The sequence below is a fragment of the Variovorax defluvii genome, assembly GCF_039541515.1.
GTDB lineage: Bacteria > Pseudomonadota > Gammaproteobacteria > Burkholderiales > Burkholderiaceae_C > Variovorax > Variovorax defluvii.
Map to the genome: position 1 here is coordinate 134,997 of NZ_BAABGJ010000076.1, position 112,513 is coordinate 247,509.

Annotated in this window: 99 protein-coding genes, 1 tRNA gene and 1 other RNA gene (2 of these 101 only partly in view); 30 read left to right on the forward strand and 71 right to left on the reverse strand. The window is 68.7% G+C overall.

The window, feature by feature from the left end; all coding sequences use genetic code 11:
- The 4 genes from ampD to ABEA07_RS21025 form a co-directional block, all read left to right on the forward strand.
- Positions 1-541, forward strand: the 3' portion of a protein-coding gene (gene ampD, locus ABEA07_RS21010; protein WP_345540274.1) for a 1,6-anhydro-N-acetylmuramyl-L-alanine amidase AmpD. 65 nt of this gene lie to the left of the window's left edge; the window shows 541 of its 606 coding nt (coding positions 66-606); its start codon lies off the left edge, out of view; the stop codon is at positions 539-541.
- 348 nt (positions 542-889) lie between these two features.
- Positions 890-3,811 (forward strand): ribonucleoside-diphosphate reductase subunit alpha, encoded by a 2,922-nt coding sequence (locus ABEA07_RS21015; RefSeq protein ID WP_345540275.1) that lies wholly within the window; start codon positions 890-892, stop codon positions 3,809-3,811.
- Positions 3,812-3,961: 150 nt separating this feature from the next.
- Entirely contained in the window at positions 3,962-5,206 is a 1,245-nt protein-coding gene (locus tag ABEA07_RS21020; protein ID WP_345540276.1) for a ribonucleotide-diphosphate reductase subunit beta, read from the forward strand.
- Positions 5,207-5,402: 196 nt separating this feature from the next.
- Positions 5,403-5,849 (forward strand): histone H1-like DNA-binding protein, encoded by a 447-nt coding sequence (locus ABEA07_RS21025; RefSeq protein WP_345540278.1) that lies wholly within the window; start codon positions 5,403-5,405, stop codon positions 5,847-5,849.
- A gap of 66 nt (positions 5,850-5,915) precedes the next feature.
- Here the strand turns inward: ABEA07_RS21025 and ABEA07_RS21030 are convergent, their stop codons facing one another.
- The 7 genes from ABEA07_RS21030 to ABEA07_RS21060 all read right to left on the reverse strand — a co-directional run bounded on the left by ABEA07_RS21030 (position 5,916) and on the right by ABEA07_RS21060 (position 12,202).
- Positions 5,916-6,824, reverse strand: coding sequence for a carbohydrate kinase family protein (locus tag ABEA07_RS21030; RefSeq protein WP_345540279.1), 909 nt, complete (start codon positions 6,822-6,824; stop codon positions 5,916-5,918).
- Positions 6,825-6,889: 65 nt separating this feature from the next.
- Positions 6,890-8,206, reverse strand: coding sequence for a DUF3426 domain-containing protein (locus ABEA07_RS21035; protein ID WP_345540280.1), 1,317 nt, complete (start codon positions 8,204-8,206; stop codon positions 6,890-6,892).
- A 43-nt stretch (positions 8,207-8,249) separates the two neighbouring features.
- Positions 8,250-9,134, reverse strand: coding sequence for a 50S ribosomal protein L11 methyltransferase (prmA, locus tag ABEA07_RS21040; protein WP_345540282.1), 885 nt, complete (start codon positions 9,132-9,134; stop codon positions 8,250-8,252).
- Positions 9,135-9,147: 13 nt separating this feature from the next.
- Positions 9,148-10,497 (reverse strand): acetyl-CoA carboxylase biotin carboxylase subunit, encoded by a 1,350-nt coding sequence (gene accC / locus ABEA07_RS21045; RefSeq protein WP_345540283.1) that lies wholly within the window; start codon positions 10,495-10,497, stop codon positions 9,148-9,150.
- A gap of 2 nt (positions 10,498-10,499) precedes the next feature.
- Positions 10,500-10,967 carry an acetyl-CoA carboxylase biotin carboxyl carrier protein gene (gene accB / locus ABEA07_RS21050; protein ID WP_345540284.1) on the reverse strand — a complete coding sequence of 156 codons (468 nt, stop codon included), beginning with the start codon at positions 10,965-10,967 and terminating at the stop codon, positions 10,500-10,502.
- Positions 10,968-11,081: 114 nt separating this feature from the next.
- The gene (locus ABEA07_RS21055) at positions 11,082-11,612 is read right to left on the reverse strand and encodes a TlpA family protein disulfide reductase (protein WP_345540285.1); all 531 of its coding nucleotides are present in this window, start codon (positions 11,610-11,612) and stop codon (positions 11,082-11,084) included.
- Positions 11,609-12,202, reverse strand: a complete 594-nt coding sequence (locus tag ABEA07_RS21060) for a hypothetical protein (RefSeq protein ID WP_345540286.1) — start codon at positions 12,200-12,202, stop codon at positions 11,609-11,611. Before ABEA07_RS21060 ends, ABEA07_RS21055 begins: the two co-directional genes overlap by 4 nt.
- Positions 12,203-12,269: 67 nt before the next feature.
- Here ABEA07_RS21060 and mpl point away from each other — a divergent pair, with 67 nt between their 5' ends.
- Both mpl and ABEA07_RS21070 read left to right on the forward strand, forming a co-directional pair.
- A complete protein-coding gene (gene mpl, locus ABEA07_RS21065) occupies positions 12,270-13,673 on the forward strand; it encodes a UDP-N-acetylmuramate:L-alanyl-gamma-D-glutamyl-meso-diaminopimelate ligase (RefSeq protein ID WP_345540287.1) in 1,404 nt (467 codons plus the stop codon).
- A 7-nt stretch (positions 13,674-13,680) separates the two neighbouring features.
- Positions 13,681-14,181, forward strand: coding sequence for a cupin domain-containing protein (locus ABEA07_RS21070; RefSeq protein WP_345540289.1), 501 nt, complete (start codon positions 13,681-13,683; stop codon positions 14,179-14,181).
- A gap of 6 nt (positions 14,182-14,187) precedes the next feature.
- Here the strand turns inward: ABEA07_RS21070 and ABEA07_RS21075 are convergent, their stop codons facing one another.
- From ABEA07_RS21075 to rodA, 3 genes are all read right to left on the reverse strand, one after another.
- Complete coding sequence (locus tag ABEA07_RS21075; protein ID WP_345540290.1) at positions 14,188-15,306, reverse strand: 3-deoxy-7-phosphoheptulonate synthase; 1,119 nt, start codon at positions 15,304-15,306, stop codon at positions 14,188-14,190.
- A gap of 191 nt (positions 15,307-15,497) precedes the next feature.
- Positions 15,498-16,958, reverse strand: a complete 1,461-nt coding sequence (tldD, locus tag ABEA07_RS21080) for a metalloprotease TldD (protein ID WP_345540291.1) — start codon at positions 16,956-16,958, stop codon at positions 15,498-15,500.
- 119 nt (positions 16,959-17,077) lie between these two features.
- Entirely contained in the window at positions 17,078-18,232 is a 1,155-nt protein-coding gene (gene rodA, locus ABEA07_RS21085; protein ID WP_345540292.1) for a rod shape-determining protein RodA, read from the reverse strand.
- An 89-nt stretch (positions 18,233-18,321) separates the two neighbouring features.
- Here rodA and ABEA07_RS21090 point away from each other — a divergent pair, with 89 nt between their 5' ends.
- From ABEA07_RS21090 to mtgA, 5 genes are read left to right on the forward strand one after another with little or no spacing between them, the layout of a single operon-like run.
- Positions 18,322-18,918, forward strand: a complete 597-nt coding sequence (locus ABEA07_RS21090) for a YqiA/YcfP family alpha/beta fold hydrolase (protein ID WP_345540294.1) — start codon at positions 18,322-18,324, stop codon at positions 18,916-18,918.
- A 51-nt stretch (positions 18,919-18,969) separates the two neighbouring features.
- Positions 18,970-21,024: a ribonuclease catalytic domain-containing protein gene (locus ABEA07_RS21095; protein WP_345540295.1), complete on the forward strand. Its 2,055-nt coding sequence runs from the start codon at positions 18,970-18,972 to the stop codon at positions 21,022-21,024.
- Positions 21,021-21,890, forward strand: a complete 870-nt coding sequence (locus ABEA07_RS21100; RefSeq protein ID WP_345540297.1) for an energy transducer TonB — start codon at positions 21,021-21,023, stop codon at positions 21,888-21,890. The genes ABEA07_RS21095 and ABEA07_RS21100 overlap by 4 nt, the downstream gene beginning before the upstream one ends.
- 25 nt (positions 21,891-21,915) lie before the next feature.
- Positions 21,916-22,758, forward strand: coding sequence for a shikimate dehydrogenase (gene aroE / locus ABEA07_RS21105; protein WP_345540535.1), 843 nt, complete (start codon positions 21,916-21,918; stop codon positions 22,756-22,758).
- Entirely contained in the window at positions 22,755-23,504 is a 750-nt protein-coding gene (gene mtgA, locus ABEA07_RS21110) for a monofunctional biosynthetic peptidoglycan transglycosylase (RefSeq protein ID WP_345540299.1), read from the forward strand. The genes aroE and mtgA overlap by 4 nt, the downstream gene beginning before the upstream one ends.
- A 9-nt stretch (positions 23,505-23,513) precedes the next feature.
- On the opposite strand, the gene ABEA07_RS21115 is transcribed toward mtgA, so the two are convergent.
- Complete coding sequence (locus ABEA07_RS21115; protein WP_345540300.1) at positions 23,514-25,058, reverse strand: cryptochrome/photolyase family protein; 1,545 nt, start codon at positions 25,056-25,058, stop codon at positions 23,514-23,516.
- An 87-nt stretch (positions 25,059-25,145) separates the two neighbouring features.
- Positions 25,146-25,221: transfer RNA gene (locus tag ABEA07_RS21120), tRNA-Gly, on the reverse strand.
- Positions 25,222-25,312: 91 nt separating this feature from the next.
- Between ABEA07_RS21120 and ABEA07_RS21125 the strand changes: the two genes are divergently transcribed.
- From ABEA07_RS21125 to ruvC, 3 genes are read left to right on the forward strand one after another with little or no spacing between them, the layout of a single operon-like run.
- Positions 25,313-25,960, forward strand: coding sequence for a lysophospholipid acyltransferase family protein (locus ABEA07_RS21125; RefSeq protein ID WP_345540301.1), 648 nt, complete (start codon positions 25,313-25,315; stop codon positions 25,958-25,960).
- Positions 25,961-25,972: 12 nt separating this feature from the next.
- Entirely contained in the window at positions 25,973-27,034 is a 1,062-nt protein-coding gene (locus ABEA07_RS21130; protein WP_345540303.1) for a phosphatidate cytidylyltransferase, read from the forward strand.
- Positions 27,031-27,579 carry a crossover junction endodeoxyribonuclease RuvC gene (gene ruvC, locus ABEA07_RS21135; protein ID WP_345540304.1) on the forward strand — a complete coding sequence of 183 codons (549 nt, stop codon included), beginning with the start codon at positions 27,031-27,033 and terminating at the stop codon, positions 27,577-27,579. The genes ABEA07_RS21130 and ruvC overlap by 4 nt, the downstream gene beginning before the upstream one ends.
- A 15-nt stretch (positions 27,580-27,594) precedes the next feature.
- On the opposite strand, the gene ABEA07_RS21140 is transcribed toward ruvC, so the two are convergent.
- Together ABEA07_RS21140 and ABEA07_RS21145 are read right to left on the reverse strand one after the other, a co-directional pair.
- Positions 27,595-27,993 carry a type II toxin-antitoxin system VapC family toxin gene (locus tag ABEA07_RS21140; RefSeq protein ID WP_345540305.1) on the reverse strand — a complete coding sequence of 133 codons (399 nt, stop codon included), beginning with the start codon at positions 27,991-27,993 and terminating at the stop codon, positions 27,595-27,597.
- Positions 27,990-28,250, reverse strand: a complete 261-nt coding sequence (locus ABEA07_RS21145; RefSeq protein WP_345540306.1) for an AbrB/MazE/SpoVT family DNA-binding domain-containing protein — start codon at positions 28,248-28,250, stop codon at positions 27,990-27,992. The genes ABEA07_RS21140 and ABEA07_RS21145 overlap by 4 nt, the downstream gene beginning before the upstream one ends.
- Positions 28,251-28,402: 152 nt before the next feature.
- Between ABEA07_RS21145 and ABEA07_RS21150 the strand changes: the two genes are divergently transcribed.
- Positions 28,403-29,269, forward strand: coding sequence for a DUF1295 domain-containing protein (locus tag ABEA07_RS21150; protein WP_345540308.1), 867 nt, complete (start codon positions 28,403-28,405; stop codon positions 29,267-29,269).
- A 45-nt stretch (positions 29,270-29,314) separates the two neighbouring features.
- Positions 29,315-29,740 carry a DUF2177 family protein gene (locus tag ABEA07_RS21155; protein ID WP_345540309.1) on the forward strand — a complete coding sequence of 142 codons (426 nt, stop codon included), beginning with the start codon at positions 29,315-29,317 and terminating at the stop codon, positions 29,738-29,740.
- Positions 29,741-29,755: 15 nt separating this feature from the next.
- Here ABEA07_RS21155 and ABEA07_RS21160 read toward each other — a convergent pair whose 3' ends face one another.
- Together ABEA07_RS21160 and ABEA07_RS21165 are read right to left on the reverse strand one after the other, a co-directional pair.
- Positions 29,756-30,406 (reverse strand): ChrR family anti-sigma-E factor, encoded by a 651-nt coding sequence (locus ABEA07_RS21160; protein ID WP_345540311.1) that lies wholly within the window; start codon positions 30,404-30,406, stop codon positions 29,756-29,758.
- The gene (locus tag ABEA07_RS21165) at positions 30,403-31,059 is read right to left on the reverse strand and encodes a sigma-70 family RNA polymerase sigma factor (protein WP_345540313.1); all 657 of its coding nucleotides are present in this window, start codon (positions 31,057-31,059) and stop codon (positions 30,403-30,405) included. The genes ABEA07_RS21160 and ABEA07_RS21165 overlap by 4 nt, the downstream gene beginning before the upstream one ends.
- Before the next feature lie 122 nt (positions 31,060-31,181).
- Here ABEA07_RS21165 and ABEA07_RS21170 point away from each other — a divergent pair, with 122 nt between their 5' ends.
- The 3 genes from ABEA07_RS21170 to ABEA07_RS21180 are packed head-to-tail and all read left to right on the forward strand — an operon-like array spanning position 31,182 to position 34,719.
- Entirely contained in the window at positions 31,182-32,549 is a 1,368-nt protein-coding gene (locus ABEA07_RS21170) for an NAD(P)/FAD-dependent oxidoreductase (protein ID WP_345540314.1), read from the forward strand.
- A complete protein-coding gene (locus ABEA07_RS21175) occupies positions 32,546-33,343 on the forward strand; it encodes a DUF1365 domain-containing protein (protein WP_345540316.1) in 798 nt (265 codons plus the stop codon). Before ABEA07_RS21170 ends, ABEA07_RS21175 begins: the two co-directional genes overlap by 4 nt.
- Positions 33,340-34,719: a class I SAM-dependent methyltransferase gene (locus ABEA07_RS21180; protein WP_345540318.1), complete on the forward strand. Its 1,380-nt coding sequence runs from the start codon at positions 33,340-33,342 to the stop codon at positions 34,717-34,719. Before ABEA07_RS21175 ends, ABEA07_RS21180 begins: the two co-directional genes overlap by 4 nt.
- Here ABEA07_RS21180 and ABEA07_RS21185 read toward each other — a convergent pair.
- The 22 genes from ABEA07_RS21185 to dksA form a co-directional block, all read right to left on the reverse strand.
- A complete protein-coding gene (locus tag ABEA07_RS21185; protein ID WP_345540320.1) occupies positions 34,604-37,495 on the reverse strand; it encodes a pentatricopeptide repeat-containing protein in 2,892 nt (963 codons plus the stop codon). The genes ABEA07_RS21180 and ABEA07_RS21185 overlap by 116 nt on opposite strands.
- Before the next feature lie 225 nt (positions 37,496-37,720).
- Entirely contained in the window at positions 37,721-37,897 is a 177-nt protein-coding gene (locus tag ABEA07_RS21190) for a hypothetical protein (RefSeq protein WP_192871589.1), read from the reverse strand.
- 4 nt (positions 37,898-37,901) lie between these two features.
- The gene (gene lpxC / locus ABEA07_RS21195; protein ID WP_345540321.1) at positions 37,902-38,825 is read right to left on the reverse strand and encodes a UDP-3-O-acyl-N-acetylglucosamine deacetylase; all 924 of its coding nucleotides are present in this window, start codon (positions 38,823-38,825) and stop codon (positions 37,902-37,904) included.
- A gap of 73 nt (positions 38,826-38,898) precedes the next feature.
- Positions 38,899-40,107 (reverse strand): cell division protein FtsZ, encoded by a 1,209-nt coding sequence (gene ftsZ / locus ABEA07_RS21200; RefSeq protein WP_345540323.1) that lies wholly within the window; start codon positions 40,105-40,107, stop codon positions 38,899-38,901.
- Between the two features lie 157 nt (positions 40,108-40,264).
- Positions 40,265-41,494 (reverse strand): cell division protein FtsA, encoded by a 1,230-nt coding sequence (gene ftsA / locus ABEA07_RS21205; RefSeq protein ID WP_345540324.1) that lies wholly within the window; start codon positions 41,492-41,494, stop codon positions 40,265-40,267.
- A 17-nt stretch (positions 41,495-41,511) separates the two neighbouring features.
- Positions 41,512-42,303, reverse strand: a complete 792-nt coding sequence (locus tag ABEA07_RS21210) for a cell division protein FtsQ/DivIB (RefSeq protein ID WP_345540326.1) — start codon at positions 42,301-42,303, stop codon at positions 41,512-41,514.
- A complete protein-coding gene (locus ABEA07_RS21215; protein ID WP_345540327.1) occupies positions 42,303-43,262 on the reverse strand; it encodes a D-alanine--D-alanine ligase in 960 nt (319 codons plus the stop codon). Before ABEA07_RS21215 ends, ABEA07_RS21210 begins: the two co-directional genes overlap by 1 nt.
- A complete protein-coding gene (murC, locus tag ABEA07_RS21220; RefSeq protein ID WP_345540328.1) occupies positions 43,259-44,734 on the reverse strand; it encodes a UDP-N-acetylmuramate--L-alanine ligase in 1,476 nt (491 codons plus the stop codon). Before murC ends, ABEA07_RS21215 begins: the two co-directional genes overlap by 4 nt.
- Positions 44,731-45,792, reverse strand: a complete 1,062-nt coding sequence (murG, locus tag ABEA07_RS21225; protein ID WP_345540329.1) for an undecaprenyldiphospho-muramoylpentapeptide beta-N-acetylglucosaminyltransferase — start codon at positions 45,790-45,792, stop codon at positions 44,731-44,733. The genes murC and murG overlap by 4 nt, the downstream gene beginning before the upstream one ends.
- Complete coding sequence (gene ftsW, locus ABEA07_RS21230; protein WP_425584161.1) at positions 45,789-47,093, reverse strand: putative lipid II flippase FtsW; 1,305 nt, start codon at positions 47,091-47,093, stop codon at positions 45,789-45,791. The genes murG and ftsW overlap by 4 nt, the downstream gene beginning before the upstream one ends.
- The gene (locus ABEA07_RS21235; RefSeq protein WP_345540330.1) at positions 47,090-48,892 is read right to left on the reverse strand and encodes a Mur ligase family protein; all 1,803 of its coding nucleotides are present in this window, start codon (positions 48,890-48,892) and stop codon (positions 47,090-47,092) included. Before ABEA07_RS21235 ends, ftsW begins: the two co-directional genes overlap by 4 nt.
- 5 nt (positions 48,893-48,897) lie before the next feature.
- A complete protein-coding gene (gene mraY, locus ABEA07_RS21240) occupies positions 48,898-50,076 on the reverse strand; it encodes a phospho-N-acetylmuramoyl-pentapeptide-transferase (protein ID WP_345540331.1) in 1,179 nt (392 codons plus the stop codon).
- An 18-nt stretch (positions 50,077-50,094) separates the two neighbouring features.
- Positions 50,095-51,522 carry a UDP-N-acetylmuramoyl-tripeptide--D-alanyl-D-alanine ligase gene (locus ABEA07_RS21245; protein ID WP_345540333.1) on the reverse strand — a complete coding sequence of 476 codons (1,428 nt, stop codon included), beginning with the start codon at positions 51,520-51,522 and terminating at the stop codon, positions 50,095-50,097.
- An 82-nt stretch (positions 51,523-51,604) separates the two neighbouring features.
- Positions 51,605-53,125, reverse strand: a complete 1,521-nt coding sequence (locus ABEA07_RS21250; protein WP_345540334.1) for a UDP-N-acetylmuramoyl-L-alanyl-D-glutamate--2,6-diaminopimelate ligase — start codon at positions 53,123-53,125, stop codon at positions 51,605-51,607.
- Positions 53,125-54,876, reverse strand: coding sequence for a peptidoglycan D,D-transpeptidase FtsI family protein (locus ABEA07_RS21255; RefSeq protein WP_345540336.1), 1,752 nt, complete (start codon positions 54,874-54,876; stop codon positions 53,125-53,127). The genes ABEA07_RS21250 and ABEA07_RS21255 overlap by 1 nt, the downstream gene beginning before the upstream one ends.
- Positions 54,877-54,931: 55 nt before the next feature.
- Positions 54,932-55,291: a cell division protein FtsL gene (gene ftsL / locus ABEA07_RS21260; RefSeq protein ID WP_345540338.1), complete on the reverse strand. Its 360-nt coding sequence runs from the start codon at positions 55,289-55,291 to the stop codon at positions 54,932-54,934.
- A 175-nt stretch (positions 55,292-55,466) separates the two neighbouring features.
- On the reverse strand, positions 55,467-56,396 hold the full coding sequence (rsmH, locus tag ABEA07_RS21265; protein ID WP_345540339.1) for a 16S rRNA (cytosine(1402)-N(4))-methyltransferase RsmH: 930 nt from the start codon (positions 56,394-56,396) through the stop codon (positions 55,467-55,469).
- 8 nt (positions 56,397-56,404) lie between these two features.
- Positions 56,405-56,833: a division/cell wall cluster transcriptional repressor MraZ gene (gene mraZ / locus ABEA07_RS21270; protein ID WP_345540537.1), complete on the reverse strand. Its 429-nt coding sequence runs from the start codon at positions 56,831-56,833 to the stop codon at positions 56,405-56,407.
- Between the two features lie 273 nt (positions 56,834-57,106).
- Entirely contained in the window at positions 57,107-58,432 is a 1,326-nt protein-coding gene (gene hslU, locus ABEA07_RS21275) for an ATP-dependent protease ATPase subunit HslU (protein WP_345540341.1), read from the reverse strand.
- Positions 58,433-58,440: 8 nt separating this feature from the next.
- Positions 58,441-58,986, reverse strand: coding sequence for an ATP-dependent protease subunit HslV (gene hslV / locus ABEA07_RS21280; RefSeq protein WP_345540343.1), 546 nt, complete (start codon positions 58,984-58,986; stop codon positions 58,441-58,443).
- A gap of 190 nt (positions 58,987-59,176) precedes the next feature.
- Positions 59,177-60,772: an STAS domain-containing protein gene (locus ABEA07_RS21285; protein ID WP_345540344.1), complete on the reverse strand. Its 1,596-nt coding sequence runs from the start codon at positions 60,770-60,772 to the stop codon at positions 59,177-59,179.
- Between the two features lie 166 nt (positions 60,773-60,938).
- Positions 60,939-61,508, reverse strand: a complete 570-nt coding sequence (gene dksA / locus ABEA07_RS21290; RefSeq protein WP_345540538.1) for an RNA polymerase-binding protein DksA — start codon at positions 61,506-61,508, stop codon at positions 60,939-60,941.
- Here dksA and ABEA07_RS21295 point away from each other — a divergent pair.
- Complete coding sequence (locus tag ABEA07_RS21295; protein WP_345540544.1) at positions 61,462-62,001, forward strand: hypothetical protein; 540 nt, start codon at positions 61,462-61,464, stop codon at positions 61,999-62,001. The genes dksA and ABEA07_RS21295 overlap by 47 nt on opposite strands.
- A 130-nt stretch (positions 62,002-62,131) precedes the next feature.
- Here ABEA07_RS21295 and ABEA07_RS21300 read toward each other — a convergent pair whose 3' ends face one another.
- From ABEA07_RS21300 to ABEA07_RS21330, 7 genes are all read right to left on the reverse strand, one after another.
- A complete protein-coding gene (locus tag ABEA07_RS21300) occupies positions 62,132-63,175 on the reverse strand; it encodes a CobW family GTP-binding protein (protein ID WP_345540346.1) in 1,044 nt (347 codons plus the stop codon).
- A gap of 93 nt (positions 63,176-63,268) precedes the next feature.
- On the reverse strand, positions 63,269-64,471 hold the full coding sequence (locus ABEA07_RS21305; RefSeq protein ID WP_345540348.1) for a class I SAM-dependent rRNA methyltransferase: 1,203 nt from the start codon (positions 64,469-64,471) through the stop codon (positions 63,269-63,271).
- A complete protein-coding gene (locus tag ABEA07_RS21310) occupies positions 64,468-65,460 on the reverse strand; it encodes a tyrosine recombinase XerC (protein ID WP_345540349.1) in 993 nt (330 codons plus the stop codon). Before ABEA07_RS21310 ends, ABEA07_RS21305 begins: the two co-directional genes overlap by 4 nt.
- Complete coding sequence (locus tag ABEA07_RS21315; protein ID WP_345540350.1) at positions 65,444-66,070, reverse strand: YdcF family protein; 627 nt, start codon at positions 66,068-66,070, stop codon at positions 65,444-65,446. The genes ABEA07_RS21310 and ABEA07_RS21315 overlap by 17 nt, the downstream gene beginning before the upstream one ends.
- The gene (locus ABEA07_RS21320; protein ID WP_345540352.1) at positions 66,067-66,732 is read right to left on the reverse strand and encodes a DUF484 family protein; all 666 of its coding nucleotides are present in this window, start codon (positions 66,730-66,732) and stop codon (positions 66,067-66,069) included. Before ABEA07_RS21320 ends, ABEA07_RS21315 begins: the two co-directional genes overlap by 4 nt.
- A gap of 20 nt (positions 66,733-66,752) precedes the next feature.
- Positions 66,753-67,628 carry a diaminopimelate epimerase gene (gene dapF, locus ABEA07_RS21325; protein WP_345540353.1) on the reverse strand — a complete coding sequence of 292 codons (876 nt, stop codon included), beginning with the start codon at positions 67,626-67,628 and terminating at the stop codon, positions 66,753-66,755.
- A gap of 7 nt (positions 67,629-67,635) precedes the next feature.
- Positions 67,636-68,286, reverse strand: a complete 651-nt coding sequence (locus tag ABEA07_RS21330; protein ID WP_345540355.1) for a 2-hydroxychromene-2-carboxylate isomerase — start codon at positions 68,284-68,286, stop codon at positions 67,636-67,638.
- Between ABEA07_RS21330 and ABEA07_RS21335 the strand changes: the two genes are divergently transcribed.
- Complete coding sequence (locus tag ABEA07_RS21335; RefSeq protein WP_345540356.1) at positions 68,285-69,823, forward strand: FAD/NAD(P)-binding protein; 1,539 nt, start codon at positions 68,285-68,287, stop codon at positions 69,821-69,823. The two genes, ABEA07_RS21330 and ABEA07_RS21335, sit on opposite strands and share 2 nt — an antisense overlap.
- Before the next feature lies 1 nt (position 69,824).
- Here ABEA07_RS21335 and ABEA07_RS21340 read toward each other — a convergent pair whose 3' ends face one another.
- A complete protein-coding gene (locus tag ABEA07_RS21340; RefSeq protein ID WP_345540357.1) occupies positions 69,825-70,850 on the reverse strand; it encodes a Bug family tripartite tricarboxylate transporter substrate binding protein in 1,026 nt (341 codons plus the stop codon).
- Between the two features lie 109 nt (positions 70,851-70,959).
- A complete protein-coding gene (locus ABEA07_RS21345; protein ID WP_345540359.1) occupies positions 70,960-71,664 on the reverse strand; it encodes a histidine kinase in 705 nt (234 codons plus the stop codon).
- A gap of 128 nt (positions 71,665-71,792) precedes the next feature.
- Between ABEA07_RS21345 and ABEA07_RS21350 the strand changes: the two genes are divergently transcribed.
- Positions 71,793-72,599: an alpha/beta hydrolase gene (locus tag ABEA07_RS21350; protein WP_345540361.1), complete on the forward strand. Its 807-nt coding sequence runs from the start codon at positions 71,793-71,795 to the stop codon at positions 72,597-72,599.
- A 28-nt stretch (positions 72,600-72,627) separates the two neighbouring features.
- Here ABEA07_RS21350 and ABEA07_RS21355 read toward each other — a convergent pair whose 3' ends face one another.
- Together ABEA07_RS21355 and ABEA07_RS21360 are read right to left on the reverse strand one after the other, a co-directional pair.
- Complete coding sequence (locus ABEA07_RS21355) at positions 72,628-73,917, reverse strand: cyanate transporter (protein ID WP_345540362.1); 1,290 nt, start codon at positions 73,915-73,917, stop codon at positions 72,628-72,630.
- Entirely contained in the window at positions 73,914-75,125 is a 1,212-nt protein-coding gene (locus ABEA07_RS21360) for an amidohydrolase family protein (RefSeq protein ID WP_345540363.1), read from the reverse strand. The genes ABEA07_RS21355 and ABEA07_RS21360 overlap by 4 nt, the downstream gene beginning before the upstream one ends.
- Before the next feature lie 160 nt (positions 75,126-75,285).
- Here ABEA07_RS21360 and ABEA07_RS21365 point away from each other — a divergent pair, with 160 nt between their 5' ends.
- Entirely contained in the window at positions 75,286-76,086 is an 801-nt protein-coding gene (locus ABEA07_RS21365; protein ID WP_345540364.1) for a GntR family transcriptional regulator, read from the forward strand.
- On the opposite strand, the gene corA is transcribed toward ABEA07_RS21365, so the two are convergent.
- Positions 76,022-76,999, reverse strand: coding sequence for a magnesium/cobalt transporter CorA (gene corA, locus ABEA07_RS21370; RefSeq protein WP_345540365.1), 978 nt, complete (start codon positions 76,997-76,999; stop codon positions 76,022-76,024). The two genes, ABEA07_RS21365 and corA, sit on opposite strands and share 65 nt — an antisense overlap.
- A gap of 175 nt (positions 77,000-77,174) precedes the next feature.
- On the opposite strand from corA, the gene ABEA07_RS21375 reads away from it, so the two are divergent.
- Complete coding sequence (locus tag ABEA07_RS21375) at positions 77,175-78,098, forward strand: DMT family transporter (protein WP_345540366.1); 924 nt, start codon at positions 77,175-77,177, stop codon at positions 78,096-78,098.
- Between the two features lie 39 nt (positions 78,099-78,137).
- Here ABEA07_RS21375 and ABEA07_RS21380 read toward each other — a convergent pair whose 3' ends face one another.
- A complete protein-coding gene (locus ABEA07_RS21380) occupies positions 78,138-79,499 on the reverse strand; it encodes a TRAFs-binding domain-containing protein (RefSeq protein ID WP_345540367.1) in 1,362 nt (453 codons plus the stop codon).
- Between the two features lie 188 nt (positions 79,500-79,687).
- Here ABEA07_RS21380 and ABEA07_RS21385 point away from each other — a divergent pair, with 188 nt between their 5' ends.
- Positions 79,688-80,371: a hypothetical protein gene (locus ABEA07_RS21385; RefSeq protein WP_345540368.1), complete on the forward strand. Its 684-nt coding sequence runs from the start codon at positions 79,688-79,690 to the stop codon at positions 80,369-80,371.
- A 24-nt stretch (positions 80,372-80,395) separates the two neighbouring features.
- On the opposite strand, the gene ABEA07_RS21390 is transcribed toward ABEA07_RS21385, so the two are convergent.
- The 16 genes from ABEA07_RS21390 to ABEA07_RS21465 all read right to left on the reverse strand — a co-directional run bounded on the left by ABEA07_RS21390 (position 80,396) and on the right by ABEA07_RS21465 (position 105,688).
- A complete protein-coding gene (locus tag ABEA07_RS21390) occupies positions 80,396-82,048 on the reverse strand; it encodes a serine protease (RefSeq protein WP_345540369.1) in 1,653 nt (550 codons plus the stop codon).
- Positions 82,045-83,040: an esterase/lipase family protein gene (locus ABEA07_RS21395; protein ID WP_345540370.1), complete on the reverse strand. Its 996-nt coding sequence runs from the start codon at positions 83,038-83,040 to the stop codon at positions 82,045-82,047. The genes ABEA07_RS21390 and ABEA07_RS21395 overlap by 4 nt, the downstream gene beginning before the upstream one ends.
- 103 nt (positions 83,041-83,143) lie before the next feature.
- On the reverse strand, positions 83,144-86,989 hold the full coding sequence (locus ABEA07_RS21400) for an nSTAND1 domain-containing NTPase (protein ID WP_345540371.1): 3,846 nt from the start codon (positions 86,987-86,989) through the stop codon (positions 83,144-83,146).
- Entirely contained in the window at positions 86,986-88,383 is a 1,398-nt protein-coding gene (locus tag ABEA07_RS21405; RefSeq protein ID WP_345540373.1) for a toll/interleukin-1 receptor domain-containing protein, read from the reverse strand. The genes ABEA07_RS21400 and ABEA07_RS21405 overlap by 4 nt, the downstream gene beginning before the upstream one ends.
- Before the next feature lie 109 nt (positions 88,384-88,492).
- Positions 88,493-91,171 carry a S1 family serine peptidase gene (locus ABEA07_RS21410; protein WP_345540375.1) on the reverse strand — a complete coding sequence of 893 codons (2,679 nt, stop codon included), beginning with the start codon at positions 91,169-91,171 and terminating at the stop codon, positions 88,493-88,495.
- The gene (locus tag ABEA07_RS21415; RefSeq protein ID WP_345540376.1) at positions 91,168-92,145 is read right to left on the reverse strand and encodes a hypothetical protein; all 978 of its coding nucleotides are present in this window, start codon (positions 92,143-92,145) and stop codon (positions 91,168-91,170) included. Before ABEA07_RS21415 ends, ABEA07_RS21410 begins: the two co-directional genes overlap by 4 nt.
- Positions 92,145-93,125, reverse strand: coding sequence for an AAA family ATPase (locus ABEA07_RS21420; protein ID WP_345540377.1), 981 nt, complete (start codon positions 93,123-93,125; stop codon positions 92,145-92,147). Before ABEA07_RS21420 ends, ABEA07_RS21415 begins: the two co-directional genes overlap by 1 nt.
- 27 nt (positions 93,126-93,152) lie before the next feature.
- Positions 93,153-94,415, reverse strand: coding sequence for a toll/interleukin-1 receptor domain-containing protein (locus ABEA07_RS21425; RefSeq protein ID WP_345540378.1), 1,263 nt, complete (start codon positions 94,413-94,415; stop codon positions 93,153-93,155).
- Between the two features lie 36 nt (positions 94,416-94,451).
- Positions 94,452-95,279 carry a glycoside hydrolase family 19 protein gene (locus ABEA07_RS21430; RefSeq protein ID WP_345540380.1) on the reverse strand — a complete coding sequence of 276 codons (828 nt, stop codon included), beginning with the start codon at positions 95,277-95,279 and terminating at the stop codon, positions 94,452-94,454.
- A 254-nt stretch (positions 95,280-95,533) separates the two neighbouring features.
- A complete protein-coding gene (locus ABEA07_RS21435; protein WP_345540381.1) occupies positions 95,534-96,268 on the reverse strand; it encodes a toll/interleukin-1 receptor domain-containing protein in 735 nt (244 codons plus the stop codon).
- On the reverse strand, positions 96,265-99,252 hold the full coding sequence (locus tag ABEA07_RS21440) for a tetratricopeptide repeat-containing protein (protein ID WP_345540383.1): 2,988 nt from the start codon (positions 99,250-99,252) through the stop codon (positions 96,265-96,267). Before ABEA07_RS21440 ends, ABEA07_RS21435 begins: the two co-directional genes overlap by 4 nt.
- A gap of 68 nt (positions 99,253-99,320) precedes the next feature.
- Complete coding sequence (locus tag ABEA07_RS21445) at positions 99,321-100,754, reverse strand: NfeD family protein (protein ID WP_345540384.1); 1,434 nt, start codon at positions 100,752-100,754, stop codon at positions 99,321-99,323.
- A gap of 275 nt (positions 100,755-101,029) precedes the next feature.
- Positions 101,030-102,295, reverse strand: a complete 1,266-nt coding sequence (locus ABEA07_RS21450) for a dihydrolipoamide acetyltransferase family protein (RefSeq protein WP_345540385.1) — start codon at positions 102,293-102,295, stop codon at positions 101,030-101,032.
- The gene (locus ABEA07_RS21455; RefSeq protein WP_345540386.1) at positions 102,296-103,309 is read right to left on the reverse strand and encodes an alpha-ketoacid dehydrogenase subunit beta; all 1,014 of its coding nucleotides are present in this window, start codon (positions 103,307-103,309) and stop codon (positions 102,296-102,298) included.
- Between the two features lie 5 nt (positions 103,310-103,314).
- Positions 103,315-104,565 (reverse strand): 3-methyl-2-oxobutanoate dehydrogenase (2-methylpropanoyl-transferring) subunit alpha, encoded by a 1,251-nt coding sequence (locus ABEA07_RS21460; protein WP_345540387.1) that lies wholly within the window; start codon positions 104,563-104,565, stop codon positions 103,315-103,317.
- A gap of 133 nt (positions 104,566-104,698) precedes the next feature.
- Positions 104,699-105,688: a Bug family tripartite tricarboxylate transporter substrate binding protein gene (locus ABEA07_RS21465; RefSeq protein ID WP_345540389.1), complete on the reverse strand. Its 990-nt coding sequence runs from the start codon at positions 105,686-105,688 to the stop codon at positions 104,699-104,701.
- Positions 105,689-105,850: 162 nt separating this feature from the next.
- Between ABEA07_RS21465 and ABEA07_RS21470 the strand changes: the two genes are divergently transcribed.
- Positions 105,851-107,512 (forward strand): MBL fold metallo-hydrolase, encoded by a 1,662-nt coding sequence (locus tag ABEA07_RS21470; RefSeq protein WP_345540390.1) that lies wholly within the window; start codon positions 105,851-105,853, stop codon positions 107,510-107,512.
- Positions 107,509-108,231: an RNA pseudouridine synthase gene (locus tag ABEA07_RS21475; protein WP_345540391.1), complete on the forward strand. Its 723-nt coding sequence runs from the start codon at positions 107,509-107,511 to the stop codon at positions 108,229-108,231. The genes ABEA07_RS21470 and ABEA07_RS21475 overlap by 4 nt, the downstream gene beginning before the upstream one ends.
- Before the next feature lie 76 nt (positions 108,232-108,307).
- Here ABEA07_RS21475 and rnpB read toward each other — a convergent pair.
- The 3 genes from rnpB to ABEA07_RS21490 form a co-directional block, all read right to left on the reverse strand.
- An RNA gene (gene rnpB / locus ABEA07_RS21480) (RNase P RNA component class A) lies at positions 108,308-108,634 on the reverse strand.
- Positions 108,635-108,697: 63 nt separating this feature from the next.
- Complete coding sequence (locus tag ABEA07_RS21485; RefSeq protein ID WP_345540393.1) at positions 108,698-109,120, reverse strand: type II toxin-antitoxin system VapC family toxin; 423 nt, start codon at positions 109,118-109,120, stop codon at positions 108,698-108,700.
- Positions 109,095-109,361 carry a ribbon-helix-helix protein, CopG family gene (locus tag ABEA07_RS21490; protein WP_345540395.1) on the reverse strand — a complete coding sequence of 89 codons (267 nt, stop codon included), beginning with the start codon at positions 109,359-109,361 and terminating at the stop codon, positions 109,095-109,097. The genes ABEA07_RS21485 and ABEA07_RS21490 overlap by 26 nt, the downstream gene beginning before the upstream one ends.
- Positions 109,362-109,441: 80 nt before the next feature.
- Here ABEA07_RS21490 and ABEA07_RS21495 point away from each other — a divergent pair, with 80 nt between their 5' ends.
- The 3 genes from ABEA07_RS21495 to ABEA07_RS21505 are packed head-to-tail and all read left to right on the forward strand — an operon-like array spanning position 109,442 to position 111,705.
- On the forward strand, positions 109,442-111,103 hold the full coding sequence (locus ABEA07_RS21495) for an NAD(P)/FAD-dependent oxidoreductase (RefSeq protein WP_345540396.1): 1,662 nt from the start codon (positions 109,442-109,444) through the stop codon (positions 111,101-111,103).
- A gap of 21 nt (positions 111,104-111,124) precedes the next feature.
- Positions 111,125-111,376, forward strand: coding sequence for a type II toxin-antitoxin system ParD family antitoxin (locus tag ABEA07_RS21500; protein WP_345540397.1), 252 nt, complete (start codon positions 111,125-111,127; stop codon positions 111,374-111,376).
- Positions 111,373-111,705, forward strand: coding sequence for a type II toxin-antitoxin system RelE/ParE family toxin (locus ABEA07_RS21505; RefSeq protein WP_345540398.1), 333 nt, complete (start codon positions 111,373-111,375; stop codon positions 111,703-111,705). Before ABEA07_RS21500 ends, ABEA07_RS21505 begins: the two co-directional genes overlap by 4 nt.
- Before the next feature lie 71 nt (positions 111,706-111,776).
- Here the strand turns inward: ABEA07_RS21505 and htpX are convergent, their stop codons facing one another.
- Positions 111,777-112,513, reverse strand: the 3' portion of a protein-coding gene (gene htpX, locus ABEA07_RS21510) for a protease HtpX (RefSeq protein ID WP_345540400.1). The gene runs 142 nt beyond the window's last position; the window shows 737 of its 879 coding nt (coding positions 143-879); the start codon falls outside the window, past its right edge; the stop codon is at positions 111,777-111,779.

The window sequence follows — 112,513 nt, forward strand, 5'->3', positions numbered from 1 at the left end:
GCACGCCCTGCCTTCGCCGAACTTCGGCCCGCGGCCGGCGGGCGCGCAGATCGACCTGATCGTGCTGCACTCCATCAGCCTGCCACCGGGACGCTATGGCGGCGACGAGGTGCAGCAGCTCTTCACGAACCGCCTGGACTGGGATGCGCACCCGTACTTTCAGAGCATCCGCGGTCTGGAGGTGTCGGCCCATTTCTATGTGAGGCGCAACGGCGAGCTGTGGCAGTTCGTGAGCTGCGACGCTCGCGCCTGGCACGCAGGCGCGTCCGCCTGGCGCGGCCGCGCCAACTGCAATGACGATTCGATCGGCATCGAGCTCGAAGGGCAGGAGGGCGAGCCCTTCGAGGCTGCGCAATACGAGACCCTGGAGAGTCTTTGCCCCGCGATCGCCCAGCACTACCCGATCGCTTTCATCGCGGGCCATGAGCACATCGCGCCGGGCCGCAAGCAGGATCCGGGCAGCGGCTTCGACTGGCTCGCACTGCAGGCGCACTTGGGCTGGGACCGCACCATGTTCCCCGGTGCGGCAGTGCGCCGCTGAATTTTTTCAATCGCCGCGCGGCCCGTGATGCCGCTGCGCCGCGATCGCGGTATCGCCGACGTCCCGATCGACGATCCAGCAACCATGCGGCCTTCAGGCCCAAAAGCGCCCGCAGGGCGCGCGAGACGCGGCGAGCGCTAAGGTCATCCAGCAATGACGCGGCATCGGCCGCGACCCCGGGCGCGCCGCCCCTCGATGTAGGCGCATTGAATTACAAGGAAAACACTAGATCTAGTGGGTTGTAGCCCTTTTGGACCCCAGATATAGTGTCCCCCTGCCGCGCGCCTCATGCTGGGCAACCGGCTGATGCGGCGCAGCCCCTACAAGAAATTGCCAACAGAGGACCGAATGCAAACTGCCCTGAATCCATCCGCCGCGCCTCGCGCCTTCACCTCCTCCACTCTGCAATCGCACGACAAGGCGGGCTCTCCTGCCGGCAGCGCATTGGCCAACTACCAGATCATCCGCCGCAACGGCGCGGTGGTTCCCTTCGAGCCCAACAAGATCGCAATCGCGATGATGAAGGCCTTCCTCGCCGTGCACGGCACCCAGGGCGCGGCCTCCGCCAGCGTGCGCGAGACGGTCGACACCCTGACCCAGGGCGTGGTGCGCGCGATGCTGCGCTCGCGCCCCGGCGGCGGCACCTTCCACATCGAGGACGTGCAGGACCAGGTCGAACTCGGCCTGATGCGCGGCGGCCACCACGAGGTGGCGCGGGCCTACGTGCTGTACCGGGAGCGCCGTGCCCAGGAGCGCTCCAGGCAAGGCGAGCAGGCGGCACCGGCCGCCGCCCCCACGCTGCACGTGACCGACCGCGGCGAGCGCGTCGCACTGGACCTGAACGAGCTCAAGGCCCTGATCGAGTCCGCCTGCGCGGGCCTGGGCGAGAGCATCGCGGCCGGCCCGATCGTGGCTGAGACCATGCGCAACCTCTACGACGGCGTGCCGCTGGACGAGGTCTACAAGGCCTCCATCCTGGCCGCTCGTACACTGATCGAGAAGGACCCGGACTACACCTTCGCCACCGCCCGCCTGCTGCTGCACACGATCTTCAAGGAGATCATCGGCCGCGAAGTGCAGCCTGCCGAGCGCGCCGGTGTGTATGCCGACTACTTCCCGCAATTCATCAAGAAGGGCGTGGACAACGACCTGCTCGACGAGAAGCTGCTGCAGTTCGACCTCGCCCGCCTGGGCGCCGCGCTCAAGCCGGAGCGCGATCTGCAGTTCGACTACCTGGGCCTGCAGACCTTGTACGACCGCTACTTCCTGCACGTGCGCAAGACCCGCATCGAATTGCCGCAGGCCTTCTTCATGCGCGTGGCCATGGGCCTGGCGCTCAACGAGATCGACCGCGAGGCGCGCGCCATCGAGTTCTACGAGGTGCTGTCCTCCTTCGACTTCATGTCCAGCACGCCGACGCTGTTCAACAGCGGCACGCTGCGCTCGCAGCTGTCCAGCTGTTACCTCACGACCGTGCCGGACGACCTGGACGGCATCTACGAGTCGATCAAGGAAAACGCGCTGCTGTCGAAGTTCGCCGGCGGCCTGGGCAACGACTGGACCCGCGTGCGCGCGCTGGGCAGCCACATCAAGGGCACCAACGGCGAATCGCAGGGCGTGGTGCCCTTCCTCAAGGTGGTGAACGACACCGCCGTCGCCGTCAACCAGGGCGGCAAGCGCAAAGGCGCCGTCTGCACCTACCTGGAGACCTGGCACCTGGACATCGAGGAGTTCCTGGAGCTGCGCAAGAACACCGGCGACGACCGGCGCCGCACCCATGACATGAACACGGCCAACTGGATTCCCGACCTGTTCATGCGCAGGGTGATGGAAAAGGGCAACTGGACCCTGTTCTCGCCCTCCAGCGTGCCCGACCTGCACGACAAGTTCGGCGCCGAGTTCGAGGCTGCCTACGTCGCCTACGAAGAGAAGGCGGCGCGCGGCGACATCAAGCCCAGCAAGACGCTGCCGGCCACCGACCTGTGGCGCAAGATGCTGACCATGCTGTTCGAGACAGGCCATCCGTGGATCACCTTCAAGGACGCCTGCAACGTGCGCTCGCCCCAGCAGCATGCCGGCGTGGTTCATTCCTCGAACCTCTGCACCGAGATCACGCTCAACACCAGCGACACCGAAACGGCCGTCTGCAACCTGGGCTCGGTCAACCTGCTGCAGCACATCAAGGACGGCAAGATCGACCAGGAAAAGCTGCAGCGTACCGTCGCGACCGCGATGCGGATGCTCGACAACGTGATCGACATCAACTACTACGCCGTCAAGAAGGCGCGCGACTCCAACCTGCGCCACCGCCCGGTCGGCCTGGGCCTGATGGGCTTCCAGGACGCGCTGTACGAACTGCGCATCCCCTACGCCTCGCAGGAGGCGGTGCAGTTTGCCGACGCATCGATGGAAGCCATCTGCTACCACGCCTACTGGGCCTCGACCGAGCTGGCGCGCGAGCGCGGCAAGTACTCGAGCTATAAGGGCTCGCTGTGGGACAAGGGCGTGCTGCCGCCCGACACGCTGGACCTGCTGGCGCAGGCGCGCGGCGGCTACGTCGAAGTGGACCGCTCGTCCACCCTGGACTGGGACGCGCTGCGCCAGAAGGTCCGGGCCGACGGCATGCGCAACTCCAATTGCGTCGCCATCGCCCCGACCGCCACCATCTCGAACATCATCGGCGTGGATGCTTCCATCGAGCCCTGCTTCGGCAATCTCTCGGTCAAGTCGAATCTCTCCGGCGAGTTCACCGTCATCAACCACTACCTGGTGCGCGACCTCAAGCGACTGGGCCTGTGGGACGACGTGATGGTGATGGACCTCAAGCACTTCGATGGTTCGCTGCGCCCGATCGACCGCGTGCCGCAGGACATCAAGGCACTCTACGCCACCGCTTTCGAGATCGAGACCACGTGGCTGGTGGAGGCCGCCGCGCGCCGCCAGAAATGGATCGACCAGGCGCAGTCGCTCAACATCTACATGGCGGGCGCCTCGGGCAAGAAGCTGGACGACACCTACAAACTCGCCTGGCTGCGCGGCCTGAAGACCACCTATTACCTGCGCACGCAGAGCGCCACGCATGCAGAGAAGTCGACCGTGCAATCGGGCCGGCTCAACGCGGTGTCCTCTGGCGCGAGCGACAGGCCGTCGTCGGGCATGAGCGCACTCGAGGCGGCAGCCGCAGCCGCGCAAGCACAACTCAACGCGATCCCTGCGACCGACATCGCCTTCTGCGGCGTCGACGATCCGACATGCGAAGCGTGCCAGTGATGTCGGCCTGAAGTTGCAGCGATTCGCGGCATCGCCCGACAGATGGCGATGCATGCGAACAACATAACGGCAACATAAATAGAGCGCGATGTGTTGGAGCACTTTGCAACTCACATCGTTGCTCACATAATTTGAGCATTGGATTTTTCTATGTTGACCTGGGACGAAGAAGTCAAGCCCTCCTTGCCAAATACGCAACAAGGATCCCGGCATTCATCGGACAGCGGCGCGCAAGCCGGCCGCTCGGTGGAATTTCCGACTTCGCAAACAGCCCCCGCCCTCGCCGCGTTCTCCGGCACGCCCGCCAGCACCGTCACCCGCAAGCCCGACGACAGCGCTGCACCGCGCACGCAGCAACCTACGCCCGCTGCGACGACGCGGCGCGTCAAGGCAGCGGACAAGCGCATCATCAACGGCCAGACCGACGTCAATCAGCTGGTCCCGTTCAAGTACAAGTGGGCCTGGGAGAAGTACCTGGCCACCTGCGCCAATCACTGGATGCCGCAGGAAGTGAACATGACGCGCGACATCGCGCTCTGGAAAGACCCGAACGGCCTGTCGGAAGACGAGCGCCGCATCGTCAAGCGCAATCTCGGCTTCTTCGTGACGGCCGACTCGCTGGCCGCCAACAACATCGTGCTGGGCACCTATCGCCACATCACAGCACCCGAATGCCGCCAGTTTCTGCTGCGCCAGGCCTTCGAGGAAGCGATCCACACGCACGCCTACCAGTACATCGTCGAGTCACTGGGCCTGGACGAGAGCGAGATCTTCAACGCCTACAACGAGGTGCCGTCGATCCGCGAGAAGGACCAGTTCCTGATCCCCTTCATCGACGCCATCAGCGACCCGAACTTTCACACTGGCACGCTCGAGAACGACCAGAAGCTCCTCAAGTCGCTGATCGTCTTCGCCTGCCTGATGGAAGGCCTGTTCTTCTACGTCGGCTTCACGCAGATCCTGGCGCTGGGCCGCCAGAACAAGATGACCGGCGCGGCCGAACAGTACCAGTACATCCTGCGCGACGAGTCGATGCACTGCAATTTCGGCATCGACATGATCAACCAGCTCAAGCTCGAGAACCCCCATCTCTGGACGGCCGAGTTCAAGGCGGAGATCAAGGCGCTTTTCCTGAAGGCGGTCGAACTCGAATACCGCTACGCCGAGGACACCATGCCGCGCGGCGTGCTCGGCATGAACGCCTCCATGTTCAAGGGCTACCTGCGCTACATCGCCAACCGGCGTGCACAGCAGATCGGCCTCGAAACGCTCTTCCCGAACGAAGAAAATCCCTTCCCGTGGATGAGCGAAATGATTGACTTGAAGAAGGAGCGCAACTTCTTCGAAACCCGCGTGATCGAGTACCAATCGGGTGGTGCGCTCTCCTGGGATTGAATTGTTCCGATAAGCACAAAGTGAATTCAAGAATAGCTCTCGCCGTCGGCACGCACCGGAGAGTGCCGCGACGGTAAGGGTGCAGGTGTTCATGGCGCTGGATGTGGATCCAACGCCATGAATCGCTTCACGCTACCAACATGCGTGGAGTGCTTCGAAGGTTGATTTTTTCAACTTGAATCAGGAGAAAAGAGAAATGGCAACTGCAAAGAAAGCGCCGGCCAAGAAAGCCGCTGCAAAGAAGGCGCCGGCCAAGAAGGTCGCAGCCAAGAAGGCTCCGGCCAAGAAGGTCGTAGCGAAGAAGGCCCCTGCCAAGAAGGTAGCGGCGAAGAAGGCGCCGGCCAAGAAGGCCCCCGCCAAGAAGGTAGCGGCGAAGAAGGCGCCGGCCAAGAAGGCTGCGGCCAAGAAGGCTCCTGCCAAGAAGGCCGCCGCCAAGAAGGCGCCGGCGAAGAAGGCTGCCGCCAAGAAGACGACGGCGAAGAAGGCGCCTGCCAAGAAGACCGCCGCCAAGAAGGCTGCGAAAAAGCCTGCTGCCAAGAAGGCTGCGAAGGCTGCCCCTGCTGCCGCTGCGCCTGCGCCTGCTGCCCAGACGACGCTGAATCCGCAGGCAGCCTGGCCCTTCCCCACGGCCAGCAAGCCCTGAGTCGCTCAGCGCCCAAAAGGCAAAAAGCCCGGCACTCACGTGCCGGGCTTTTTTTTGTTCCTCGCTTTATTCGCCGAGTCCGAGTGCCTGGCGGTCCACCTGGTAGTTCTGCGGGCCGCGCTGCGCGATCTTGAGCGCACCGAGTCGGTTGCCGAGGGCTGCGCAGCGCGTGAGCGACCAACCCTGCTCCAGCCCGTATAGCAGCGCGCCACGCCACGCGTCACCACAGCCCGTCGGCTCGACCACCGCGGTAGGCTTGATCGCCGGCACGTGCTCGCGGTCTCCTTCGCTCCAGACCTCGCAACCCTCGGCGGCCAGGGTGACGATCAGGCCCTGGACATGCTTCGAGAGTTCGGCCAGGCTCCAGCCGGTGCGCAGCGACAGCATCTTTGCTTCGTAGTCGTTGACGACCACCCAGTTCGCGAGTTCGACGAAACGCCGGAGTTCCTCGCCGTCGAACATAGGCAAGCCCTGGCCCGGATCGAAGACAAAGGGAATGCCGGCCGCCTTGAACTGTTCGGCATGCTGGAGCATCGCATCGCGGCCGTCGGGCGCGATGATGCCGAGCCGTATATCGTCGCGTGCCACCACGCGCGTGATGTGCGCCTGCTGCATCGCACCGGGATGGAAGGCCGTGATCTGGTTGTTGTCGCGGTCGTTCATGATCATCGCCTGCGCGGTGAAGCTGTCATCGACCTGCTTCACGAACTCCGTGCTGATGCCGAGCGAGCGCAAACGCTCCAGGTAGTCGCTGCCGTCGGTGCCCACCGTGGCCATCGGCAGCGCCCGGCCCCCCAGCGCATTCAGGCTGTAGGCGATGTTTCCCGCGCAGCCACCGAAATCGCGCCGAAGGCCAGGCACCAGGAAGGACACATTCAGGATGTGCAGTTGGTCGGGCAGGATCTGATCGGCGAACCGGCCCTCGAAAGTCATGATCGTGTCGAATGCCAGAGAGCCGCAAATCACTGTTGCCATGTTGAAACCACAGGTTGGATTGAGAACAAGAAAACCAGAAAGACAAGACTAAAGCGGTGCCTTCTTCAGGGATAGAAGGCCAGGAGATGGAAGCCCGCCACCGGTGGCAACGCCGCAGCCTCGGGCCCGAGCGCGATCGGCAGCGCGGCCGCGCGCTCTGCGCGCGGCGGCAGCACGGCAGGTGCACCGAACTCGGCCGGCGCGAGCACGCGCCGCACCACCGCCCGCTCCTGCGTGTCGAGCAGCGACAGTTCGATGGCCGGCATCGCCAGCGGCACGGCCGCCCCGTTGCGCAGGGTGAAGCTGAGCCTGTACGTATCGCCGTTCTTCTCGCGGGCGAAGGAGGCGCCGTCGATCGTGATGTCTGCGATCTGCCGCAATGCCGAGAGCTGGCAGCCCGTCAGCCCGCACAACGCGGCCAGCACTGGCCGAAGCGAAGGCTGGCGTGCGAGGATCAGATCACGCTCCTGACGCAACACCTGCAGCACCAACAGGAGCGCAGCGAGTACGGCCACGATGAGCAGCGTACGCTGCCCCGTCAGGCGCGGCCAGAGGCCCGAGCTCTCATCCGATGTAGCGGCGAAGTGCGGCAACTGTTGCGGCGATTCGGGCGTGGGCTCGGCGTCGGGCTCCGCGGCCGTGAGCACCACCGGCGCCGACTGGCGCGCGGCGCGCTCTTCCTCGCGCGCCTTGGCCCGGGCGACCTTGGCGGACTTGGCGCGAGCCCGGCGCAGCGCCTTCTGCAATTGAACGTCGGCGTCCGCCGCCGGCGCTTCCGCCTCCACAGCCTCCTGGACAGGCCCGTCCATACCCGGTGACGCGGCACGTCGGATGGAAGACGCACCAGGCAGGCCCAGATCGATGGAAGGGAAAGGAGGAAAGGACGGGTACGGAGGCACGTGCGGCGTCATGGCCCCAGCCGAAGATGCTTCAGGCCAGGGATCGTAGGTGAGGATCCCGGCCAGCGACAGAGGATCGGGTTTGGAGGATGCGACGGCCGCAGGGGAAGGAGCAGGCGCATGGACCTCGGGCGATCCCGCCAGCGGTGTGTCGCGCTCTCGGTCGTGAAAGTCGGCCTCTGCCTCGCCCTGATGTGCGTCCGACCCGTCGGGAAGCGCGGGCTCCTCCCCGTTGGGCGGTGAGGACTGAGCCGGTGGCGATGGCTGCGTGGCCTGCGGCGGTGCAGGCGGCTCGGCCGCCGCGTCGTCCGGTATCTCCGCCTGGCGCGGAGCCGGCGTCTCGCCCGCTTCGTGCAGTTCGAGGGTCGCGTCGAAGACCTCGCTGCATCTTCCGCAGCGCACCCAGCCATCGGAGATGCGAAGCTGGTCTCTCACCACTTTGAATGTGGTGCCACAGGCGGGGCAGCGGGTGACCAGGCTCATGAGGCGCAGATTGTAGGGTTGCGACCTCCGGCCGAAGGGGCGCCTAGAAGCGTGCGGTCATCAGAATCCAGCCATCCTCGGTGTCGCTCACCTCGAGCGCGGCATAGGGCGCATAGGCCATCTTCAGTTCGTCGGCCTGCCGATCGAGAATGCCAGCCAGCACCAGCGAGCCGCCCGGCGCCACGTGCTCGCAAAGCAGCGGCGCCAGCACTTTGAGCGGGGTGGCGAGGATGTTCGCCAGCACGACGTCGTAGCGCCCCTGCGCCAGTTCGCTCACGCCAGCTGTCAGTTGCACGCCGTTGGCCTCGGCGTTGAGCCTGGTCGCATCGACGGCGGACTCGTCGATGTCGACAGCGACGATCTCCGAAGCGCCGAACTTGGCGGCGCCGATGGCCAGGATGCCGGAGCCGCAGCCGTAGTCCAGCACGCGCCGGTCATCGATGCGCCCTTGGGAGGCAATCCATCGCAGGCACATGCGCGTGGTCGGATGCGTGCCGGTACCGAATGCCAGCCCCGGGTCCAGCCGGATCACCTGCCGCGCCCCGGCCGGCGGCTCGTGCCAGGTCGGCACGATCCAAAACGACGGCGTGATCTCCACGGGCGCGAACTGCGACTGCGTCAGCCGCACCCAGTCCTGCTCCGGCACGTCGACCAGGCCCAACGTGGTGCAGCCTTCGAAGAAGTCCTGCGCCGCCAGCACCGTCGCGGCTTCGCGCGCCTGCGTCTCGTCGGCGAACAGCGCGATCACGCGGGAACGCTGCCAGCCTTCCTTCGGCGGCGGCATGCCCGGTTCGCCGAAGAGCGCCTGCTCGGCGTCGGTCTGCGCATCGGCGTCCTCTACCGATACGCTCAGGGCGTCCAGCGCCTCGAGCGCGTCGCCGACCATCTCGACACGGTCTTCGGGAACCAGCAGGCGGAGTTCGAACATCAGGCAGGCCCGCTCAGCGCTTGTGGGCCGCGAGCCATTCCTCGAGGTAGTGGATGTTGGTGCCGCCGTTCACGAAGTTCGCGTCGACCATCAGTTCGCGATGCAGCGGGATGTTGGTCTGGATGCCCTCGACCACTGTCTCGTTGAGCGCCGTGCGCATGCGCGCCAGCGCCTGCTCGCGCGTGTCGCCGTGCACGATGATCTTGCCGATCATCGAGTCGTAGTTGGGCGGCACGAAGTAGTTCGTGTAGACGTGGGAGTCCACGCGCACACCCGGGCCGCCCGGCGGATGCCACATCGTGATGCGGCCCGGCGAGGGCGTGAACTTGAACGGATCCTCGGCGTTGACGCGGCACTCGATCGCATGGCCGCGCATCTCGATCTGGCGCTGGGTAAAGGGCAAGCGCTCGCCGGCGGCCACCATGATCTGCGTCTTCACGATGTCGATGCCGGTGGTGAACTCGGTGACCGGATGCTCCACCTGGACACGCGTGTTCATCTCGATGAAGTAGAACTCGCCGTTTTCATAGAGGAACTCGAAGGTGCCGGCGCCGCGGTAGCCGATCTTCTTGCATGCGGCCGCGCAGCGCTCCCCGATCTTCTCGATCAGCTTGCGCGGGATGCCCGGCGCGGGCGATTCCTCGATCACCTTCTGGTGGCGGCGCTGCATGGAGCAGTCGCGCTCGCCCAGGTAGACCGCGTTCTTGTGTTTGTCGGCCAGCACCTGGATCTCGATGTGGCGCGGGTTCTGGAGAAACTTCTCCATGTACACCGAGGGATTGTTGAAGGCCGCGCCGGCCTCCGCCTTGGTCATCTGGATGGCGTTGACCAAGGCTGCCTCGGTGTGGACCACGCGCATGCCGCGCCCGCCGCCGCCGCCGGCCGCCTTGATGATCACCGGGTAGCCGATGGCGCGCGCGATGCGCTTGTTGATCGCCGCGTCGTCGGACAGTTCGCCCTCCGAGCCGGGCACGCAGGGGACGCCCGCCTTGATCATGGCCTGCTTGGCCGAGACCTTGTCACCCATGATGCGGATCGACTCAGGCGTCGGGCCGATGAACTGGAAGCCGCTCTGCTCGACCCGCTCGGCGAAGTTGGCGTTCTCGCTCAGAAAGCCATAGCCAGGATGGATGGCCTCGGAATCGGTCACCTCGGCCGCCGAGATGATGGCCGGCATGTTCAGGTAGCTCTGTCCAGACGGCGCGGGGCCGATGCACACCGCCTCTTCGGCCAGCTTGACGTACTTGGCCTCGCGGTCGGCCTCCGAGTACACCATCACGGCCTTGATGCCCAGCTCGCTGCAGGCGCGCTGGATGCGCAAGGCGATCTCCCCGCGGTTCGCGACCAGTATCTTCTTGAACATGGTCACTCGATGATGAACAGCGGCTGGCCGTATTCGACCGCCTGGCCGTTTTCGCCGAGGATGTGGGTGACGGTGCCGGCCTTGTCGGCCTCGATTTCGTTGAGGATCTTCATCGCCTCGATGATGCAGAGGGTGTCCCCCTCCTTCACCTGGCTGCCGACTTCGACGAAGGCCGGCGCGCCGGGGCTGGAAGAACGGTAGAAGGTGCCGACCATCGGCGACTTGATGACGTGCCCGGCGGGCGCGGCTTCCACAGGCGGAACTGTGGGCTGTGTCGGCGCCGGTGCGCCGGCGGGTGCGGGGGCTGCGACGGCCGGCGCGGGCGCGGCGAGCGTCTGCACGTATTGCACAGGCGCGGCCATACCGCCTTTGACGATGCGGACCTTGCCTTCGGCTTCGGTGATCTCCAGTTCGGAAATATTCGATTCGGACACCAGGTCGATCAGTGTCTTGAGCTTGCGCAGATCCATGAGACTCCAGGCGCCGGCAACACCGGCTAAGAGGATTTAATTCGCGGGAAAATCGGTGTATTTCGGCGTTCCTTCGCCAAGTAACCGATGAGGGGACCGGATTCTATCCGCGAACTATGCACGCCGCCACGCTTGAAGATCGGTCGGCTCGATCTTGCCCATTTTACGTGCCGCAACGTGGCCCGAACGGTCGATAACGATGGTGAACGGCAGTCCTCCCGCAGTGTTCCCGAGCGCTTTGACCATCTCGGTTCCCTGGAGACCCGCCAAGCCGATGGGATAACTGACAGGCGTCTTGGCGAGAAACTTTCTCACGGCGCTGGGCTGGTCGATCGCCAGGCCGGCGACTTGCCAACCGTTGGAAGCGTTTTCGCGGAAGAAGGCGTCGATCATCGGCATCTCCTCAACGCAGGGCGGGCACCAGGTCGCCCAGAAATTCACGAGCAGGGGTTTGCCGCGCAATGCAGTCAAAGCCAGTTCGCCCCCCTCGGGCTTTTCGAACCGCTTGTCCCAGAACTCGCCGCCCAATTGCTGGCCACTCGCGTTGCCCTGACGCTGCCACATGGCGCCACCAAGGCCGGCGATCGCAGCCACCGCGGCCACGCTCCCATAGAGCCAGCCGCGACGCGTCGGCTTCGAAGTCATTCCGGGTCCTTTGCGATCAGCCGCCGCAACGCGGCCATATTGCCTCGAGGCACGCGGCCCTGGCTGTCGTGCTTCAGGGCGCCACGAAGATCATCCAGGTCGTAAACCAGCAGGTGGACGCCGATCTCCTCGCCCAACGTCCGGCTGGCGACGTGGATGCTCAGTGCCTCCACCTGCTCGCCGTGAAAACCGGTGACCATGCGCGGTTCGTAATCGACATGGTGGTCGATCAGCGCGATCTCGGCCGATTTCGGATCGTCGCAGAAGAGCTGAATGTAAATATCCGACAGCCGGGTTGCCGTACCGTGCCACACGGCGCCGCCGATGTGCGGGCGGAACTCGGCCATGTGTTCCATCCATTCGAGGGCCAGCACCCTCAGGGCATGGAGCTCTTTGGGTTGCGTGTCGGCACAGTACAGCTGGATGTAGTCCCGCACCTCGTGCTCGACCTCGTCGTTGTGCGGCAGCGGTGTGCGTGCCGGCAGGCCCAGGTCGCGCAACGCACGACGCTTGGCAGGACCATACTCCAGCCCCTCCTCGACGATGAGGCGCGCAGCTGCGGCGGCGATTTCCTGCTTGGGCACGTCCATCGGGCCATTGTGCCCAAAGGAAGGCGCCCGCAGAAGATCGACCCTCGGGCGTCCCTAGAATCGACCGATGCACATTCACATCCTCGGCATCTGCGGGACCTTCATGGGCGGCCTCGCGGCGCTGGCGCGCGAAGCCGGCCACCGGGTGACCGGCTGCGATGCCGGCGTCTATCCCCCGATGAGCGACCAGCTGCGCGCGCTCGGCATCGAGCTGATCGAAGGCTACGGCGCCGACCAGATGGCGCTCGCGCCCGATGTCTTCGTCATCGGCAACGTGGTCTCGCGCGCCCGGCTCGCCGACGGAACACCCAAGTTCCCGCTGATGGAGGCCATCCTCGACGCAGGCGCCAGCTACACCAGCGGCCCGCAGTGGCTGGCCGAACAGGTGCTCCAGGGCCGCCACGTGCTGGCCGTCGCTGGCACGCACGGCAAGACCACCACCACGTCGATGCTGGCCTGGATCCTCGAGCGCGCAGGGCGGGCGCCGGGCTTCCTGGTGGGCGGCGTGCCACTGGACTTCGGCGTCTCGGCGAGGCTCGGCGCCGGGGCGCAGAGGCTCTTCGTGATCGAGGCCGACGAGTACGACACTGCCTTCTTCGACAAGCGCAGCAAGTTCGTCCACTATCGGCCACGCACCGCGGTGCTCAACAACCTGGAGTTCGACCACGCCGACATCTTCGAGAGCCTGGCGGCGATCGAGCGGCAGTTCCATCATCTGGTGCGCACGGTGCCGGCCAGCGGTCGCGTGGTCGTCAACGCGACCGAGGACAGCCTGCAGCGCGTGCTGGCCCAAGGCTGCTGGAGCGAACTGGCACGCTTCGGGGGCCACGGCGAGTGGCAGGCGCAAGGGTCGCACGACGCCTTCGACGTGCTGCGGCAAGGCCAGGTGGTCGGCCGCGTCGAATGGCCGCTCTCGGGCCTGCACAACCAGATGAATGCGCTGGCCGCGATCGCTGCGGCCGAGCACGTGGGCGTGGCGCCGACCGAAGCGGCGGTGGCGCTGGGGAGCTTTCGCAACGTGCGCCGCCGTATGGAGTTGCGCGGCACAGTGCAGCGGCCCGGCGGGGCCATCACCGTCTACGACGACTTCGCCCACCATCCGACCGCCATCCACACCACGCTCGAGGGGCTGCGCAAGAAGCTCGACGCCGACGGCCGGCGCAGCGAACGCATCCTGGCTGCCTTCGAGCCGCGCAGCAACACCATGAAGCTGGGCACCATGGCCGCCCAGTTGCCGTGGAGCCTGGAGCAGGCCAATCTCGCCTTCTGCCACAGCGGCGGCCTGGACTGGGACGCCGCGGCCGCACTGGCCCCGATGGGCGAGCGGGCCCGGATGGCCGGCGCGATCGAGCCGCTGGTGGCGCAGATCGTGGCGGCCGCACGGTCGGGCGATCACATCGTCTGCATGAGCAACGGCGGCTTCGGCGGCATCCACGAGAAGCTACTCTCCGCTCTGCGCGCGGCACAATAGCCCTCCCATGCGCGCGCAAGAGCTCATCGAGACCCTGCAGTTGGCGCCTCATCCCGAGGGCGGCTGGTATCGCGAGCTGTTCCGCTCGAGCGCGCAGGTCTCCCCGGGCGACGGCCGGCCGGTGCGCCAGGCGCTGACCACCATCTATTTCCTGCTGGAAGCGGGCCAGCATTCACGCTGGCACCGCGTGCTCTCCGACGAAGTCTGGGTTCATCTCGAAGGCGCCCCGCTGTCGCTGTGGACCAGCGACGCCGCGCTGCGCACTCCGCCTGCGCATATTCGCCTGGGGCCGGTGGACGTGCACGGCACGCATCCGCAGCACACCGTCGCGGCGGGCCGCTGGCAGGCCGCCAGACCGCTGCTGACGCCGGGCAGTGCCGACTACTCGCTCGTCCACTGCACGGTCGGGCCCGGCTTCGACTTCAGCGACTTCGCGTTCATGCAGCCCGACGGTGAAGAGGCGGCGCTGTTGCGGCACCACTGGCCCGCGCTCGCCGACCTCATCTGACGGCGCTCAGCCGCGGCGCACCTTGACGGCCTGCGACAGCAGCGCCAGCACGTCGCTCGAATCCTCCCAGCCCAGGCAGGCATCGGTGATGCTCTTGCCGTATTCCAGATGGGCGACCTTGTCCTTGCCGGGACTGAACTTCTGCGCGCCGGGTTGCAGGTGGCTTTCCACCATCAGGCCGAAGACGCTGCGGTTGCCGTGCGCGATCTGGCCGGCGATGTCCTTGGCCACCTCGATCTGGCGCTGGTGCTGCTTGCTGCTGTTGGCATGGCTGCAGTCCACCATCAGCGTTGGCTGCAGCTTGGCGGCCTCCAGCTCCTTGCACGCCGCCGCCACACTCGCGGCGTCGTAGTTGGGCGCCTTGCCGCCACGCAGGATCACGTGGCAGTCCTTGTTGCCGTTGGTCTGCACGATGGCGACCTGGCCGTTCTTGTGCACCGACAGGAAGTGGTGGCCGCGCGCGGCCGCCTGGATCGCATCGGTGGCGATGCGGATGTTGCCATCGGTGCCGTTCTTGAAGCCGATGGGCGCCGACAGGCCCGAGGCGAGCTCGCGGTGCACCTGGCTTTCAGTGGTGCGGGCACCGATCGCACCCCAGGAGATCAGGTCCCCGATGTACTGCGGCGAGATCACGTCGAGGAACTCGCTGCCCGCCGGCAGGCCCATCCGGTTGATGTCGATCAGGAGTTGGCGCGCGATGCGCAAGCCTTCGTCGATGCGGTAGGTCTCGTCGAGATACGGGTCGTTGATGAGCCCCTTCCAGCCCACGGTGGTGCGCGGCTTCTCGAAGTAGACCCGCATCACGATCTCGAGCGTGCCGGCGTACTTCTCGCGCTCGGCCTTGAGGCGGCGGGCGTATTCGAGCGCGGCGGCCGGGTCGTGGATCGAGCAGGGGCCCATCACCACGAGCAGGCGGTCGTCCTTGCCGGCCATGATGTGGCGGATGGCGCGGCGGGTGCCCGTGATGAGCGTCTCGACTGCAGTTCCGCGGATCGGGAAGAAGCGAATGAGATGTTCTGGCGGGGGGAGCACGGTGATGTCCTTGATGCGTTCGTCGTCGGTCCGGCTGGTTTTCTCGACGCTCGCATACCAGTTCTCGCTGGCGGGGGCATTACTCGGGCTCATGGTCGTTCCTTCAGGAGATAAAAATCATCGGGGCATAAAAAAACCGCCGGGGCTCGGGGCGCCGGCGGTTCTGGGAGGGGTGTTCAGTGTGCTTTACGCGCTCGCCTCTCGTCCGCCGGAGTCCGGGAACCAAAAGTACGAAAAGAAAAACGCAAAGCGCGACATGGGCTGCGAATGTAGCACAGGAGACGTCAGGCGGTGCCGCCGACGGTCAATCCATCGATGCGCAAGGTGGGCTGGCCGACGCCCACCGGCACGCTCTGGCCTTCCTTGCCGCAGGTGCCCACGCCCGAATCGAGCGCCATGTCGTTGCCGATCATGGTCACGCGCGTGAGCGCATCGGGCCCGTTGCCGACCAGCGTCGCGCCCTTCACCGGGTACTGGATCTTGCCGTTCTCCACCCAGTAGGCCTCGCTGGCCGAGAACACGAACTTGCCGCTGGTGATGTCGACCTGGCCGCCACCGAAGTTGGTGGCATAGAGCCCCTTCTTGATGCTGGCCACGATCTCCGCGGGCTCCTTGTCGCCGCCCAGCATGTAGGTGTTGGTCATGCGCGGCATCGGCACGTGCGCATAGCTCTCGCGGCGGCCGTTGCCGGTCGGCTTGACCTTCATCAGGCGGGCGTTGAGTGCATCCTGGATGTAGCCCTTGAGGATGCCGTCTTCGATCAGCACGTTGCGCTGCGTCGCATTGCCTTCGTCGTCCACGTTGAGGGAGCCGCGGCGGTCGGCGATGGTGCCGTCGTCCAGCACGGTCACGCCCTTGGCCGCCACGCGCTCGCCGATGCGTCCGGAGAACGCACTCGAGCCCTTGCGGTTGAAGTCGCCCTCCAGCCCGTGGCCGATGGCTTCGTGCAGCAGGATGCCGGGCCAGCCGGGGCCGAGGACCACCGTCATCTCGCCCGCGGGCGCGGGCCGCGAATCCAGATTGGTGAGCGCCTGCTGGACCGCCTGGTCGACAAACTCCGCGATCCGCGCATCGTCGAAGTAGGCCAGCCCGAAGCGCCCGCCGCCGCCGCCGGCGCCCATCTCGCGCCGGCCGTTCTGTTCAGCGATCACCGTGACCGACAGACGCACCAGCGGCCGCACGTCGGCCGCCAGCGTGCCATCCGCGCGCGCGACCAGCACTACGTCGTACTCGCTCGCCAGGCCGGCCATGACCTGCGCAACCCGCGGATCGCGGGAGCGCGCGAGCTTTTCGACCTTGCCGAGCAGTTCGACCTTGGCGGCGCTGTCCAGCGTGGCAATGGGATCGATGCCGTGATAGAGCGAGCGGCTGGTCGCGACCTTGCGTGCCGGTGCCTTGACCCGGCCGCTGCGTCCCGCGCTGGAGATGCTGCGCACGGTGCGCGCGGCGTCGATCAGCGAGGCCTCGGAAATGTCGTCCGAATAGGCGAAAGCGGTCTTCTCCCCGCTGACCGCGCGCACGCCCACGCCCTGGTCGATGCTGAAGCTGCCGGTCTTGACGATGCCCTCTTCCAGGCTCCAGCCCTCGCTGCGGGTGTACTGGAAATAGAGGTCGGCGTCGTCCACCTTGTGCGCGGTGATCTCCGCCAGGGCGCGCAGCAGGTGCGTTTCGTCCAGGCCGAAGGGTGCGAGGAGGAGCTGCTGCGCCGTGGCGAGGCGCTCGATGGTGGGTTCGGTGGAGATCATCGAAAGATTTTAGGCTCGCCCCCAGGCTGCGCGCACTTCGTGTCGCTTCGCCAACCCCCTACCGGGGGCAACGCCAGCGGCCCGGCAAAGCCGGCTTCGCGGTGTTCCTGGCCTTGAAGTCAACTCTGGACAAGTCTCTTGGCCCGCGCGATCGACATCAGGATGCCCAGCGCCAGCCCCAGCGTCACCATGGCCGTGCCGCCGTAGCTGATGAAGGGCAAGGGCACGCCCACCACCGGCAGGATGCCGCTGACCATGCCCATGTTCACGAAGGCGTAGGTGAAGAAGATCATGGTCACCGCCCCGGCCAGCAGGCGCGAGAACAGGGTGGGCGCGTCGAGCGCGATCGCCAGGCCGCGGAAGATCAGGAAGATGAAGCCCGCGATCAGGGCGAGGTTGCCGGCCAGGCCGAATTCCTCGGAATAGGCGGCGAAGATGAAGTCCGTGGTGCGCTCCGGGATGAATTCCAGGTGCGTCTGCGTGCCCTGCATGAAGCCCTTGCCGCCGATCCCGCCGGAGCCGATGGCGATCATGCCCTGGATGATGTGGAAGCCCTTGCCCAGCGGGTCCTTGGTCGGGTCCAGCAAGGTGCAGATGCGCTGCTTCTGATAGTCGTGCAGCACGCGCCAATCGACCCCGTCGGCGCACAGCTGCGATTCGAAGCCCACGATCAGCGACACCGCCACGACGCCGATGACGACCGGCGGCACGATCAGCTTCCACGACAGGCCGGCGAAGAAGATGACGGACAGCCCTGCCGCCAGCACCAGCAGCGACGTCCCCAGGTCGGGCTGTTTCATGATAAGCCCCACCGGGATCGCGAGCAGCACCGTCGCCACCACGAAATCCAGGGTGCGGAGCTGGCCCTCGCGCCGCTGGAACCACCAGGCGAGCATGAGCGGCATGGCGATCTTGAGGATCTCGCTGGGCTGGATCACCATGCCGACGTTGATCCAGCGGGTGGCCCCCTTCTTGGTGATGCCGAACATCGCCACCGCGACGAGCAGCCCCACGCCGACCACGTAGAGCGGGACCGCGAAGGACATCAGCCGCTGAGGCGGCACCTGCGCCACCACGAACATGATGAAGCCCGCCAGGAGCATGTTCCGGCCGTGGTCCATGAAGCGCGTGCCGTGGTCGAACCCGGACGAATACATGGTCAGGAGGCCGGCACAGGCCAGCAGCAGCACGGCGAAGGCGAGAAAACCGTCGAAGCCCTGGAAGATGGGCGCGACGCGCCGTGCAAGCGACGGCTGTTGGAAAACGGCGGACATGAGCACGAATTATCTGTCGGCGACCGGCCCCAGGCCCCTTCAAGGACAATCCGGGACGCCCCGGTCCGACGGCGATTGCCAACAAACGCATGAAAACCCCGCCCGCCACGCACCTGCTCTACCTCCACGGCTTCCGCTCCTCGCCGCAATCGAACAAGGCCCGACTGATGGCGCAACGTGTCGCCGAGCGGCACCCTCGGCTGCACTGGTGGTGCCCCCAGTTGCCGCCCTCGCCGCGCGAGGCCATCGAGCTGGTCATGCAGGGCATCGCCCGGTGGCCCCGGGAATCGATGGCGGTGGTCGGCTCCTCGCTGGGCGGCTTCTATGCCACCTACGTGACCGCCGTGACGCGCTGCCGCGCGGTGCTGCTGAACCCGGCCGTCCATCCGGCACGCGACCTGGCCCGCTACATCGGCGACCAGACCCTCTGGCACGACCCGGCCACGCATTTCCACTTCCGGCCCGAGTACGTGGACGAGCTGCGCGCTCTCGACGCCGGCCCACTGGCGCAGCCCGAGCGCGTCTTCGCCATCATCGCCAAGGGCGACGAGGTGCTGGACTGGCGCGAGATGACGGCCCGCTACCCCGGCAGCCGCATTGCGCTGCTCGAGGGCGGCGACCATGCCCTGTCCGATTTCGAACGCCGCCACCTCGACGATGTGATGGACTTCATCGATCCGGCCTGAGCAACGGGCCGGCGGTCGGCGCGCGCGCCGGCCCATGGGACAATCCGGCCCATGTTTGTTTTGTTCGAAGAAGCCGGCAAGTACCTGGGCGGCCGGGTGCTGTCCGAGGCAGAGGCCTCGGCGCAGGTCGAGCTGGATTCCGGCAAGCGGGTCAAGGTGAAGGCCGCCAACATCGTGCTGCGCTTCGAGAAGCCCGCCCCCGCCGCCTTGCTGGACGAAGCGCGCACCATCGCCGCCGGCATGGACCTGGACCTGGCCTGGGAATTCGCGCCCGAGGGCGATTTCGGTTTCGGCGAGTTGGCGGCCGACTATTTCCAGGCCAACCCGACGCTGCCCCAGCAGGCCGCCGCGCTGCTGGGACTGTTCGACGCCCCGCACTACTTCCGCCGCGCCGGCAAGGGCCGCTTCAAGAAGGCGCCTGCCGAGATCGTGCAGCAGGCCCTGGCGGCGATCGAGAAGAAAAAGCTGGTGCAGGCGCAGATCGCCGAATGGGCCGCGCAGCTCGCGGCCGGCGAATGCCCGGCGCCGGTGCGGGAGCAGCTCTACAAGATCCTCTTCAAGCCCGACAAGAACGCGCCGGAATACAAGGCGGTGGTCGAGGCGGCACGCGCCAGCCAGCGCCCGCCGCTCGAGCTGCTGCGCCGCGCCGGCGCGATCGACTCGCCCTACCAGTTCCACTGGCGGCGCTTCCTGTTCGAGAACTTCCCCAAGGGCACCGGCTTCCCCGCGCTGCAGGCGCCGGCCATCGCGGACGAGCTGCCGCTGGCCACGGTGCAGGCCTTCTCGGTCGACGACTCGCACACCACCGAGATCGACGACGCGCTGTCCGTCGAGGGTCTGGGCAGCGGCACGGTGCGCGTCGGCATCCACATCGCCGCGCCCGGCCTGGCACTGGCGCCGGGCGGCCCGATCGACCAGGTGGCCCGCGCGCGCATGTCCACCGTCTACATGCCGGGCCACAAGATCACCATGTTGCCCGACGAGGTGGTGGAGGCCTACACCCTGCTGGAAGGCCGCGACTGCCCGGCCGTCTCGCTCTACGTCGACTTCGACGAAGGCTCGCTGGAGATGAAAACCAGCGAGACCCGGCTGGAGCGCGTGCCCGTCGTCACCAACCTTCGGCATGACCAGCTCGACGGCTTCATCACCCAGCCCTGGCTCGAAGACCCCGCGATCGACGGCGCAGACGTGCCCGAGGCTGCAGCACGGCTGCGCGAACCGCTGTCCTTTCTCTTCCGACTCGCGAAGCACCTCAAGGCGCAGCGCGAGGTGGTGCGCGGCAAGCCCGAGAACTTCAGCCGTCCCGACTACAACTTCCGCCTGCCCGGCGTGACGGGCGAGCCGACCGGCGAGGAGGACGTCGAAATCACCACGCGCCAGCGTGGCGCACCGCTGGACCTGATCGTCTCCGAGGCCATGATCCTGGCCAACAGCGGCTGGGGTGGCTGGCTGGCCGAGCTGGGCGTGCCCGCCCTCTACCGCAGCCAGGCCAGCCTGGCGCCCGGCATCAAGGTCCGCATGGGCACCAAGGCCCTGCCGCACGCCGGCCTGGGCGTGAAGAGCTATGCCTGGAGCACCTCGCCGCTGCGCCGCTACACCGACCTGGTGAACCAGTGGCAGATCATCGCGGCCGCCCGCCATGGCCGCACCGCCGCGCTGGCGGCGCCCTTCAAGCCCAAGGACGCCGACCTGTTCTCCATCCTCTCGGGCTTCGACGCGGCCTACAGCGCCTACAACGCCCACCAGGCCGGCATGGAACGCTTCTGGACGTTGAAGTACCTGGCGCAGGAAGGCATCACCGAACTCGAGGCCACGCTGATCAAGGACATGCCCCATGGCGCCCTGGCCCGCGCGGACCACCTCCCGCTGGTGTTCCAGGTCACCGGCACACAGGGCCTGGCGCGCGGGGCGCGGGTGCGCGTGAGGCTGGGCGAGATCGACGAGATCGCGCTCGACGTCCACGGCACCGTGACCGAGCGCCTCGACGCCGCGCCCGCCGAGGCGCCGGCGGAGGAGGAAGCCGAGGAGGAAGAAGTCGCCGGCCCGATTGCCATTGCCGTCGACCTCGCCGACGGCGAAGCCGCTCCGGAGAACCAGACGGCATGAACCTGCGCGACCTGAGCAGCCTGCAGATTGCGCTCGGCATCTCGGTCGCCGCGCATGCCCTGGTGCTCGGGTTCCGCTTTGCCGATCCCGAAGGCTTCAACCGCGTCTTCAGCGAAGCGCCCCTCGAAGTGATCCTGGTCAATGCCAGGACCAACGACCGCCCGCCCGAGAAAGCCCAGGCGATCGCCCAGGCCTCGCTGGCCGGCGGCGGCGACCTCGACCGCGGACGCGCCACCAGCCCCCTGCCGCCCTCCACCTTCACCGCCGTCGGCGATTCGATGGAAGAGGCGCAGCGCCAGATCGAGAGCATGCAGGCGCAGCAGATGCTCCTGCTCACGCAGATCAAGCAGCAGTTGGCCGCGATGCCGCCGCCCGATCCCAGCCGCCAGGGCAACCCCAGCGAGGCCGCGGCCCGCGAGGAAAAGCGTCGCCAGCTCATCGAGCTGCTGGCGGAGATCGAGCGCCGCGTCAACGAAGAGAACGCGCGCCCCAAGAAGCGCTATCTCAGCCCCGCCACCCGCGAAGCGGCCTACGCGATCTACGTCGACGCGCTGCGCCGCAGGATCGAGGCGCGCGGCACCGCCAACTTCCCCGAGTTGGCGGGCAAGAAGCTCTATGGCGAGCTCACCATGATGGTGACCGTCAACTTCGACGGAACGATCCTGGCGACCGACATCATCGAAGGCTCCGGCAACGCCGTGCTGGACCGGCGGGCGCAAGCCATCGTGCGCAGCGTCGGCAGCTTCGGCCCCTTCACCGAGGCCATGCGGCGGCAGGCCGACCAGATCGTGCTGCCCTCGCGATTCAAGTTCACCCGCGACGAGACGCTGGAGACGCAGGCCTCCTCCGCCTCGTCCAGGCAATGAACATCAAGCCAGCATCAGCATGCCTATGGACCTCTATTGCGTGATGGGCAATCCGGTCGAGCACAGCCGCTCACCCTGGATTCATGCGCGCTTCGCCGATCTGACCGGCCAGGCGCTGGACTACGGCCGCCGGCTGGTGCCGCTCGACGGCTTTGCCGACGCGGTGGCCGCCTTCCGCGCCGATCCGGCCGGCCAGGCGCGCGGGTGCAACGTCACGGTGCCCTTCAAGTTCGAGGCCGCGGCCCTGTCGCAGCACCTGAGCCCGCGCGCGCGGCTGGCGCGTGCGGTCAATACCTTGCGCTTCGCGGACGACGGCGTCCACGGCGACAACACCGACGGCGCCGGCCTGGTGGCCGACATCACGCAGCATGCCGGCGTGCCGCTGGCCGGCGGCGAGCTGCTGCTGCTGGGCGCCGGCGGAGCCGCCGCCGGCGTGCTGGGGCCGCTGCTCGAGGCGCGTCCGCGCCGCGTGGTGGTTGCCAACCGCACCCTGGCCAAGGCCATCGCGCTGGTCCGCAGCCATGCGGCGCTGGCCCTGCAGCACGGCATCGCGCTGGAAGCGCACGCATTGGATGCGGTGCCTGGCCAGTTCGACGTGGTGGTCAACGGCACCGCCTCCAGCCTGGCCGGCGGCCAGGTGCCGGTGGGCGCGCAGGTGCTCAAGCCCGGCGCGCTGGCGGTCGACATGATGTACGGGCCGGCTGCCGCCGGCTTCATGGCCTGGGCCCGCGACAACGGCGCGGTGCCGCGCGACGGCCTGGGCATGCTGGTGGAGCAGGCTGCCGAGTCCTTCGCGATCTGGCGCGGCCTGCGTCCGCCCTCGGCGCAGGTGCTGGCCGAACTGCGCGCGATCGTCGACAGGCAGTGAAGGCGATTCTGACCTGGATCCTCTGCCTCCTGTTCGCGGCGGTGGCGATGGAACTCTTCTTCATCGGCCGCATCGCCGCCATGGCAGTGATCGATCCGCAGTCCACCAGCTTCCAGCGCTCCGAGGCCTGGCAGCTCGCCACGGGCGGGCGCAGCAATGGCGAGCGCGACTGGCAACAGCAGTGGGTGCCCTATTCGCAGATCGCCGACACCCTCAAGCGCGCGGTGATCGCGAGCGAGGACAGCGAGTTCATCTATCACAACGGCGTCGAATGGGAAGCCATCGAGCGCGCACGCCAGCGCAACGAGAGGGCCGAGCAGATCGCGCAGAAACGCGCGGCGCAGATGCGCGCCCGCGGCAGGGAGCCGCGGCCGGTCCAACTGCGTGGCGGCTCGACCATCACCCAGCAGCTCGCGAAGAACCTGCTGCTCTCGGGCGAACGCACGCTGCTGCGCAAGGGCCAGGAGCTGGTGCTGGCAGTCGCGCTCGAACTGTTGCTGGACAAGCAGCGCATCCTGGAGATCTACCTCAACAGCGTGGAATGGGGCGAAGGCATCTTCGGGGCCGAGGCCGCGGCGCGGCACTACTTCAAGAAGCCGGCGTCGCGGCTGAACGCGCATGAAGCGGCCCGCCTGGCGGTGATGCTGCCCAGCCCCAAGTTGTTCGAGAAGCGCCTGCAATCAGCCTACCTGTCGGGACGCACGGCCACTATCGTGGCGCGCATGCCTGCGGCCGAACTGCCCTGAACGCCCGGCTCACAGCAAGTCCGGATGCGCGCGCATGCCGTCGGCGGTGCGACGGATGGCGGCACGCTCCTCCTCGCTGAATCGCCCGAGGTTGCGGGTCATCATGACAGTGCGGGGGTTGTTTTCCAGCATTCGCGCGTGGCGCGCGACGAAGTCCCAGTACATCACGGTCATCGGGCACGCGCCCTCGCCGCGGCGCGTGCCGGGCTGGTACCGGCAGCCGTCGCAATAGTTGCTCATGCGCCGGATGTACGCGCCGCCGGCCGCGTAGGGCTTGGTGACGAAGCGCGCGCCATCGGCGAAGAGCGACATGCCGACGGTGTTGGGCAACTCCACCCATTCCACCGCATCGACGTAGACCGACAGGTACCATGCGTGCACCTGCGACGGCTCCACGCCGAACGTCAGGGCGAAGTTGCCCGTGACCATCAGGCGCTGGATGTGATGGGCATAGCCAGTCCGCAGGGTCTGGCCGATCGCCTGCCGCATGCAGTTCATGCGGACCTGGCCGGTCCAGTACCAATCGGGCAGATCCTCGTGGTGCTTCAAGGCGTTGGCTCGCGCCAGCTTCGGCATGCGCCACCAGTACACGCCGCGCATGAACTCGCGCCATCCGAGGACCTGCCGCACGAAGCCTTCGACCGCCTCGATCGGCGCCCTCCCGGCGCGCCAATGCGCCACGGCCGCATCGATCACCTCGCGCGGACCGAGCAGACGCAGGTTCATCGACGACGACAGCAGCCCGTGGTAGAGAAAGGGCTCGTCGGCCCACATCGCGTCCTGGAAGCGCCCGAAGTCCTGCAGCCTGTGTTCGACGAAATCGGCGAGCGCAACCAGCGCCTGCTCACGCGTGACCGGCCAGTCGAAGCCGGAGGCGCTGCCGTAGTGGTCGCCGAAATGGGCATCGACCTCGTCCAGGACCTCCCGCGTGATCGCATCGGGCGGAAAGGAGGGCGGCGCCGGCAGCATCCCCGGCCCGGTGCGGCCGAAAGCACCGCGGTTGTCATGGTCGTAGTTCCATTGCCCGCCTTCGGGCCGGCCCTGATCGTCCAGCAGCACGCCGTGCTTCACGCGCATGTGCCGGTAGAAGGTCTCCATCACCAGCCGCCGCTGGCCGTGCGCGTGCTCGGCGAACTCGGCACGCGAGGCCATGAAGTGGAGGTCGTCACGAGACGCGAGCCGCACGCCGGCCTCCTCGCAGACTGTCGCGATCGCCTGCTCGAGGCGCCACTCGCCCGCTTCGACCATCACCACGGCCTCCGGCCGATGCCGCGACAACGCATCGGCCAGCGCGGCGCCGATCGAGGCGAAAGGATGCGCACCCAGCTTCAGGTAATCCAGCGGAAACCCGCGCGACACCAACGCTTCGGCGAAGTGCCGCATCGCCGACAGGAAGATCGCCGTGCGCATCTTGGTGCTGGGCACGTGCTCCGATTCTTCCCGCACCTCGGCCATCCACACTCGGTCGCGCGCGGCATCGAAGCCGTCGAACGCGACGCTCGAGGCACTCAGCTGGTCGCCCAGCACCACCACCAGGTTTCGCATGGACCCCATGGTGCAGGAATCTGCCGCGCCCAGAAAGCAGAAAGGCCACCCGAGGGTGGCCTTTCTGACTCTTGGGCCGGCATGCGCCGAAAAATCTGGAGCGGGAAAAGAGTCTCGAACTCTCGACCTCAACCTTGGCAAGGTTGCGCTCTACCAACTGAGCTATTCCCGCGTTTGAAGGGTTCGAATGATAACGGATTCGAGCGCCCTTCCCGGGGCGAGCCGAAGAAAATCATGCGCGCGCGGCCCGTATCATCGCCGCCATGCTCGCAAAGTTCACCGGGTGGTTGCTGCTGGGCCTGATCCGGCTGCTCACCGGGGCCCAGGCGCGCTGGTGGGGTTGCCCACCCAAGGCAGAGCAGCGCATCTACTTCGCCAACCACCAGAGCCACCTCGACCTGGTAATGATCTGGGCCGCCCTGCCCGAGGAGCTGCGCAGCATCACCCGACCCATCGCCGCGCGCGATTACTGGGCGACCACGCCCTTCAAGCGCTGGATCACCACGGAGGTCTTCAACGCGATCTACGTGGAGCGCGGTGGCAGTGCCCCCGGGAGCACCCCGCCGCCTCCCGGCAGCGCCGAAGCCCTGCTGCCGCTGCAGCCGCTGATCGAGGCGCTGCGAAGCGGCGACTCGATCATCATCTTTCCCGAGGGCACGCGCGGCCACACCGGCGAACCCCAGAAGTTCAAGTCGGGCCTCTTTACGCTGGCGCAGATGTTCCCCGATGCGGTGCTGGTGCCGGCCTGGATCGACAACGTGCAGCGCGTCATGCCCAAGGGAGAGGTGGTGCCGGTGCCCATCCTTTGCTCCGTCACCTTCGGCGCGCCGCTGAAGCTCGCCGAGGGCGAGGAGCGCCGCCTTTTCCTCGACCGCGCGCGCGAAGCGGTCATTGCCCTGCGGTACGTGTAGGGGCCCGTGCGGATGTACGACTACCTCCGACAGCTCTCGCCGACCCATCAGGTCGCGGCCTTGTTCTTCATCGTCTTCGGCCTGCTCTTCGTGGTCAGCGTCGCGGCCTTCCTGCTCAGCTTCCGCGAGCGCCGCAACCCCGTGCACGACGAGCGTTGGCAGCGCGAACTCGCGCACTTCCGCAAGCTGCTGAGCACCACCTGGGTCATGGCGGTGATCTTCTGGATCGGCTGGGCCCTCGGCGAGACCGTCGCCACGCTGCTGTTCGCGCTGATCTCCTTCTTCGCGCTGCGCGAGTTCATTACCCTGTCGCCGACGCGGCGCGGCGACCATCGCAGCCTCATCCTGGCCTTTTTCATCGTGCTGCCGCTCCAGTTCTGGCTGGTGGCCACGGCGCGCTTCGACCTGTTCACCGTGTTCATTCCGGTCTACGTCTTCCTCGCGATCCCGGTCGTGAGTGCGCTGGCCGACGATCCGAATCAGTTCCTCGAGCGCAACGCCAAGCTGCAGTGGGGCATCATGGTCTGCGTCTATGGCATGAGCCATGTGCCGGCGCTGCTGCTGCTTTCGTTCCCGGGCTACGAGGGCAAGAGCGCCTTCCTCGTGTTCTTCCTGGTGTTCGTGGTGCAGACCTGCGTGCTGGTGCAGCACCTGATCGCGCGGCGCAGCGGTGCGCCGGGAACGGCCACGCAGGAAGACTCGCCACGCGGGCCCATGCAGCGCGCCGGCGACTGGCTGTTCCGCGACGAGCCCGTGGCGCCGCACGTGAGCCAGAGCTTCAACTGGCGCAGCTGGGCCATCGGCATGGCCATCGCGAGTGTCGTCGGTGCGCTGTTCTCCTTCATCACGCCCTTCCGCTTCGAACAAGCGCTGGCGGTCTCGCTGCTGGCCTGCGTGGCGGGCTCGATGGGCCACCTGGTGATGAAGGCGCTCAAGCGCGACCGCGGCATTCCCAGCTGGGGCCGGCGCGAAGTCGGCGTGACCGGTGCCAACGGCCTGCTGGACCGCGTCGATGCGCTGTGCTTTGCCGCGCCGGTCTTCTTCCATTCCGTCCGCTGGTATTTCGGCGCATGAGGATTCTCGGCATCGACCCCGGCCTCCAGACCACCGGCTTCGGCGTGGTGGACATGGATGGCCATGCGCTGCGCTACGTGGCCAGCGGCACGATCAGCACCCGCCAGGTGGCACAGGGCGAATTGCCGGCGCGGCTCAAGGTCCTGTACGACGGCATCGGCGAGATCGTGGCGCGCTACAAACCCGACGCGGCCGCGGTGGAGATCGTGTTCGTCAACGTCAACCCGCAGTCCACCCTGCTGCTGGGCCAGGCGCGCGGTGCCTGTCTCACCGCGCTGGTCTCGAACGCCCTGCCGGTGGCGGAATACACCGCGCTGCAGATGAAGCAGGCCGTCGCCGGGCACGGCCGCGCGGCCAAGGCGCAGGTGCAGGAGATGGTGCGGCGGCTGTTGGAGCTGCCCGGCATGCCCGGCAGCGACGCCGCCGACGCCTTGGGCATCGCGATCACTCATGCGCATGTGGGCAGCTCCATGGCGCGCATCGGGCAGGCGGCGGTGCTGACGCGCAAGGCGAGCGGCATGTACAGGAAGGGCCGGACGCGCTGAAGCCGGCACCCGCGATCAGCGCAGCAACTGGTGCGTCGATGTGCGGGCCGCCCGCTTGTCGAAGGTCAGGATGGGCGCGTGCCCGGCAGCTTGCGCTCGCACGGCCAGCAGGTAGTCCGAGAAGTCGGCGGGGCCGGTCTCGTGCAGGCCCAAGGCCTGCCGCACGAGGCTGGGCGATTCGATCTTGAGATGTTCCTGGTCGAGCAAGGCAGCCAGGGCGCCGCGGATCACGTCACGCGCATATCCATAGCTGCGCTCCAGGACCCAGCTCAGCTCACAAAGCACGATATGGTCGACGTACGCCGGAGATCGTGCCGTGGCGTGCTCACGCAGCCAGGCCTCTACCTTGGCGGCTTGACGCGAGTCGTCGTTGGTGAGCAACCGCACCAGGAGATTGGTGTCGAGCGCCGTCATTTCTTCAGGCCGGTGCGGTGCTTGTCACGCAGATGGTCGGCGATTCCGGCATCCATTTCCTCCACCGACCTGGCCCGGGTCGGCTGCGGGAGAAGCCCACGCAATTTCTTGGCGGGCGTGGAGGGCGGCCGCTTCAGGATGATGGTGTCGTCATCCAGTACGGTGACCAGCAGGCGGTCGCCCGCTTCGAGGCCCAGCCGTGCGCGCGCGGCGCTCGGCAATGTCATCTGGCCCTTGGATGTCAACGTGGTTTGCATGATCTTCCTTACTTTTAAGTAAGGATACTACGGCGCTTCCTGCCCGTCATCAGATCCGACCTGCCTGTCAAGCGAAGATCCAAATGCCGCATCGCTGCGTAAGGGTCAAATCCGGCCACCGTGCCGCCGCCTCGACTCTGAAAGACACCGGCATGCCGCAGACCGCCGACCGCGCACTCCAATGGGCCGAACACGGCCTCGTGCCGGATGCGGTCGGGCACTTCGGCGGGTCCTTGCCGGCCCTGGCCGCGCTCGGCCTGCTGCCCGCGCTCGGCATCGCCGTGCTGACGTGGCTCGCAAGCCTTTGGCGCCACGACGCCAGCCTAGCGGACCGCACATGGCCATGGATGATCGTCGCCCCGGCGCTGCTCTATCTCGCGCTTCGGCCCGGAACGCCCGCCCGCGACATGACGATGGCGATATTGGGCCTGGCCTGGGCACTGCGGCTCGGCCTCTACCTCACTTGGCGCAACTGGGGGCACGGCGAGGACCGCCGCTACCGCGCGATGCGCGAGCGCAATGCACCGCACTTCGCCTGGAAGAGCCTGTACCTCGTGTTCGGCCTGCAGGCGCTGCTGGCCTGGACGGTCTCTGCCCCCTTTCTGGCGGCCGCCGGGTCGGTGCGCGCCTTCGGCTGGCTCGATCTCGCGGGTGCCGCACTGGCCGCGTTCGGCATCGTCTTCGAGTCGGTGGGCGATGCCCAGCTCGCACGCTTCAAGGCCGACCCTGCCCACCGAGGCCAGGTGATGGACCGCGGCCTCTGGCGCTACACCCGCCATCCCAACTACTTCGGCGAGGCCTGCGTGTGGTGGGGCCTGGGCCTCATGGCCCTGGGCGCGGCAGGCGCCGGCGGCCTCTGGAGCCTGGTCTCGCCGCTGCTGATGACAGGCCTGCTACTCAAGGTGTCGGGCGTGAGCCTGCTGGAGAAAGACATGGCCGAACGCCGCCCCGCTTACCGGGACTATGTCGAACGCACCAGCGCCTTCCTGCCGGCACTGCCCCGCCGCGAGCGGCGGTAGCCCCCCCGATCTCGACAACCCACCCCCTTCGACAAAGGAGCTTCCATGACCATCCGCCAGTTCGCCGTCGCCTACGTTGCCGGAGGCCTGGTGCTGCTCGTGCTCGATGCCGCGTGGCTTTCCACGATGGCCGCCCGGTTGTACCGCCCCGCCATCGGCCACCTGATGCAGCCCGCCTTCGACGTCAAGGCAGCGGCGCTCTTCTACGTGCTCTACCTGGCCGGGGTCGTGTTCTTCGCCGTGGCGCCGGCGCTCGACGTCCGTTCATGGACCGTCGCGCTCGGCCGCGGCGCGCTGCTGGGGCTCATCGCCTACGCGACCTACGACCTGACCAACCAGGCCACCTTGAAGGACTGGCCCTGGCACCTGACACTGATCGACCTGGCCTGGGGCAGCATCCTGACCGCCGCCGCAGCCGCGGCAGGCTGTGGCGCCGCGCTCGCGTTCAGCGGCGACGCCGCGGGCCGCTGAAGCAGCCCCCCTCCATCACATGTCGATCAAGGCAGCCAGCGTGCGCGCCAACGGGCTGTCGAAACGCATGCGGCCTTCGACCGACGCGAGGCAGATGCAATCGCCGCCGTCGCGCACCGCCGGCTGGTGATGAACGCTGGGGTCGGCCGCATCGAAATCACCCGGCCCGAACAGGTCGCGGCCATCATGGAAGGCCCCATGCAACACCTGCGTCAACTCGCTGTCGCTGTGGGTATGCGGCGCCAGGCTGCGGCCGGCACCGATGCGCAGCAGGAACAGTTTGGCCTGCGGGTCGGCCGGCAGGCGCAGCCGGCTCCAGCGCATGCCGGGGCCGAGCCATCGCCAGGAGGTGGCGGTGCAGGCCTCCAGCGCACGCGGCCAGGCCAGGCCGGCAGGCAGCGACGGCCGCTCGGAGGGCGGGAGCGCGGCCGGGCGGCGCGGCGGCGCATCGATGGCCGCCAGCGTCCGCGCCAGCGCCTGCGACGACAAGTCCGCGGGCGCCATGTCTTCCAGCAGCACGCCACCCACACTCTCCAGAAGCCGCAGCTGCGCCCGGCAGTGGGCGCAACCCTCGACATGGACGGCAACGACCAGCGCGGGCCCCGGCGCCAGGCCGCCGGCCGCCATCGAAAGCAACAAATCGTCCTCAGGATGGTGCTTGATCATGGCTCGAGCCCCTCGAGCAGCCGCCGCAGATGGCCGACGGCCAGGCGCACGCGCGACTTGACCGTGCCCAGCGGCAGGCCCAGCTCCTGCGCGATCCGGGCGTGCGGGTGCTCTTCGAAAAAAGAAAGCCGAAGGATCCGGGCCTGCTCCTCCGAGAGACGGGCCATCGCGTCGCGCACCCGCGCCTCGCGCTCCCGCGCCAGCACCTGGTCGTCGAGCGCCGGGAGGGCATCGGGCAACTGCTCGGCCTGCTGGTCCTCGTCCGCCAGCAGGTGGTTGCCTTGACGCCGCAAATGATCCACCCGGAGATTGCGCGCGATGGTGAAGACCCAGGTGGACGCACCCGCCCGTGCCGGATCGAACATGGCCGCCTTGCGCCAGACGCTCACCATCGTCTCCTGCGTCAGTTCCTCCGCCAGGGCCTCACGGGTGCCGCTCAGCATGAGATAGCCCTTGACCCGCGGCGCGAAATGCTTGAACAAGGCCGCGAAAGCCTGCCTGTCGGCCGCTGCCACCGCCTTGAGCCATGCGTTCAATTCCTCGCTGGTGGGCACGGGTCCTCGACGATGTTCCTGGGTCACCACCGACAGCCAGGGCGAGCGTTGCGCGGCGGGTCTGGCGGCGGTGGTCGTGGGTTTGCGGACGGTGTGCATGCTCCTCATACGCAGCGCCCGAGGCATTAGATCATGGCGGCCGTGGCCGGACGAATCCAAAAGCCCGCCTGACCCGTATAAAGGCACGGTCCGATCTTCCATTCATTCGCTTTGCTCCACGCATGACGCTCGCATCCGGCTTCGAGGCACGCCCTCCCGCCACCGCCGACCCGCAGGGGCCGGTGCTGAACATCGCCGTGATCGGCAGCGGCATCTCGGGTTTGTCGGCGGCCTGGCTGCTGGCGCGGCGGCACCGCGTCACTGTCTTCGAGGCCGAGGCCCGTGCCGGCGGCCACAGCAACACCGTGGACGTGGACGGCGCGCAGGGCCCGCTGGCGGTCGACACCGGCTTCATCGTCTACAACGAAGCGGCCTATCCGAACCTGAGCGCGCTCTTCGCGCACCTCGGCGTGGACACCGACCCCTCCGACATGTCCTTCGCGGTCAGCCTCGACGGCGGGGCCCTGGAGTATTCGGGCACCGGGCTGGGCGGGCTGTTCGCGCAGCGCGCCAATCTGTTCAGCCCGCGCTTCTGGTCGATGCTGCGCGACCTGCTGCGCTTCTACCGGCAGGCGCCCGCACACGCAAGCGAGGCAGGCCTGATGTCGCTCGATGCCTGCCTGGACCTGCACCGCTACGGCCGCGCCTTCCGCGAGGACCATCTCTACCCCATGGCCGCGGCCATCTGGTCGGCGCCGGCCGCAAGCATCGGCGAGTACCCGGTCGAGTCCTTCGTCCGTTTCTGCCGCAACCACCGCCTGCTCGACCTCGGCCAACGCCCCCCATGGCGCACCGTGCGCGGCGGCAGCCGCCGGTACGTGGAGCGGCTGGTGAGGAGCCTCGGCCACGGCATGCGCCTGGGCCATTCCGTCGTCGAGGTGCGCCGCGACGTGGCCGGCGTGCTCGTGCACACGGCCGACGAGCCGACCCCCGAACGTTTCGACCACGTCGTGATCGCCACCCATGCGGACCAGGCCCTGCGGCTTCTGGGCGACGCAAGTCACGAGGAATCCCGCCTGCTCGGCGCCTTCGCATACACCCGCAACCATGCGGTTCTGCATGGCGATCCGGACGCGATGCCGCTGCGCCGTGCCGTCTGGTCGAGCTGGAACTACGGCGCAAGGCGCAACGCCGCCGAAGCGCCATGCGTCACGTACTGGATGAACCGGCTCCAGCACCTGCCGGGCGCGGCGCCGCTCTTCCTCACGCTGAATCCGCGGCAGGAGCCCCGGTGCGTCATCCGCAGCGAAATCTACGAGCACCCGCTCTTCGACGCCGCGGCCATCCGGGCCCAGCGCGCGCTCTGGTCGTTGCAGGGGCGCGGCGGCGTCTGGTTCTGCGGCGCCTACTTCGGCTCGGGCTTCCACGAGGACGGCCTGCAGTCCGGCCTCGCGGTGGCGGAGGCCCTGGGCGGCGTGCGTCGCCCCTGGACGGTGGCCGGCGAGTCCAATCGCATCCACGTCGGGGCGCCCCTGGCGCGAGCGACATGAACACCGGGCACTCCGCGCTTTACATCGGCCGCGTCGTCCACCGCCGCCTTCGGCCGGTGGCCCATCGCCTGCACTACCGCATGTTTTCCCTGCTGCTCGACCTGGACGAACTGCCGCAACTGCCGCGCCGGCTGCGCCTGTTTTCACTCGACCGTTTCAATCTGTTCAGCCTGCACCAGCGCGACCATGGCGCCGCCACCGGCGAGAACCTGCGCGCCCACGTCGACCGTCAACTGGGCGACGCCGGCCTGGAGGGCGGCGGGCCGATCCGGCTGCTGGCCATGCCGCGCATCCTGGGCTACGCCTTCAATCCGCTGAGCGTGTACTTCTGCCATCGAGCGGATGGCGAACTTCAGGCCATCCTGTACGAGGTCCGCAACACCTTCGGCGAGCGGCACAGCTACCTGATCGAAGTCGAGGGCGACCAGCGCCGCGGCGGCACGATCCGGCAGAGCTGCGACAAGCGCTTTCACGTGTCGCCCTTCCTGGGCATGGAGATGCGCTACGGCTTCCGCATCGTGGCGCCCGGCGGTGATGCGATGCATCTGCACGTGGCAGTCACGGCGGCGGGTGAAGAGGGGCCGGTGCTTGCGGCCAGCTTCGATGCGCGACGGCATGCCCTCGACGACGGCGCCCTGATGCGGGCCTTTCTGTCCGTGCCGCTGCTGACCCTGAAGGTCGTGGCGGCGATCCACTGGGAGGCCCTGCGCCTGTGGGCCAAGGGGCTGCGCATCCATCGCCATCCGGGTCCGCCCGGCCAGGCCGTGACCATCGTCAAGACCCCGCATCCATGAGCACCTCGCCCTCCGGTTCAGACCCCCTGCTGCCCCTGCTCGGCCAAGCCCCTTTTCCGCGCAGCGCCTGGGCCACGCGCCCGCTGCGCCTGTTCCTCGCGCGCCTGCTCGGCCGCCTGCAATGCGGCGCCATCGCGATCGAACTGCCCGGCGGCGAGCGCCTCGAGGCGCGCGGCCCCGTTCCCGGACCTCATGCCTGCCTGGTGCTGCACCGCTGGCGCGCACTGGCCCGGCTGCTGCTGCAGGGCGACATCGGACTGGCCCGCTCCTACCGCGACGGCGACTGGTCGAGCCCCGACCTGCATGCCCTGCTGGACTTCGGCATCCGCAACGAGGCAGGCTGGTCGGGCGACGTCGACGCGATCCGCCCCTTGCGCTGGCTGTGGCGCCTGCGGCACCTGGCGCAACGCAATTCGCGCCGCGGCAGCCGCGACAACATCGCCTTCCACTACGACCTGGGCAACGACTTCTACAGCCTCTGGCTCGATGCCGAACTCAACTACTCCAGCGGCTTGCAGACGCACGGCACGGCCTCGCTCGAAGAGGCGCAGGATGCCAAGCGCCGGCGCGTGATCGAGCTGCTGGCGCCGTACGAGGGCGCCGCCGTGCTGGAGATCGGCTGCGGCTGGGGTGCCCTTGCGCTCGCCCTGGCGCGCGACCATGGCGCACGGGTGACGGGCCTGACGCTGTCCGCCGAACAACTCGCGCATGCACGCCGCTGCGCGGCCGGGCACGGCCTGCAGGACCGGCTGGATCTGCGTCTGCAGGACTACCGCGACGTCGAGGGCCGCTACGACCGCATCGTGTCGATCGAGATGCTCGAAGCGGTCGGCGAGCGCTACTGGCCCACGTATTTCGACGCGCTGCGCGAACGGCTTGCGCCCGGCGGGGTCGCGGTGCTCCAGGTGATCACCATCGACGATGCGCACTTCGAGCACTACCGCGCGGGCGCGGACTTCATCCAGTGCTTCATCTTCCCGGGCGGCATGCTGCCCTCATGGCGGGCCTTGCAGAAACAGGCCGCGCGCGCCGGGCTGGCGATCGAACGGGTGCAGACCTTCGGCAGCAGCTACGCGGCCACGCTTGCCGAATGGCGCAGTCGCTTCCAGCGGGCCTGGCCGGCGATCCAGGCGTTGGGATTCGACGAATCCTTTCGGCGCCTGTGGGAGTACTACCTCTGCTACTGCGAGGCGGGGTTTCGTGCGGGGCGCATCGACGTCGGGCTGTACGTGCTGCGGCACGGGGAAGAGCCGAACGCGCTCAGCGGTGACCCAGCACACCCGGCGCTATCTCGACGACCGGCATCCGATTCCGGGTCATGTATTCCTCGACAGTCTGTCGAATCCTGCCCCCCGCGGCTTCGTGGCCCACGATGAACTGCGTCGTGCCGGTGATCGACCACCCATGGTGAATGAGCAAGGCGCCGATCAACGCGGCCTGCGCGTCCGCGTTCCAAGGTGTGGCAGGGTTGGGCAGGTCCACGGCGAGCGCGCTTTCGCGGAAGTCAAAGATATTGGCGGCGGGCTTTCCCGGCACCAGGGGCAAGAGGCCCAGCCTGGGTTTCAGAACTCGGGCGTCGATCGCGCTCTGCAGCAGTCGCTGGCATTCGTCGGTTCTCTTGGAGGGATCCAGGGCCCGGATCAGCAGGCTGTAGGTCGTGATGTCAGGTCTGAAGTCCGGCGGCATGGAGCGCATGACCTGCAGCACGCCCGCCACGTTGCCCGTTGTCGCGTGGGCGGCGACGAGCGCGTTGTAAGTGCCGCGCGTCGGACGCCTGGCAGCCGGGACCCCGCCTTCATTCATCGAGACGAAGACACGTGACGCTTCGTCCGGACGCCTTGCATTCCCATAGGCGGTGATCAGCGCGTTGTCGATGGTCACGTTGCGCAGTCCTGGCGGCATCCCATCGGCAATCAGCTCAGCCGCATCAGCCCACCTGGGCTCATGCTTCGCCGCATTCGCATAGGCCGTGATCAGTGCCGCATACACCATGGCACCCGCAGTCCCTTGCTCCCGGCGGATGGCACCAAAGACCTCCAGCGCTTCCGGCACGCAGCCGGCATTCCCGTATGCCGTCAACAGTGCGGTCAACGTCGCGACATTGGGTCTGGGCCCGTGACGCAGCATCAAGGTGTGCAGCGCCTTTGCCTCATCCGCCATGTTCGCATTCGCATACACGGTCATCAATGCGTTGCACGTGCCAATATTCCGGCCCATGCCGCTCTGGTCCAACTGGTCGAAAAGCCTGCGCGCGTCAACCCACTCACCGCCCTTTCCTTCCGCCGTGATCATGGCGTTGAAGATCTCGACGTTCAGCCGCACACCCAGAGCGCCTACCTTGTTGAACCAGGCCCGCGCTTCAGGGAGCCTGCCGCCACTTCCGTAGGCCGCAATCATCCGCGCAATGCTGGTCGCATCGGGCTCGATCCCCGCATCGACCATTGCGGTGTACGCGGCAACGGCTCCGTCGGGGTCTCTTGCGTTCCCGCAGGCCTCCATCAAGAGGTTCCAGGCAGAGCGATCGGGTTCCAGGCCCGCTTGCTGCATGCGGCGGAAGATGTCAGGCACTTCGCTGGCCCGCCCGCCGACGACATACGCCTTCATCAACACGACGAAGGAAAAGACGTTCGGACGGAGGCCAAGCCTCGGCATGCTGTCGAATCTGGCCTGCGCCTCGTCGACCCGCCCAGTCAATGCGTATGCCAGGATCAAGGCACTCACGCAATAGATGTCCGGGCTGCCGATCGAGTCGTAGAAGTCTTGCGCGGCCTGGACCATGCCTGCCTGGGCGTAGGCCCTGATCAAGTACGAAGCGGCCTTCGGGCTGTGCGAAATGATGGCGAATACCTCCTGTGCCTCCTTGACTCGACCCGCCTTGGCGTAGAGCTTGATCATCATCTCGTTCAAGAGGAGCGAGCCCCTGCGCGGGTCTGCCTGCTGAAAGACCGCCCTGGCGTCATCGATCCGGTCGAATTGGGCGTAAGCGTCCATCAGGTTCATCACCGTCCTCAAGCTGAACATCCCCGCCAATGCGGCACGCTCCTGGACCCACCCCAGCTGGTCCAACCGGCCCGCGTCCTCGTAGGCCATGAACATGGAGAGGATGAGGGGCATGTCAGGCTCCACCTGGCAATCCAGCATCCTCTGGAATACGTCCTCCGCATCGTGGATCCGCCCTTCCAACCTGTACGCATCGATCAGGATGCAGCCGATCGTGCAGTTGGGCGGGATCGAATGGGGCGGCGCCATCATCCGCTCGAAAGCCGCGCGTGCGCCGCTGATCTGCCCGGCCTGCGCGCAGGCCTTGACCAAAGCCCCGAATGACCTCACGGTCTGCGGCAAGCCGACGTGGGCGATGGCGTCGAACACCTCCTGGGCCTTGTCGGGCCGGCCGACCGCTCCCCACGCGCCGATCAGCGCATTGCGCGCCTTGGGGCCAGGCTCGAAGCCGGCCTCCTTGATGGCATCCAACAGATCGCTCGCCTGTTGGGCCTGCTTCACTTTCGTGCACGCCTTGACGAACGAAACCACGACGCTCTCGAGCGGAGGGCGTCGGGCTGCAAGCATCCGCTGGATCACGCTTTGTGCATCGTCGATTCGATCCGCCCTGAGGTCGGCCAGGATCAAGTAGCCGCAAGGATCCTGTGTGAGCTCCACGCCGTCTTCGATCATCAGGTTGAAGGCGTCGTGCGCTGCGTCGAGTTGTTGCTGGTCAACACACTTGCGGACCAACGCGTCATAGCTGAAATGCCTGCGTTGGCCTTCCGGCACCGCCGTCCTCATTCTGGCGATGCATGCCCACGCGCCGCGCCAATCCTTTTGTTGTTTGATGTTTTCGCTCGTGACGCGGGAAACGGCCTCCGCCGTGGCGCGACGGTGATAGCCGGCCCCCTGTTCGTAGCGCCAGCAAACGGCCTCGTTCTCGGGCTTTATCGTGCAGGTCAAGAAGGCGGGGACGTTGGCCGATGAAGGGGGGAGGTCATGCACAAAACGCCAGCCCCGCCAGGATGTCGCATCGTCCTCGCGCCCGCGCTTCGTGCGCTCGAAGAAAGGCGGCAGGGTATCGCTGGCGGGACCGCCGGTCGAGCGTCGCCTCGTGATGGTTCGCTCCGAACGCTCGGGCCCTGCGGGGTTGGTCGCTTTGAGGTGCATGGCTTCCTTCTCGCGCGAAGCGCTCAGATCCGCTGCAAGAGGGCGATGAGCTCCTCGGCCGTCAGCGAGCCTGCGAGAAAGCATGGGTGTGGCGATTCCAGGTGACTGCTTTTCATGGGGGCTGGGTAACCCCCTGGATCGACAAGTTCCCGGACGGCGCGCTTCACATCGCCGCTCGCCACCGACGCCGGACGTGGCGCCGGCAAGCGACGGACGACAGGCGAGTCAGGCCACCCGCTCCGCGATCAGCACCGCGAAGAAGCCCAGGGCGGCGAGCAGCGTCCACTTGAGCACGATCCAGCCGAAGCGCTTGTACTTGGGCTGGCCGGTGCCGGCATAGAAGGCGAAAGACACGCCCGCCACCAGGAGCAGCAGGAGGATGGCCCAACGAAACAGCAGCATCGCGCTACCAGGCCCGAGCGACCTCGGCGAAGCCGGCCGGCGCCTGCCGCGGGTCTTCGAAAGTCACGATCTCGTAGGCGTCCTTCTGCGCCAGCAGTTCGCGCAGCAACTTGTTGTTGAGCGCGTGGCCCGAACGGAAGGCACTGTAGGCCGCCAGCAGGGGACGGCCGACGACGTAGAGGTCGCCCATGGCATCGAGGATCTTGTGCTTCACGAACTCGTCGTCGTAGCGCAGCCCGCCGGCATTGAGCACCTTGGTGTCGTCCATCACGATCGCGTTGTCGAGCCCGCCGCCCAGGGCCAGGCCCTTGGAGCGCATGTACTCGACCTCCTTGGTGAAGCCGAAGGTGCGGGCGCGCGCGATGTCGCGGCTGTAGGAGCCCGAGCCGAGGTCGAACTCGAAGCGCTGCCCGCTGGCGTTGACCACGCGGTGGTCGAAGTCGATCTCGAAGCGGAGCTTGTAGCCGTGGTACGGCACGAGGCGCGCCCACTTGAGGTCGTGGCCTTCGCCTTCGCGCACCTCGACCGGCTTCGTGACCTGGATGAAGCGGCGCGGCGCATCCTGCAGCACGATGCCCGCGCTCTGCAGCAGGAAGACGAACGAAGAAGCCGAGCCGTCGAGGATCGGCACCTCGTCGGCCGTGATGTCGATCAGCAGGTTGTCGATGCCCAGGCCGGCGCAGGCCGACATCAGGTGCTCGACCGTCTGGACCTTGGCGCCGTTGGTGGACACCGTGGAGGCCAGGCGCGTGTCCGTCACCGACTCGGCCCGCATCGGGATCGCCACCGGCTCGGGCAGGTCGACCCGGCGGAAGACGATGCCGCTGTCGACCGGTGCGGGCCGCAGCGTCAGCTCGACGCGCTGGCCGCTGTGCAGCCCCACGCCGACGGCACGGGTGATGGATTTGAGGGTTCGTTGCTGGAGCACGGCAGCGATTTTAGGAGCGCGAGGCATCCGGCGCGCCGTGCGCCTCGCTATCTCCGCAATAGCCACCATGGACTCAGTCGGCCTGGCGACGCAGGAAGGCGGGAATCTCGATGTCGTCCATCCCGCTGGTCGACAGCGCATCCACCTTGGCCGCGGCCATCGTGCGGTTGGTGCGCCACACGCTGGGAACGGCCATGCCGTCGTACTTGGGCTGGCCGAGGTTTCCGCCCTGCATCCCGCCGCCGAGCGTCGGCACGGTGAAGGGGATGTTGTCGGTGCCGGTGCGGATCACCTCCAGCGCGGGCGCCTGGCGGCGGTCCTGCTGGCCCGAGAGGCCCGTGGCGACCACGGTCACGCGCATCTCGTCGCCCAGGCTGTCGTCGTAGGCGGCGCCGTAGATCACGTGCGCATCCTCCGCGGCGAAGGCGCGGATGGTGGTCATGGCAAGCTTCGACTCGGACAGCTTCAGCGAAGCCTTGGATGCCGTCACCAGCACCAGCACGCCCTTGGCGCCCGAGAGGTCCACGCCCTCGAGCAGCGGGCAGGCCACGGCCTGCTCGGCAGCGATGCGCGCGCGGTCCGGGCCGGAGGCCGCGGCGGTGCCCATCATGGCCTTGCCGGGCTCGCCCATCACGGTGCGCACGTCCTCGAAGTCGACGTTGACGCCGCCGTACTCGTTGATGATCTCCGAGATGCCGCCGACGGCATTCTTCAGCACGTCGTTGGCATGGCCGAAGGCCTCTTCCTGCGTCACGTCCTCGCCCAGCACGTCGAGCAGCTTTTCGTTGAGCACCACGATCAGCGAATCGACGTTGGCTTCCAGCTCGGCCAGGCCGTTGTCGGCGTTGGTCATGCGCCGGCCGCCTTCCCAGTCGAAGGGCTTGGTCACCACGCCCACGGTGAGAATGCCCATCTCCTTGGCCACCCGCGCGATCACCGGCGCCGCGCCGGTGCCGGTGCCGCCGCCCATGCCGGCGGTGATGAACAGCATGTGCGCGCCGTTGATGGCACCGCGGATGTCGTCCACCGCCGCCTCGGCCGCGTCACGGCCCTTCTCGGGCTTGCTGCCCGCGCCCAGGCCGTTGGTGCCCAGCTGGATGGTCTTGTGCGCGTTGCTGCGCTGGAGCGCCTGCGCATCGGTGTTGGCGCAGATGAACTCCACGCCCTGCACGCGGCGCTCGATCATGTGCGCGACCGCGTTGCCGCCGCCGCCGCCCACCCCGATCACCTTGATCTGGGTGCCCTGGTTGAACTCTTCGATCTCGATCATTTCGATGGCCATTTCTGACTCCTTGAATTTGCAGTTGCCTTGTTTGTACGAATGGGTTGTTTTGAGTATCACGGTCTGCCCCTCCGAGGCGGTCCGGTGCGCCGCCATCGCTCGTTGAAATGGCGGGGGGGACTGCCCCGCGCGAGCCAAAGTGGTGTGGTGTTCATCGTCAGAAGTTCCCTACGATGAAGTCCTTGAAGCGGCCGAAGGCGGTCTTCACGGAGCCGTTCTTCTGCGCCACCCTGAAGCCGCGCAGTCGCGCATAGCGCGCCTCCTCGAGCAGGCCCATCACGGTCGCGGCGCGCGGCTGCGCGACCATGTCCGACAGTGCGCTCGAATACTTCGGAATGCCGCGCCGCACCGGCTTGAGGAAGATGTCCTCGCCCAGCTCGACCATGCCGGGCATCACCGCGCTGCCGCCGGTGAGCACCACGCCGGAGGACAGCACTTCCTCGTAGCCCGACTCGCGCACCACCTGCTGCACGAGGCTGAAGATCTCTTCCACCCGCGGCTCGATCACGCCGGCCAGCGCCTGCTTGCTCAGCATGCGCGGGCCGCGGTCGCCCAGGCCCGGCACCTCGACCTGCGTCTCCGGGTCGGCCAGCAGCTGCTTGGCGTAGCCGTTCTCGACCTTGATGTCCTCGGCGTCCTTGGTGGGCGTACGCAGGGCCATCGCGATGTCGCTGGTGATCAGGTCGCCGGCGATCGGGATCACCGCCGTGTGGCGGATCGCGCCGTTGGTGAAGATGGCCACGTCGGTGGTGCCGGCGCCGATGTCCACCAGCACCACGCCCAGTTCGCGCTCGTCTTCGGTGAGCACCGCCTGGCTGGAGGCGAGCGGGTTGAGCATGAGCTGATCCACCTCCAGCCCGCAGCGGCGCACGCACTTGATGATGTTCTCGGCCGCGCTCTGGGCACCGGTGACGATGTGCACCTTGGCCTCCAGCCGCATGCCGCTCATGCCGATCGGCTCCTTCACGTCCTGGCCGTCGATCACGAACTCCTGCGGCTCCACCAGCAGCAGGCGCTGGTCGCTGGAGATGTTGATGGCGCGCGCCGTCTCCACCACGCGGGCCACGTCGGCCTGGGTGACTTCCTTGTCCTTCACGGCCACCATGCCGCTGGAGTTGATGCCGCGGATGTGGCTGCCGGTGATGCCGGTGTAGACGCGGCCGATCTTGCAGTCGGCCATCAGTTCCGCTTCCTTGAGCGCCTGCTGGATGCTTTGCACCGTGGCGTCGATGTTGACCACCACGCCGCGCTTGAGCCCGTTGCCGGGCGCGACCCCCAGCCCGGCCAGCTTGAGCTCGCCGGTGGGCAGCACCTCGGCCACCACCGCCATCACCTTGGAGGTGCCGATGTCGAGTCCGACGACCAGGTCTTTGTATTCCTTGGACATGAATTCCTCTGCTCTCTCTATTTCTTCCGGGGCGCTGGCGCCTCGTTCGTGACCGTGGTGACGCCGCGCATCCGCAGCGCGTAGCCTTCGTTGTGCCGCAGGTCCGCGCCCTCGACGGAGGCGACGGTGCGGCCGTATTGCCGGGCGACGTTGGCCACGGTGGTGAGGAAGCGCTGGGTGCGCGCCGCCACCTCCTCGCTGCGGCCGCGGCCCAGTTCGAGCACGGCACCGCTGTCCAGCACCACGCTCCAGCTGCCGCGGCCGGACAGCCGCAGCTGCTCGATCGTCAGCTCGTAGGGCACGAACAGCGGCTGCAGCTCGCGGTACATGCCCAGCACCTGGCCGGCCTGCTCGATCGGTCCCTCCAGGCGCGGCAGCTTGTCGTCGACCTCGGCCACGTTGGCCTCGAAGACTTCGCCGAAGCCGTTGATCAGCCGCGACTCGGCTTCGTCGCCCCAGTGGGCCACCGGCACGTGCTCGGTCAGCGTGGCGCGCAGCTTGTCGGGGAACTCGCGGCGCACCACCGCCTTGCGCACCCAGGGCACCGACTCGAAGGCCGAGCGGGCCTTGGCCAGGTCGACGGTGAAGAAGTTGCCGGCCAGCTGCGGCGCGACGTTGGCGCGCAGCGTGACCGCGTTGTTGTGCGTGACCTCGCCGTCCACCTTGATGCCGGCCAGCGGGAAGAAGGGCTGGCGCAGCACCCACCATGCGCCCGCTGCCAGCAGCACGAGCGCGAACACCGCGTACACCAGGGTCGCGGTCACGTTCATGAGCTTGACGTCGAAGGGCGTGGGGATGCTGTCGGCCATCACACTCTTGCTTTTGAATCCAGTGTCGACGTGGCCAATACCCGCAGGCACAGGTCCTCGTAGGAGATGCCCGCCGCGCGCGCAGACATCGGCACCAGCGAGTGGGTGGTCATGCCGGGCGAGGTGTTCATCTCCAGCAGGAAGGGCTTGCGGTCGCTGGCGCGGATCATCAGGTCGGCCCGGCCCCAGCCGCGGCAGCCGAGCTGGTGGTAGGCGGCCAGCGTGATGCGGCGGATCTCGTGCTCCTCGGCCTCGGACAGGCCGGCCGGGCAGTGGTACTTCACGTCGTCGGTGAAGTACTTGTTCTGGTAGTCGTAGGCACCCTCGGGCGCGGCGATGCGCACCACCGGCAGCGCCACCGCGTCCAGGCCGCTGCCCAGCACGGCGCAGGTGACCTCCTCGCCTTCGATGAACTCCTCGCAGAGCACGTCGGCGTCGTAGCGCACGGCCAGCGCCACCGCCTCCTCCATCTCGGAATAGCCTTGCACCTTGGTCACACCGATCGAGGAGCCCTCGCGCGGCGGCTTGACGATCAGCGGCAGGCCCAGCACGTCGGGCACGGCCAGGATCTGCTCGCGGCTCTGCTGGTCGAAGGCCAGGCGTGCATAGCGCGGCGTGGGCAGGCCGTCGGCCTGCCAGATGCGCTTGGTCATCACCTTGTCCATGGCGACGGCCGAGGCCATGACGCCGGAGCCGGTGTAGGGAATGCCCAGCAGCTCCAGCGCGCCCTGCACCGTGCCGTCCTCGCCATGTCGGCCGTGCAGCACCACGAAGCAGCGGTCGAAGCCCTCGTGCTTGAGTTCGGCCAGCTCGCGCTCGGCCGGATCGAAGGCATGGGCATCGACCCCGCGGGCGCGCAGCGCCGCGAGCACGCCGGTGCCCGACATGATGGAGATCTCGCGCTCGGCCGAGGTGCCGCCGAACAGCACCGCGACTTTGCCGAAGTCCTGCGGGTTCACAGTGTTCTCCCTTCGCGCACGGTCTGTGAAGTGCGCCCGGATGGGTTGGAAGACGAAGAATCGGCGGCGCCGCCCAGCTCGACCACCTTGGCCGGCACGCCGCCGATGGAGCCGGCGCCCATGCAGATCACCACGTCGCCGTCGCGCGCGTTGTCCAGGATGGCCTGCGGCATGGCCGCGATGTCGTCGACGAAGACGGGCTCGACCTTGCCGGCCACGCGCAGGGCACGCGCCAGCGAGCGGCCATCGGCCGCCACGATGGGCGGCTCGCCGGCGGCATAGACCTCGGCCAGCAGCACCGCGTCGGCGCCGCCGATGACCTTGACGAAGTCCTCGAAGCAGTCGCGCGTGCGGGTGTAGCGGTGCGGCTGGAAGGCCAGCACCAGCCGCCGCCCCGGGAAAGCGCCGCGCGCGGCGGCGATGGTGGCAGCCATCTCGACCGGGTGGTGGCCGTAGTCGTCGATCAAGGTGAAGCTGCCCAGGCCCTGGGCCGCGCCCAGCTGGACCTCGCCGTAGCGCTGGAAGCGCCGGCCCACGCCCTTGAAGTCGGCCAGGCCGCGCTGCACCGCCTCGTCGGGCACGTTGAGTTCGACGGCCATGGCGATCACGGCCAGCGCATTGCGCACGTTGTGCTCGCCCGGCAGGTTCAGCACGATGTCCAGGTCCGGCAGTGTGACGCCGTTGCGCCGCTGCGCGGTGAAGTGCATCTGCGAGCCGACCGCGCGCACGTTGACCGCACGCACCTGCGCGTCCTCGCCGAAGCCGTAGCTGGTGACCGGGCAGGACACCTGGGGCACGATCTCGCGCACCGCCGGGTCGTCGGTGCACAGCACGGCCACGCCGTAGAACGGCATGCGGTGCAGGAAGTCGACGAAGGCCTTCTTGAGCCTGGAGAAGTCGTGCCCGTAGGTCTCCATGTGGTCGGCATCGATGTTCGTGACCACCGCCATGACCGGCATGAGGTTGAGGAAGGAGGCGTCCGACTCGTCGGCCTCCACCACGATGTAGTCGCCGCTGCCCAGGCGCGCATTGGCGCCGGCGCTGTTGAGGCGGCCGCCGATCACGAAGGTCGGGTCCAGCCCCGCGGCCGCGAGCACGCTCGCCACCAGGCTGGTGGTGGTGGTCTTGCCGTGCGTGCCGGCGATGGCCAGGCCCTGCTTGAGGCGCATCAGCTCGGCCAGCATCAGCGCCCGCGGCACGACCGGGATGCGCTTCTCGCGCGCCGCCACCACCTCGGGGTTGTCGGCGCGCACCGCCGTGGAAGTGACGACCGCATCGGCGCCCGCGATGTGCGCCGCATCGTGGCCCACGAAGGTGCCGATGCCCAGGCCCGCCAGGCGCTTCAGCGTCGCGCTGTCGGCCAGGTCGGAGCCGCTGATCTGGTAGCCCAGGTTGAACAGCACCTCGGCGATACCGCTCATGCCGGAGCCACCCAGGCCGACGAAGTGGATGTGGCGGATCGCGTGCTTCATTTGGCAAGCTCCTCGCAGGCACGGACGAGGACTTCCACAGCCTCGGTCTTCTGCATCGTCTTGGCCTTCACGGCACGTTCCAGGAGCGCGGGGCGCCCGGTCTTTTGTAGCAAGTCGGCCAGCAATTCGGGTGTCAGTTCGTTCTGCTGGACGAGCCAGCCACCGCCCGCGTCGACCAGGAAGCGGGCATTGGTGGTCTGGTGATCGTCCACGGCGGATGGGAAAGGCACGAAGAGCGCGGCCGCGCCGACGGCCGCGATCTCGGTGACGGTGCTCGCGCCGGCGCGCGCGACGATCAGGTCGGCTTCGGCGTAGGCGCTTGCGGTGTCTTCGATGAAAGGCGTGAGTTCGCCCTCGACGCCGGCAGCGGCATAGTTGGCGCGCAACTCGTCGATCTGCCTGGCGCCGCTCTGGTGCAGGACGATCGGGCGTTCGGCCGGCGCGATGCGCGCCAGCGCCTTCGGCACCACCGCGTTGAGCGCCTTCGCGCCCAGGCTGCCGCCGATCACCAGCAGCTTCAGCGGGCCGCTGCGGCCGGCGAAGCGGGTGACCGGATCGGGCTGCGACAGAAAGGCCGCGCGCAGCGGATTGCCGACCCACAGGCCTTTCTTCATCACGTCGGGGAAGGCGGTGAAGACGCGGTCGGCCACGCCGGCCAGCACCTTGTTGGCCAGGCCTGCGACCGAGTTCTGCTCGTGCAGCACCAGCGGCCGGTCGAGCAGCACGCTCATCATGCCGCCAGGAAAGGTGATGTAGCCGCCCAGGCCGACGACCACGTCGGGCCGCACGCGCCGCACCACGCCCAGGCTCTGCCAGAAGGCGCGCAGCAGGCGCATCGGCAGCAGGAAGAGCGTGAGGGGGCCCTTGCCGCGCACGCCGCCGAACTGCACCGGCTCGAAGTCGAAGCCGCGCGGCGGCACCAGTTTTTCTTCCATGCTGTCGGGCGCGCCCAGCCAGTGCACGCGCCAGCCGCGCTCGCGCAGGGCCTCGGCCACGGCCAGCCCCGGGAAGATATGCCCGCCCGTGCCGCCTGCCATGACCAGAGCGGTCCGGCTCATACCCGGCCTCCCCGCATGAGGACGCGGTTCTCGTAGTCGATGCGCAGCACCACCGCGAGCGCCACCACGTTCATCAGGATTGCCGAGCCGCCGAAGCTCATCAGCGGCAGGGTCAGGCCCTTGGTCGGCAGCGCACCCAGGTTCACGCCCATGTTGATGAAGGCCTGGAAGCCGATCCAGATGCCGACCCCCTGCGCCACCAGGCCGGCGAACACGCGGTCCAGCGCGATCGCCTGGCGGCCGATGTGCATGATGCGGCGGGTGAGCCAGAGGAACAGGCCGATGGCCAGCAGCACGCCGACCAGGCCGAACTCCTCGCCGATCACCGCCATCAGGAAGTCGGTGTGCGCCTCGGGCAGCCAGTGCAGCTTCTCGACGCTGCCGCCCAGGCCGACGCCGAAGATCTCGCCGCGGCCGATGGCGATCAGCGAATGCGAGAGCTGGTAGCCCTTGCCGAGCGCATGCTCCTCGCTCCACGGATCGAGGTAGGCGAAGATGCGCTCGCGCCGCCACGGGCTGGAGGCGACGATGGTGCCGAAGGCCACCACCACCAGCGCCGCGATCAGGAAGAACATGCGCGCGTTCACGCCGCCGAGGAAAAGGATGCCCATGGCGATCACGGCGATCACCATGAAGGCGCCCATGTCGGGCTCGGCCATCACCAGCATGCCCACCACCACCACCGCGACGCCCATGGGCAGCACGGCGCGGAAGAAGCGCTCCTTGATCTCCATCTTGCGCACCATGTAGCTGGCGGCGTACATGATCATCGCGAGCTTGGCCAGCTCGGAGGGCTGGAAGCGCATGAAGCCCATCGGCAGCCAGCGGCGCGCGCCGTTGACGTTGATGCCGATGTGCGGGATCAGCACCGCCACCAGCAGCAGCAGCGAGGCGACGAAAAGCCAGGGCGCCGCGCGCTCCCAGGTGCGCATGGGCACCTGGAAGGCCAGCAGGGCGGCCACGAAGGCGATGACGATGGAGGCCACGTGGCGGGTCAGGAAGTAGGTCGGGCTGTAGCCGGCGCGCGCGAAGCGCGGGTTGTCGGGCAGCGCGATCGAGGCCGAATACACCATCACCAGCCCCCAGGCCAGCAGCGCGACCGTGACCCAGGCGAGCGCCTGGTCGAAGCCCAGCACGCGCACTGGCGCGGCCTTGGTCTGCGTCATGCCGGCGCTGCCCAGGCGCACCGGCAGGTGCATGGGCAGGGCGTCCATGCCGCTCTTGGCGCGGCTGAACCAGCCTTGCCAGAAGGCGGGGCGCTTGTTGGGCGTCGCGGCCGGGCCGGCGGCGGTGGAGCTCATCGGTCCCCCTCCTCGTTCGCGGCATCCAGCCCGGCGCTGCGCGGCGCCTCGGCCCAGTCCTGCACCGCCTGGCAGAAAACGGCGGCGCGGTGCGCGTAGTCCTTGAACATGTCGAAGCTGGCGCACGCCGGCGACAGCAGCACCGCGTCGCCGGGATGCGCACGGCCGGCCGCGAGGCGGACCGCCTCTTCCATCGAGGCGGCATGCGACAGCGAGACGCCGGTGCCGGCGAGCGCGGCCTCGATCAGCGGCGCATCGCGGCCGATCAGCACCACGGCGCGCGCGTACTGGCGCACCGGCGCGGCCAGCGGCGAGAAGTCCTGGCCCTTGCCTTCGCCGCCCAGGATGAGCACCACGCGGCGCTCCTCGCCCAGGCCGGCGAGCGCGGCGACCGTGGCGCCGACGTTGGTGCCCTTGCTGTCGTCGAAGAACTCCACCTCGTCCACGATGGCCACGGGCTCGACCCGGTGCGGCTCGCCCCGGTACTCGCGCAGGCCGTAAAGCATGGGGCCGAGCTGGCACCCGGCCGCGGTGGCGAGCGCCAGCGCGGCCAGCGCATTGAGCGCGTTGTGGCGGCCGCGGATGCGCAGTGCATCGGCCGGCATCAGGCGCTGGATGTGCAGCTCCTCCTCCTCGGCCGCGGCGCCGCGCTTGCGCTTCTGCGTTTCGTCGGCCTCGAGGGCGCGCACCAGCCAGGCCATGCCGTTGACGCGCTCGATGCCCCAGTCGCCCGGGCGCTGCGGCATGCCGGCGCCGAAGCTGACGATGCTGCGCGGCTGCCGGCCTTTGGCCAGCTTGGCAGGCGCAGGCCGTCTCGATGCCCCCACGCTGCGCGCTCGCGCATCGTCGCCGGCCCCCGATGGGGCGTTCGCGGCCTGGGACGGCCCGGCGGCGCCCATCGCCATCACGGCTTCGTCTTCGCGGTTGAGCACCATCACGCCCTGGCTGCCGAAAATGCGCTTCTTGGCTGCGGCGTAGGCGGCCATGTCGCCATGCCAGTCGAGGTGGTCCTGCGACAGGTTGAGCACGGTGGCGGCGGTGGGCTCGAAGCCCTGCACACCGTCGAGCTGGAAGCTGGAGAGTTCCAGCACCCACACGGCCGGCAGCGTGCCGGCGTCGATGTGCGCGGCCAGCGTGTCGAGCAGGGTCGGGCCGATGTTGCCGGCCACCGCAACCGTCTTGCCGGCCCGCGCGACGAGCTGGCCGGTCAGCGCGGTGACGGTGGTCTTTCCGTTGGTGCCGGTGACGGCCAGCACGGCGGGGTGGTAGCCGCGCGGCGCCGGAGGAACGGGGATGGGCGGCGGCGCGGCGGGCTCGGCGTCGTCATCGTCGTCGACGGGTTCGGGGGCCGGCTGCGCCGTATCGACGGCGGGGGTTTCCACCGTCGTCGCTTCGTCCATGGCGGCCGCATCGTCTTGTGTGTCGGACGCTGCAGAGGGCTCGGTGTCGTCGACCACCTGCAGGTCAGCCAGCGCCTGTGCGAACAGGTCGAGTTCGCCGCCCACCGGCAGGCCCACGGCGCGGGCCGCATCGACCACCGGCGCGATGGCGGCCGGCGCCAGCCCGGGCGAACGGTAGACCGCACGCACCGGCGTGCCTTCGACCAGCGCGGCCGTGAAGGGCCCGCCGACGAAGGCGGCATCGGGCAACTCCGCTTGCAGCGCGGCGAGCTGCGGCGGCGCCTCGCGCGTGTCGGCCACGGTCACCCTGGCGCCGTGCCGGGCGCACCAGCGCGCCATGGCCAGGCCGGAGGCGCCCAGGCCCAGGATCAGCACGTGTTGGTCTTGAAGATGCCGCATCGCTCTCACCGCAGCTTCAAGGTCGACAGGCCCACCAGGCACAGCAGCATGGTGATGATCCAGAAGCGCACCACCACCTGTGTCTCGCGCCAGCCGCTTTTCTCGAAGTGGTGGTGCAGGGGCGCCATCTTGAGGACGCGGCGGCCTTCGCCGAAGCGCTTCTTGGTGTACTTGAAGTAGGTCACCTGGGCCATCACCGAGATCGCCTCGACCACGAAGATGCCGCCCATCACGAAGAACACGATCTCCTGCCGCACGATCACCGCGATGGTGCCCAGCGCGCCGCCCAGCGCGAGCGCGCCCACGTCGCCCATGAAGACCTGCGCCGGATGGGTGTTGAACCACAGGAAGGCCAGGCCCGCGCCGGCCATGGCCGAGCAGAACACGAGCAGTTCGCCCGAGCCGGGGATGTGCGGGAACAGGAGGTAGCGCGAATAGACGGCGCTGCCGGTCACGTAGGCGAAGACGCCCAATGCCGAGCCCACCATCACCACCGGCATGATGGCCAGGCCGTCGAGGCCGTCGGTGAGGTTGACCGCGTTGCTGGCGCCCACGATCACCAGGTAGGTCAGGATCACGAAGCCGATGCCGCCCAGCGGGTAGCTCACCTCCTTGAAGAAGGGCACCAGGAGGTTGATCTTGGGCGGGAAGTCCAGGTCGAAGCCGGAACTCACCCAGGCGTAGAAGAGCTCGAGCACGCGCCAGTTGGAGCTTTCCGAGATGCTGAACAGCAGGTAGAAGGCCGCCACCAACCCCACCACCGACTGCCAGATGTACTTCTCGCGCGAGCGCATGCCTTCGGGGTCCTTGCGCACCACCTTGCGCCAGTCGTCCACCCAGCCGATGGCGCCGAAGCCCAGCGTCACCCACAGCACGATCCACACGAAGCGGTTGGAAAGGTCGAACCACAGGAGCGTGGCGATCGCGATCGAGACCAGCACGAGCACGCCGCCCATGGTGGGCGTGCCGCTCTTGCTCAAGTGCGTTTCCATGGCATAGCCGCGCACCGGCTGGCCGATCTTGAGCGCGGCCAGCCGGCGGATCACGTAGGGGCCCGCGCCCAGGCCCAGCAGCAGCGCGGTGAGCGCAGCCATCAGCGCGCGGAACGTGAGGTACTGGAAGATGCGCAGGAACCCGAGCTCCGGCGAGACCGTCTGCAGCCATTGAGCCAGGGTCATCAGCATGATGCGAGCGCGCGCGGCTCATTCGGCATGGCCGCCCTCCTCTTTCTTGTGTTGCGACGACGCGCCGGCAACGATGGCCTGGACCACGCGCTCCATCCGCATGAAGCGGGAGCCCTTGACCAGCACGCTGGCAATGCGCGGCAGCTGCGCCAGCACCGCGGCGTTGAGCGTGTCGATATCATTGAAATGCCGGGCTTCGGCGCCGCCGCCACGGGTGTAGGCCGATGTGGCATGGACCGAGGCCTCGCCCAGCGCAAACAGGGCATCGATGCCGCGCTCGGCCGCCCAGGCACCGACCTCGGCGTGGAATTCCGGGCCGCGGTCGCCGACCTCGCCCATGTCGCCCAGCACCAGCAGGCGCGGGCCCGGCAGGCCGCTGAGCACGTCGACGGCGACGCGCACCGAATCGGGATTGGCGTTGTAGCTGTCGTCCACCAGCGTGAGGGCACGGCCATCGGCCAGCTTCAGCTCGCTCGCGCGCGAACGGCCCTTGACCGGTTCGAAGGCCGCCAGGCCCTCCGCGATCTTGTCGATCGAGACGCCGCAGGCCAGCGCGCAGGCGATCGCGGCCAGCGCGTTCACCACGTTGTGGCGGCCCGCCACGCGCAGGGTGGTGCGGATCTCGCCCAGCGGCGTGCGCGCCTCGAAATGCCAGGCGCCCTGCTTCCATTCGGCACGGCCCAGCGCGATGTCGGCATTGGGCTGTTCGCCGAAGCTCAGGCAGCGCCGCGAAGCGCCCTCGTGCGCCATCTCGTTCCACAGCCCGGTGAACGCGTCGCCGTAGGGGAACACGGCGGTGCCGTTGTCCGGCAGCGCTGCGAAGACGGCGGCGTTCTCGCGCGCCACCGCCTCCACCGTGGCCATGAACTCCTGGTGCTCGCGCTGGGCATTGTTGACCAGCCCGATGGTGGGCTGTGCGATCGCCGCCAGCCGAGCGATCTCGCCCGGGTGGTTCATGCCCAGTTCGACCACCGCGAGCTGGTGGCACGCGCGCAGGCGCAGCAGCGTCAGCGGCAGGCCGATTTCATTGTTGAGGTTGCCGATGGTCGCCAGGGCCCGGTCGGCACCGGCCGCACTCAAGATGGCGGCGATCATCTGCGTGACCGTGGTTTTGCCGTTGCTGCCGGTGACGGCGACCAGGGGCAGTTCGAACTGCGCGCGCCAGCCGCGGGCCAGCGCACCCAGCGCGGCCAGCGTGTCGGGCACTTCCAGGCCGGGCAGGCCGGCCGCCGCCAGCCCGCCATGGGCGATGGCCGCGGCCGCGCCGCGCGCACGCGCGTCGACCAGGAAGTCGTTGGCGTCGAAGCGTTCGCCCTTGAGAGCGACGAACAGGTCGCCGGCGGCGAGCGTGCGCGTGTCGGTGTGCACGCGCCACACGGGCACGTCGGGATCGCCGACCAGGCGGGCGCCCGGTATCCAGGCCTGCGCCTGCCGAAGCGTCATCATGGGTGCTTCTGCCTGCGGCGCGGTCATCGGATCACCTCCACGCTGTGCGACGCGGTCTTCGCCATCGGAACGGCCGTGCGGCTCATGTTGCACTTCTCCTCCGGGTCAACGCGTCGATGGCATGCGCCCGGTCGGAGAAGGCGATGCGCTCGCCCGCGATCTCCTGCCAGGCCTCGTGGCCGCGGCCGGCCAGGAGCACCACGTCTTCGGGTGCGGCCTGGTCCAGCGTCTGCCGGATGGCCTTGGCGCGGTCGGGCTCGACCTGCGCGGCCTCCGGGCGCGCGAGGCCCAGCAGGATCTGGCTGATGATGGCACCGGGCTTCTCGCTGCGCGGGTTGTCGCTGGTCAGGACCACGCGGTCGGCCTGCTTCTCGGCCACGGCGGCCATCATCGGGCGCTTGGCGCTGTCGCGGTCGCCGCCGCAGCCGAACATGCACCACAGCTGCCCGCCGCGCTGCCGCGCCAGCGGATGCAGGCCAGCCAGCGCCTTGTCCAGCGCGTCGGGGGTGTGCGCATAGTCGACCACCGCCAGCGGCCGGCCCGGCACGCTCACGCGCTCCATGCGGCCCGGCACACTGCCCAGCCGGGCACAGGCGCCCGCCGCCTCCTGCAGCGTGAGGCCGAGCGCGCGCAGGGTGCCCAGCACGCCCAGCAGGTTGGCCACGTTGTATTGGCCGATCAGTTGCGTCGAGAGGCGCACGGGCACGCTGCCCTCCTCGACGACGGTGAACAGCAGGCCCTCGGCGTCGTAGCCGACGTCGCGCGCCGCGAGTCGTGCACGCGCACCGGTGGCCGACACGGTCCACAGGGCCGGCGCGCCTTCGCCGCGCTCCTTCAGGCTGGCCGCCAGGCTGGCACCTCGCACGTCATCGACGTTGACCACGGCGGCGCGCAGGCCGGGCCAGCGGAACAATTCGGCCTTGGCCTGCCAGTAGGCGTCCATGCTGCCGTGGTAATCCAGATGGTCCTGGGTGAAATTGGTGAACACCGCCACCGCGATGCGCGTGCCGTCGAGGCGGCGCTCGGCGATGCCGATGGACGAGGCCTCGATCGCGCAGGCGCCGAAGCCACGGTCGGCGAAGGCACGCAGTTCGCGCTGCAGCATCACCGGATCGGGCGTGGTGAGGCCGGTGTAGGTGAGATCGGGCGGCACCCCGATGCCCAGCGTGCCCACCACGCCGCACGGACGCGCGGACTCGTGCGCGCTCAGCGCCTGCGCAAGCCACCAGGCGGTGGAGGTCTTGCCGTTGGTGCCGGTGACGGCGAGCAGGTCCAGCCGCGACGAGGGCTCGTCGTAAAAGGCCGCGGCGATGGGGCCGGTGGCGGCCTTCAGGCCGGCGTAGCGGGCGATGCGACCGTCGGCTGCGTCGAAGCCGAAGGCCTCGACGCCCTCCGCCTCGACCAGGCAGGCGGCCGCGCCCTGCGCCAGCGCGGCAGCGACATGGCGCCGGCCGTCGGTGGCCGCGCCGGGCCAGGCGACGAAGCCGTCGCCCGCGCCGACCGGGCGGCTGTCGGCATACAGTGCGCCGCGCACGCGGGCCTTCAGCCAGGCTGCGGCCTCGACGGGGGTGTGGAGCGTGTGGAGGGTGGAAGGCGTCTGCATCAGAAGCTTTCCTCCACGCCGTCGGTCACGACCAGCGGCTTGACCGCCAGGTCCGGCGGCACGTTCATCATGCGCAGCGTCTGTTGCACCACCTCGCTGAACACCGGGGCCGCGACCAGGCCGCCGAAGTACTGGCCGGCGCTGGGCTCGTCGATCATCACCGCGACGATGATGCGCGGCTTCTCGATCGGGGCCATGCCCGTGAACCAGGAGCGGTACTTGTTGCTGGCGTAGCCCTTGCCGACCTGCTTGTGCGCGGTACCGGACTTGCCGCCCACCGAGTAGCCGATGGTCTGCGCGCGCTGGCCGGTGCCACCGGGGCCGGCGGCCATCTGCAGCATCTTGCGCACCGCCAGCGCGTTCTGGGGCGAGAACACTTTCACGCCCACCGCAGGCTCCGGGCTCTTGAGGATGGTGGCCGGGATGATGGCGCCGTCGTGGGCGAAGGCCGTGTACGAGTGCGCCATCTGGAACAGCGACGCCGACAGGCCGTAGCCGTAGGACATGGTGGCCTGTTCCACCGGCTTCCATCCCTTCCACGGGCGCAGCCGCCCGGTCACCGCGCCGGGGAACTGGATCTGCGGCTTCTGCCCGTAGCCCAGCGCGGTGTAGGTGTCCCACATCTCGTGCGGGCTCATCTTCTGGGCGATCTTGAGCGCGCCCACGTTGCTGGACTTCTGGATCACGCCCTCGACCGTCAGCAGCCCGTAGTTGTGGGTGTCGCTGATGGTGAAGCCGCCGATGCTGAAGCGGCCGGGCGAGGTGTCGATCGGCGTCTGCGGCTTGATGCGGCCCGCCTCCAGCGCCATCGCGACGGTGATGGGCTTCATGGTCGAGCCGGGCTCGAAGGTGTCGGTCAGCGCGCGGTTGCGCAATTGTTCGCCGGTGAGGTTCTGCCGCTTGTCGGGCACGTAGCTGGGGTAGTTGGCCAGCGCCAGCACCTCGCCGGTCACGGCGTCCAGCACCACCACGCTGCCGGCCTTGGCCTTGTGGGTCGTGACCGCGTCGCGCAGCTTCTGGTAGGCGAAGAACTGCACCTTGCTGTCGATGCTCAGCTGGATGTCCCTGCCGTCCACCGGCGGCACCTGCTCGCCGATGCCCTCGACCACGCGGCCGAGCCGGTCCTTGATGACGCGCTTGGAGCCGGCCTTGCCGGCCAGCTCGTGATTGAAGGCGAGCTCGATGCCTTCCTGGCCCTTGTCTTCCACGTTGGTGAAGCCGACCACGTGCGCCGCGGCTTCGCCCTCGGGATACTGACGCTTGTATTCCTTGCGCTGGTAGAGGCCCTTGATGTTGAGCTGCGCGATCTGCTTGGCGATGGGCTCGTCGACCTGTCGCTGGATCCAGACGAAGGTCTTGTCTTCGTCCTCCAGCTTCTTGTCGAAGTCCTTCTGCGACATGCCCAGCAGCTTGGCCACCTGGCGCAGCCTGGCCCGGACTTCCGGGTCGTCGCGTTCGATGTCTTCGGGAATGGCCCAGATGCTGGGCGCCACCACGCTGGACGCCAGCAGCAGGCCGTTGCGGTCGAGCACGCGCCCGCGGTTGGCCGGCAGCTCCAGCGTGCGCGCATAGCGCACCTCGCCCTGGCGCTGGAAGAAGGCGTTGCCGATCACCTGCACGTAGGCGGCTCGGCCGGCCAGCACCAGGAAGCCGAAGGCGATGCCGCCGACGATGAACTTGCTGCGCCACACGGGCGTCTTGCTCGCCAGCAGGGGGCTGGTCGTGTACTGCACACTGCGGCGGCTGCTCATTGGAGTGCCTCCGCGCTGCGCGCTGCGGTATTCGCCTTGGGAACGGCCGTGCGGCTCATGGAGCACTCCTCCTGGCCGCCGGTGCCGCGGCTTGCGGCCGCTGTCCTGCGGGCGTCGTCGGCGGCGCGGGCGCCACCGCGGGGATCACCGTGCCGTCGGCACGCACGTACTGCGTAATGGCGGGCGTGGTCGTGCGCATCTTCAACTGCTCCTTGGCCAGCCGCTCCACCCGCAGCGGCGTGGCCTGGGCACGCTTCTCCACCTCCAGCCGGTCGCGCTCGAGTTCGAGCCGGCGCGCTTCATTCTGCACCCGGTGCAACTCGGTGAAGAGCTGGCGCGACAGGTACTGCGTATGCACCAGGTACATCGCCGAGGCCAGCACGGCCATGAGCAGGAGAAAGTTGAGGCGGACCATTCAACGCCCGCCCGGCCGCCCGAAGGGCGTTGAGTGCCCCCTCGGGGGGCAGCGATACACGAAGTGATGAGCGTGGGGGCCAATCGTGCAACGCCCGCCCGGCCGCCCGAAGGGCGTTGAGTGCCCCCTCGGGGGGCAGCGATACACGAAGTCATCAGCGTGCCGGCGAACCATGTCAGCGCTCCCCGGTGCGTTCGGCCACGCGCAGGATCGCGCTGCGGGCCCGGGGATTGGCATCGACCTCGGCCTGGCTCGGCTTGATGCGCCCCACGGCGCGCAGCTTCATCGCCTTCGGCGCGGCAAAGGGCGCGCGGCGGTCGTAGACCTCGCGCGAATGCCCGGCGATGAACTGCTTCACGATGCGGTCTTCCAGCGAATGGAAGCTGATCACCGCGAGCCGGCCCTGGGGTTGCAGCACGGAAAGGCTCGCCTCTAGCGCCTGTTGCAGCTCTTCAAGCTCGGCGTTGATGAAAATCCGAAGAGCCTGAAATGTGCGCGTTGCAGGGTTCTGGCCCGGCTCGCGGGTTTTGACCGCGCCAGCCACGAGCTCGGCCAGCTCGGCGGTGGTTGAAACTGGGCCCCGTTCCTGTCGGCGAGCAGCAATCGCCTTTGCAATCTGAACAGCAAACCGTTCCTCGCCATAGTCACGAATCACCTCCGCAATCTGCTGTGTGTCGGCCGTTGCCAGCCACTGGGCCACGCTCTGACCGCGCGTGGTGTCCATGCGCATGTCGAGCGGGCCATCGAAACGAAAGGAAAAGCCCCGGACGGGGTTGTCGATCTGGGGGGAACTCACACCGAGGTCCATCAGCACGCCGGCCACGCTCGCCGGCGGCAGTTCGCCCAGGTGGGCAAAGCTCTGGTGCCGGATGGAAAAACGCGCATCCTGGATGCGCGCTGCTTCGGCCACCGCTTCCGCGTCCTTGTCGAACGCGATCAGCCGGCCGCCTCCAGGCAAGCGATCGAGGATGGCACGGGAGTGTCCGCCCCTCCCGAAGGTGGCGTCCACCCAGGTGCCGGTGGCGGGCAGCGGCTCGGGAAGGAGGGCGTCGACCGCCTCCCTCAACAATACCGTCGTGTGGCTCCAGGGTGCTTGCGCTTGCACGGCGGGCCTCAGAAAGAGAAGTCCTGGAACACATCGGGCATATCGCCCTGGGTGGCCTCGGCCTCCTTGGCGTCGTAGGTGGCCTTGTCCCAGAGCTCGAAATGGTTGCCCATGCCCAGCAACAGCGCATCCCGCGTGATGCCGGCGGCCGCACGCAGCTCGGGCGAAACCAGCACACGGCCGGTGCCATCCATGTCCACGTCCATTGCATTGCCCAGGAAGACGCGCTTCCACCACTGTGCCGACATCGGCAGTTGAGCGATGCGTTCGCGGAATTTCTCCCACTCAGGACGCGGGAACACCATCAGACAGCCGTGCGGGTGCTTGGTGATCGTGAGCTGTCCGCCGGCCGTCGCGCTCAGGACGTCACGATGCCGGGTCGGCACGGAAAGCCGCCCCTTGGCATCGAGACTGAGCGAAGAAGCCCCTTGAAACACGACCACGAAACCCCTGTGTCGGGAGGCGCCGCGCGCCTCGGCGAGGCACGAACGGACACTTTTTCCCACTTAACTGCACTTTTTTGCACTGTAGCAGGAAACACCTACCTCGCAACGGGGTGTCGCGGCTATTTTTTGTAATGGAATCAACGACTTAGCGGTGTTTTCAAACAATCAAAAACACCGGAATATCGTTTCCGGTAAAGCACTTAGCTCATGCAGTGAATGTGTTGCATGAGCCGTACAGGTGCGAAGGGGCGACGAGGGTGCCGGTCAGAGGATGTAGCGGGACAGGTCTTCGTCGTGACTTAGTGCCGAAAGCCGCGCGTCGACATAGGCTGCGTCGATGCGCACGCTCTGGCCTTCGAGCTTGGCGGCGTCGAAGCTGACCTCGTCCAGCAGGCGTTCCATGACGGTGGACAGCCGGCGGGCGCCGATGTTCTCGGTACGCTCATTGACCTCGAAGGCGATGCTGGCCAGGCGGGTGATGCCGTCGGAGGTGAACTCCAGCGCGACACCCTCGGTCGCCAGCAGCGCCTGGTACTGCTTGACCAGCGAGGCGCGGGTCTGGGTCAGGATGCTTTCGAAGTCGGCCACCGACAGCGAGCCGAGTTCGACCCGGATCGGGAAACGGCCCTGGAGTTCGGGAATCAGGTCACTCGGCTTGCTCAGGTGGAAGGCGCCGCTGGCGATGAACAGGATGTGGTCGGTGCGAACCACGCCGTACTTGGTGCTCACCGCCGTGCCCTCGACCAGCGGCAGCAGGTCGCGCTGCACGCCCTGGCGCGACACGTCGGCGCCCTGCGCCTCGCTGCGCGTGGCGACTTTGTCTATCTCGTCGATGAAGACGATGCCGTTCTGCTCGGCGTTGTGGATGGCCTGGGTGCGGATCTCGTCCTCGTTGAGGAGCTTGGCCGCTTCCTCGTCGATCAGCAGGCGCATGGCTTCGCCGATCTTGAGCTTGCGGGTCTTGCGCCGGCCCTGGGTCAGCTGCCCGAACATGCCGCGCAGCTGCTCGGTCATGTCCTCCATGCCGGCAGGGCCCATGATCTCCAGCGGCGCGCGCGCCTCGGCCAGCTCGATCTCGATTTCCTTGTCGTCGAGCTGGTGCTCGCGCAGCTTCTTGCGGAAGGCTTGGCGGGTGGCGTTGCCGGCATCGGCCGCGGCAGAGCCGTCGACGGTGCGCGCCGGCGGCAGCAGCACGTCGAGGATGCGCTCTTCGGCGCCGTCCTCCGCCCGCATGCGGACCTTGGCGCTTTCGCTTTCGCGCGTCTGCTTGACGGCCACCTCGGCCAGGTCGCGGATGATGGAATCCACGTCCTTGCCCACGTAGCCGACCTCGGTGAACTTGGTGGCCTCGACCTTGATGAAGGGCGCATCGGCCAGGCGGGCCAGGCGGCGTGCGATCTCGGTCTTGCCCACGCCGGTGGGGCCGATCATCAGGATGTTCTTGGGCGTGATCTCGGCGCGCAGCTTCTCGTCGACCTGCTGCCGGCGCCAGCGGTTGCGAAGCGCGATCGCCACCGCGCGCTTGGCGTCGGGCTGGCCGACGATGTGGTTGTCGAGTTCGGAGACGATTTCCTGTGGGGTCATGGACATGGCGGGGCTCACAGGCTTTCGATGGTGTGGTGCATGTTGGTGTAGATGCAGAGTTCGCCGGCGATTTCGAGCGAGCGCTTGACGACGTCGGCGGCGCTGAGGTCGGTGTGGTCGACCAGGGCCTTGGCGGCGGCCTGCGCATAGGCGCCGCCGGAACCGATGGCGATGATGCCGTTCTCGGGCTCCAGCACGTCGCCGTTGCCGGTGATGATCAGCGAGCTGTGGGCGTCGGCAACGGCCAGCATGGCCTCCAGGCGGCGCAGCACGCGGTCGGTGCGCCAGTCCTTGGTCAGCTCGATGGCGGCGCGTGCCAGGTGGCCCTGGTGCTTCTCGAGCTTGCCCTCGAAACGCTCGAACAGGGTGAAGGCATCGGCGGTGGCGCCGGCAAAGCCCGCCAGCACCTTGCCCTGGTAAAGCCGGCGCACCTTGCGCGCGCTGCCCTTGATGACGATGTTGCCCAGAGTGACCTGGCCGTCGCCACCGATCGCGACCTGGTCGCCGTTCGGGGTCTTGCGGCGCACGCTGATGATCGTGGTTCCGTGAAATTGTTCCATCGAAGCAATATGGCGATGCCCCGGACGAATGCAAGCGGGCAAGAAAAGAATAGCGCGTCAGGACCGGGCCCTGGCTGACGAAGTCCAGACCCGGAACGCACGCACCGGGCGAGATGCCCGATACGCTGACATGGCTGCGGACAAAGGAAGCGAGGTACGAAGCGGGATCGCTCCCGCTCGTTCGTAGGCCTCAGTTCGGTCGAATGGCGACCTCGGCGTGGTCCGCGATCCCGATCACGCCGAAGAAGGCGGCGATCAGGCGATGGGCATCGGCGAAGCCCACGCGCTGGCCCCGCGCATCGCGTTCCGTCACCCAGTTCAGCAGCGTGCCGGCTGCCGTGAAATCGATGCGCACCAGCGCCGCGCAGGAGATGGCCGCGCCCTGCGAACGGGCCAGCTCGGCGTCGAGCTTCTCCCAGGTGCCCAGCGATTCGCCTGCCAGTTCCCCGGCCAGCAGGCTCCGGCCCGGCACGGCAGCGGCCGGCGCGGCCGTGGGCAGTTCGCCGCGCGACGACACCCGGAAGCCGGAGGACGCCGGTGGATCCAGCTCGCCGAAATCGCCCTTGGGATCCTCCCAGGGCGGGGGAGACACCTCGTACGTGATGCAGTAGTTGAGCGCCAGGAGTTCGAATTCATCGGGCCGGTGCATGACCCGCAGCGCCGCCATGTGCAATTGCCACCAGATGGCATCGACCCGGCGTTCGTTGACCGGGGTGGCCTCGGTCAGCGCGATCAGCAGGCGGTCGCTGCCGGCGAAACGAAGCTGCACCGCCGAGTCGGCCCAATGGTTGAACAGCGCGCGCAGCGGCGCGGCGGCATCGGGCTCGATGGCGTCGAGGGCGTTCCAGTCCATCTTCCAGACCGGGCCGGCCGCGGACAGCGCACGCGTCAGCCCGAGCAGCCCTTCGCGGTTGAGGATCGGGGGACAGGCCCAGTCGGCCCCGCTCGCCGGCGCCGGCGTGGGCGCACTGCTCGCGGCCGCCTCGGCCCGCGCGCGTTGCGCCAGATCGGGCAGGGAGATCCATTCGGGCGCGGCACGCTTCATGCGCTGCGCATAGCGGGTCGCGGCAGCGGAGAACTTCACCGCGTCGCCGACGGCGCGATAGAGATCGAGCAGGGCCCGCCAGGTGTCGTCATGGTCGGCACCGGGTGCCTCGGGCGCCAGCGCCTGCAGCAGGATGGCCTCGGCACCGGCGTCGTCACCATGGGCAAAGCGGATTGCGGCCTCCTCGATGGAGCCGTCCGAGACAGAGGAAGTCCCGGCGCCGCCCGGCACTGCCGCGCCCCCGCCCGCCACCGCCGGCAGCACGACGCCCGGTGGTGGCGGCACGCCGGGCACCGTGTCGGCATAGGCGCGCGCGTGCTGGGCCGCCATGCCACCACTGGTGCTGGCCTTGCCGTCGGCGGCATGGTCGGCGGCCGGCGAGCGGTTCTTCCACCACTGCTGAGACATCTGCTCTTCGATCTCGGCGATCTTCTTGAGCGTGAGGGCCCGGCCTTCGGTCTTGCCGGTGGTGCTGCTGACGTTGAAGGAGGACGGGGTGCCGGCCGCATCGCGCCCGCCGGCGGCCTCGCGCTGGCGCAGCTTGCGCAGCATATCGAACTCGCGGCGGCGCACGAAGTCGTTGCGCTGCCGCCGCTCGATCATCTCCTTGAGCATCTCCCGGCTGTAGCCGTTGTCCATCGACGACGACTCATCGGCGTCGAGCTCGGACCAATCCTTGAGCGGATTGCGAACGAACTTCGCCACCTTCGACAGCAGCCGCCCCGTGTCTTCCTTGGCCATTCGCAACCGCTCCGCTTCTCAGTTCTCCACTGCGCTACGCAGCACGCGGCCGCGAAGCAGGGCCGTTCGGGAGCACCCGTGGAACCGGCATTGCCGGGCCGCCGGGTGCGCCCCCGGCGAGGGGGTTGGCGGACCACACGAAGTGGGGGAGCCTGGGGGAGAACATTCAATCCCCGAACATCTTCTGCTTGAGCTCGCGGCGCTGCTGCGCCTCGAGCGAGAGGGTGGCGGTCGGACGTGCCAGCAGGCGGCCGACGCCGATGGGCTCGCCGGTCTCGTCGCAGTAGCCGTAGTCGCCGGCATCGATGCGCTGGATCGACTGCTCGATCTTCTTGAGCAGTTTGCGCTCGCGGTCGCGCGTGCGCAGTTCGAGAGCATGCTCTTCCTCGATGGTGGCGCGGTCGGCGGGATCGGGCACCACCACGGTGTCCTCGCGCAGGTGCTCGGTGGTCTCGCCGGCATTGTCCAGAATGCCCCGCTTCAGCGCCAGAAGCTTCAGGCGGAAATAGGCCATCTGCTTGTCGTTCATGTATTCCGAGTCCGGCATCGCGATCACCTCGGCGTCGGTCAGTTCCTCCGGCGCCTTGGTCTTCCAGTTGTTGGCCAGCTTGGGATCTTTCTTGATCGCCAGGGGCGGCGGCGGCACCAGCGCGTTGCTGGACACCTGCACGAAACTGGATTTCGCGGCCGTGGACGCCACCGATTGCGGCATGGACGGCACCGTCACTTGCGACAACCGAGACGACGGGCGCGCGCTGCGGGTGGGTGCGGCCTCGGCGGAGGACGGGGAGCTGGTGGGGTGGGTCGGAGTAGTCATAGCAGGTGTCGCCGCGGCGGCGGCTGCCGCCTTTTTAACGGGTGTCGATGAAACGGGAGCGGCGGCGTGGGAGTCGGCCGCCTTGGTTGAGGACGTGCCCGCGGCCGACTTCGACGACGCGGCAGGCTTCGGGGACTGGGGTGCGGAAACCTTCTGCGCGGGCACGGCCTGCTTCGCCACGGCCGTCTTCTTGACGGCAGGTCTGGAAACGGGCTGTGCCGGGGCGATGGGTTTCTTCACGGTGACTGGCTCCTTCGACGAACTGGTACACGCTTTTCTTGGGGTTCGACCCCGGGAGAACCACGCTGCCCGGCAGCTGCCTGGATCCCCGCCTGTCAAGGCGCCCGCCGATGGCGAACCAAGGGGTTATACCCCCGAAAGCGGGCCGGAAACGTGCGCGACTCCATGCTGAAAGTCACACAAGGCCCGGGGAAGAAGATCTATGGCCTCCGGAACAGGCGCGCGATTGTATAGATAAAAAGACTGCGGCGGCCCGCAGGCCGCCGCAGTCTTCGGATTCCGGCTGTCGCTACCGGACTTTCCTAGACCAGGCACTGCTCCAGCCCCTGCTCCAGGATTTCCCGGGGCAGGTCGATGCCGATGAACACCATGCGGCTGTTGCGCTTTTCCTCCGCCCCCCAGGCCGGCCCGAGGTCGCTGCCCATGAGCTGGTGCACGCCCTGGAAAATCACCTTGCGCTCGGTGCCCTGCATGTGCAGCACGCCCTTGTAGCGCAGCATGCGTGGGCCGTAGATGTTGACGATGGCGCCCAGGAAGTCCTCCAGCCGCGCCGGGTCGAAGGGCCGGTCGGCGCGGAAGACGAAGCTCTTGACGTCGTCGTCGTGGTGATGGTGGTGGCCATGGCCCTCGTGGGCGTGCGAGGGGTGGTCGCAGTGCTCGCCATGTTCGTGGTCATGGTCATGCTCGTCTTCCTTCAGGAAGTCCGGGTCGATGTCCAGCTTGGCGTTCAGGTTGAAGCCGCGCAGGTCGAACACATCCTTGAGCGGCACGTCGCCGAAATGCACCGCCTGCTGCGGCGCGCGCGGGTTCATGTGCTTGAGGCGGTGGATCAGCGCCTCGGTTTCTTCCTTGGCGACCAGGTCGGTCTTGCTGATGAAGATCTGATCGGCAAAGCCGACCTGGCGGCGCGCCTCCTGCCGGTCGTTGAGCTGCTGCGGCGCGTGCTTGGCGTCCACCAGGGTGAGGATGGAATCGAGCAGGTAGCTCTCGGCGATCTCGTCGTCCATGAAGAAGGTCTGGGCGACCGGGCCCGGGTCGGCCAGGCCGGTCGTTTCGATCACCACGCGGTCGAAATCCAGCAGGCCCTTGCGCTTCTTGGCCGCCAGCAGTTGCAGCGCCTCGCGCAGGTCTTCGCGGATGGTGCAGCAGATGCAGCCATTGCTCATCTGCACGATCTGCTCCTTGGACTCGGTGACCAGGATGTCGTTGTCGATGTTCTCCTCGCCGAATTCGTTTTCGATGACGGCGATCTTCTGCCCGTGCGCCTCGGTCAGGATGCGCTTGAGCAGCGTGGTCTTGCCGGAGCCGAGAAAGCCGGTGAGGATGGTGGCGGGAATGAGGGCCATGGATGCTCCGGGAATGAGGGAAAGCGGAAAAGGCCGAAAGTTTAGCCACGCGTCCCCGGCCCCGCTCCGGAAAGGGCAAAGGCGCGCGGGCCGCTACTTGCGCACCACCACCAGCCCTTTCAGGTACTCGCCCTCGGGGAATTCGATGGTCATGGGATGGTCCGGCGCCGCGCCCAGGCGCTCGCAGATGTAGCCGTCCACCCCCGCGTCGATGCCGGCCGAAGCCACGATCTTGTGAAACAGGTCGGCACCGATGCCCCCGGAGCACGAGAAGGTCAGCAGCACGCCGCCGGGATCGAGCAGCTTGAGCGCCAGCCGGTTCAAGTCCTTGTAGGCACGGGCCGCGCGCTCGGCGTGGGCCACGGTGGGTGCGAACTTGGGCGGATCGAGCACGATCGCGTCGAAGCGACGCCCCTCGTCGAGGAAGCGGCGCAGGGAGGCGTTGACGTCGGCATCCAGGAATTCGGTGGCCGCGCCGGGGAAGCCGTTCAGCGCCACGTGGGCCCGCGCGCGCTCCAGGGCCGGCAGGGACGAATCGATGGACAGCAGCTGCGCCCCTTCCAGCGCACCGGCCGCCTTCAGGCCCGCCAGGGCCGCGACGGTGAAGCCGCCGGTGTAGCAGAAGCAATTGAGCACGCGCCGAAAGCGCCGGTGCCGCGCCAGCTCGGCAAAACGCCGGCGACTGTCACGCTGGTCGAGATAGAAGCCGGTCTTGTGGCCGCTCGCGATGTCCAGCGTGAGCTGCCAGTCGTGCTCGCGGATGCTCAGCTCGGTCGGCCCGCTGCCGCGCAGCCATCCGGTCACCGGCGGCAGGCCTTCGCGCTCGCGGCCGCTGGCGTCCGAACGCTCGTACAGCTTCGCGAGCCCGGTGGCCGCGAGCAGCGCATCGGCCAGCACGCCCTTCCAGCGCTCGGCACCGGCCGACAGGAACTGGGCCACCAGGGTGTCGCCGTAGCGGTCGACGATCAGGCCCGGCAGCCCGTCGGCCTCGCCGTGGACCAGGCGCACGCCGTCGCTCTGCAGCTCGAAGAGCTGCCGTGCCGCGACCGCCGCGGCCACCCGCGACGTGAAGAAGCTCGCGTCGATGCGCTGCTTCTCGTCGAAGCTCCAGGCCCGCGCGCGGATCTTGGAATGCGGGCTGAAAGCCGCCCAGGCAAGGAAGCGGCCGTCCTCGGCCTCGATGCGCACGGTCTCGCCGGCATCGCCGCCGCCCTTGGCGATGGCGGAATCGAAGACCCAGGGGTGGCGGCGCAGGAGGGAGCGCTCCTTGCCGGGCCGCAGGCGCAAGACTTTCATTTCTCTTTCTTCGGAATCGAGGCCGGACGCTCCTCGCGGGCCCGGGCGCGCGGGTGCGCGGCGTCGTAGGCCTGGGCCAGGTGCTGGAAGTCCAGCCGGGTATAGATCTGCGTGGTCGAGATGTTGGCGTGGCCCAGCAGTTCCTGCACCGCGCGCAGGTCGCTGCTCGACTGCAGCACGTGGCTGGCGAAGGAATGGCGCAGCATGTGCGGATGCACCGGGGCGTCCAGGCCTGCCTTCAGGCCGCGGCCGCGCAACTGGCGCCAGACGGACTGGGCCGACAGGCGCGTGCCGCTACGCCCGATGAAGAGCGCAGCGGCCGCGGACGGGTCGCGCAGCAGCGCGGCCGGCAGCGCGGGGCATTGGTCGCGCACGGCGATCCAGGCGGCCAGCGCTTCGGCGGCCTTCGTGCCGACCGGCACGATGCGGCGCTTGCTGCCCTTGCCGAGCACGCTGGCCTCCTTCGCGTCGAGGTCGACCCAGCCGCGCGCGTTGCCGCTGGCGCGCAGGTCCAGCCCCGTCAGCTCGCCGACGCGCAGACCGCAGCCGTAGAGCAGTTCGACGATGGCACGGTCGCGCGCCTCGGTCCAGGGGTCGGCCTGCTCGTCGTGCCAATCGGCCAGCTGCACCGCCTGGTCCACCGCCAGCGCCTTGGGCAACGGCCGCCCGGCCTTGGGGGCGTGCACGTCCTGCACCGGGTTCGAACCGACCAGCCCCTCGTGGCCCAGCCAGCGGTAGAAGCTGCGCCAGCACGAGAGCACCAGCGCGATGCCGCGCGATTCGCGCCCCGCGCTGTGCAGCTGTGCCATCCAGCGGCGCACGTGCGCGGTCTGGACGCGGTCCAGTGCCAGCCCCCCCGCGTGGGCCTTCTCCGCCAGCGTCGAGAGGTGGATCGCATAGAGCTCCACGGTGCGCGCCGCAAGCCGGCGCTCGACCCGCACGTGCTCGAGGTATTTCTCGATGAGCGGGGATTCAGTGGAGGTAGCCATTCGCCGCATTGTTCACGATGGCCAGCGGCTCCCGCAACGCGCCTCGGAAAGCCATCCCCCAACGCTGCCAGCAAGCGGTGGGCGCGGCCGCGTACTGCACCTCGAAGCGGCGGTCGAAGCCGGACGCCTGCACCAGGCGGCGCACCCGCCACAGGTGGTAGGGCTCGGTGACGACGATCACGCGCCCGGCGCCGGCCGCCTCCAGCAGCGGGCGCGACAGCCAGAGGTTCTCGCGCGTGGACTGCGACACCGACTCCAGCAGCATGTCGCCCGCGTAGCCGGCGTCCTGCGCGTGCTGGCGCATCACCTCGGCCTCGATGCGCCCGTCCTCCCGGTCCGCGCCGCCGGAGAAGAGCAGTTGCCGCACCAGGCCGGCGCGGGCCAGCGCGATGGCAGCATCGACGCGGCCCGTCAGGCAGGGGTTGGGGCGACCGTCGCGGTAGGCCCGGTTGCCGAGCACCAGCGCCACGTCGGCGGGCCAAGCCGGCGGGTGCGCGAGCCGTTCCCGCGCCTCGCGCCAGACCAGGGCGTGGATCACGAGATAAGCCAGCAGCAACAGGGCCAGCACGGCCAGTGCAGCCGGCAACGCGCGCCGCAGCCGGGCGGTCAAGAACGCAGGCGCGACAGCGCGGCCGAGGCCAGCTCGGCGATGCGCTCCAGGAAGTCGATGCCCATGTCGGCATGGAAGCGCTGGGGATCCGGCGAGGCCAGCACGAGCAGCCCGAAAGCCGGCGCCTCGGGCTCGGGTCGCAGCGGGATCAGCGCGATCGACACCGCGGCCTGCGGCTCCGCCAGCCAGCCGGCCACGTCGAAGCCGGAATTGACGCCGCAATAAGGCGCCGTCAGTGAAGTGGCCAGCGCCTTCATGTCCTCGCTCGCGTTCTGGGCATAAGCCTCGTTCGCGTAGGCCGCGTCGCAATCCCAGACCTTGATCGCCACTTGCGGCACCAGGAACAGCGTTTCCAGGTCGCTGGCGATGCGAATGGGGAGTGCGCGCGCATCGCGCGTGGTCAGCAGTCCGCGCGTCCAGCGCTGCAGGCGGTCGGCCGTGACCTCGTTCTCCGTGCCGTGGCGCACCATGTCCATCACCCGGTGCTCCAGGGCCTTGATCTTGTCGCGCAGCATCCCGGCCTGGCGCTCCTGCAGGCTGACGGCGCGCGTGCCGTGCGGGCTGGTGAGCTGCACCTGCGACAGCAGCTGGGCGTGGCGTTCGAAGAAGTCGGGCGTGTTCGCGAGGTAGTTGGCGATGTCGTCTTCTGTGATGGGATTCATGGCGGCTTGATGGATGGAATTCATGCGGCGTCCGGTACCTCGATGTCGCCTTCGAACACGGTGACGGCGGGGCCGGTCATGCGCACGGGGGCGTCGCCGCCGGCCCATTCGATGGTGAGCAGGCCGCCGCGGGTCTGCACGTCGACGCGGCGATCGAGACGGCCGAGCCGGATGCCCGCCACCACCGCGGCACAGGCGCCGGTGCCGCAAGCCAGGGTCTCGCCGGCGCCGCGCTCGAAGACGCGCAGGCGGACGTGGGTGCGGTCGACGATCTGCATGAAGCCGGCGTTGACGCGCTGCGGAAAGCGCGGATGGTGCTCGATGGCCGGGCCCTGCTTCGCCACCGGCGCGGTGTCGACGTCGGGCACGATCTGCACCGCGTGCGGGTTGCCCATGGACAGCACGGCGACCGACACCTTCGCGCTTTCGGCGTGCGTGCCGAGGGTGAGGTGCCAGGTGTGCCAGTCGTTGTCGTGCTCCGGGTCGAGGCCCGCGGTGTCGAAGGGCACGCGCTGCGGCTCGAAGATGGGTGCCCCCATGTCGACCGTGACGCGGCCGTCGGCGCCCATCGCCGGCTCGATCACGCCGGCGAGGGTCTGCACGCGCACCGACTCCTTGTCGGTCAGGCCGTGCTCGCGCACGAAGCGCATGAAGCAGCGCGCGCCGTTGCCGCATTGCTCGACTTCGCCGCCGTCGGCATTGTGAATGACGTACTGGAAGTCGATGCCTGCGGCCGGCGAGGGCCGCACGCTGAGGATCTGGTCGGCACCGACGCCGAAATGGCGGTCGGCCAGGAAGCGGTACTGCCCCGGGCTCAGGCCCAGCGGGCTGCGGGTCTCGTCCAGCACGACGAAGTCGTTGCCGGCTCCCTGCATCTTGGTGAAGCGGATTCGCATCGCAGGATTATCTGCCTCGCAGCCGATCCAGCGCCCGATCCAGGAAGCCCAGCCGGTCCTGGCCCCAGAAACGCTCGCCCTCCAGCACGAAGGTGGGCGAGCCGAACACGCCCAGCGCGACCGCCTCCTCGCCGTTGGCGCGGTAGGTGGCCTGGGTTTCCGGGGCGCGCTCCAGCGCCTGCAGGGCGGCGCCGTCGTAGCCGTTCTCGTCGGCCACCGCGATGCGCACCTTCGCATCGGAGGTGTCGCGCTCCTCCACCCACAGGGCGCGCAGCAGCGCGTGCGACAGCGGCTGCGCATCCAGGCCCTGCAACTGCGCCGCGATCACCATCCAGCCGGCGTACTTGTTCCAGTCCGGGTCGGAGGGCGGGCCCTTGGGATAGTGCGCCGGCTCCAGCACCAGCGGCATGCCGAGGTAGTCGCGCCAGCGCGCGAGCTCGAGGGCGTGGTAGCTGCGGCGCGCCTCGGGACGGGTCTTGAGCGGAATGCCGCCGGTCTGCGGCACCACGGCCTGGAAGTCGTAGGGCTTGAGCGCGAGCCGCACGTGGTGGCGGCGCACGATGTCCTGCAGTTGCGGGCCGCCGAGGTAGGCCCAGGGCGAGGAGAGGCTGTAGTAGCAATCGAGGGCGATCATCGATTGGATTATCTTCAGCCCCATGTCCGCTCCCTCCTTCCCTGCCGCGCTGCCGCTGGTGCCCCCGCAGTTCACCACCAGCCCGCGCGATACCGCCGCCCTGGAAGCGCTCGCCGCGCAGGCGCGCGCCGATCTCGAACGCATCAACGTCCCGCCTGCGGCCTGGATGCTGCCCGACACCTCGGCCACCGGCGAGGCACCCGTGCTCGACGTGCTGGTGGCCGGCGCCGGCATGTGCGGCCAGACCGCGGCCTTCGCGCTGCGACGCGAGGGCGTGACGAACATCCGCGTGATCGACCGCGCCGCGCGCGGCGAGGAAGGCCCGTGGGGCACCTACGCGCGCATGCTGACCCTGCGCAGCCCCAAGCAGGTCGGCGGCCCGGAGCTGGGTGTGCCCTCGCTGTCCTTCCGTGCCTGGTACGAGGCACAGCACGGCGCCGAGGGCTGGCAGGCATTGCACAAGATCGGCCGCATCGACTGGCGCGACTACCTGCTGTGGGTGCGCGATACGGCCGGCCTGCCGGTGGCGAACGGCGTCGCGCTGCACTCGGTGTCCCACCTCGAGAACGGCCGGCTGCTGGCCCTGGAACTGCAAGGCCCCGGCGGCCGTCGCGAGACCGTGCGAGCGCGCCAGCTGGTACTGGCCCTGGGCCGTGACGGCAGCGGTGCCGCGCGCTGGCCTGAATTTCCCTCCCTGCGCCGCGGCGATCCGCATGCGGCGGGCAGGGTCTTCCACTCGGCCGATGCGATCGACTTCCCGGGCCTGGCCGGGCGCCGCATCGGCGTGCTGGGCGCCGGCGCCTCGGCCTTCGACAACGCCGGCAGCGCGCTCGAAGCCGGCGCGGCGCAGGTGCAGCTCTTCGCACGCCGGACGCACCTGCCGCAGGTGAACAAAAGCAAGGCGGCCTCCAGCCACGGCTTCCTGCGCGGCTTCGAGGGACTGGACGATGCGCGCAAGTGGCGCGTCTACACCTACATCTTCGACGAGCAGGTGCCGCCGCCCTGGGAGAGCGTGCGCCGCTGCGACGCACACGACGCCTTCACCCTGCGCCTGGGCACGCCCTGGCTGGACGTGGCGCCCGACGCCGAGGGCGTGACCGTGACCCTGCCCGACGGCGGCACGGAGCGCTTCGATGCCGTGATCTTCGGCACCGGCTTCGACGTCGACCTGCTGGACCGGCCCGAGATCGCCCCCTACACCGCGCGCGTCGACACCTGGGCCCGCCACGTGTCGCCCGACGAGGCCCGGCGCCACCCCGAGCCGGCGCGCTTTCCCTACCTGGGCCCGGGCTTCGAGCTGCGCAGCCGCGGCGACGGCCCCATGGGCGAAGCCGAAGCGCTGGGGCGCATGCGCCTGTTCAACTGGGGTGCCACCATGAGCCACGGCGCGCTGGCCGGCGACATTCCCGGCCTGGCCATCGGCGCCACGCGGCTGGCCCAGGCGATCGCCCGCGACCTGTTCGTCGAGGATGCCGACCGCCACTGGACGCGCCTGCAGGCCCACGAGGAGCCGGAACTGATCGCCACCCGCTGGTACACCGGCCCGAGGGCCGCCGCCTGAATCAGGCCTCCGATCGGATCCCCCGCATCATGATCACGCCGCCCAGCTGCGCCGTGTCGCTGCGCATGCGGTAGGCCAGCGACTGCGGCGTGCCGGCCTCGCCCTGCCAGCCGGCCTTGAGCAGCTGGGCCTGGACCTCCGGCGAAGCCACGACCTCGCCGAGCGCCGCGTTGAGCCGGGCGATGGCCGGCCTGGGCAGGCTGGCCGGCGCCGCCAGGGCGGTCCAGATCTCAAGGTCGAAGCCGCGCACGTCGGCCTCGCGCAGCGTGGGCAGCTCCTGGAACAGGGGGCTGCGCTGCGGCGAGGTCACGCCGATGGCCTTGAGCTTGCCCGAGACGACGTGCGGCCTGGCCAGCCCGGGCGGCAGCAGCGCCAGCTGGATCTGGCCGGCCAGCATGGCGGCGATGACCTGCGGGTTGCCGGTGAAGGGCACGTGCTGCGGTGCGATGCTCGTGCGCGCCCGCAACAGCTCCATGCCCAGGTGGCCGACGGTGCCGACGCCCGGCGAGCCGTACTTCCCCTTCTCGCCCAGGTTGCGCGCCCACAGCAGCAGCTCGGCCGGCGTGTTGCCGGCAGCGTCGCCGGAGGCCGCCAGCACCAGCGGCGCGGTGCCGATCAGTCCGACTGGTGCGAAGTCCTTCTCCGGATCGAAGGGCGTGGCCGGGTTGAGCAGCTTGGCGATGGTCAGGTTGCCGTTGATCAGTGCTCCGATGGTGTGGCCATCCTGCGCCTTCGCCACCTGGTCGGCCGCCAGGTTGCCGCTGGCGCCCGGCTTGTTCTCCACCACCACGGGCTGCCCCAGCAGCTTCGACAGCGGCTCGGCGATGGCACGCGCCGCGAGGTCGGGCGAGGCGCCGGCCGGGAAGCCCACCAGGATGCGCAGCGGCTGGGTCGGCCAGGCACCGGTTGCGGCGGCTGCGCTTGCACGCCCGAGGCGGGCAGGGGGCGAGGAGGTCTGCTGGGCCCACGCGGCCGGGGCACACAAGGACACGGCCAGGCTCTGGAGCAAGCGACGTTTGGTGATCATGGATGCTGGGGAAGTGTTGCAAATACAGGTAACACGAAGTTACGTCAGCATTTGCTGCAGCGCAAGACAACCAAATGCCTCACCGGCCAAGCCGGCCGGCTCCCCTTCTTCAGGCCGGTTGGCGCAGCGACAGGTGGACCGTGTCGCCCTCGATCACCACCGTGTAGCCCAGGCCGTCGGCCAGCGCCTGCAGCGCGATCGCGTCGATCGCCAGCTTGCGCGGCGCGCGCAACGCACCGGCCATGGGCGGCACCGGGTCGTTGGACAGCGGCTCCTTCCCGCCGCGGGTCGCCGTGAAGCGCAGCCCCTCCGGGCCGTCGGCCGCGATGTGAAGGGCGCTCAGGTCCTCCGTGCTGTCGTGCAGATAACCCAACGCACCGAGCACCAGGTAGCGCAGCGAGGCGCCTTCCGGCAGGCGTGCTTCGTCCGCGGCGCCGGGGGACAGTGCCTCATCCACCTGCAGGCGGATGCCGTTGAGCTCGAAGGCGGCCCGCATGAGCGAGGCGCAGCGCGCCACCAGGGCGCTGCGGGTCGTGCCGTCGTCGCTGACGGCCAGTTCCCAGTCGCGCAAGGACCGGACGCCGTCGGCCAGGGCATCGATCTGCTCGGAGATCGAAGCGATCTGGCGCTCCCAGGCAGCTTCGTCGACCTTCTCGGCGGCCGAGCGGTGCTTGAGCAGCATCAGGCCCATGCGGACGACAGAAAGCGGCGCGACCATGTCGTGCCGCAGCGCCGGCAGGGCACGCGTGAGCAGCTCGTGCCGCACGCCGGCGACGATCCAGCTGCGGGCGCCAGGTGAGGCTTTGACTTTCAATTGAATGTTCGCTCCATGCGCAAAAGCTGCGGCAGTATGGGCATCGAACGGCGCCGGACCCTGTAGGAGAGGGTCTACTCCCATCCCTCCCCACGCCGCCGGTGCATTCTGGAAGAATGCCGTCGACCATGGACGACCCGCAATACCAGTACGTGCAAGGGCAGGCACGCCCCAGCTTCCCGGCCCTGCTCGCCGATTTCCAGGCCCGCAGCGATGCGGCCGCCGCTACCAGCCCCTGCCGCCTCGACCTGCGCTACGGCCCGGCCCAGCGACAGCGTTTCGACCTCTTTCCCGCGCACGGGCGGCCGCGCGGCATCATGGCCTACTTCCACGCCGGTTACTGGCAGTCACGTGACAAGTCGCTCTTCCGCTTCATCGCACCGGCTTACGCCGAGGCCGGGCTGCATGTCGCTCTGGTGAACTATCCCCTGTGCCCGGAGGTCTCGGTCGCCGCGCTGGTCGACGCGGCGAGCGCCTGCGTCCCGGCGATCCGCGCAGAGGCCGGCGACGGCCTGCCGCTGCTGCTCGCCGGCCATTCGGCCGGCGCCCATATCGCGGCCGAACTGGCCCTGCGGCGCTCGCCCGCCGAGCCGCCCGTCGCGGGCGTCGCGGCGCTCAGCGGCATCTACGACCTGGTGCCCCTGGTGTCGACCACGCTCAACGAGAAGCTGCAACTGGATGCGGACGGCGCACGGGCCTGCTCGCCGCTGCACCGGGTGCGCGCCGCCGTGGCGCCCGCGCTGGTCGCGGTAGGCGCGGCCGAGACGCCGGCCTTCCTGGCGCAGGCCCGCGACTTCCACCGCGCCTGGACCGGCGCCGGCAACCCCGCCGTGCTGCACGAGGAGGATGGCGCCGACCACTTCAGCCTGCTGGAAGCCTTTGCTTCGCGCGGCCAGCGCCTGTTCGACCGGGTGCTCGGCCTGCTCGGCACCTGAAGCCGCGCGGCATCCGGCGCCCGGCGCCTCAGCGCGACACGACCGCGGCAGGCAGCGGCAGCCCCTGGCGCGTGCCGAACAGCCCGCGCGTGGCCCGCGCATGGCGGCGCGGATCGAAGCGCCAGGTCAACGCCAGCAACAGCACCACGACGACGGCGAGCCAGCCCCAGGCGCCGTCGAAACTGCCGGTCGCCGCCCGCACCCCGCCGGTCACGAAGGGGGCCAGTGCCGCGATCATGAAGCCGAAGCACTGCATGAAGGCGGCCAGCGTGCCGGCCTGGGACGGGTCGGGCAGGTGGTCCAGCGCCAGCACCATCGCCAACGAGAAGCCCCCGCCCAGGCCGAAGCCCAGCAGCGCGACCACCGGCGGTGCGGGCGAGAGCTTCAGCATCAGGCCGGCGAAACCCGCGAGCTGGACCAGCAGCATCGCGGCCAGCCAGGGCCGCAGTTCGCGCCGGCCGCGCGCCAGCGCCGGCACCGCGAACGCGGCCACCACCTGGGCCGCGGTCATCAGGGCCAGCAATGCGCCCGCGGCCTGCGGGCTCCAGCCCTGCTGCGCGAAGGCCGGCGGCAGCCACGCGACCAAGCTGGTGTAGCCGCCGTTGAGCAGCCCGAAATAAAGCGCAAGCAGCCAGGCCCGCCGGTTCGAAAAGCACTGCAGCCAGCCCCGCTCCCCGGACGCCGTGCCCACCGGCGCGGCCACGGGCAGCAGCGCCGCGCGCCCGGCCAGCGCCCAGGCCGCCAGCGCCAGCACCGCAGGCAGGGCCCAGAAGGCCAGCCCCGCATGCCAATCGCCCGCCCATCGGGCGATCCAGGGGCCGCCCATGGCACCCAGCCCGCCGCCGCCCATCAAGGCGCTCGAGTAAAGACCCATGACCACGCCCATCCCCACCGGGTAGGCGCGCTTGATGATCGCCGGCATCAGCGCCTGCACCAGGCCCGCGCCCAGGCCGGCCAGCGCGGCGCTGCCCATCAGGGCCGCGGGCGAGCCGGCCAGCCAGCGGCTCGCGCAGGCCAGCGCGATGGCGGCCAGGCCCAGGCCCATCGCGGCGCGCTCGCCGATGCGCTGCGCCAGCGCCACGCCGGCCAGCGACAACGGCCCCATCGCGAACATCGGCAGCACCGTGAGCAGCGCGGCGCCCTGGAAGCCCAGGCCGGTGGCGCCGCGGATCTCGCCCAGGAGCGGGCTGCTGGCGGTCAGGAAGGCGCGCAGGTTGATGGCGATCAGCACGATCACCAGCGCCAGCCCCACGGCGGCGAGCCCGCGCCGCGTCGAGGCCTGGCCGTTCACCGGCGTACCTTCGGCCGCGGTGCTCATGCCGCCCACGGCCCCGGCAGCAAGGCACCGTCGCGCGCGACGATCCGCCCGGCGGCCACCACGAGTTGCCGCACCGGGCGTGCCACCACCGCCTCGGCGACGGTGCGGGCCTGTACCAGCACCAGGTCCGCGCGGCGACCGGGCGCCAGCCCGTAGTCCTCGAAGCCCAGGCCATCCGCGCCGGCGGCCGTGATGCAGTCGAGCGCGATCGCCAGTTCGTCGTCGCGCCGCAGGTTGTAGCGCAGGCCGATCAGCATCGCGCGCTCCAGCATGTCGGGGCTGCCGTAAGGCGTCCAGGTGTCGCGGATGCCGTCGTTGCCGCCCAGCACCGTCACGCCGGCGCGCCGGCATTCCAGCAGCGGCGGCACGCTGCGCGCGGCCGGCGCGCTGGTGATCAGCACCACGCGCAGCGCGGCCATGCGTGCCAGCAGCGCCTCGCGCTCGGCCTCGGGCAGGTCGCCCAGGCAAAAGCCGTGGCTGATCGCCACCCGCCCCTGAAAGCCGAGCGCGGCGGTGCGGTCGAGGATCAGGCCCAGCGAGAACGCGCCCATCGCGCCCGGCTCATGCAGGTGGATGTCGAGCGGCCGCCCGTGGCGCTGCGCGATGCCGAAGAGGACGTCGAGCGAGCGCACCGGGTCGCCGTCGATGGCGCAGGGGTCCAGCCCGCCCAGCACGTCGGCACCGGCCTCCAGCGCCTGGCCCAGCAGCTCGGCCGTGCCGGGGCGGCCGAGCAGGCCCGATTGCGGGAAGGCCACGATCTGGATCTGCTGCACCGGCCGCATCGCCTCGCGCGTGCGCAGCACGCCCTCCAGGTGGCGCAGGCCGGCCTCGGTGTCGACGTCCACGTGGGTGCGCAGGCGCGACGTGCCCTCTGCCAGGAAGGCGCGTGCCAGCCGCAAGGACTGGATCGCCGCGTCGTGGCCGCTGACCTTGCGGAAGGCGCGCTCGTTCTCGATCCGGTCGATGAGCCGCGGGCCGACCTCGTTGCGGTACCAGTCCAGGCCCCACATCGTCTTGTCCAGGTGCGTGTGGCCCTCGACCAGCCCGGGCAGCAGCAGGGCGCCGCCGCCCTCCTCCACCGCGCAGCCCGGCGGCGCATCCAGCGCGGGGCCGAGGGCGGCGATGCGGCCCTCCTGCACCAGCAGGTCGACGGGCGAAGCGCCCAGGGGGCGGATACGGCGGATGAGCAGGGAGGGGGTGGCGGGCATGCGGTCGATTCGTCGGGCTCTGGATGGTCAACCATGTCACATATTTTGGTTAACCATGCATCATGGTAATCATCGACAAAACCCTGGTCAATGCGCGACCACGCCGGCCTGAAGGTCAAGGGCGCAGGTACCATTCGAACCGCTCACCCCCCTTTCGCCCATGCCTGCCGCCCGCCCCACCCGCACCGTCGCCCCATCGGATGCATCCTCCTCCGATGCGACCGAGGCCAGCGTCGACGAGCGCGTCTACGCCGCCGTCTCGCAGGCCTTGCTGAGCGGCCGACTGCGGCCGGGCACGCCGCTGCGCGAGCGCGCCCTGGCCGAGGCGCTGGGCTGCACGCGCGGCGCCATCCGCAAGGTGCTGGCCCGGCTCGGCGCAGAGAAGAAACTGGTACTCGAGCACAACCGCGGCGCCTTCGTGCCCGACCCCTCCGTCGAGGACATGCGCGGCATCTACCGCGCGCGCCGCATCGTCGAGGCCGGCCTGATCGCCACGCTGTGCGGCCGGCTCACGCGCGAGCAGGCGGCGGCCCTGCGCCGGCACGTCCAGGCCGAGCAGCGCGCCTTCAAGGAAGAGCGCCGCGCGGACGCGATCCGCCTGGCGGGCGAGTTCCACCTCTTGCTGGCGCAGATGGCGGCGAGCGCGGACCTGCTGTTCTACCTGCAGCGGCTGGTGGGCAACACCGAGCTCTACAAGGCCCTCTTTGACACGCCCGAGGCGGCCTGCTGCGCGCCGCGCGAGCACGAGCAGATCATCGAAGCGCTCGCCGGCCCCTCGCTGGAACGCGCGATGGCCGTGGCCCTGAACCACCTCGACGACCTGGAGCAGCGCGTGCTCGCCGGCGCCGCCGCGCGGCAGGCGCCGGACGACCTGGCCAGCCTGTTCGCGGCCGCCGCTACACCCAGCCCGCGCGGCGGAAGCGCCAGTACAGGAAGCCGCAGAGGCTCACGATCAGCGTGAGCGCCGCGTAATAGCCATAGCGCCATTTCAGCTCGGGCATGTGCTCGAAGTTCATGCCCCAGATGCCGGCGAAGGCCGTGCACACCGCGAAGATGGCGGCCCAGGCGGTGAAGCGCTTGGTGACCTCGTTGTCCTCGATGGTGACCATCGAGAGGTTGACCTGGATCGCCGTCACGATGGTGTCGCGGATGGCGTCGATGGTGTTGTTGATGCGGCCCAGGTGGTCCACCACGTCGCGGAAGTACTCCTGCGAACCCACGCAGATCTGCGGCACCCGCCCGCCGTGCAACTTGCCTGTGCCTTCCAGCATCGGCGCCACCGCGTGCTTGAGCAGGGTCAGGCGCTGCTTGAGCGCGTAGAGCTGCTTGATGTTCTCGCGCGCGGCGCCCTTGTCGAAGATGTGCTGCTCGATGGCCTCCAGCTCGACCTCGAAGGCATCGATCACCGGGAAGTAGCGGTCGACCACCGCATCCATCAGCGCGTAGAGCACGAAGCCCGGCCCGTTCTTCAGCAGCGCGGGTTCGCGCTCGCAACGCTCGCGCACCTCGACGAAGCCGTGTTCGCTGCGGTTGCGCACCGAGACCACGTAGTTGTGGCCGACGAAGACATCGAGCTCGCCCACGCTCAGGGCGCCCAGCCTGCCGTCGGAGCCGGTTTCGAGCAGATGCATCACGACGAACAGCGAGTCCGCGTATTCCTCCACCTTGGGCCGCTGGTGGCCGTGCTGCGCATCCTCGACCGCGAGGGGGTGCAGGTCGAACTCCTGGCGGACTTCCTCCAGTTCCTGGGGCGTCGGATCGTGCAGCGCGACCCAGACGAAGCAGCCCGGCAGCGCGGCGTACTCGTTGATCCGGGTGACGGGAATGTCGGCCAGCTTGGTGCCGTTTTCGTAGACGACGCAATTGACGAGCATGCGGGGCTGGGACAGTGGGCAGGGAGGGCATCTTGCCATGACGACGCGGGATGCCATGCAGGGGGCTCGGCCCTCGCGCCTGGGCGGGGCGCCCTTGCCCAATGGCGAACGGCGCGGCGCCGGTGGGCCGCTATAACCGGTCGTCCCTGCTCCCTTTGCTCCCTCCGTTCCACCGATGCCATCCGCCGCCTCCGCCGCCTGGGCCTGGATACCCCTGGTCCTCTGGGCTGCCCTCATGCAGACGCTGCGCAATGCCGCACAGCGCTCGCTGACGGCACAGACCGGCACGCTGGGCGCGACCCTGGTGCGCTTCCTCTATGGGCTGCCCTTCGCGCTGCTGTGGCTGGCGCTGCTGCATGCCCTTCCCGGCGAAGCCGCACCGGCGGTCCGCTTCGGGGCGGCCTACTTCGGCTGGCTGCTGCTCGGCGCGATCAGCCAGATCGCCGCCACCGCCTGCCTGCTGGCGGCGATGAAGGAACGCAACTTCATCGTGGGGGTGGCCTTCTCGAAGACGGAGGTGCTGCAGGTCGTGCTGTTCGGCGTGCTGTTCCTCCACGAGCTGCCCGGCGGGGTGGCGATCGCCGCGATGGTGGTCGCGACCCTGGGCGTGGTCCTCCTCTCCGTCCCGCGCGGCGCCACCGCCGCCCAGGCCGGCTGGAACGCACGCGCGGCCCTGTTCGGCCTGGTCTCGGGCGCCTGCTTCGCGCTGTCCGCGATCGGCTACCGCGGCGCCGCCCTGCAGCTTCCCGACTTGTCGCCCTGGCTGGCCGGCGCATGGGGCGTGGCCTGGGCCCAGGCGGCGCAGTCGCTGCTGCTGGCCGGCTGGCTGGCGCTGCGCTCGCCGGAATCGCTGCGCGCGGTCGCGCGGGCCTGGCGCGTCTCGCTGGCGGCCGGGCTGACCGGCGCGCTCGCCTCCATCGGCTGGTTCACCGCCTTCGCGCTGCACACGGCGGCCGAGGTGCGCACGCTGGGCCTGGTGGAGGTGTTCTTCAGCTACCTGGTCTCGCGCCGGCTGCTGCGCGAAGAGCTCAGCCGCATGGAGAAGCTGGGCCCGGCCCTGGTGCTGCTGGGGCTGGTGGGCCTGTACCTGCAGGCCTGAAAGGACATTCCGGCCCCGGGCTGGACACCCGGCGCAGCCCTATCTGCGCGACGCCGCCGTGACGAGCCGCTGGTGCGCCTGGTCCAGCTCCGCGTGGATGGCGTCGGTCCACGGCAGGCGCTCGTTGCGGCGGTCGCGGGCCTGCGCGATGAGGCGCAGATTGTTCAGCGTCGTCTCCGGTTCGAACGCTTCGCGGACCGCGGTCAGCGCCTGCAGCAGCGCTTCCATCGCGGCGGTCTCGTCCTTGCGCAGCACCGCGAGCTCGAGCTGCGTGGCATGGTCCCAGTAGTCGGGCCGACCTGCCGCCACGCGGCGATCGACCGCATAGGACACGACTTCCGCCAGGCGCTTGCGGCGCTCGTCGGGCGGCTCGGCGATCTCCATGAGCGTCACCGCGTTCACGCCCGGGTAGGCGTCGCGCCAGTCGGCTTCGAAGCCTTGCAAGTAGGTGTCGATGGCCTTCTTCAGCCAGCCTTTCGCCTGCAGGGCCTGCCCGGCTTTCTCGGCGGAACTCCAGCGGTCCTTGTACACGCGGCCGAGCAATCCGCAGGTTTCGGAAGATGGTCCCTTTTCCTTGATCAGCGCCTGGAGAACGCGCTCGCCCTCGTCGCCCCGGCCCGCACGGTTCAAGGCGAACGCGAGCTGCTCGCGCACCATGGCAGTCTGCGCCAGGGGCTTCGACATGCGCGCGACGAGCTGGATCATGCCGTCCCACTCTTTCACCGCGCGATAGGAGAGCATCAGGTCGATGACGATGCCGCCATCGACAAGATCCAGGCGCTGGTACTTCGCCAGGAGCTTCTTCTCCAACTCGCGCACCGCGTCCGCCCCTTGGGCACGTGCGGCCTGCAGCGCCTCTTTCATTTCCCTGGAGTACTGGACCTCCTTGCGGAACACGTCCGTCTTCTCGTGCTGCACGTTCGGGTAGTCTTCGACCAGCTGGTACAAGGGACTGTCGATCTTCGCGTCGTCCACGGCGTCTCTGAGACGTCGGGTGATCGCTTCGAGATCCGAGGCAACGGCGGAAGGCTTGCCGTCGGGCCCGAGGCGGTACGGAAGTCCTCGAAGCAAGGCGACGTCGAAGGGCAAGGCGCCCGCGTTCTCCGCAAAGATGCAGAGGGTGCTGCGGGGTTTGACGCCGTGCCGAACCCCCAGCTCGTAGAACACGTTCGCGTTCGCGGTGGTGAGGTCCGCGACGGCGTACTCGCACAGCACCAGGCGCTCGAACATCGGCTTGTGGATGATCCCGCCGGCCAGCTCTTCGTCCGCACGAATGGGCTCCAGGCCCGCGGCGACGACGGCCGGCTTGATCAGCTGCTGCCATACGGCGTCGAAATCGATGATCGCGCCACCGGTGGTCGGCTTTCGGCCGAAGGGCATCAGGACGAAGCAGAGGGACATGGGATTCCTTGCGTGGGTGCCGATCGAAGACCCGTGCGCCGAATGGAAACTTGCACCGCACGGTGCGCAAGGGCACATACTAGTCCACTGAAACATTGAAATGGGTGGTCAGGCCTGGTCCGACGCTGTGCGAGGCGGAGAGACCCGATGAGCTGCAGCCGCTCCGCGACCCACCCTCCAGAACGCCCATGTTCGACCGACGCGCCTTGCTGCTCTCCTGCGGATCCTCCCTCCTCGCGACCCACCACCGTGGAGCCGCAGCCGCCACGGCGACGGGCCGTGATCCTCGCGTCATTCGCGTCCAGCGCGGAACGGCGCCGGCGTCACTGCGCCCGCCTGGCCGACATGTCCTGACCTTCCTCGGCTACTCGGGCGCCGGCTATCAGAACCTGGCGGCGATGCTGGCCGAAGCCGCCGCGGTGCTCGCGAGGCATGACCCGGCGCGCACCACAGTGAACATCGGCGCCACGACCGACGGCATCGGCGCCGTGTACCGGCTGGCGCGGTCGCGAGGATTTCCCACCATGGGCATCGTGTCCTCGCAGGCGTTGAACAGTGGCGCGGCGTGGGCACCCGAAGTCGAGCGCATCGACGTGATCGACGACGCAACGTGGGGCGGCGCCGGCCCCGACGGGATGCTCAGCCCGACTTCGGCAGCGATGGTTGCCGTCAGCGACGAGATGGTGGCCATCGGCGGCGGCGCGATCGCCCGGGACGAGCTGATGGCAGCTCGCAGGGAAGGCAAGCGCTGCCGCTTCATCCCCGCCGAGTCGAACCACCAGATTGCGCGCGAGAAAGCGAGCAAGGCCGGCAAGCCTGTGCCGGCGAGCTTCGACAGTGTTCTGGGCACGAGGGCCTGGGAGTCGCCTTGAGCTGAGGCCTGAACGCACCCGGGTTTAGTCGTTCACCCCGATCCCGCGCCGGATCGACTGAAGCGTGATGCCCTCGTTGGCTTCATAGGTGCCGCCGCCTCCAAAGCGCGGGCAGGCCTGCGAGCCGGCGTGATGCAGCGCCACCACCTCCCATTTCTGGTTGAACACCGGGCTGCCGGAACTCCCCGGGTCCGTCGGCGTGCGATAGTGCATCAGGCGCGCCTTGGGGCACACGTCCATCAGGACGCTGTCCTGCAAGGAGAACTGCATCTCCCCCGCTTGCGGATGGCCCACGACAAAAGCCTTGGTCTTGGGCGAGGGCAAGGGGATGGCCTTGGCCACGGACAGGCCCTCGGCATCCTTCGGCGTGCTGCGCAACAGGCATACCGTCACGTCCAGCTTGCCGGGCGCATCGGCCACGTTTCCGAGCGTGCCCGGCTCCGACGTGTACAGCACCTCCTGGACTTCGTGGACCGCGGTCACGCCACTGGCGGCTTCGAGCTCGAAGGTCACGCGCGCCTCCTTCCAGGGCAAAGCCTTGGGGACGGCATCGCTGATCACATGCGCGTTGGTGACGAACACCAGTGGATGCGGCTGGCCGAACACGGCGCCCGGCATGAGAAAGCCCGTCCCCATGCGCACGCCTTTCGAGTTGGTCACGCACCCGATGTTCGGGCTGACGGAGAGCATCTTGCGCACGTCGTCCACGGTGAAAGCCTTCTCGCCGGAGAAGTTCTTCTCCAGTTCGCCCGGGTTGTCCTGCAAGCGCTGCAACTGCCTGGCATCCGCGGACCAGCGGCGCTGGGTGCGCATCACGTGGCGCTCGAAGATCTTCGCAAGCCGCCCGGGGCACCAGGTCCCGTCCAGCGGATTGCCCCTCCAAAGTTCGCGCACCTGCCGGAAATAGCTCTCCGCTTCGAAGGGACCGGTCCCCGGCTGGCCCAGAAATCGATACAGCCACAGCTCGGCCTTGTCGCACCACTCGCTGCCTGGCTCGATCCGGTCCAGCGCAAGGCACGCCTCGGAGGCGGTTGCCAGCGGCCAGGGATCGGACGGATCGGCACGGGCCGCGCCGATCGCCTGGCCCAGCACGTCGCGTGCCAGTGTCGCCAGGGGCGGGCCGGGATGATCGATCCCGAGCTCGTGCAGCCGCGTCCGCAGCGCCAGCACGTTGACGCCGAGAAAGAAGCTCGGCCTGCTGCCCATTTGCTTCTGGTAGCACTCGGTCGCCTCGACGAGAAAATTGACATCCTCGGTCAGCACGAACTTCTGCTTGCGGATGCGCCCGCGCAAGCCCTGGTAGTCCGCAGCCTGGACGGTGAAGTCCAGGTCCCCCGGGTTTGCCGCGGCGGCCTTGGCAGCCTCGTCGAGCAGTTCGTCGGCCCGCTCGAACGCGCCAAGTTCGACGACCGCCTGGGCCAGCAGACGCTGGATGAGGGCGTCACATCCGCGCGTGTCGTGCCATGCCATGCCGACCCGATGCATGTGGTCGAAGTGGCGGTGCCGCCGCAGGATGTCCATGACATTGCGGATGTCCTGCTTCTGCACCTTGTTGCCGGCCGGCGCAAGCTCATCGGCGATGCTGTTCACCGCTTCGGCGAGGCGCTGCAACGGCGGGTCCGGGTACTCGCGCTGCTTGAGCGCGGCCGCGAGCTCTTGCGCCGTGCTCGGGTTCATCGCAATTCCACGCCCACCGCTTGCGCGAACAGCGCGCGGAACTGCGTGCCCGCGAAATAGTGCGTGATGGTGTGGCGCCAGCTGCCCCAGTTGCTCTCCTTCACGTCTTCCACCGCCCGGCCCGCGAAGGGGGCGTAGTCGTCGAGCTTCGGGTCGGCGCCGCAGACGGGGTCCAGCGGGTCGTAGACGTTGATCCAGCGGCCGAGCAGCGGCGGGAAGTCGACCTTGTCCTTGCCTTCCGCGACGAGCTGCTCCTGGACCTCCGCCACGCCGAGCGGCGAGCCCAGCGTGAACAAGGTGTCCACCGGCGGGCAGCCAGGGCAGTTGCGCAAGACGTCGTAGGCCACCATCGTGCCCATGCTGTGCGTCACCAGCACGAGCTTCTCACCCTTTTCCGCTGCTTCCCGCAGGTTGGCCAACAGGCGATTGCGCAGCTCTTCGCGCACCTTGAACCTCGTGCCGTCCTTCGGCCGCACGTATGCCTTGTCGAACAGGAAGTAGTAGGCCTCCATGGCGGCCTTCTTGATGATGGCCTCCTTCACCGGCCTTGGCAGCCACGATGCGATCTCGAGCTGTGCCGGCTCCTGCGCCGCGGGCGCGTCGTCGATGTCCGGCGGGTCCGGTGGCGTGGGCGCCATCTGCATCTTGCGCTCGAATTCCTCGAGGAACCTCTTTTCCCTCACATTGGCCGGCGTGGGCTCGGCAAGATCGCCGGCGACACGCTCCAGATTTTCTTCCTTGACCACGGCGTTGCTCTCGGATTCGTAGTAGGAATCGAAAGACGTCTCGTAGTCCTCCCCATAGAACACATCGGCGTAGTAGTTGAAGAGGGCGGGCACGCCCTCGGTGTCGAGGTCGATGCCGGGATTCTTTCCGTCGAACGGCGGCGGCGTGCTGGAGCGCTCCAGGCCCCAGCGCCAGAGTTCCTCGAGCTTTGGCGGCGGCGGCTTCTTCGCGAGTCCGTGCACGAAAACGACGGCGTACTTCCTCATGATGCAACTCCTTCATCGCCCGGCGAGCTTGCCGATTCACTATACCTGCGGGCATGGACCCGCTGCGCCACCCCCATCCACAAAGAGGTGGACACACAGGGCCTCACCTGCACATCGGCTCCGGCGCCGGCAAGGCCGGGCAGGTCTTGCGGTACGGCACATCCGGCATGAATTGCCGCCATTCGGAGCACTCCAGATTGCGGCCCGCCATGTCGCAGGCGTCTTGCAGCATGGTGCGGTGATCCCAGCTGCGCAGCAGCACGGTGTTGTCCGCGCGGAGCACGGCCACCCGGCGGCCTGTCGGGCTGATGTCCACGCTCCTCACACTGTCGTCCGTGGCGCGCAGCCGGGCCAGCCGCCGGCCCTTGCGGATGTCCCAGATGTCGCGACCGCCCTTCGATTCGCCGCTCACCAGCGCGTCGCCGCCTTCGATGAACACAAGCCGCTCCACTTCCCATTCATGAGGGCCGAAGCTGGCGACGGTCTGACCGTTGGCCACGTCACGCAGCCGCACCATCTTGTCCGCGCCGCCCGTCGCGAGGCGCTTGCCGTCGGGACTGAACGCCATCTGCAGGACCCCGCCGAGGTGGGGATGCGAGAGGATGGCCTCCGGTGCGCGCGCGTCGAAGCGATGCAAGCGCACCACGCCATCCGATCCACCGACGGCGATCGCCTTGCCATCGGGGCTGAACACGACGACGTCGACGTCCACGCCTTGCACACCCTGCAGCACCGTCTCGCGGCCCCCTGGGCGCAACGCATGGATGTGGATCGCGCCGTCGGATCGCGTCACCGCGAGCCGTTGGTTGTCCTTGCTGATGGCGAAGCGCCGGAACGAGATGCCCGCGGGTTTCGCGAGTTGCAGGATGGCAGGACCGTCGCCCGCCATGTCGAGCACCTCCAAGTCCCCGTTGCTGCGCTGGATGGCCAGGCGCGAACCGTCCGGGCTGAATTCGGCGCGTTGCATGTCGGCATCCTGGCGCAGATGCCTCGCGCTGCCGGGGTCCCAGAAGTGCGCCGTGCTGCTGCCGGGTTCGACCGTCGCGAGCACGCTGCCTGTTCGATTGAATTCGATCTCCTCGGCCTTGTGCACTGCCGTGCCCAGGCGCAGAACCTTCGGCGGCGCGAGCTGCCAGATGGGATGCACGCGCTCCTGCCCGCGGGTCAGCCCAGCCACGGCGTCGCCATCCGGTGAAAACTGGAACTCGTCGACGCCTTGCGTCAGCCGGGTCTTCACACGCAGCGCACCGTCGGCGACCGACTGCACCGTGATCTCGCCGCCGGGAAGGCTGGTGGCGAGCCATCTGCCGTCCGGATCGATCGCCAGTGCGCTGGCGGTGCCCGGCTTGTGCTGGACGCGACCGACCTCCCGCAGCGGCCCGGTGGCCCACACGGTCGTGGTGTCGCCGCCGCGCACGGCCACGAAGCGCCCCGTCCGCTCGAAGGCGACCAGCGTCCTGTCGCCTCCGCCCTCCCCCAGCGTCCCCACCGCCGCGCCGGTGCGCGCATCGCGCAACGTGATGACGGACTTCCCGTCGGGGCCGCTGCCGAGCTCGGCGTCGAACCGGCAATCCGGCGAGCGCGCCAGTGTCTTCTGTGAGGTCTGCGGCAGCGGCACTTCGCCGGCGTCCGGCAGCTTCACTGCGCGGACGCCACCGCTCGCGCCGTAGAACAGGGTGGCTTCGCCCTCATCGACGAAAAGACAGCTCCCATCGGCTTGCGTGCCGACGCGGCGCACCGATGCGCCTTCGCCCCGGCCCGGCAATGGCCAGAGCTCGACCTCGCCTGCGTGGCCGACCATGGCCACGAAGTCTCCACGCGGACTGACGAGCATGCGCTGCAGTCCCCTGCGCAGCCCCGTGAGCGCGGCCCGGCCGAGTTCTCTTCCCTCACCCGGCTGCCAGGCGATCATCGTCCTGCCTTCATCGGTGGACACGATGCGCGATGCATCCGCGCCGTAGGCCAGCCGATGCACCGCGGCCTCGTGCGCCTTCCAGCGTCGCATGACACGCCAGTCCGCCAGGTCGACTTCGAAGATCTCACCGCGATCGGTCCCCAGCGCGGCCCGCCGCCCGTCGGGCGCGCTGGCGGATGCCGTCACGCCGCCTTCGATGCGAAGCAGCTTGCGCAGTCCTTCGTTGGCGATCAGCCGACCCAGTTGCGCCAGTTGCGCATCGAGCCGCTCGGGATGCCGATGGCTGGCTTCGGCGCCGAGCAGCAAGGCGCGGTCCGGCTGGCTCGGGGAGGTCGACGACGACGACTGCGCAGTGCGTGCGTTCGCGATCAGGTCGGTGGCCAACGCATCGCGGGTCAGCCGTGCGGCGCGGGCGGCGGCGTCGGCGGCCCGCTGTTCCTGCAGCGATGCCAGTTCGGCGGCCTTGCGGGATTTCTCCGTCTCTTCTTCTGCGCGGAGGTTGGCTTCGGCGGCCCGCTCGGCCATTCGCAGTGACCTGTCGGATGCGGCATCGGCGTCCACGCGCGCCTGCTCCGCCTCGCGCTTGGCCGCTGCGCTTTCCTGCGTCGCAATGTCCAATCGCTGCGTTGCCAGCACCGCTTCGCGGATCGAGATGCCGGCAGCGACGAGCAAGCCGATGGCCAGCACCCCGGCGCTGCCGATCCACACCGCCTGGCGCCGGTTGCGCTGCTGCACCGCCAGGGCTTCGCGCTCGCGCGCAGCCGCAGCGGCCTGCGCCTCCCGGGCCTGGCGCGCGTCCCGGCTTTCCTTGACGACGCGGGTGAGCACATCGTGCGACAGCTCGAGCCGCCGCACGCCGAAGCGGTCGTCGACGCTCAGCAGCCGGCCCGCCACGAGCTGATCGATCGCCTGGCGGGTGATGCCGGGAAGCGCCAGCGCGTCCTCCAGCGCATGGCTGTCGCGGAAACCGGCTTCCGTGATCAGCTCATCCTCCACGAACTCGCGCACGCGCGGGTCCAGGTCGCTCAGCGAACGGCCGTAGAAATCGACCAGGATCTCCTTTTCCGCGCCTGCCAGAAGATCGGCGCCGATACGTTCGCTGCCCTGCGCGATGCGGCGCAGGTTCAGCTCGCTGCAGATCACGCTGAGCAGCGCCGGGTCGACCTCCATGCGGTCGTAGTGATCGGGCGGGGGTGCCTTCGCCTGGTTGTTCCATGCCAGGCCGATGATGCGTTCGGCCACCTCGCCCTCCGCGAGCAAGCCTCCGCTGGCCACGACCTCGAGCGCCTGTCGCCCGTTCATGGGCGTCAGGCGATAGCGGTTGCGCGTCAGCGAAGGCATGCGGTCGCGCCAGGCTTCCATCTCGGCCAGGAAGTCTTCGCGGAAGCTCAGGACGACCTTGCACCCGAGGCGCCGGAAGTCGACACGCTCGGATAGCGAATGATCGGATTCCAGCGCATGTCGCAGTGCCTCGGGCGGCCGGTCTTCGACGAGGTCGGCGAGCTCGGCCATGAAATCGGCGGCGCTGCGCCGGATCTTTTCGTCGGCCGCGCCATGGGTGAACAGTTCTTCGAACTGGTCGAACACCAGCACGGGCACCACCGCCCGGTTGCGCACGTTCCAGAATCCGGCATCCGCACGGTGAAAGTGCTCCCACAAGGTCGCCCCGGGCAGCGGGGGCGTGGCGTCGATGGCGGCTTCGCTGCACGCGGCCTCGATCGCACCCCAGACCTGCTGGCGCAGCGGCAGGCTCGCGCCGTGCGCGAGGCGGATCAGCACCGGCACGTGCAGGTCCTCGCGCAGGCGCGGGAACAGGCCTGCCCGCAGCAACGATGTCTTGCCGAGCCCCGATCGCCCGAACAGGACCGTCAGCCTTTCGCGGCGGACCAGGCGCGCCAGCTCGTCGGACTCGCGGTCCCGTCCACGGAAGAAATTCCTGTCGGACTCCGCGAAGGAAGCGAGCCCGGGCCAGGGCCGCGAGGGGCTCAAGCGCTCGCCAGCCGGATCGCGGGGCAGTTGGAGCCGGTCGTTCATGAGCGGCCGCGGCCGGAGACCCTTCGGTACAGGTCGCGCACACGGTCGACGAATTCGGGCGTCACGCGCCCGCCGGGGGCGAGCGTCCACTGCGCCGCGCGAAAGCGATCGGGTACCACGCTGCCGTAGGGTGGCGTGTCGTCGATCACGACCGGGAGCAGAAAGGGCTCGTCGGGCGCCATGCCGCGTGCCCGTTCATCGGCCGCATTCCATTCGCGCCAGAAGAAGTCGCGGCGCCGTTGCGCGTCCTGGGTGGCGCCGGAAATCACCGGAACGAACAGCGTGCTGTCTTCCACGCCGCGGCGGATGCGCCGGTCCCAGTCGTCCCCGGCCTTCAGTTCGGCGTGGTCGAACCACACGTCAATGCCGGCGGCATCGAGCGCCTGCGCCAGGCTGCGTGCCGCCGCCGTGTCCTGGCTCGAATAGCTGATGAACACGGCGCCCTCGACGGCAGCGGAGGTCCCCGCAAGCGGAGACGCCGAAGGGGTGCTGTGGGGCTGCCGCTGCACCCAGCGCTTGCGCAACTCGGCACAGAAGCCGGCCGGATCCAGCGCCACCACGCGCGTCGCCGGGCTGAAGTCGGCCAGGAAGGCCCTCAAGCCCAGGTCGCCGGCGACGCGCGGATCGACCAGGTACTCCACCGTCTGCCGGCGAGAAGAGAGTCGCTCGTTCCTGGCCGCGCGCAGAAAGAAGCGCGCCAGCCAGTCGGGCAGGCGGCAGCCGATCAGCAGCAGATGATCGTCGCGCAGCGCATCGAACAGCAGCTTCGGCCGGCGCGCATCGTCCTGCAGGGCATGGAGAAACTCGAGGCGGTCTTCGTCGCAGATCACCCATTCGGGCGCCGAGGACTGCCGCCCCAGGAGATGGAACACGGTGGGCGTCGTCAGCCGCTCGCGCGGGACGGGCAGGTCCGCCGCGCGATTCGGCGCGAACGCGATCGCCGCCGTGCGCGATTGGCCGGCGTGACGCACGAGATCGATGGCGCGCACGAGCAGGCCGTCGAATGCCAGCGTGACGAACAGATCGAGGCCGGTGACGGCGGCCAGGTCGAGCAGGGCCTGGGGCGGTTCGACGTCCAGGTCCTTGACCACCTGCGCGACCCGGACATAGAGATCTTCCTTTCGCGCGCGGGGCGACAGGAGGTAGCGGCTCACCACGTCGTCCAGGCGCGGCACGCCCGCGATGCCGCGCATGTCGAGGTGCAGGCGCTCGGCCAGCCGGGTGGCGACGAGGGCATCGAATCCGATGTGCTGCCCCCGATAACTGACTTCGAGCAGTCCGCTGTCGACGACGACCACCACGTGACCATCGGCGATGTAGTCGAGGAGGTCACCCCAGAAGAACTCGTCGAGTTCGTCGGCGAGATCGTCATGAACGGAAATTTCGTCGCTCATGGCTCGGCGTCTCCAAGCGGCGGTGCTGCTATCTGACTCCGCTTTGGCGGCCGTGCCAACCTTTCGTTGGATCTAGCACCTTAGGCCAGTCGCCCCCTGCACGCCGATTTCAGCGCGGCGGAGCGGAACCGGCCCGGCCGCGCGGAGCGACGCCTTCCAGCATTCGCTTGTAGTTCTGAACCCAGCGCAAGCTCTCGCTGGCATCCTGCAAGCCCGGCAAGACAGTCACGCCGGCGGCGGCGGCCGCCTGTGCCACGTCCTGTTCAAGGCCGAGGAAAAACAGCAACGCGCCTGGCAAGGAAGCCTTCAGCCCGCTCACGATGCGGGCATCCGGAAACGGCCGGGTCGCGAACACGACCACATAGTCCGCGGTCGCGCGGGACAGAACCCAGCGCATCTCGGCCGCCACGGCGTCCGCGGACTCGGCCACCCGCCCCACGATCTGTGTCACCAGGGCATCGACACCTTCGTCGGCCGTCGGCCATTCCTGGTCTCGGATCACCACGTGGGGCGGCGGCGCATTGGGAAACCAGGCTCGCTTGAGCAGCAGGCGCGCGTACTGGACCGGCATCGCGTTCAGGTAGACGGCGCGCCGGCCGGGCTCGGCGCGGGCGACGCGCCGCAAATCCGCCAGGGTCTTGCCATCGGGAAGCATGAGCATCGCAGCCATGTCGGCGCGCTCGACGAGCGCGGCACGGTCGATGCCCTCGCGCGACGCGGCATCGGCCAGTGCCGCCTCCAGGCGTTGCTGAAGCGGCACTTCCGATGGCTCGCCCGGCGACAGTCCGAGACGATAGTGGGCCGCCGCGGCGAAGTCGGCGTCGCTGGCAGTCGGCGCGTCCACGGGCCGGCTTCCGAGCGTGTGCTGCAGTTGCAGCCACAGGGTCTCCTCGTCCAGGGAGTCCAGCGACAGCGTGGGCGCCGCCTGCAGCGGACGCGGCAACCGAGGCACATTCGTCCGGTAGGTCAGCATCGCGACCGGGAACCCGGGGTCGACCCAGCGGCGAAACGCCATCGCCGCCATGTCGCGATGGCCTTCGGAACCGGAGGCGTTCGCGACCGGGGTCAGAAGGCAGACTGCCGCCCTCGCGCTGTTCAAGGCACGCGCGTCATCGTCGTCGCGCGTTCGACGCATCTCGGCGGTGACGCGAGGCCGCAACCTGGCCACCTGCAGCGACCGCCGGACGCGTTCGAGCGCCACCTCGTCGAGCTCCTCGCCCTTGCCGTAGGAATCGCTAGGCGCGTACGCCACCAGGACATCGGGTTCCTGCCCATCCGGCAGAAGCGCCCACGACAGAAAAGCGTCGATCTGGCCCGCCGGGACGGCGTACAGCAGGTCTCTTTCGTTGCCCAGCGCCACCATCCCGACCATCTCGCCCGCGTGAATGACGGGGACGCCGGACAAGCCTTTGGTCGGCGGCAATGGGTTGCCGCCATCACGCTCGATCTCCAGCAGGCCCTCGTATGTGCGCCCGCTCGCCGAGGTCGAGACTTCGAAGGCTGTCACCCTGTACGCCAGGCTCGTCCAAGAAGACTCCTCCACCACCAGCAGCGTGGTCGATTGACCTGCCTCGGGCGCTGCCTGCGCGCGCGGCATCGTCCGACCGCTGCGCAGCGGCCCATTCACTGCCAGCAGCGCGAGATCGACCCGGGGATCGGCCGCGACGAGCAGCGCGGCCGAACGGTGGGTGCCCTTCCTCACCTCGATCGGCGACGGATTCGCGGCCTCGCGCACCGCCTCGCTGACGGCATGCAAGGTCGTCAGGATGCGATCGTCCGATACGAACAGCCCGCGCGCCATGGCGTTGCCGCAATGCACGAAAACGCAACCCTCGAGCAGTTCTTCCAGCGACATCGCGACCGCGGCAGTGGCCGGACCGAGCCGGTACACCGCGCCCGTCAAGGTGCGCAAGCGCAGCTCACGCCATCCGGCAGGCAGCGGCATCGCCGTCCCGGGGACGATCGCCTGCACCCGCGTCACGCGGGTGGCGTCGACGGTCCAGCTCAGCTCCGCGAACAGCGGCCTGGTGATCGGCAGCGTGACTTGCGAGCCGGCAGCATCCTCGGTGCCCGGCGGTCGCAGCAGCAGCGACTCCGGGCCGACTTCGCACACCAGCGCGGTCGACTTGTCCAGCAACGATGCCGGCAGCAGCCATCCCAGGTCGCCCGGAATGACGCGCCCATCGGCCGGGTTCACCGCGCGGCCGCCGATACCGATCAGCGCCGACGACGCGAGCAGCAAGGCCAGCGCGGCATCCGTGTCGCGCGCGGCCGCGGGCAGGCGCGGCACTGCGCGCACGGCCCAGCGAGCGACCTCGACCGCGCGATGTCCGCCGGATGCCAGCGCGATCATCGCCGGTCGCAACGCCTCTTCGAGCGCCTCGGCGGCCCCGTCGCTCGGGCGCAAGGCAAGGTAGGTCAGCGTTTCCTCGAGCCGCAAGGCCTCGGGCCAGCCGGCGTGCATCTGCGTCGTGTGCTGCCAAGCCGCATCGAGCGCCGAGCCACCGCTGCCCAGACGCTCGCGGGCCAGCTGATCACGCAAGATGACGGCCACCTGCGGGTCGAGCACGAATCCTTCGTCGCCGCGCGATTCGGAGAGCCCGCTGAACCAGAGATCGGCTTCGGCGCTCGCGTCGGTACCGGGCAGCAATGCCAGTCGCAATCGCCGCAGCAAGGGCGCATCGATGCGCACAGCCAACGAGGCATAGCGCCCCAGGGACACCGCCGCGGGGTGCCTTGCGGCGAGTTCGGCGATGCATCGCGCGGCATGTTCGTCGCCGCTGCTCATCCCAAGCTCCCCCAAAGCGCGCGGCGCACGGTGGCAGCCGTGGTACGCCGATCCCAGGCCACGCACCCCATCGGGACCGCCAGCGCCGAAGGCCAACGCTTGGGCGGGTAAGGCACGAGGGTGCGCAGTTGCACGCCCGCACGCCGCGCAGCCTGTGAGAACTCGATCCATTCGCTCGCGGTGACCGCACGCGAAGGCCGGTCGGCCGGACACAGCCCGAGGTCGGTGAGCAGCAGCACCGGCGTCTGCGGCGCAGGGGGCTGCCACGGGGCGGGCTTGCGTGCGGACATGCGTACGCCGTGCAGGGGTGTTCCCTCGAACATGCCGATGGCGAGCAGGTCGGGCGCCATCAGGCGGTCCAGGCGACTGACGAACTGCTCCGCATCCGCGCGAAACGGCGCCATGCCGGGGCCCTGGTCGATCAGCACGTGCAAGCCGCGCCGCAGGTTCCAGCCCCGGCGCATCGGCAACGCATCGAGGGGCTCGCCCCGGGCCAGCGTGAGGACCACGGCATCGAGATCGATCGTTTCATCGTCGGCCACGCCCGCCACCAGCGCCGCGACCGCCGTGCGCTCCTGGCGCGGATCGAGCAAGGAGTCGACGACGGGACTGAGGTACGGCAAGGCGCGCTGCATCGCCCGATCGGGCAGCGCCCAATGGGGTCGTACGGCCGCAAGCGGGGCCGGATCGAGCGCCGTCACCGCGGCGGGCTTCGTCGACAACGGCGCGACGGACCCCGACGGGCTCGTCCCCCCGACTTCCGGCGCGGGTCCTTCATGGACGACGGTCGGGACGGCGGCCTCCGTGGCGCCGATCGGGGCCACCGCCCGGTTCGCCTCGGGCGCCGCCGCGATGTCCGCCCAGGATTCCAGGCTGAGCATCCGCATCACCTCGCGAGCGGTCCCAGGCGAGTCGATCTCGAGCTTGTCGAGCACCTCGAGCAGATCGGCGACGAAGATCAGCGCCCTGCTCATCACATGTTGGCATCCGGCAGCGGCAGGTCGCGCTTCCACAGCAAGGTCTGCTCCAGCAAGGCCCAGCGAGGGGATCGATGGTCCACCTGAAGCCGCTCGCACGCGGCCAGCGCGTCCAGGTACTCGGCGGTGCTGGGCTCGCGCAAGTTCTGCTGACGCGAGAGCTCGCGCAGATGCACCAGCCGCTCGGCGATCGCGCGGTGCGTCGCCGCCCGCTCGGAACCGAACCGGTCGTTCGCGATCTCCACCAGCTGGTTGGCCGTGGGCGGCTCCAGCTTCAGCACGACGCAGCGGCGCATGAACGCAGCGGGCAGCTCACGCTCTCCATTCGTCGTGATCATCATCAGCACGCGTTCACGCCGGCCGCAGACCTGGAGCGGCGAATCGAGGGCGTCGACAGTGAAGCGCTCGGCGTCGAGCGCTTCCAGCAAATCGTTGGGGACGTCAGGCTCGGCTTTGTCGATCTCATCGAGCAGCACCACCGCACAAAGACTCTCGACGGCGGCCTGAGGGTCGGATGCCGGCGGGACGTCTGCCTGCGCCGGCCCGGCACCGCGACGCGACGCGGTATCGGCGTCGAAAGCCCACCATAGGGCCTGCGGTTCCAGATAGGCGGCGCGCGGGCGCAGCGATCCTGCGCTGTGCATGCTCGCCTGGGCATCCGACAAACGCCGAAGCGCATCGAACTTCCACATCAGGTCCTGGGCCCGGGTCCGCGATGTGACGACGCAAGAATAGAACTTCCAGCCCAGGAGCTTGGCCACATTGGCCGCCAGCGTCGTCTTTCCGGTGCCGGGGTTGCCCGCGATCAGCAGCGGTCGGCCGGTGGCCATCGCGACGTTCACGGCCAGGATGATGGCGGGGCTGTAGACGTAAGCGGTGGTGTCATCCAGGCGCAGGGTCACACTGGCGTCATCGCCAACGACCGCCCCGGCCCGAGCGCCAGGATCGAAGTAACGCGGTTTGAATTGTTCGGGCATGGGGAAGGGTCTCGGACAGAGGGAAGTTCAGCGCGCCGACTCCAGCGCTGCCGCATAGTCGGCATTGCGCTGCGCCTCGACCTCGAGCTGCATCCCCGGAGCGAGGCGCACGACACCTTGGGGAAGATCTTCGGCAGGCAGCAGCGTCGCGCCGGTATGCAAGATGAACACGACGCGAGGAAAGCGGGTCTGCAAGGCGCGCAGCAACTGTTCGTCGGGAACGGGGGGCGGAAGCACATACACGACCGGCTGCTCGGGGTCGCGATGGCGCAGCACCTCATCGACCTGCTCGTCGCTGTCGATCACCGCCTCCTTGTTGAGGCGATACGCCTTCCGGATGCGGCGCACCAATTCGTCTTCCCACCCATCCGAACCACCGCCTTCGACCCAGTAGATGTAGTCGGAGGTCTCCGGCATCAACGCGCGCCAGGCCACCATCCGCGAGCTGTAGCGAATGCGTGCGCCATTCAGCGCGGCGGCCGGCGGCGAGGCGCGCGTCCCTTCCGCCACGAGCGCACCGAAGCGGCCCGCTATTTCGGCATCGACCCACATCGATGCAGCCAGCTCCAGGACGGCTCGGCGATGCTCCGCGGGCATCGCCGCATTGCGCAGGTCTCGCATCAGACCCGCGACGCCTCCCACGCCCCCCAGCCGGCCGCGGACGATTCCCCGCGCCAGCATCCGCGCCCGCAGCCGAGCACGATCCACCGATCCCGTCCATGCCACCTGCTGGCCGAGCAGCCGCTCGCACAGCGCCTCGAGTTCGTTGGCGTTGACCTGCACCAGGCGCGCCTCGATGGCGCGCTCGAGCCTGTCCAGCACGGTGACGCGTGGCGGCTGACAGGTCTGCAAGCGCCCCAGGACCCATGCGGCCACCGCGCCGGCCGGGGTGCCCGGCGCAAAGGCCTGGATGTCGTCCAGCCGCAACGCGGCGAACGAGGGCACCGCGTTCACGTCCGCCAGCGTGACGCCGGGAAGCAGAACGCAGAAAAAGGGAAACTCCGGCTCGCGCGCCTTGCGGAACGACAGAATGGTCGACTCCTTCAGCACCCAGGGCCGCTTCAGCGCGCGTTCCGACAGCACCAGGAGCGCGGCCTGGCATTCCGCCAGCATGTCGTGCAGGATGCCCTCCCAGGCGTCGCCGGCGTCGATCCGGGTTCGGTCGATGAGCACTTCGTGCGGATTGCCTCCCTCGGGTGGATCGACCTTCAACCCGGCTTCGAGCGCATCGAGATAGTCCAGCTCCTCCTGCTTGTTCTTGTCGGTGCCGTGACTGATGAACAGGCGCATGGTCGAAGGGAATGTCTGAATGCCCTGTCGACGACGCTATGGCCGCGTCGACCTTTCGAGCGGCGCCCTTCTCTTTGCTGCAGGCTTTGCGGTCCTGGGCGAGGGCCTTGCGGCAGCGGCGGTGCTCTTCGCAGGCGTACGGCGCTTCCTGGCCGGCGCCACGGCCTTCGGCGAATCTTCGGCGGGCGCCAGCGCTTCCGAATGCGCAATGTCTTCCGAGCCGCGCGTGAGCGGCGGCAGGTTTCCGAGGTCCGGCGCCGCCGTCGTCTTCGCGCCGCGCGAGCCACGCGTCGCCGGTGCGGCGTCGCCGAAGGTGCCGCCGGCCAGCACCGTCTTCGCGCGCTCGTAGTACTTCTGCCGGTCGGCCAGGCCGTTGACGCCGCCGTTGATGCGTTTCGTGATCGCGACGAACTGCTGCGCGTCCGCCAGCTCGTTGAGGTGGTTGCTCGACCAGAAGAGGCCCGCCAGCGCGAAGGCGACATCCGGCTGGGCGGCCCGCTCCGGTTGTGCGAGCAGGTCGATGTGGAGCAGGTCGCCGTAACGCTTGTAGTTGAACCGGCCCGTGATCTGGATCGGCCCGCGGCCCTTGAAGCGCTTGCCGTCCCCCGGCTGCGTGTTGCCCAGCCGCGTGGCGAGCGTGCCGGGCGGCTCATAGCGCTTCTGGGCGTCGGTCGGCCCCCAGATCTCCTCCATCCATCGGAACTCGCCCGACTCGTGCGCGAGCTGCGCCAGGAAGGCCGCGGCCCGCAAGGGATTGTTCACCTCGAAGGTCTGCATGGCGCCATTGATGTGAGGCAGGAAGTCGGCGAGCTTGGCAGCGGGGAGGTGGGGCATGACCTGCTGAAGCTGGGATGAGGTCAACATGGGCTTCTCCTGCGAATGGGTGATCAGGAATGTGCGGTCTGCGCGCATGCACCGCGATATGCGGTGGAAAGGATGATCCGAGACTGCGCCAGAGACAATTCCGCCGTTTGCCTTAGGCCATTCGCAGAGTACGCGCAAGCGCTGCGTTTGGCGCGCCTCCTCTCCTTCAGCCGGGGGATGTGTTCGCTTCCCGGGACCGCCCGCCTACGCCACATCGATCGAGGCGCCCATCGCCGGCCTCGAAGAACGCCCGTTCAATTCAATCGCGCATGCTTCATCAGCTTGCCGGTGATGTCTGCCAACGCCCTTTTCCGCTTCGGTTCATCGAGTTCAGTCAAGGCGACCTTGGGATCGTCCTGCAGGGATTGGTAGGCCGTGATCTCGGTATGCGTATCGAACACCGTGCTGGGGCTGACGTGCAGCCAGTAGATCTTCTTGCCCGCCTGCTGGGCGACGTCGAGAAGCTTGGGCAGTTCGACGTCCGCCACGAACTGCGAGGCCAGAAAGTTCTGTGTCACCAGAAGAAGCCCTGCCTCCGATCTGTCCAGCACCTCCTTGATCTGCTTTTCCCACGGCACGCCCGGGACGAGCTGGCTGTCGTCCCAGAAATTGATCAGGCCTTTCTTTTCGATCGCCGAGAGGAACAGGCGCAGCTCGGCGAGAAACTCCTTGTCGGCGTGGGCGTAGCTGATGAACATGGGCTGCCGCGCATTCATGGTCGGCGCGAAGTAATGGAAGATGTAGATGACCTTGGCGGCATCATCCACCTCGAAGGTGACCTGAATCGAAGGTTCCGGATGCTGGTAGATGCGTGACCTGCCGTCCTGAGAGGCAGGAATGAGCCGGTCCGGGTATTTCTCCGGGTCCTGGCAGAGCTCGGCCTCGATCTGGTCGACCGCCAGTCGCAAGGCCGGCGGCAATGCCAGCCTCTGCTTGCGCGCCGCCTCCGCCGTCTTGAGGGCGTAGTCCGGAAATGCGGGCTGGTTCATGACGGCGCCTGCTCTTCCTGCCCGGCGCGGACCAGGTGATGGATGCGAACCCGCTGCCGCTCCCAGTCCACGTCGTAGGCGATGTTCCACCCCGTCCCACCCACGGGAAGCAGCTGGAGACCGGCACCGCGACGATCGGATGCCGGGACACCGTCGCTCAGTTCGAAGATGGCGCGCGTGACCTTGAGCTCGGTCTCGGGGTCCAGGGTCCGTTTCGCCGAGTACATGAAGCCTTCGCTCTGCTGGACGGCAAAGCCGGTCCGCCGGCCCGCCGCGGCGTTCTCCAGGGACTGGCTGCGCTCCCGTTCGGCACGCTCGCGTTCACGTGCAGCCGCGACATCCGCAAAGCCGAACAGGACCGGGAGCCGCCCCTGTCGCAGGAACAGCGGATCGAAGACGTGCAGATGCAGGCGCGCGACGACGAAGCCGAAGAAGGCCATGCCGATGCCCAGGGCGATGTCGCGCAGCGTCTTTCGGTAATCCAGCAGTCTGGCGATGGCGCCAAGTCCGAAGATGCCCAGCAGGAAGGTGCCGGCCGCCAAGATAGCCGCGCCGACCGTGATGGGCGGCGGCGTGAACTGCAGGGCGAAGAGTTGCCTCCAGTTGAACAGGACGGCGCCCAGGATGGCGACCCCGATCAAGCCGACCAACACCTGGAGATAGGAATTGATGAACCACACCTTGAAGGCAATCCGGCTGCCGATGCCCAGCTGCCGTTCCAGCCACAGCGCCAGCGGCGACAACACGCTCGGCTGTTCCAGCAGCGGCGAGATGGCGAGAAAGTCCCAGTCATGGGAAAGCGCCTTCTCGGTCGGAAAGCCGAGCAAGGGCTCCTTGAGCGATGTCTCCGTGACCCGGTAGCCGCTGGCCATCAACGCAAAGGCTTCCGTGTCGGTGAAGGAGTCCAGGTCCGTGCGGAGGGCCGCCAGGCGGCGCTGGATGCCCTTCTGGATTCCGTAGCTCGTCAAGGCGCGAAGCGGCGCGGGTTCCGAAGGGTCCTGGCAACCGATCCAGTCGACCGAGCGGGTTTCCAGATCCCTCTTCAAGTGCACGAACATCAGGCCCTTGAGCGTGCCGGCCCGGTGCCGGCTCATCAGGTCTTCATACTGGCTGGTCCTGATGCGGGATTGCAGGATGCTGTTGGCGCGCAGCGGCACGCCCAGGAGGCTGTTGCTGGGCGCATCCTCGTGGTCCATCTGGCCGCTCGCGTCGCTGACGAGCAGCACGGAGCAGCCCTGTTCCAGCAACGCGCTGGTCCCCTGGTTGTCGTGCACGCCGCCGTCCACCAGGCGTACGACCGGGCGCACTTTCCGATCCGACTCCGGCGTGAGCCGCTCGTACAGTTTCGCCAGAGGCAAGGGCTCGAAGATGCCCGGGACGCAGGCGGAGGCGGCCACCGCGTACCCGAGGCGCATCCGTTGATGCGGCGGCGGTGCCTGGTCGTAGTACATGCGCCGCAAACGGTAGTTGGCGTCGATCTCCGTGTCGATGCCGCCGGGCGGCTCCCCCATCCAGCTTGCCGTGAACTGCCAGTTGTGGCCGGTGTTCAAGGTGGTCGCGTTGAGTACCAGGATCGGCACCTTGGCGGCGCGCCGCCAGTTGTGGTCCTTGGGCCTGAAGTCGGCGGACTCGCCGGCCGGGATGATCTTGAGCTCGTTGATGAAGCGCGCCTTGTGGCCTTCGCCGTCGCGCACCCGGGAGAAAATTTCCTTTTCGTACAACTCCCCCGCACGTCGCGTCCGGGTGTAGTCGGGCTGGAAGATCAGTCTCAGGTTCGTGGTCCACTCCGCGGCGACGCGCACGCGGATGTTGCGCTGCACGCCGGCGAGGAAGTCCCGCTGCACCCTGTCGACGATGTCGATGAAGTCGTCGCGGGTGATGTCGGCGTCGTGCTTGGTGCGGAGAAGATGGCGCACCTCCAGGTAGTAGTGCGCCCCGACGATCGATCCCCCGGACACGCAGGAGAGGTACTCGACGTGGCGCAGCAGGTCCAGTTCCGCCAGCCGGGCGAGGACGCCGATGTGGTAGAGCGCCGCCCGGAAGCCTCCGCCCGAAAGCGCCAGGCCGATCTTTCCACGCACCACGGAGTCGAGCGCGGCGTCGGCATCGCTGACGCTGCTCAGGGCCTTGAGAAAGTCCCGCAGGACCTCGCGCGCCCGGGGGTCCGGCGCCTCGCCCGTCGAGGTTGCCTGGCGCGACATCAGATTGAAGAGGGCGGCCAGCTGCCGCGCCGTGCTCTCCTGCTCCCAGTCGGGCACGCTCGGGATCGAGGCGGCGCGCCGGAGCCAGGTGCGGGCCTCGTCGAACTTCCTCAAGCCGAAGAATGCCTCGCCCAGTGTGACCGGGAACCACCACGTGCTGCGCAGCCATTCCAGTCCGGGCTTCTCCCAAAGGGCCGGAAGGGTTGCCGCGATCTGCTCCCGGATGTCGATCGCCTGTCGCCGGCGCAGGTCCGGGTTGCCTTCGCGCAGGCTGCGACGCGGGCCGTCCGGGGATTCGAGGTCCGCGAGAAGGTCCAGGACGAATGCCGCATTGACGGCGGTGTACCCGAAGTCCTTTTCGACCCCCTCGGCGAAGCCGCGCCGGTAGAACGCCGCGGAGGTTTCCAGGTCGCGCTCGTTGCTCTGGAACTCCCACTTGCGCTTGTAGATGGCGCCGGCCAGGCCCAGCGTCTCCGGGTCCTTGGTCGTCTCCAGGTCCTCCACGCTGCGCAGGATGTCGAGTGCCCGCTCGAACTTCAGGTCGCCGGGAAGGTCGGCGTCCTTGTACGTGACGAGGGCCAGCTTCTGCGCCACGACGAGGCGCAGCCTGGGATCGGTCGTGACCTCGCGCTGAAGGCGCAATCGCTCCAGGAGATGCCGCGCGTGCGAGAAGCGCCGTTCGCGCTTGAGCTGATCGACCAGCTTGATCAGCTCGTCAGGCGTTCCGTACTGGCCCGCCAGGGCGGCCCTGGCTCGCTCCTCCACGCTGATGGTGGTCGTCATGGTTTTTCTCCTCCGCGTGCGGCGGAACGGCCGTCGCTGTCCATGATTTCCGATCGCCGCCCATGCGGTCAAGCCCGCGTCGCCTCCTGTCCTTCCGGCGCCACCTGCAGGGTCACGCCCTGCACCCCGCTGACCCGCACGCGCCGGCCGGGATACAGGTCCCCGGTGCCGGTCACGGGCCAGTAGTCGCCCTCGATATGCGCCACGCCTTCGCCGTCGGCGAATTCGACCAGCTCGCCGCTGGTCCCCACCAGCGTCGTGACGCCGCCGCTGGCGGCCGGCTGCTTGGACGTCCGCGCCGCCATGCCGGCCACCACGATGATGAAGAGGGCCGAGACCGCGCTGCTCAGCGCGACCACCCAGATCGGGACGCCGAAGCCCGGCGCGTCGTTGTCGATCAGCAGCACCGCGCCGAAGGCGAAGGCCGCGATGCCACCCAGCCCCAGCGCGCCGAAGGTGGGCAGGAAGGCTTCCGCGACGAGGAAGGCCACGCCGACCAGGATCAGCCCCAGCCCCGCGTAGTTGACCGGCAGCATCTGCAGCCCGAACAGCGCCACCGTCAGGCAGACCGCGCCCACCACTCCGGGCAGCACGAAGCCGGGGCTGGACAGCTCGAACAGCAGGCCGTAGATGCCGATCATCAGCAGGATCAGCGCCAGGCTGGGCTCGGTGATCACCGACAGCAGGCGGCTGCGCCAGTCGGCTTCGATGACCAGCACCTGCGCGCGCTGCGTGGCCAGGCGCACGGTGCCGCGCTCCATTGCCACGTCGCGCCCATTGACCTGCATCAGCAGGTCGGCCACGTCCTGCGCGACGTAATTGACCACCTGCTTCGTCCGGGCCTCCTGCGCCGACAGGCTCGCCGAGCCGCGCAGCGCCTGCGCCGCCCAGTCGGCGTTGCGGCCGCGCAGCTCGGCGAGCTCGCGGATGGTGGCCGAGGCATCGGACAGGCGCTTCGCGGCCGGGGTGTCGCTCGCCGCGCCGCCCTGGGTCTCGGCCGGGCCGCCCTCGGGCTTCGGTTCCGGCCGCGCTGCTTCGGGCGTGCCTTTCACCGGCGGCTTCGCCGCACCGAGGTGGGACTGCGGGGTCATCGCGGCGACGTGGCCGGCATGGAGGACGGAGACGCCGGTGCCGGCCGTGCGCGCGGCCCCGGGCGCCACGAAGGTCGCGACCGGCACCGGCGAGGCGAGGATGTCCTGGACGATGCGGCGCACGGAAACGTCCAGGCCCCCGGGCGTGTCGAGCTGGAGCACCACGAGCCGGGCCTCCTTCTTCGCGGCACGCACGAGGCCGCGGTGCACATAGTCGGCGGCGGCGGGGCCGATGGCGCCATCGACCTCCATCAGGACGACCAGGTGCCGCGCCGGGGCGGTGGGGGACGGGGACGCCGCGGGGGACGTGCCCTGGGCGCCGGCTGCGGCATGCGCCGCCGGGCCGCTCCCAAGGCGGATACCGGAGCCCCAGGCGGAGGTACTCCAGAGAGCCAGGAGGATCAGTGCCATCAACCATGCCATGGCGGGCCGCATGCGGCGGATTCTAGGAGTCGGCGATCGGGAAGTCATGCGATCGCAACCCCTATGTACAACCGTGGCCAGGGCCTGTCATCCATCGGTCCTAGTTGACTGAAACATTGAAATGAATGGTGAGGGCCGCCCGAGACGGGATGCGATGCAAGGCGCAAAGCGCAGCGATACCGGTCGGTATCGCGAGCATTTGCAACGCCGCAGCGCGCTCGTATCGGGTGGACTGCACCAGTCGATTTCAGTGTTTCAGTGGACTAGTCCACGAACAGCAGGGCCGGCGACTCGAGCGAGGCCCGCACCGCCTGGATGAACCCGGCCGCATACTGCCCGTCGATCACCCGGTGGTCGAAGGAGGACGAGAGGTTCATCATGCTGCGGGGCAGCATCGCGCCGCCCAGCATCACCGGCCGCTGGACGATGCGGTTGACGCCCACGATCGCCACCTCCGGCAGGTTGATGATGGGGGTGGAGGCGATGCCGCCGAGCGCGCCCAGGCTGGTCACCGTGATGGTCGAGCCGCTGAGCTCGGCGCGCGTGGCCTGGCCCGCGCGGGCTGCGGCGGCCAGGCGCGCGATGTCTGCCGCGCTGGCCCAGAGGTCCAGGGCCTCGGCATGGCGCAGCACCGGCACCATCAGGCCGGCATCGGTCTGCGTCGCGATGCCCACGTGCACCGCGCCATGGCGGGTGAGCACGCCGGCCTCGTCGTCGAAGCGCGCGTTGATCTGCGGGAAGCGGGCCACGGCCAGCACCAGGGCGCGCACCAGCAGCGGCAGCAGCGTCAGGCGCGGCCTGCCGTCCTCGCGCGCGTTGAGCTGCGCGCGCAGGCGCTCGAGCTCGGTCACGTCCACCTCCTCGACGTAGCTGAAATGCGGGATGCGGCGCGCCGAGTCCTGCATGCGCTGCGCGATACGGCGGCGCACGCCGGTGATGGGGATGGCCTCCTCGTCGTTGCGCTCGATGCCGCGCGGGGCCACCGGTGCGGGCTGCGGTCCGCGCGCGGCGCCGGGGTGGTGCGCCAGCCAGGCGTCGAGGTCGGCCTGCACGATGCGTCCGGCGGTGCCGCTGGGCTGCAGCTGCCGCAGATCGATGCCGAACTCCCAGGCGCGGCGGCGCACGGCGGGCGAGGCGATGGGGCGGTCGCCGGCAGGCTTCGGCGCAGGCGCATGGCGCGCAGGTGCCCCGGCGGGTGCAGGTGCAGGTACGGATGCGCGCGCGGGCGCGGGCGCGGGCGCGGGTGCAGGCACGGCCACCGGCGCATCCACGCTCGCCTGCCCGGCGCCCGCCACCTCGAGGCGGATCAGCTCCGCGCCGACCGGGATCTGCTGGCCCACCTCGCCGCCCAGCGCCAACACCCTGCCCGCCACCGGCGACGGGATCTCCACCGTCGCCTTGTCCGTCATCACCTCGGCCAGCGGCTGGTCTTCCGTCACCGCATCGCCGGGCTGCACCCGCCAGGCCACCAGCTCCACCTCGGCAATGCCTTCGCCGATGTCCGGCACCTTGATCGCATGCACGCCCATTCAGTCCTCCATCACGCGGCGGAAGGCGGCGCCGACGCGTGCCGGGCCTGGAAAGTAGGCCCACTCCTGGGCATGCGGGTACGGCGTGTCCCAGCCGGCCACGCGCTCGATCGGGGCCTCCAGGTGGTAGAAGCAGTGCTCCTGCACCAGCGCCACCAGTTCCGCGCCGAAGCCGCTGGTGCGGGTCGCCTCGTGCACGATCACGCAGCGGCCGGTCTTCTGGACCGACGCGACGAGGGTGGGCAGGTCCAGCGGCCACAGGCTGCGCAGGTCGATGATCTCGGCGTCGATGCCGGTCTCGCGAGCCGCCGCCTCGCACACGTAGACCATGGTGCCGTAGGCGATGGCCGTCAGCGCCTTGCCCGGGCGGAACACCGTGGCCGATTCCAGCGGCACGGTGTAGTAGCCCTCCGGCACCTCGCCCAGCGGGTGCGCGGACCAGGGCACCAGAGGCCGGTCGTGGTGGCCGTCGAAAGGCCCGTTGTAGAGCCGCTTGGGCTCCAGGAAGATCACCGGGTCGTCGTTCTCGATGGAGGCGATCAGCAGGCCCTTGGCGTCGCGGGGGTTCGAGGGCATCACCGTGCGCAGTCCGCAGACGTGGGTGAACAGCACCTCGGGGCTCTGGCTGTGGGTCTGCCCGCCGTAGATGCCGCCGCCGCAGGGCATGCGGATGGTGATCGGCGCCGTGAAGTCGCCCGCCGAGCGGTAGCGCAGCCGCGCGGCCTCCGACACGATCTGGTCGTAGGCCGGATAGAAGTAGTCGGCGAACTGCACCTCGACCACCGGCCGCAGGCCATAGGCACCCATGCCGATGGCCGAGCCCACGATGCCGCCCTCGGAGATCGGCGCGTCGAACACGCGCGATCGGCCGTACTTGGCCTGCAGGCCCTCGGTGCAGCGGAACACGCCGCCGAAGTAGCCCACGTCCTGGCCATAGACGACGACGTTGTCGTCGCGCTCCAGCATCAGGTCCATGGCCGAGCGCAGCGCCTGGATCATGGTCATCTGGGCCATGCGGATCAGCCTTTCTGGAACTGCTCGAGCTCGCGGCGCTGCGCCTGCAGGTGCGGCGGCATGTGCTGGTACACATCCTCGAACATGGCCGCGGCACCGTGCAGGTGGCCGTCTGCCAGCGAGCCGTAGCGCTCGGCCTCCTTCAGCGCCGCGCTCACCTCGGCCTCCAGCCGGGCCTGGGTCTTCTCGTGTTCCTCGTCGGACCAGGACCCGATGCCGCGCAGATGCCGCGCCAGCCGCTCGATCGGATCGCCCAGCGGGAAGCGCTTCCAGTCGTCGGCCGGGCGGTAGCGGGAGGGGTCGTCCGAGGTGGAGTGCGCACCGGCCCGGTAGGTCACCCATTCGATCAGCGAAGGCCCCAGGTTGCTGCGCGCCCGCTCCGCGGCCCAGCGCGAGGCGGCCAGCACGGCCAGGAAGTCGTTGCCGTCCACTCGCAGCGAGGCGATGCCGCAGCCCACGCCGCGCGCCGCGAAGGTGGTGGCCTCGCCGCCGGCGATCGCCTGGAAGGTGGAGATCGCCCACTGGTTGTTGACCACGTTGAGGATCACCGGCGCGCGGTACACGTGCGCGAAGGTCAGCGCGGTGTGGAAGTCCGATTCGGCCGTGGCGCCGTCGCCGATCCAGGCCGAGGCGATGCGGGTGTCGCCCTTGATCGCCGAGGCCATGCCCCAGCCCACCGCCTGGATGAACTGCGTGGCCAGGTTGCCCGATACCGAGAAGAAGCCGGCGCGCTTCATCGAATAGCACACCGGCAGCTGCCGGCCCTTGAGCGGGTCCCGCTCGTTGGACAGCAGCTCGCAGATCATGTCCACCATCGACACGTCGTCGCGCGCCAGCAGCAGCCCCTGCTGCCGATAGGTCGGAAAGCACATGTCGCCGGGCGCCAGCGCCAATGCGTGGCCGGTGGCGATGGCCTCCTCGCCCAGGCACTGCATGTAGAAGGAAATCTTCTTCTGCCGCTGCGCGATGAGCATGCGCGCGTCGAAGGTGCGCGTCTTCATCATGGCGACCAGGCCGCGGCGCAGCACGTCCGCGCCAGCCTCGGGCACCCAGGGACCGACGGCGCGGCCTTCCTCGTCCAGCACGCGCACCAGGGTGTAGGCCAGGTCGCCGGTGTCGGCCGGCGAGGCCTGCACCGGCGGACGCCGCACCTCGCCGGCCGGCGAGAGGTGCAGGTAGGAGAAATCGGTCTCGTGCCCCGGGCGCCCGGTGGGCTCAGGCACATGCAGACGAAGAGGGGGGGTGCCCTGGCTCATCGCTTGTCTCCGCGCTCGTTGGTGTTGCTCGCCATCGCAGCGGATTTTGAGCACGGGTGCCGGGCGCGCGGACTGCGCGAAGTCTCCATTGACACCCGGCAACGGAGAGCGCCGAATGCCGGGTTGGGCTTCTTCAGTCGATGCTGATGTTGGCCGCCTTCGCCACCTCGGCCCATTTCACGCGGTTGGCATGCACGGTGTTCTTGAACTGCGCCGCGGTCTCGATGCGCACCGTATTGCCCTGCGCCTCGAACTTCTCGCGGATCTCCGGCTGCTCCAGCACCGCGCGGATGGCGGCGTTGAGCTTGTCGACGATGCGCGCATCGGTGCCCTTGGGCGCGAACACGCCGAACCAGATCGAGCTGTCGAAGCCCTGGGTGCCCGGAAGGCCGCTGGAGGCGATGGTCGGCACCTCCTTCACCGCCGCCACCGGCCCGGCGGTGGTCACGCCCAGCAGCCGCACCTTGCCGGCCTTGTAGTGCGGCAGCACGGTCTGCACCTGGTTCATGATGCAGCAGGTCTCGCCGCGCACCACCGACGTGATGGCCTCCGGGCCGCCCTTGTAGGGCACGTGCACCATGTTCAGCCCCAGCCGCGAATTGAACTCGGCGAAAGCCATGTGGGTGCCGGCGCCGTTGCCGGTGGAGGCGTAGTTGTACCTGCCCGGGTTGGCCTTCACCAGGTCGACGAACTCCTTCAGCGTCCTGGCGTTGATCACGTCGGGGTTGACGGTCAGGACATTCGAGACGTCGAGCACCGGCGCCACCGGGACGAAGTCGGCCTCCACGTCGAAGGACAGCTTCTTGTAGAGCGCCGCGTTGCTGCCATGCGTGGCGGCGGTGCCGAAGGCCAGGGTGTAGCCGTCCGGCCTGGCGCGGGCCACGTACTCGCTGGCGATGTTGCCGGCGGCCCCGGACTTATAGTCGATCACCACCGGCTGCCCGAGCTTCTGCGTGAGCGGCTCCTGGATGGTGCGGGCCACCACGTCCACGCCGGAGCCGGCCGGGAACCCCATGATCAGCGTGATGGGCTGCTGCGGCCAGTCGCCCTGCGCGCAGGCGAGCGGTGCGGCCAGGGCCAGGGCGGCGGCGAGGAGCGGGCGGCGGGAGAGGAAGGCGGGCATGGCGGTCCTTGCAGTCAGGGGATCAAAGCAGGCGGGCATGGTGGCGCCCGGCTCACGTGAGTATCTTCGCCTTCGGCTGCCCTGTTCGCCTTTGGAGAGGCAGTGCGGCTCATGCGCATCCGAGCGGATGCAGCCCCCGCCCCGGCTCTGATAATGCGGGCCATGGTACGCCCCACACAACAACTCCACCCCGCCCGCGAGCCCGCCCCCGTGCTGGCCGCCGCGACCGTGCTGCTGCTGCGCGACACCCCCGAGGGCCTCGAGGTCCTGATGACGCGGCGCTCGCCCACCGCGAGCTTCGCACCCGGCGCCTACGTTTTCCCCGGCGGGCGCATCGAGGCCTCGGATGCCGCGGCCCGGTCGGTCGCGACGCGCCGGCCGGGGCAGAGCGACCAGCAGCTCACGCAGTCGGTCGCGGCGGTGCGCGAATGCTTCGAGGAGCTGGGCGTGCTGCTCGCGCGCCAGGCCAATGGCAGCCCGATCGCCGCCGACGTACTGGGCACCATGGACCGCAGCAGCAGCTCGGCCATCGCGCTGGCCGATCAGTGCACGGCCCGCGGCCTGCTGCTGGCGACCGACCAGGTCTACACCCTCGCCCACTGGATCACCGACCGCGACCTGCCCAAGCGCTTCGACGTGCCCTTCCTCGTCGCCCGCATGCCCGAGGGACAGGAGCCTTCCGCCGACGAATCCGAACAGTTCGAGCCCTGCTGGGTGCGGCCGGCCGATGCGCTGGCGCGGCACAAGGCGGGCAACTTCTTCATGATCTTTCCCACGCTTCGCACGCTGGAGCGTCTGGCCGCCTACGCCACCGTCGACGCGGTGCTCGATGCCTGTGCGCACCGCCCCGGCGGCGAGGGACCGCTGTGGACCAGCTGCCCGCGCGCCGGCCTGTTGCGCGGCAAGGAGGCGCGCTACATGGAGCACGAGATGCCCTACGGCGAGCTGGCACTGGTCTGCCCCGACGGCCAGATCGTGCACGAGCTGGGCTGGCAGAGCGAAGAAGCGGTGGCGCTGTTGAAAAACGTCCGGCGCCTCACGGCCGGCAATCCCGGCGCAATGACCGGCCCCGGCACCAACAGCTACATCGTGGGCGACGCGGCCACCGGCTACGTCGTGATCGATCCCGGCCCCGACGATCCCGCCCACCTCGAGCGCCTGCACCGGGCGACCGGCGGCGACATCCGCCACATCGTGTGCACCCATTCGCACCCCGACCATTCGCCCGGCGCGGCGCCACTGCAGGCCCTGTGCGAACCGAAGCCGCCCATCCTCGGACTGGCCTCGTTGCCGACCGCGCGGCACAGTGCCTATTTCGTACCCGGGCGTGCACTCCAGGACGGCGAGCGCCTGCAGCTCACGGACGGCCAGGGCACCACGCACACCCTGCGCGCGATCCACACGCCCGGCCACGCGGCCAACCACCTGTGCCTGGTGCTGGAGGAGGACGGCCTGCTCTTTTCCGGCGACCACGTGCTCAACGGCAGCACCACGGTGGTCGACCCGCCCGACGGCAACATGCATGCGTACCTGGACTCGCTCGACAAGCTCGACGCCGCCTGCGCCGAAGGCGACATCCGCTTCATCCTGCCCGCGCACGGCCATGTGCTGGGCGAAGCGCGTGCCGCCATCGCGCACCTCAAGGCGCACCGGCTCAGGCGCGAAGCCAAAATTGCCGCCGCGATGCGGCAGCTGCCTCAGGGCGCGCCCGAGGACTGGCTGCCGATCGCCTACGACGACGTGCCCGAGCGCATGTGGCCCGTGGCCGCGCGCTCGCTCGCCGCCCATGTGGAACGTATCCGCCAACTCGACGAGGCACGATGAACGAGACCGATCATGACGGCGGCGAGAGCGGCATCCGCCTGTCCAAGCGTGTGGCCGCGGAGGCCGCCTGCTCGCGGCGCGAGGCCGAGTTGCTGATCGAGAACGGCGCAGTACGCGTCGACGGCGAGCCGGTGCTGCTGCCGCAGGCGCGCGTACGGGCCGACCAGCGGATCGAGATCGAAGCCGGCGCGCGGCCGGTGCCGGTGGGCCCGGTCACGCTGCTGCTGCACAAGCCGGCCGGCCTCGCGATCGAACAGGCGCGCCGCCTGCTCGGACCGGCGAAATACCACGCGCCCGAACGCGCCGGCCTGCGCTTCCTGCCGCGGCACGTGGCGGGGCAGCGCTTCATGACGCCCATCGAGGAAGAGGCCAGCGGCCTGCTGGTCTATACGCAGGAATGGCGCGTCGAACGCCGCCTGACGGAGGATGCCGCGCTGCTCGAACACGAGCTGATGGTGGACGTGGGCGGCCCCGTCGGCCCCGATCAACTGGCGCGGCTGAACGAGGGGCCGGCGCACGTCAGCATCAGCCAGCAGGCCGAGGGCCACACCGGGCTGCGCTTCGCGCTCAAGGGACCGCAGCCGGGCGATGTGCCTCAGCAGTGCCACGCCGCGGGCCTGCAGGTGCTGGCGATGCGGCGACTGCGCATCGGGCGCGTGGGGCTGTCGGGGCTGCTGGAGGGCCAGTGGCGCTACCTGCTGCCGCACGAACGCTTCTGATCACATGGAAGAAGCGAGCGAATGGCGGCGCAGAAGCGGCGAAAAGCGGGCGCCGCATTCGCGCACGACGAATAAAGAGTGAAGCGCGCCTGTAAGCCGGATTCTGTGCACCGGGGTCGCCCCCGGCGTGACCGCCATTACTCTGGGCCGCCCGTCACCGGAACGGCTCGATGCCACCTACCCGCCAGCTCAGCGGACCGCCTCGACGCTGGCCTACTTGGTGTTGCTGCGCGCAGAGATTGCCCGTTTCACCCGGCCGGGTTGCCCCGGCCGACTCGTCTCTGTTGCTCTGATCCTCACCTCACGGTGGAGAGCCGTTAGCTCCTGCGCTGTCCTGTGCAGTCCGGACTTTCCTCCAGTGCGCCCTTTCGGGACATGCACCAGCGGCGGTCCGGCGCGCTTCACGGGGGGATTATCTCCGCCGCGCGACGAAAGTCGCCGTGCCGTCGGCATTTGTCCCCGCAGCCTAGTCTTTCAGCCAGAGCCGCTTGAGGCGCTTGCCCAATGGGCTGCGATACCGATCGAAATCCTTGCGGTCGACCGTCAGCACGTTGTAGACACCTGTGCGGTCAGCGGCAAACACAAGCGCCACGTCCGCCAGGTCAGCGCCGCCGTCTGCATAACGCTCCGTGAAATCGGCGATCTCGGTCAGATCCGCTGGATCGCTGGTCAGGACCGTGAGCCGCCCGGCGGCGGCCCAGCGAAGCAGGTTGAGCCAGCCTGTGTTGTCGAGCAGATGGCCTGCCTCGGTGAGCACCTCCCAGACCGTATAGAGCCGCCGACCTGCCAGCTCCCGCAGCATGCCGACAGCCCCGGCATGGTGCGAGTCGGCGTCGTTGAAGAGGGCAACCAGGAAACCCGTGTCAACGAGCGTATCCGTGCTTTTCACGCAGCCGCTCCAGGATTGCCCGCTTGCCGGGATTCGCAACACTCTCCGGCTTGCGCAATCCACCGCCCTTGCCGATGTAGAGCGCGTCGATTTCCGCCGCCGCCCTCTCTGCCGGCAACACCTTGCCTGCATAGGCCGCAATACTGCGGCGGATGAACTCGGACTTGCTGATGTGGAGTGCAGCGGCGGCTCGCTCGAGCAGCGTTTCGTCTTCGGCAGGCAATCGGATGGACAAGGTCATGGCTACGCTCGTAATACAGAAGTGTATTACAATCGTTGGCCCATCAGAAGCCCCTGCCCGATCGCCACGGGCCGCCCGCCATGATCCGAGTCTCCGAACTCAAGCTTCCCCTCGACCATTCGCCCGAGGCGCTGCCGGCGCTGACCGCCTCCACGCTGGGCGTCGCCCCTGGCGAGATCGCTTCCCACCACGTCTACAAGCGCAGCTTCGATGCGCGCAAGGCCGAGCTGCTGACGGTCTACATCGTCGACGTCGCGCTCGCGGATGCGCAGCAGGAAGCCGCGGTGCTCGCGCGCCATGCCGGCCGGCCGCACGTGCAGCCTGCGCCCGACATGACCTACCGCCCGCCCGTGCACGCCGGCGAGGGCGCGCCCCGCCCCGTGGTCGTGGGCTTCGGGCCCTGCGGCATCTTCTGCGCATTGCTGCTCGCGCAGATGGGCTTCCGCCCCATCGTGCTGGAACGCGGCAAGACCGTGCGCCAGCGCACCAAGGACACCTGGGGCCTGTGGCGCAAGAGCGTGCTCGACCCCGAGTCGAACGTGCAGTTCGGCGAAGGCGGCGCCGGCACCTTCTCCGACGGCAAGCTCTACAGCCAGATCAAGGACCCGCGCTTCCTCGGCCGCAAGGTGATGGAGGAGTTCGTCAAGGCCGGCGCGCCGCCGGAGATCCTCTACGTCGCGCATCCGCACATCGGCACCTTCAAGCTGGTGAAGGTGGTCGAAAACATCCGCGAGCAGATCGTCGCGCTGGGTGGCGAGATCCGCTTCGAGCAGCGCGTGACCGACGTGCTGGTGGAAAACGGCCATCTGCGCGGCCTCACGGTGCTTGACCAGCGCACGGGCCAGCGCCACGAACTGCGCGCCGACCACGTGGTCATGGCCCTGGGCCACAGCGCGCGCGACACCTTCGAGATGCTGCACGAACGCGGGGTGGAGATCGAGGCCAAGCCCTTCTCGATCGGCTTTCGCGTCGAGCATCCGCAGGGACTGATCGATCGCGCGCGCTGGGGCAGGCATGCCGGCCACCCGCTGCTGGGCGCCGCCGACTACAAGCTGGTGCACCACGCGAGCAACGGGCGCTCGGTCTACAGCTTCTGCATGTGCCCCGGCGGCACGGTGGTCGCTGCGACCAGCGAGCCGAACCGCGTCGTGACCAACGGCATGAGCCAGTACTCGCGCAACGAGCGCAATGCGAACGCGGGCATCGTGGTCGGCATCGATCCGAGCGACTACCCGGGCTGGGAGAACGGCGCCACCGGTTCGCCGCTGGCCGGCACGGTGCTGCAGCGCGCCCTCGAATCGCGCGCCTTCGAGCTCGGGGGCGGCGACTACCGCGCGCCGGGCCAGCTGGTGGGCGACTTCATCGCCGGCCGCCCCTCGACCGCGCTGGGCAGCGTCGAGCCCTCGTACAAGCCGGGCGTCACGCCCACCGACCTGCATGCCGCGTTGCCCGCCTACGCCATCGAGGCGATGCGCGAGGCCTTCCCGGCCTTCGGCCGCAAGATCAAGGGCTTCGACCTGCACGACGCGGTGCTGACCGGCGTCGAGACGCGGACCTCCTCGCCGATCCGCATCGCGCGCGGCGACAACCTGCAAAGCCCCAGCGTGCCGGGCCTCTATCCGGCCGGCGAGGGAGCAGGTTATGCGGGCGGCATCCTGTCGGCGGGGGTGGACGGGATCAGGGTTGCGGAGGCGGTGGCGCGGCACCTGTCGCTCACCGGCGATGGTCTTGACAACTATTGATAGCGGCACCAGGATCCCCTCATGAGTGCCAATACCATGAGCTTTGCGCTTCCCGAAGCCCTGCGCCGCTACGTTGACCAGCGGGTGCGCTCTGGCGCCTACGGCAATACGAGCGAATATCTTCGGGAACTGATCCGCAAGGATCAGGAGGAGCAAGCCAAGAAGCAGTTGCGCGAACTGATCAAGGAGGGGCTCGGATCAGGCAGGGGGCGCCAGGTGACTCCGAAAGTCGCTGCCGAGTTAAGAGAAAAGGCGCTGGGGCGCGCACGTTGAAGCCAGCGAAGCTGAGGCCGCTCGCGCAACAGGATCTCATCGAAACCGCCCAGTACCACGCGCAAGCAGGCGGGCGAGCGCTTGCCGAGCGCTTTTTCGACGCTGCACTCGCGGCGCTGAAGGCCCTTCAGCGCATGCCGGCGATGGGATCGCCGCGGATTGGAAAACTGTGTGACATACCGCGACTTCGTGCATGGCGCGTCACGGGCTTCCCTGTGCAGTGGTTTTACTTCGACGTCCACGACCATCTGGACGTCGTTCGCCTGGTCGGGGAACGTCAAGACATCGCCGCCCTACCTGGCGGCGCGTTCGACGAGTCCGTGAGTTGAACGTATCGCCTTGAAAGAACTCCCGCCGTTCAACCGCGCGGAAGGACTTTGCGCATCCCGAATGGGCCCGATCAGGCCTGCGAACTGTTCTGCAGCGCAGCAATGCGCTCCTCGATCGGCGGGTGCGTCGCGAACAGCTTGCCGATGCTGCCCGTGATGCCCATGGCTTCGACCGCCTTCGGCAGCTCGCCGGCCGGCAGGCCGCCCAGGCGGGCCAGCGCATTCACCATCGGCTGCTTGCGGCCCATCAGCTGCGCGGCGCCGGCGTCGGCGCGGAATTCGCGCTGGCGCGAGAACCAGGCCACCACGATCGCGGCAGCGAAGCCGAGCAAGATGTCCAGGATCACGGTGGTGATCATGTAGCCGATGCCGGGGCCGGAATTGTTGTCGCTGCCGCGGCGCAGGAAGCTGTCGACCGCGTAGCCGATCACCCGCGAGAGAAACACGACGAAGGTGTTCATCACGCCCTGGATGAGCGTCATCGTCACCATGTCGCCGTTGGCGACGTGCGCCACTTCGTGGCCGATCACCGCCTCGACCTCCTCGCGCGTCATGTTGGCCAGCAGACCGGTGGACACGGCGACCAGCGACGAGTTCTTGAAGGCGCCGGTCGCGAAGGCGTTGGGCTCGCCCTCGAAGATGCCGACCTCGGGCATGCCGATGCCGGCCTTGTCGGCGAACTTGCGCACCGTCTGCACGATCCAGGCCTCGTCGGGCGACTGCGGCTCGTTGATGATGCGCACGCCGGCCGTCCACTTGGCCATGGGCTTGCTGATCAGGAGCGAGATGATCGCGCCGCCGAAGCCCA

What these genes read in the sequence shown, in the direction of transcription:
- ABEA07_RS21015 (WP_345540275.1), top strand. Translation starts at nt 890, where the DNA reads ATGCAAACTGCCCTGAATCCATCCGCCGCGCCTCGCGCCTTCACCTCC.
- ABEA07_RS21020 (WP_345540276.1), top strand. Translation starts at nt 3,962, where the DNA reads ATGTTGACCTGGGACGAAGAAGTCAAGCCCTCCTTGCCAAATACGCAA.
- ABEA07_RS21025 (WP_345540278.1), top strand. Translation starts at nt 5,403, where the DNA reads ATGGCAACTGCAAAGAAAGCGCCGGCCAAGAAAGCCGCTGCAAAGAAG.
- ABEA07_RS21030 (WP_345540279.1), bottom strand. Translation starts at nt 6,824, where the DNA reads ATGGCAACAGTGATTTGCGGCTCTCTGGCATTCGACACGATCATGACT.
- ABEA07_RS21035 (WP_345540280.1), bottom strand. Translation starts at nt 8,206, where the DNA reads ATGAGCCTGGTCACCCGCTGCCCCGCCTGTGGCACCACATTCAAAGTG.
- prmA (WP_345540282.1), bottom strand. Translation starts at nt 9,134, where the DNA reads ATGTTCGAACTCCGCCTGCTGGTTCCCGAAGACCGTGTCGAGATGGTC.
- accC (WP_345540283.1), bottom strand. Translation starts at nt 10,497, where the DNA reads ATGTTCAAGAAGATACTGGTCGCGAACCGCGGGGAGATCGCCTTGCGC.
- accB (WP_345540284.1), bottom strand. Translation starts at nt 10,967, where the DNA reads ATGGATCTGCGCAAGCTCAAGACACTGATCGACCTGGTGTCCGAATCG.
- ABEA07_RS21055 (WP_345540285.1), bottom strand. Translation starts at nt 11,612, where the DNA reads ATGACTTCGAAGCCGACGCGTCGCGGCTGGCTCTATGGGAGCGTGGCC.
- ABEA07_RS21060 (WP_345540286.1), bottom strand. Translation starts at nt 12,202, where the DNA reads ATGGACGTGCCCAAGCAGGAAATCGCCGCCGCAGCTGCGCGCCTCATC.
- mpl (WP_345540287.1), top strand. Translation starts at nt 12,270, where the DNA reads ATGCACATTCACATCCTCGGCATCTGCGGGACCTTCATGGGCGGCCTC.
- ABEA07_RS21070 (WP_345540289.1), top strand. Translation starts at nt 13,681, where the DNA reads ATGCGCGCGCAAGAGCTCATCGAGACCCTGCAGTTGGCGCCTCATCCC.
- ABEA07_RS21075 (WP_345540290.1), bottom strand. Translation starts at nt 15,306, where the DNA reads ATGAGCCCGAGTAATGCCCCCGCCAGCGAGAACTGGTATGCGAGCGTC.
- tldD (WP_345540291.1), bottom strand. Translation starts at nt 16,958, where the DNA reads ATGATCTCCACCGAACCCACCATCGAGCGCCTCGCCACGGCGCAGCAG.
- rodA (WP_345540292.1), bottom strand. Translation starts at nt 18,232, where the DNA reads ATGTCCGCCGTTTTCCAACAGCCGTCGCTTGCACGGCGCGTCGCGCCC.
- ABEA07_RS21090 (WP_345540294.1), top strand. Translation starts at nt 18,322, where the DNA reads ATGAAAACCCCGCCCGCCACGCACCTGCTCTACCTCCACGGCTTCCGC.
- ABEA07_RS21095 (WP_345540295.1), top strand. Translation starts at nt 18,970, where the DNA reads ATGTTTGTTTTGTTCGAAGAAGCCGGCAAGTACCTGGGCGGCCGGGTG.
- ABEA07_RS21100 (WP_345540297.1), top strand. Translation starts at nt 21,021, where the DNA reads ATGAACCTGCGCGACCTGAGCAGCCTGCAGATTGCGCTCGGCATCTCG.
- aroE (WP_345540535.1), top strand. Translation starts at nt 21,916, where the DNA reads ATGGACCTCTATTGCGTGATGGGCAATCCGGTCGAGCACAGCCGCTCA.
- ABEA07_RS21115 (WP_345540300.1), bottom strand. Translation starts at nt 25,058, where the DNA reads ATGGGGTCCATGCGAAACCTGGTGGTGGTGCTGGGCGACCAGCTGAGT.
- ABEA07_RS21125 (WP_345540301.1), top strand. Translation starts at nt 25,313, where the DNA reads ATGCTCGCAAAGTTCACCGGGTGGTTGCTGCTGGGCCTGATCCGGCTG.
- ABEA07_RS21130 (WP_345540303.1), top strand. Translation starts at nt 25,973, where the DNA reads ATGTACGACTACCTCCGACAGCTCTCGCCGACCCATCAGGTCGCGGCC.
- ruvC (WP_345540304.1), top strand. Translation starts at nt 27,031, where the DNA reads ATGAGGATTCTCGGCATCGACCCCGGCCTCCAGACCACCGGCTTCGGC.
- ABEA07_RS21140 (WP_345540305.1), bottom strand. Translation starts at nt 27,993, where the DNA reads ATGACGGCGCTCGACACCAATCTCCTGGTGCGGTTGCTCACCAACGAC.
- ABEA07_RS21145 (WP_345540306.1), bottom strand. Translation starts at nt 28,250, where the DNA reads ATGCAAACCACGTTGACATCCAAGGGCCAGATGACATTGCCGAGCGCC.
- ABEA07_RS21150 (WP_345540308.1), top strand. Translation starts at nt 28,403, where the DNA reads ATGCCGCAGACCGCCGACCGCGCACTCCAATGGGCCGAACACGGCCTC.
- ABEA07_RS21155 (WP_345540309.1), top strand. Translation starts at nt 29,315, where the DNA reads ATGACCATCCGCCAGTTCGCCGTCGCCTACGTTGCCGGAGGCCTGGTG.
- ABEA07_RS21160 (WP_345540311.1), bottom strand. Translation starts at nt 30,406, where the DNA reads ATGATCAAGCACCATCCTGAGGACGATTTGTTGCTTTCGATGGCGGCC.
- ABEA07_RS21165 (WP_345540313.1), bottom strand. Translation starts at nt 31,059, where the DNA reads ATGCACACCGTCCGCAAACCCACGACCACCGCCGCCAGACCCGCCGCG.
- ABEA07_RS21170 (WP_345540314.1), top strand. Translation starts at nt 31,182, where the DNA reads ATGACGCTCGCATCCGGCTTCGAGGCACGCCCTCCCGCCACCGCCGAC.
- ABEA07_RS21175 (WP_345540316.1), top strand. Translation starts at nt 32,546, where the DNA reads ATGAACACCGGGCACTCCGCGCTTTACATCGGCCGCGTCGTCCACCGC.
- ABEA07_RS21180 (WP_345540318.1), top strand. Translation starts at nt 33,340, where the DNA reads ATGAGCACCTCGCCCTCCGGTTCAGACCCCCTGCTGCCCCTGCTCGGC.
- ABEA07_RS21185 (WP_345540320.1), bottom strand. Translation starts at nt 37,495, where the DNA reads ATGCACCTCAAAGCGACCAACCCCGCAGGGCCCGAGCGTTCGGAGCGA.
- ABEA07_RS21190 (WP_192871589.1), bottom strand. Translation starts at nt 37,897, where the DNA reads ATGCTGCTGTTTCGTTGGGCCATCCTCCTGCTGCTCCTGGTGGCGGGC.
- ftsZ (WP_345540323.1), bottom strand. Translation starts at nt 40,107, where the DNA reads ATGGCCATCGAAATGATCGAGATCGAAGAGTTCAACCAGGGCACCCAG.
- ftsA (WP_345540324.1), bottom strand. Translation starts at nt 41,494, where the DNA reads ATGTCCAAGGAATACAAAGACCTGGTCGTCGGACTCGACATCGGCACC.
- ABEA07_RS21210 (WP_345540326.1), bottom strand. Translation starts at nt 42,303, where the DNA reads ATGGCCGACAGCATCCCCACGCCCTTCGACGTCAAGCTCATGAACGTG.
- murC (WP_345540328.1), bottom strand. Translation starts at nt 44,734, where the DNA reads ATGAAGCACGCGATCCGCCACATCCACTTCGTCGGCCTGGGTGGCTCC.
- murG (WP_345540329.1), bottom strand. Translation starts at nt 45,792, where the DNA reads ATGAGCCGGACCGCTCTGGTCATGGCAGGCGGCACGGGCGGGCATATC.
- ftsW (WP_425584161.1), bottom strand. Translation starts at nt 47,093, where the DNA reads ATGAGCTCCACCGCCGCCGGCCCGGCCGCGACGCCCAACAAGCGCCCC.
- ABEA07_RS21235 (WP_345540330.1), bottom strand. Translation starts at nt 48,892, where the DNA reads ATGCGGCATCTTCAAGACCAACACGTGCTGATCCTGGGCCTGGGCGCC.
- mraY (WP_345540331.1), bottom strand. Translation starts at nt 50,076, where the DNA reads ATGCTGATGACCCTGGCTCAATGGCTGCAGACGGTCTCGCCGGAGCTC.
- ABEA07_RS21245 (WP_345540333.1), bottom strand. Translation starts at nt 51,522, where the DNA reads ATGATGACGCTTCGGCAGGCGCAGGCCTGGATACCGGGCGCCCGCCTG.
- ABEA07_RS21250 (WP_345540334.1), bottom strand. Translation starts at nt 53,125, where the DNA reads ATGCAGACGCCTTCCACCCTCCACACGCTCCACACCCCCGTCGAGGCC.
- ABEA07_RS21255 (WP_345540336.1), bottom strand. Translation starts at nt 54,876, where the DNA reads ATGAGCAGCCGCCGCAGTGTGCAGTACACGACCAGCCCCCTGCTGGCG.
- ftsL (WP_345540338.1), bottom strand. Translation starts at nt 55,291, where the DNA reads ATGGTCCGCCTCAACTTTCTCCTGCTCATGGCCGTGCTGGCCTCGGCG.
- hslU (WP_345540341.1), bottom strand. Translation starts at nt 58,432, where the DNA reads ATGTCCATGACCCCACAGGAAATCGTCTCCGAACTCGACAACCACATC.
- hslV (WP_345540343.1), bottom strand. Translation starts at nt 58,986, where the DNA reads ATGGAACAATTTCACGGAACCACGATCATCAGCGTGCGCCGCAAGACC.
- ABEA07_RS21285 (WP_345540344.1), bottom strand. Translation starts at nt 60,772, where the DNA reads ATGGCCAAGGAAGACACGGGGCGGCTGCTGTCGAAGGTGGCGAAGTTC.
- ABEA07_RS21300 (WP_345540346.1), bottom strand. Translation starts at nt 63,175, where the DNA reads ATGGCCCTCATTCCCGCCACCATCCTCACCGGCTTTCTCGGCTCCGGC.
- ABEA07_RS21305 (WP_345540348.1), bottom strand. Translation starts at nt 64,471, where the DNA reads ATGAAAGTCTTGCGCCTGCGGCCCGGCAAGGAGCGCTCCCTCCTGCGC.
- ABEA07_RS21310 (WP_345540349.1), bottom strand. Translation starts at nt 65,460, where the DNA reads ATGGCTACCTCCACTGAATCCCCGCTCATCGAGAAATACCTCGAGCAC.
- ABEA07_RS21320 (WP_345540352.1), bottom strand. Translation starts at nt 66,732, where the DNA reads ATGAATCCCATCACAGAAGACGACATCGCCAACTACCTCGCGAACACG.
- dapF (WP_345540353.1), bottom strand. Translation starts at nt 67,628, where the DNA reads ATGCGAATCCGCTTCACCAAGATGCAGGGAGCCGGCAACGACTTCGTC.
- ABEA07_RS21335 (WP_345540356.1), top strand. Translation starts at nt 68,285, where the DNA reads ATGTCCGCTCCCTCCTTCCCTGCCGCGCTGCCGCTGGTGCCCCCGCAG.
- ABEA07_RS21330 (WP_345540355.1), bottom strand. Translation starts at nt 68,286, where the DNA reads ATGGGGCTGAAGATAATCCAATCGATGATCGCCCTCGATTGCTACTAC.
- ABEA07_RS21340 (WP_345540357.1), bottom strand. Translation starts at nt 70,850, where the DNA reads ATGATCACCAAACGTCGCTTGCTCCAGAGCCTGGCCGTGTCCTTGTGT.
- ABEA07_RS21350 (WP_345540361.1), top strand. Translation starts at nt 71,793, where the DNA reads ATGGACGACCCGCAATACCAGTACGTGCAAGGGCAGGCACGCCCCAGC.
- ABEA07_RS21355 (WP_345540362.1), bottom strand. Translation starts at nt 73,917, where the DNA reads ATGAGCACCGCGGCCGAAGGTACGCCGGTGAACGGCCAGGCCTCGACG.
- ABEA07_RS21360 (WP_345540363.1), bottom strand. Translation starts at nt 75,125, where the DNA reads ATGCCCGCCACCCCCTCCCTGCTCATCCGCCGTATCCGCCCCCTGGGC.
- ABEA07_RS21365 (WP_345540364.1), top strand. Translation starts at nt 75,286, where the DNA reads ATGCCTGCCGCCCGCCCCACCCGCACCGTCGCCCCATCGGATGCATCC.
- corA (WP_345540365.1), bottom strand. Translation starts at nt 76,999, where the DNA reads ATGCTCGTCAATTGCGTCGTCTACGAAAACGGCACCAAGCTGGCCGAC.
- ABEA07_RS21375 (WP_345540366.1), top strand. Translation starts at nt 77,175, where the DNA reads ATGCCATCCGCCGCCTCCGCCGCCTGGGCCTGGATACCCCTGGTCCTC.
- ABEA07_RS21380 (WP_345540367.1), bottom strand. Translation starts at nt 79,499, where the DNA reads ATGTCCCTCTGCTTCGTCCTGATGCCCTTCGGCCGAAAGCCGACCACC.
- ABEA07_RS21385 (WP_345540368.1), top strand. Translation starts at nt 79,688, where the DNA reads ATGTTCGACCGACGCGCCTTGCTGCTCTCCTGCGGATCCTCCCTCCTC.
- ABEA07_RS21390 (WP_345540369.1), bottom strand. Translation starts at nt 82,048, where the DNA reads ATGAACCCGAGCACGGCGCAAGAGCTCGCGGCCGCGCTCAAGCAGCGC.
- ABEA07_RS21395 (WP_345540370.1), bottom strand. Translation starts at nt 83,040, where the DNA reads ATGAGGAAGTACGCCGTCGTTTTCGTGCACGGACTCGCGAAGAAGCCG.
- ABEA07_RS21400 (WP_345540371.1), bottom strand. Translation starts at nt 86,989, where the DNA reads ATGAACGACCGGCTCCAACTGCCCCGCGATCCGGCTGGCGAGCGCTTG.
- ABEA07_RS21405 (WP_345540373.1), bottom strand. Translation starts at nt 88,383, where the DNA reads ATGAGCGACGAAATTTCCGTTCATGACGATCTCGCCGACGAACTCGAC.
- ABEA07_RS21410 (WP_345540375.1), bottom strand. Translation starts at nt 91,171, where the DNA reads ATGAGCAGCGGCGACGAACATGCCGCGCGATGCATCGCCGAACTCGCC.
- ABEA07_RS21415 (WP_345540376.1), bottom strand. Translation starts at nt 92,145, where the DNA reads ATGAGCAGGGCGCTGATCTTCGTCGCCGATCTGCTCGAGGTGCTCGAC.
- ABEA07_RS21420 (WP_345540377.1), bottom strand. Translation starts at nt 93,125, where the DNA reads ATGCCCGAACAATTCAAACCGCGTTACTTCGATCCTGGCGCTCGGGCC.
- ABEA07_RS21425 (WP_345540378.1), bottom strand. Translation starts at nt 94,415, where the DNA reads ATGCGCCTGTTCATCAGTCACGGCACCGACAAGAACAAGCAGGAGGAG.
- ABEA07_RS21430 (WP_345540380.1), bottom strand. Translation starts at nt 95,279, where the DNA reads ATGTTGACCTCATCCCAGCTTCAGCAGGTCATGCCCCACCTCCCCGCT.
- ABEA07_RS21435 (WP_345540381.1), bottom strand. Translation starts at nt 96,268, where the DNA reads ATGAACCAGCCCGCATTTCCGGACTACGCCCTCAAGACGGCGGAGGCG.
- ABEA07_RS21440 (WP_345540383.1), bottom strand. Translation starts at nt 99,252, where the DNA reads ATGACGACCACCATCAGCGTGGAGGAGCGAGCCAGGGCCGCCCTGGCG.
- ABEA07_RS21445 (WP_345540384.1), bottom strand. Translation starts at nt 100,754, where the DNA reads ATGGCACTGATCCTCCTGGCTCTCTGGAGTACCTCCGCCTGGGGCTCC.
- ABEA07_RS21450 (WP_345540385.1), bottom strand. Translation starts at nt 102,295, where the DNA reads ATGGGCGTGCATGCGATCAAGGTGCCGGACATCGGCGAAGGCATTGCC.
- ABEA07_RS21455 (WP_345540386.1), bottom strand. Translation starts at nt 103,309, where the DNA reads ATGGCCCAGATGACCATGATCCAGGCGCTGCGCTCGGCCATGGACCTG.
- ABEA07_RS21460 (WP_345540387.1), bottom strand. Translation starts at nt 104,565, where the DNA reads ATGAGCCAGGGCACCCCCCCTCTTCGTCTGCATGTGCCTGAGCCCACC.
- ABEA07_RS21465 (WP_345540389.1), bottom strand. Translation starts at nt 105,688, where the DNA reads ATGCCCGCCTTCCTCTCCCGCCGCCCGCTCCTCGCCGCCGCCCTGGCC.
- ABEA07_RS21470 (WP_345540390.1), top strand. Translation starts at nt 105,851, where the DNA reads ATGGTACGCCCCACACAACAACTCCACCCCGCCCGCGAGCCCGCCCCC.
- ABEA07_RS21475 (WP_345540391.1), top strand. Translation starts at nt 107,509, where the DNA reads ATGAACGAGACCGATCATGACGGCGGCGAGAGCGGCATCCGCCTGTCC.
- ABEA07_RS21490 (WP_345540395.1), bottom strand. Translation starts at nt 109,361, where the DNA reads ATGACCTTGTCCATCCGATTGCCTGCCGAAGACGAAACGCTGCTCGAG.
- ABEA07_RS21495 (WP_345540396.1), top strand. Translation starts at nt 109,442, where the DNA reads ATGATCCGAGTCTCCGAACTCAAGCTTCCCCTCGACCATTCGCCCGAG.
- ABEA07_RS21500 (WP_345540397.1), top strand. Translation starts at nt 111,125, where the DNA reads ATGAGTGCCAATACCATGAGCTTTGCGCTTCCCGAAGCCCTGCGCCGC.